Raw genomic sequence first — 105,447 nt, forward strand, 5'->3', positions numbered from 1 at the left:
GCGCGTCGGTGGCAATATCGATGTCCGAGACCGGGGCGCCCAAAAGGGCGTTGCGCACACAGCCCCCCACAAAAAGTGCCTGAGCGCCGGATGAGGTCAAGGCCGCGCATACCTGTTGGGTCGCTGGCTCACTGACCCAATGCTCGTTAATCTGCATCATTCATTCACCCGTGCTGCAAGCCCGCGCAATATGCGGGCCGTCGCGCCCCAGATGTAATAGGGGCCGTACGGAACTGCGTAGTATCTGCGTTTCTGACCGCGCCAGCGGCGCGACTCAATCAGATAATTCTCGGGATCAAGAAGATGGGCAAGAGGGGTCGAGAAAACCTCATCTACCTCGCCGGGCTCGGGCACAGGTTCGAAGGTGTCACGTACGACTGCGACCACGGGTGTAACGTTGAAAGAGGTGACCGTTTCATGCATGGGCAGAAACCCCAAAACCTCGGGCTGGTCAACGGGCAGCCCAATCTCTTCATGCGCCTCGCGCAGGGCTGCCGCAGTCACGTCGGCGTCACTTTCATCCTGTTTACCGCCCGGAAATGCGATCTGACCGGGGTGATGCTTCAGGGCCGAGGACCGTTTGGTCAAAAGCACCCGAGGCGTTTCATAAGCCAGAGAGATAGCCACCAGAACACCGGCAGGGCGCAGACGCCGCCCGGGTGGCAGAACGGTGTCGGGGTTCAGGTCAAAGTCGCTGGACCCGTGACCGGGGCGGCGCAAGGCCGCCCGGATCTGTTCAACCGGATCATGCACCTTCGCTGTCTTCGGCTTCAAAGCCCACGGTTGTCGGGTCCAGCATGTAATGCGCACCACAGAACTGACAATCAGCCGTAACCAGACCCTCTGGCGTAGTCATCTTTTCGATGTCCTTTGCCGAATAGATTGACAGGCTTTGCCGCACCCGGTCCTCGGAACAGGTGCACCCAAACTGGACCGATTGCGCGTCGTAGACACGCGGCTGTTCCTCGTGGAACAGGCGCACCAAAAGGTCGGTCGGCGCAACCGAAGGGCCGATCATTTCCAGATCCTCGACGGTATCCAGCAGGATATTGACGCGGCCCCAGTTCTCTCCCTCTTCGCCGTCTACCAGATCGCTTGCGGTCAGAATCTCGCCCGTACCTTCACCCGATGCTGCAAAGGGCGACGCTTTGGGCATGTGCTGCAACATGATCCCGCCGGCGCGCCAATGCTCGCCCACGCCGGGCTCGGTCGATTTGCCAAAGCTCAGCGAGAACCGCGTCGGCAACTGTTCGGACTGAGCGAAATACGCCTCGGCACATGCGCTCAGCGATCCGCCCGCCAGGGGCGTGATGCCCTGATACGGCTGCGTGCCTTCGCCCTGGTCGATCATGATGGCGAAATACCCCTCGCCCACCTGATCAAAAGGTGCGGCGTCAGTCAGCCGGTCGCGGTCAAAGCTGGCATAGGCACGGATTTGGGCGGCTTGGCCCTCTTCCTGCGGCGCGTAATAGTCGGTTGCGATCATGCGCACCGCCCCTTTGGACTGCACCTGCAACGACAGCTTCCAGCGCAACGCAACGGTCTGGCCGATCAATGCGGTCAGCAAGGCCATTTCAGCCACCAGCGCTTCGACTTGCGGCGGATAATCGTGCTGCTTCAGGATGCCATCCAGCACGCCATCCAAACGGGCCACGCGGCCGCGCATGTCGGATGCATCAAGTTGAAAGGGCAGGACGGTATCGTCCCACGCGATTTTTGTTCCAAGAGACATGGGGTTTCCTTACACGCCACAGGTTGGCATACCGGCACCATATAGGTCGTACAGATTGGGTTTTAAGGGGCCATACATGATCAGACGGTTTGGCGAAACCCCTCAGGCAGGGCAGAAATACACGCAACGACCAGGCGTGTACGTGCTTTTGCCTCGTGGACGATCATTGCTGGTGACATGGTATGACGACGGCCTCAACCCAGAGCTGCAACTGCCGGGCGGAGGCATTGATCCGGGCGAATCGCCGATCACGGCCCTGCATCGCGAGGTATACGAAGAAACGGGCTGGCTGATCGCAACCCCGCGCCGTGTCGGTACCTTTCGCCGCTTTACCTATATGCCTGAATACGATCTGTGGGCGGAAAAGGTCTGCATGATCTATCGCGCGCGTCCTGTCCGCCGCATGGGCCCACCAGCCGAGGCGTTTCATGAGGCGCGATGGATAGATGCGTCAGATGCGGTGGAAAAGCTTGGCAATGACGGTGACCGACATTTTGCCAGAATGCATCTTTGGTCGCTTTAAGGACCGTTATATTCAAAGAACACAGCCGAGACGTCATCGCCGATTCCTTCTCTGGGCGACATGACCTGAGTCAGTCGCCAGAACATGTCATCCAGAAACTCGGACCCGCCATTCTCTGAAACAGAGTTTTGCGCCATTTCTTGCAAACCGCCTTCATCCAACAGGCCGCCATCTGCCAGAGGGCATTCGGTAAATCCGTCAGAATACAACAACAGCTTGTCCCCGGGTTGCAGTTTCGTCTCGATCTGATGGAAGCCTGCATCCTCGATCAAGCCTATAGGCAAACCACCATCGCCCAGAAACTCACTGCTGCCATCTTTGCGTAACAAAAGGGGGTGCGGATGCCCGGCCTGCACCATCTTCATAAGCCCGTTGCGCAGGTCAACAATGGCGTAGACCATCGTGAAGTATTCCTCGATCCCCGTATCTGCCATCAGGCGCGAGTTGAGCGTTTTGGCGACATCCTCGGGCGGCAAGAGCGCGTAGAACTTGTTGAACCGCTGTTCCATCGCAACGTTCTGGTCAAAGTGCTTGCTGGACAGATAGCCACCCAATCGGGCCGTCATCATGGCCGAGGTGATGCCGTGGCCGGACACATCAATGCTGTAGAACCCCAACCGATTCACGCCGGGCGAGAACATGCCAACAAGATCGCCGCCAATATGGCCGCATGGCTTTAGCAAAAGGCTGACGCGCGAGTTGCCAAAATCCCGCGATAGCTCGGGCACCAGGGATTCCTGAATCTTACGCGCCTGCATCAGATCTTTGTCGATCGCGTCATGCGCCAGTTTCAGCTCTTCCAACGCGGATTCGATCAGGCGGTTTTTCTGCGAAAGCTCGCGCTGCATGTCCAGAATACGCGCCCCGGCGGAAATGCGCGCCCGCAGCTCGTCGGCTTCCAGAGGTTTGATCAGAAAGTCATCCGCCCCAGCATCCAGACCGCGCGCAACCTCCTGCTTTTCGCTTTTGGACGTCAGCAAGATGAAATAGCTGTATTGATCCGTTTCCAGCGCGCGAAAGGCGCAGCAGAACTCCAGCCCGCTCATCCCCGGCATAACCCAGTCGCTGAGCACAAGGTCGGGCGGGTCTGTCCGACACAGCTCCAACGCGGCCTCGCCGGTATCAGCCTCGATTACGTCAAAGCCCCATTTCCTGAGCGAAGCCACCAGAATGCGCCGCTGCAAACGGCTGTCATCCACAATCAGCACCCTGCGGATCGCGCCGAAGTCCAGATCTGATCTGGTGTCCTCAAGACTCGCCCCTGGTACCATTTACCCTCTGCTATCAAGAAATGACCGGTTAGGGCGACCCTAGTCTTCGCGGGTTTAACATCCGGTGAAGACCCGCAGAACCTTCAAGCGCTGATCTTAACCGGGTTTTTACCTGCCGCGGGGTATCCAGAACCTTAAAGCTTTAAGGGCAGGTATTTCATCATGATCCACTGGGACAGAGTCAGGCAATTGCGGGACGAAGTTGGCCCGGATGAATTTGACGAGGTGGTCGAAATTTTTTTGGAAGAGGTGCAAGAGGTCATTGCGCGCCTGCATCACGACACCAACCGGATCGAATTGGAACAAAACCTGCATTTCCTGAAGGGAAGCGCGCTAAGCTTGGGCTTCGATCAGTTCTCGAAACTCTGTCAGGATGGTGAAAGGCGGGCCGCAACAGGTCAGGGGGCGGAGGTTGATCTGCCAACCTTACTGGCCGTTTTTGACAGCTCGAAGCTCAAATTCGTTTCAGAACTGCACGAAAACCTGGGTTAGATTACAAACTGCGCCAGTGTCTCGTCTTCGGTGATGTCGGTATAGGTGAACCCGGCCTCATCCAGATGCGCAAACAGGCGCATGAAGTTTTCAGGCTTACGGGTTTCAATCCCGATCAGGACCGAGCCGAAATTGCGCGCTGATTTTTTCATATACTCAAAGCGGGCGATGTCATCTTCGGGGCCAAGTATGCCAAGGAATTCCTTCAAGGCACCTGGGCGCTGCGGCAGGCGCAGGATGAAGTACTTTTTCACCCCGGAATAGCGCTGCGCGCGTTCTTTGACCTCGGGCAAACGTTCAAAATCGAAATTCCCGCCGGACGTCACACAGACTACCGTCTTGCCGCGCACAAAGCTTTGAACATCGCCCACTGCTTCAATCGCCAAAGCCCCAGCCGGTTCAAGCACAATGCCTTCGACGTTCAGCATCTCTATCATCGTGGCGCAGATACGGTCTTCGGACAGGACCAGCACATCCGACAGATGCCGTGACTTGAGAAGTTCGAACGGCTTCTCACCAATTCGCCCGACCGCCGCGCCATCGACGAAGGTATCCACATGATCCAGCGCAACGGGATGCCCTGCCGCCAATGCAGCACGCAGACATGCGCCCCCAGCGGGCTCGACAAACAAGCAATGGCTGCGATCCCCGAACCACGTCGCCACGCCCGAGGACATGCCGCCGCCCCCAACCGGCAAAACGACATGATCCGGTGCACCACCCAGTTGCTCTTCGATCTCAACCGCCAATGAGGCCTGACCTTCGATTACATCCACGTCGTCAAAAGGTGACAGGAAATGCCCGCCCTGCTGTGTGCACCAGGCTTGGGCAGCGGCCAGTGTGTCATCGAAATAGTCGCCGGTCAGGTGAATCTCGATATTGTCGCCACCGAAGATTCGGGTCTTTTGGATTTTCTGCTGTGGCGTCGTGACCGGCATGAAGATCACGCCTTTGACCCCCAGATGCTTGCACATGAAGGCCACGCCCTGCGCGTGATTGCCCGCGCTGGCGCATACGAACAGGGCCTGACCCTGCTGCTTGCGCATCGCATTGAACGCGCCCCGGATCTTGTACGACCGCACCGGGCTGAGGTCTTCGCGTTTGAGCCAGATGTCCGCGCCATAACGGTCGGACAAATGAGCGTTCCGCTGCAACGGAGTTGCCGGAAACACAGAGCGCATCGCCTGTTCGGCAGCACGGGCGCGGGTCATGAAATCAGTCATGACCGTTTCACTGCCGCATCACCGCGATAAGGGCAAGGAATACATATGTGTACGCGGGTCAGGAGAGTTCGCGTTTTTCGACACAAATTCCATACAACGTTGTCAGAATACTCAGTCCAACCATCGCAATCATCCAGTTTACTACGGCCTGCAAAATAAAACCTATAAACCCCGAAAATGCACCCGCGAAGCCTGCCAAGAAGCCCAGAAAAAAGCTAAATGCAAAGAAAAACAAAAGAACCATAAGAATTGCCGTCGCGATCGATTGGGTCGCGCGCCATGAATCAGAGATCGAAATCGTGTTACCAACTGCACTTGCAGGGAGTATCAGGCTCAAACGTTGCATGACCCAGAAAACGAAGATGAGACCAACGGTAAAGATCGCGCCTCCAAGCAGTGAAAAGGAACCTGTTCCAAGCCCTCCAACCATGTAAACGACGACGCCCAAAACAATTGCCATTCCGAAAAGAATCAAACCTAGCAGCAGCCCCCAACCGAAATAAGCCAAAATGCGTGATCCATTAAACGCTGGAAAAGCTCTATCAGGGTATTCTGACATCAAACAATATCGATGCCATCCAACTGCAACCCAAAGTGCAGCAACGTAGCTCATAACCGCGAGCGGAATAACCCCACCGACAACTCCCTGCTCTCCAGTTACAAATGCTGGTCCTTTTAGGACGAACAGAACCACGCCCAGTAAGGAAACCGCAATTATTGGGGATGAAACGCGCAACGCTGTGCCGAAATCATTGAAAATCATTCCAAGTGCATGTTTAAAAATCTGCCATCCCAACATCCGAATACTGCCCCTTCAACCAAACATTGTTTAAATTGCGTATGTTTCACCTCAATTCCCGCCTCAGGTCAATCCACACAGCTTGCCCCCGCGTTCAAAACCCGCTAGGGGCCAATCGTTCTACGCATAAAGGGAAGTCAGATGTCCGCGCCCAAGAAAGTTGTTCTGGCCTATTCCGGTGGCCTTGATACCTCGATCATTCTGAAATGGCTGCAGACCGAGTATGGTTGTGAAGTTGTGACCTTCACCGCCGACCTTGGTCAGGGCGAGGAGCTGGAGCCCGCGCGCCAGAAGGCCGAGCTGCTGGGGATCAAGCCCGAGAACATCTATATCGAGGACATCCGCGAAGAATTTGTACGCGACTTCGTGTTCCCAATGTTCCGCGCCAATGCGCAGTATGAAGGGCTGTACCTGCTGGGCACGTCCATCGCGCGCCCGCTGATCTCGAAACGTCTGGTTGAGATTGCCGAAGCCACCGGTGCCGACGCCGTGGCCCATGGTGCGACAGGCAAGGGCAACGACCAGGTGCGTTTCGAACTGGCGGCTTATGCTCTGAACCCCGAAATCAAGGTGATCGCGCCCTGGCGTGAATGGGATCTGACCAGCCGCACCAAGCTGCTGGAGTTCGCCGAACAGAACCAGATCCCGATTGCCAAGGACAAGCGCGGCGAGGCTCCGTTTTCGGTCGATGCCAACCTGCTGCACACCTCGTCCGAGGGTAAGGTTCTGGAAGACCCTGCCGATATGGCGCCCGACTATGTCTATCAGCGCACCGTCCACCCCGAGGATGCGCCGAACGAGCCCGAGTTCATCGAGATCGGCTTTGAAAAAGGCGACGCGGTCAGCATCAATGGCGAGGCGATGAGCCCGGCCACCATCCTGACCAAGCTGAACGAATATGGCGGCAAGCACGGCATTGGCCGTCTGGATCTGGTCGAAGGCCGTTTCGTGGGCATGAAGTCGCGCGGCATCTATGAAACTCCCGGCGGCACCATCCTGCTGGAAGCACATCGCGGGATCGAATCCATCACCATGGACCGCGGCGCGATGCACCTGAAAGACCAGCTGATGCCGCAATATGCCGAGCTGATCTATAACGGCTTCTGGTACTCGCCCGAGCGTGAAATGCTGCAAGCCGCCATCGACAAATCGCAAGAGCACGTCACCGGCACCGTGCGTGTGAAGCTGTACAAGGGTCTGGCCTCGACCGTGGGCCGCTGGTCGGATCACTCGCTTTATTCCGAGGCGCACGTGACCTTCGAGGAAGACGCTGGCGCATACGATCAGACAGACGCAGCCGGTTTCATCCAGCTGAATGCCCTGCGCCTGAAACTGCTGGCCGCACGCGACAAGCGTTTGTCCAAGTGATCGACGAGGACGATACCGACGACGAACTCGATATGTTCATCGAGGCGCAGGACACGGTTTGGGCCGATGTCCTGCGTGAATTGGAACAGGGGCAGAAATCCAGCCACTGGATGTGGTTTGTGTTTCCGCAACTGGCCGAGCTGGGCCAATCCCATATGGCGCAGCTTTACGGCATCGAAGATCTGGACGAGGCAACGAGCTATCTGGCCCACCCGGAACTGCGCCGTCGGCTGACGGAAGCAGCGTCGCTGATGCTGTTGCACAAAGGACGAGATGCGGCTGACATTCTGGGCGGAGTTGACGCGAAGAAGCTGCGGTCTTCTATGACGCTGTTTTCTTCTGTCGCGGATGCTCCGGCTGAGTTTCAGGCCGTTCTCGACGCCTTTTACGGTGGTCAGGCCTGCGATCGGACAACCCAGATACTCGACGCGTCATAAAGCCAAGCTCCCGTTGGGTCAGCCTTGCCTGCGCGCGGTCTGACCCTTTACGCATTCGGAAACTGCGAAAGGAACCCGGATGCTGCAAGACATCGCTGATGGAATTCAAAAGGGCCTGAACGGCAAAACCTTTGATGGCTCGTTGAAATTCGACTGTGGCGAGGACGGGGTAATTGTTCTGGCCGACAATCAGGCCACGACGCAGGATCAGGACACGGATTGCACCATCCGTATCTCACAAGACAACCTGACCAAGCTACTGACCGGGAAACTGAACCCGATGACGGGTGTCGCCATGGGCAAGCTCAAGATCTCGGGCAATATGGGCGTTGCGATGAAGCTGGGGCAGTTGTTGGGCTGAGTTCAGCGCAAATCTGCGATGGATTTCTGCATCGCCAGAATCAACGCGTCCCGCTGCCCGGACAACTCGGCTGGAGTTTTCCCAGCGGCCTCATCTTTCACACCATCAGCAAGCTGCTGAGCGACCTCATCGGTTAAGTAAACCTGACCCAGATCGTCCCACCATCCGTTGAACGTATCGGTGAAGTGGTCGCAGAACGCCTTCAGCCCACCTTCCCCTGCGCCGAGGTTGAACAACATGGTCGGCCCCATCGCCGCCCACCTGACACCCGGTCCGGCCCAAACGGCTTTGTCCACATCTTCGACCGAGGCAACGCCCGATACCACAAGATGAATGGCTTCGCGCCACAACGCAGCTTGCAATCGGTTTGCAACATGGCCGGGGACCTCTTTGTTGACCCGGATCGTGGTCTTGCCCACGCTTTCATAAAACGCCTGCGCCGCATCAACGACGCCATCGGCGGTTTTCTCATTTCCCATCACCTCAACCAGCGGGATCAGGTGCGGTGGGTTGAAGGGATGCCCTAACACAAAATGTGACGGATTAGACCAGCCCGGTTGCATTTGTCCCAGTGTTAGACCCGATGCAGAGCTGGCGACGATCGCGCCCTTAGACAAAGCAGGCTCAATCTCGGCAAAGGTTGCATGTTTGATCTGCAAACGCTCAGGCACGTTTTCCTGAACAAATCCCGCATCAGCCACTGCGGCAGCAGCGCTGGAATGAAACGTGATGGCGTCCGGGTTTCCGTTGCCCGTCAGACCCAGTGCATCCAGCGTCGGCCATGCATTTTCTACATACTGGCGTACTTTCTTTTCGACGTTCGGGTCCGGATCAAAAAGGGCAACAGAACGTCCGGATGCCAGAAAAAGCGCTGCCCAACTGGCCCCGATGACGCCCCCGCCCAAGCAGGCCGTGTGTTGTATTTCCATCAGAACAATCCCGGGTTCAAAGGTGAAGCTGCCGTCATTCCGCCATCCACGGTGAAAAGTTGGCCTGTCGCAAAACTTGCCTCATCCGAAGCCAGCCAGACCGCCATGCTCGCGATATCCTTGGGCTTGCCAAAACGACGCGCGGCATGGCGAGCGATTGCGTCCCTTCGCGCGGCGTCGGGGTCATTGGCCAGCTCGAACCCGGCGTCCAGCATTCCCGTTTCGATCCATCCGGGGCAAATCGCGTTGCAGCGGATCTTTGGCCCGTGATCGACCGCAATGGAACGGGTCAAGCCATGCACAAACGCCTTGGACGCGTTGTAAAGCGCCATGGATGGATCGGCGATATTCCCTGAAATAGAGCCTATATTGATGATCGCAGCGCCCTCATCCATCCGGGGTATGAAAGCCCGGCACATATTGAAGACGCCCTTGCAATTGGTGCCAATCACAGCATCCCAATCTGCGTCCGAGCTGTCTGGAACCGTCTTTTCAACCTGCACACCAGCATTATTCACGAGAATATCGGTGCCATCTGTGGCCTCGGCCATCGCTTCGACCGCAACCACATCCGTAACATCCAGCGGATGCCAGATGATGTCGTCAGCCAGCCCATCGGGCCGTGCCCCGCGTCCACATGTCGTCACTGTCGCGCCTTCACGGCGAAAGGCCTCGACTATTCCGCGACCAATGCCTTGTCGACCACCAGTGACCAGCGCTCTTTTCCCAGTCAACCGCATCAGTGTGCCACCATCACGTGGCGCACGGACGTGTAAGCATCCAGCGCATAAACCGACATGTCACAACCCGTGCCAGACCCTTTCATCGCAGCCCAGGGCATTTCCGCCGCCGGCATTCCGTGCGTATTCACCCAGGTCATGCCGTACCGCAGCTGCGCCGTCATTTTCATTGCGGTCGAGACATCCTTGGTCCAGACAGACGACGCCAACCCGTACCGTCCGGCGTTGGCAACCCGCAGGGCTTCGCCCGCCTCGGTAAACCGCGACAGAGTCACGACCGGGCCGAACACCTCGCTGCACGCGATTTCAGCGTTATTATCCACATTTGCGACGACTGTTGGCTGATAGAAGAACCCTTCCCCTTCACCAACCTTGCCGCCTACGGCGATTTCAGCGCTGCTGCGGGCGCGATCGACAAATCCCGCAACCCGGTCGCGTTGGGCCGCTGATACGATGGGCCCCATTTCTGTGCCTTCGGCCTTGGGCGCACCGATCCTGATCTGACCAACCTGGTCGGCGACTGCAGCAAGGACCTTGTCGTACACAGCATCCTGCACCATCACCCGACAGGGCTGAGCACAATCCTGACCTGCGTTGAAGAACGAACCGTATCGGATTGTTTCGGCCACGGCGTCGATATCGGCGTCATTGAACACGATGACAGGTGCCTTGCCCCCCAGTTCCAGATGCACATGACGGATCTGGTTGGATGCCGCCCGCATCGCGGCCATTCCGGTCGCAGGTGAGCCGGTGATGGAAATCCCTTCAATCCGAGGGTCATTGATGAGGCTGTCACCAACCGACATGCCCCGACCATGGACCACGTTCAACACACCTTTGGGCAATACATCTGCCAGCAACTCTGCCAACCGCAGCGTGGCCAGCGGTGTGATTTCGGACGGTTTCATAACAATGGTGCACCCTGCCGCCAGGGGCGCAGCGATCTTCCATGCCGCCATCATAAGTGGATAGTTCCACGGTGCGATGGACGCCACGGGGCCAATCGGATCTTTGCGGATCATCGACGTGTGGCCAGCCGCGTATTCGCCCGTCACCGACCCGCTCATGGTGCGCGAGGCCCCCGCCATGAAACGGAAAGTGTCGATGGTCAGAGGCATCTCTTCATCGCGGGCCATCGGCCATGGCTTGCCAACATCAAGGGTCTCTAACTCGGACAATTCGTCGATATTGGCCTCAATCACGTCGGCAATTGCGTGCAGGTATCCGGCGCGTTCGACGGGGGGTGCCAACCGGTAGGTCTCAAACGCCCCATGAGCCGCCTGTGTTGCGGCCTCGATCTGTTCGGGCGTGGCTTCGGGCACCTGTGCGACGGTTGCCCCGGTCGACGGGTCCAGAACCGGCAGCGCATCGCCACCGCCCACAACCATCTCCCCATTAATCAGCATCTTTGTCTGCATGTCGTTTCCCATCAGAATGCGGTCTGGTCATTGCCCTTCAGGCCCAAGCGTTGACGAGCCTCGTCCGGTGTAGCGACCGTCAGGCCAAGATTTTCGATGATTGAGCGAATCTTGCGGACCTGATCGGCGTTAGACTTCGCCTTTTCACCGGGCCCGATGTAAAGGCTGTCTTCCAACCCAACCCGCACGTTGCCACCAAGGATCGCTGCTTGTGTCGTAAAGGCCATCTGGTGGCGACCTGCGGCCAGCACCGACCATTCATAGCTGCCGCCAAACAGCTTTTCGGCAATTGTGTGCATGTGCATCAGGTTGTCGGGGTCGGCCCCCACGCCACCCAGAATACCAAACACCATCTGGATAAAAAACGGTGGTTTCACCCAGCCCTGATCGACCACCCAAGCCAGGTTGTAGAGATGTCCCAGATCATAGCATTCAAACTCGAACTTCGTGCCGTGACCTTCACCCAATTCCTTCATCGCATATTCGATATCTGCAAACGTGTTGCGGAAAATGAAGTCGCGGGTCATGTCCAGAAACTCGGGTTCCCAGTCATGTTTCCAGCCCGAGTATTTCTGCATCATGGGAAAGATGCCGAAGTTCATCGACCCCATATTCATGCTGGCCATTTCGGGGCTGGCCCGCAACGCGGCGCGCAGGCGTTCTTCGCGGGTCATGCCCAACCCGCCACCGGTTGAGACATTCATCACAGCACCGGTTGCTTGCTTGATGCGGGGCAGGAACTGCATGAAAAGGTCAGGATCCGGATCTGGTCGACCGTTTTCCGGATTGCGGGCATGAAGATGGATGATCGAAGCCCCGGCCTCGACGGCACTGATGCTGGCCTCGGTGATTTCGTTGGGAGTGATAGGCAGGTGTTCTGACATGGTCGGCGTATGAATCCCGCCAGTCGGAGCACATGTAATGATAACCGGCTTGCTCATAGCTTCATCTGCTGGACTTGTGCGCTCAGCCCCCCGTCCAGAACCCAAAGTTGACCGCTGGCATAGCGCGCCTCGTCCGAGGCCAGCCAGTTCACCAGATTGGCGATGTCGTCGGGCGTGCCATATGTGCGCATCGGGTGCACATCGCGCACGGCCTGCTGCAACTGGTCGATGGTCTTGCCGCCGCCGCCCGAGCCATCGCCGGTAAAGAAGCTTTGCAACATGGGAGTGTCGATGTAGCCGGGGCATATGGCATTCACGCGAATACCCTCCGGTCCGTGATCACACGCCATCGCACGCGTCAGTGCATGAACCGCACCTTTGGTCGCGCAATAGGCGGCAAGGCCGGGGTCCGCAATGAACCCATCATAACTCCCGAAATTGATGATCGAGGCCGAGGCTCCCGACGCGGCCCCTATGCGCAGCAGAGGCAGCGCATGTTTTGAGGTCAGGAACGTACCAGTGACGTTCACAGCAAAGGACAGGTTCCATTCCTCAAGCGTGGTCTGTTCAATGGTCTTTTCGATCTCGATACCAGCGGCGTTGACCAGAATGTCCAATTGGCCAGCTTCGGCCTTAACCTGATCCATCGCGGCAATTGCATCAGCTTCTTGCGTGACGTCCAGCTTCACAAAGATGCTGCCATCGTCATCATGAGCCGCCAGGGACCCTTCTGGCGTCAGATCAGCCGCATAGACCCGCGCACCTTCCAGCAGAAAACGTGCCACGATCGCGCGCCCGATCCCGCCACGCCCACCTGTCACCAGGGCCGTTTTGCCGTCCAGCATCATTCTTTGGTCTCCTTCAATGGCGGATAGCGATAGCGAGTCGCTGCAACCGTCCAGTCCATGTGATTGCGGACATATTCCTGCGTGGCATCGCGTGGCGGGGTGTAATCCCAGGCCTCTCCGGCACCCGCCTCCATCGCGGCGTGCAAGGCGCGCCGAGACTTTTGCGTTGCAATGACATCCGCACGTAGGCTTTCGCTGTTCCAACGTCGCGCTACTTCTTCAGCAAACTGCGCGGACTGCTCAGAGTAAGCCGGGTCATGGGCCACATTCACCTTTTCCAACGGATCCCTAGATAGGTCATAAAGCTGAGGTGGGTCCGGGTCGCAGTGAATATACTTCAACGGCCCGCGCCGGATCATGAACACCGGATAGGGCGTCATCTCGGCGCAATACTCGCCGACGGCTTCATCCACAGGGTCAGATTCTCCGCGCGCAAGAGGCATCAAGGACCGGCCATCAATCGGCTCCCCGAAGATCGCATCAGAACCGCCAGCGATGTCCACAAAGGTCGGGAGCAGATCGAGCAGCGAGCAAGCGTTGTCGGCATACCCTTTGGCAACACCGGGGCCAGCCATGATCAAAGGCACTCGGGCAGAGTGTTCAAAGAAATTCATCTTGTACCAAAGCCCCCGCTCACCCAGCATATCGCCGTGGTCTGCGGTGATGATGACGATGGTATTGTCTAACACACTGATGTCTTCCAAAGCTTTGACCATCGAGCCGACCTTGCTGTCGAAGTAACTGACATTAGCCAGATAAGCGCGGCGCGCACGGCGGATTTCTTCCTCGGTCAGAGGGACATAGCTTGCCTCAATCCCATCCATGACGCGACGTGAGAACGGGTCTTGTTCCTCAGGCGTCAGTGTAAATTCCGGCATCGGGACGTCTGCGTCGGAATACAGGTTCCACCACTCGGGCTTGGCCACATAGGGGTCATGGGGATGAATGAAGCTGGCCACCAGGCAGAACGGAGCATTATCCCCAGCCGCCCGATCGCGGCCCCTGTCGATCAGCCAGCGGCGCGCGGCAAATTCGACCTCATCGTCATAATCCGTCTGGAAAGTGGCGACCGCCTCGCCACTTTCCTTGACCGTTTGCATGTTGTGATACCACTTGTCGATCCGTTCATCCGGGGCTTCCCAGTCCGGGGTCCAGGCAAAGTCGGCGGGGTAGATGTCGGTGGTCACACGGTCCTGAAACCCGTGTTTCTGGTCCGGCCCGACAAAATGCATCTTGCCCGACAGGCAGGTCCGGTAGCCCAGCGCCTTGAGGTAATGCGCAAAGGTCGGGACCGAGGCGCGAAACTCGCTGGCGTTGTCATAAGCAGCGATCCGGCTGATCAACTGCCCGGACATGAACGCAAATCGTGACGGTGCGCAGAGAGGTGAGTTGCAATAAGCCGCGTCAAATCGCATCCCGCGCGCGGCAAGCGCGTCGATGTTTGGGGTCTTGACCGTGGGATGGCCGTACGCGCCGCAAAAATGCGGCGCCAGTTGATCGGCCATGATCACAACGATGTTGGGCCGTTTCACGGTGCAGCCTTTGCATAGGCGTCCAGTACAAGCCCGTGGAAATGATGCACCGCATGTTCTGATTTGCCCGAACCATTGGGATCATGCACGATCCGACCTTGCGTAAAGGCCGGGGTGCTCATCCCGCGCTGAACGCTTTCGACAATGTCGATGTCTTCGCGTTGCAGAACCTCATCGAGATAGCGGATGGCTTCCAGCTCGGCCTCATCAGGTTCCGGGGTTTCAAGGAAGAAATCATAGGTTTCGAGCGTCCGGTCAGGACCTATCGGGATGATATTCAGCACGATCATCGAAGACCGCCCCGGATAGCGCATCAGACATGTTGTGGGCCACAACCACCAAACTGCATGGGTGCGCACAGTTGCATTGGACACGTCATAAGCCGTGTTGGCACCCTTACCCGCCTCGGCCATGTGGCTGGAGTAGATGCCGTATGTGGTCACCTTGTAGGTGTCCATATCGACCAGATCACAGAAATCCTTGTGCGCGGTCGGGCAGTGGTAGCATTCAAGGAAGTTGTCGACGACGTTCTTCCAGTTTGACTTGATGTCATAGGTCAGGCGATGACCAAATGTCAGCTGCTCGATATCCGGTGCCCAATGACGGATTTCGGTTTCCAGATTTCCGGAAACTTCGCGCAAAGGCTCAGCATTAGGGTCTAAATTGACGTAAATGAACCCGGCAAACTCTTCGACCTGTACTTGGTCCAGACAGATATCCGAAGTTTTGAAATTGGCGAGACTCTCAGTCTCGGGCGCGCGCACCAATTGGCCGTCCAGCTTATAGACCCAGGCGTGATATGGGCACATGATGCGCGTGGTTTCGCCTTCGCCCGACAGCAGATGATGGGCGCGGTGTTTGCAAACATTATAAAACGCACGCAGTGTTCCCTCGCGGTCGCGCACAACGGCAATGGGACGTCCGGCGATTTCGACGGTTGTGTATGACCCCGGAGCGCGCAGCTTTTCAACATGGCACACCCATTGCCAGGTCTTGGCCAGCACTTCGTTTTGATCGACCTGATACCAGGACGGATCAACATAGGCTTCGGCCTTCAGGGAACTGGTATTGAAGGGATCGGTGCTAAAACCATCGGAAATCCGCTCGAACTGGGTTTTGGACGGCAGCTGGCTCATGGGTGGCTCCACAGCTCAGGGGCAGGTTTTGCCCCGGTGATTGACGTGTGGCGGGTATGATCTTCTGAGTCTTTGTCGGCTACTTAACTTTTTCCGCCTGATTATTTTCTATTTTAGCCAAATTGATGATCGTGATGCCGCTAGTCTTTAGGTTTGCGATGCATCGGCCAGGCGCGGAATTCGAATGGAACCCTGCCCTCGACCCGGTCGCGCGTCGGGGGCAGGCCAAATCTCTCTTTATAGGCCCGACTGAAATGCACGGGGCTGGAAAAACCTGACGCCAGGGCGACCTCTGCAATGGGAAGCTCGGTCTGCGTGACCAGGCCACGCGCCCGATCCAGCCGAATATCACGGTAATAAAGCACGGGCGTTTTCTTGATGTAAGTCGCGAACAGCCGATCCAGTTGGCGATGGGAGATTCCCGCGCGCTTGCAAATCTGGGGAACGGGAATGGGCTCCTCAAGATTGGCCTCCATCACCTGAATCGCCGTTTTAAGCTTGGAGGGCACTGTCGTTCCCAAAGGCTCGGTTCGTTGGGGTTGTTGTTGTTCCGCAGGGCCGCGCAAACGGTCGTGAAACACGTACCTGGCCGCTGCATTGGCAAGAGCGCTGCCATGTATCCCCTGAAGGATTTGCAGGCCAAAATCAGTTGCTGCAGACCCACCGCAACAGGTAAGCCGGTTGCCGTCCATAACATACAGATTCTCCACAACCTCAATTTCTGGATAAAGCTCCTGCAAGGCATCGATATGCTCATAATGAACGGTGGCGCGCCGCCCGTTCAACAACCCGGCCTGCGCCAGTATGAAGGCACCCGTATCCAGGGCACCCAAAGTCGCGCCGCTGCGCGCAAGTTGGCGCAAGGCTGTTCCCAATTTGGATGTCAGGTGCCGTTCCGGTGTCCAGCTGGACGAGACAATGACAATATCAGCCTCGGTGAACGAAAGCGCGTCCAGCGGTTGAGTTTCAATGCCGGCGCCGTTGCTGGACACACAGAAACCACCTGCTTCTGACAGGAAGTCCCATTTGAAATAGGGCTTTCCGTCCAAGTAGTTGGCCGCGCGAAACGGGTCGATGAACGCCATGGTCGCCGCCATATTGAAGCTGGGCGCAACTATGACCAGCACGCGCGTCGAAACCTGCATATCCTGTGTCATCGATCCTGAATCCAACCTTGCATCACCACATCCCAGAAAAGGTCTTTTGATTGCGAGACACAAGGTTTCTTCGGACGTGGCTGAAGCTGATAAACTCGTCTCACCAGCGCGTGACATGGGATGTCAGGCAATTGCATGTTGGTTCAAGTCGGGTCACCTTGGATCTGAAAGGAGACCTGACATGACACGGACTGCTTATCTCGACACGCTTAAACCAGCCCTTCTGTTCACGCTGATCGCCTTGGCGGCAATGCTGCGCGCTTTGCCTGCGCCGGCGGCGGGAACAGAAACACTGACAGTAGCCGGAGGATGTTTCTGGTGCGTTGAATCTGATTTTGAGTCGGTCCCCGGGGTCATCGAGGCCGTTTCAGGCTATACTGGCGGCAAATCAGCAAATCCCACTTATGATCAGGTCACAAAAGGGGGAACCGGCCACTATGAGGCGGTGCAGATCACGTTCAATCCGGCCCAGGTCTCGCGTGAAACACTTTTGAACATGTTCTTCCGCTCAGTCGACCCCACAGATGCCGGGGGGCAATTCTGCGATCGCGGCGACAGTTACCGCACGGCAATTTTCGTCTCTAACACAGGGGAAAAGGCTTTGGCCGAGAAGGCAAAAGCAGATGCGCAGCGGGCTTTGGGCCAGACAGTTGTAACGCCCATCCTGAACGAAGGCACTTTTTACCCAGCCGAGGCGTATCATCAGGATTACTACAAGGGGAACAAACTGATCTTCACCCGCTTTGGACCCAAGCGACAGCACAGCGCGTACAAAGCTTACCGCAAAGCCTGCGGCCGTGACGCGCGCGTCAAACAGCTTTGGGGTTCTGACGCGCCGTTTGTCGGATCTTAATCGAAAGACGCGTCGCGCACCTCTTTCAGGTCAGGAATAACATCAGCCGTCCCGTGCCGCGTAACCATCAGGGCCGCGGCGCGATTTGCTTGCAGAATAGCCTGTTCCATCGGCATCCCGCGATCCATGCCTGCCAGTACATAGCCGGTGAAGGTATCGCCTGCCCCCGTGGTGTCGACGGCCTGCACCTTGTGCGCTTCAAACTCGACCGGATCACTGCCATTCTGCAAATACCGCGCGCCTTTTGAACCCAGCGTGACAATCACGTGCCGCACCGGCAGATCAGCGGCGTTTAAGCCGGTTTCCTGACGCAGCTGTTCAGCCTCGACCTCGTTGAGGATCAGAAAATCCAGATAAGGCAGAACCGCCTTTACCGCCTGGGCCTGAAACGGTGCAGCGGCATAGCACACGGTTAATCCCATCCGGTGCCCCAACTGCGCGGCTTCAACCTGTGCGTTGGTTTCATTCTGCAGGATCAGCAGGTCACCCGTGCTTGCCGATGACAGCGCTTGTCCCAGATCGCTGACCTCTAACGCATGATTGGCACCGGGATACAGGATGATCAGGTTTTCGCCCTCAGCATCCACGGCAATAATTGCGTGCCCGGTCGGTACATCTGCCTCTGAAATGTAACGCGTATCCACGCCATATTCCGTCAATCGGTCTTTCGCCCAGCGCCCATCATGGCCGACAGCGCCGATATGGCTGACACGCGCCCCGGCCCGAGCCGCTGCCACCGACATATTGGCCCCCTTGCCACCCAGAAACCGGTCCAACCCAAGGGCGGCCAGAGTTTCCCCCGGCGCAGGCAAATGCGGCAGGTCATAAACCATATCCGCGTTGATCGAGCCGAGGTTCCAGATCGTCATGACTTATCCAATATCGCATGAGGCCAGAATGGCCATGTTGAGAATGTCGTTCGCGGTCGAGACGGTGGAACAAATCTGAATCGGCTTATCCACGCCCGACAGGATCGGGCCAATTACGGTCGCGCCGCCCATCTCCTGCATCAGCTTGGTCGAGATCGAGGCAGAGTGCCGCGCCGGAACGATCAAGATGTTCGCCGGACCTGTCAGACGCTGGAAAGGATAAGTGGCCTGCTGATCCACGTTCAGGGCCACATCAACCGTCATTTCGCCTTCATACTCGAAATCAACGCCGCGCTGGTCCAGAACTGCGGGCGCGCGGTGCATCTTCTCGGCGCGTTCCGAGACCGGATAGCCAAATGTCGAGAAACTTACAAACGCAACGCGTGGCTCCAGACCCATGTGTCGGGCGACGGCTGCAGAGCGCTCGGCGATATTGGCCAGATCGTTTTCGTCCGGCCATTCATGCACCAGAGTGTCCCCAATCAGGACAATCCGACCTTTGTGCAAAAGGGCCGTCACACCAGCAGCCCCGTGCGCAGCATCGGCGTCAAAGACGTGATTGATCCGATCCAAAACATGGGCCGACTTACGCGTCGCGCCCGTGACCAGCCCATCCCCATGGCCATGGGCCAGCATCAATGACGAGAACACGTGCCGATCCCGCGCGGCAAGGCGGTGAATGTCCTTGCGGTCAAAACCCTTACGTTGCAGGCGCTCATAAAGGAAGTTCGAATAAGTCTCGAGATGGGTGGTATTGGCGGCGTTCACAACTTCGATTTCTCGTACCGCATCCCCAAGACCCGTGGCTTCCAGCTTTTCTTTGACATCATCCGCGCGTCCGACCACAAGCGCTTTACCAAAGCCTGAACGCTGATACATGACCGCAGCGCGCAGCACCCGTGGATCATCGCCCTCGGCAAAGATCATCCGGCTTTGGGCTTGACGCGCACGGGCGTTTAAACCGCGCAGGATGCTTGCGGTCGGATCCATGCGGGATTTCAGGCTTAGTTCATACGCGTCCATATCAATGATCGGACGCCGCGCTGCACCAGTATCCATTCCGGCCTTGGCAACGGCTGGTGGAATACGGTGGATCAGCCGCGGGTCAAACGGTGTCGGGATGATATAATCGCGCCCGAAGGTCAGCGATTTGCCATAGGCCATGGCGACCTCATCCGGTACATCCTCGCGCGCCAGATTGGCGAGCGCGTGGGCGCAGGCAATCTTCATCTCGTCATTGATGGCGCGGGCATGGATGTCCAAAGCGCCCCGGAACAGGTAGGGGAAGCCAAGCACGTTGTTGACCTGATTGGGATAATCGCTGCGCCCGGTGGCAACGATGGCATCCACGCGAACCTCGTGTGCTTCTTCCGGTGTGATCTCGGGGTCCGGGTTCGCCATCGCGAAAATCACCGGGTTGTCAGCCATGCTGGCGACCATTTCTTGTGTGACCGCACCCTTGACCGAAACGCCCAAGAACACATCCGCGTCCTTCATCGCATCTTCCAGCGTACGCAAATCCGTGGTGATGGCGTGGGCGGACTTCCACTGGTTCATACCTTCGGTCCGGCCCTGATAAATCACACCTTTAGTGTCACAGACGATGCAATTCTCGTGCCGTGCGCCCATCGCTTTCAGTAATTCGATACAAGCGATCCCTGCCGCGCCCGCACCGTTCAAAACAATCTTTACATCCTCGATCTTCTTGCCCGAAATATGTAGCGCGTTCAGCAATCCTGCGGCACAGATAACCGCCGTGCCATGCTGGTCATCATGGAAGACAGGAATATCCATCTCTTCCTTCAGGCGCTGTTCGATGATGAAACACTCGGGCGCTTTGATGTCTTCCAAATTGATGCCACCAAAAGTCGGCCCCATCAGACGCACCGCACGGCAGAATTCATCCGGGTCTTCGGTGTCCAGCTCGATGTCGATCGAGTTCACATCGGCGAACCGCTTGAACAGAACGGATTTCCCTTCCATCACCGGCTTCGAGCCCAGCGCGCCAAGGTTTCCCAGACCAAGTACCGCCGTTCCATTCGAGATCACGGCCACCAGATTGCCCTTGTTGGTGTAGTCATAGGCAGTCTCGGGCGCTTCGGCGATGGCTTCACAGGGAACAGCCACACCGGGGCTGTAAGCCAGTGACAGGTCACGCTGCGTGGTCATGGGAACAGTGGCTTGCACTTCCCATTTGCCGGGGGTGGGGTCCAGGTGAAAGGCCAGCGCCTCTTCTTTGGTGATCTTCGCTTTGGGCATCGGAAATGTCGTTTCTTTGCATCTGTTGGGCTGTTGCCTCATAGCGCAGGCAAAGGCGCGCCTCAACGACAATACGTTTTCGCCTTTCGTCGCAGGGGCCGGGTTTGTAAGGTCACGCCCGGAAACGCCAAAAGGGGGCCGCCTTTGTCCACAGTCACGCCGATGATGGCGCAATACCTCGAAATCAAAGAGGCCCACGCCGATGCATTGCTGTTCTATCGCATGGGCGATTTCTACGAAATGTTCTTCCAAGATGCCGTCAATGCCGCCGAAGCGCTGGACATCGCACTGACCAAGCGCGGCAAACACAATGGCAACGATATTCCCATGTGCGGTGTGCCTGTGCATTCAGCCGAAGGGTATTTGCTGACCCTGATCCGCAAAGGCTTTCGCGTTGCTGTCTGCGAACAAATGGAAAGCCCTGCCGAAGCGAAGAAAAGAGGCTCTAAATCAGTCGTAAAGCGGGGTGTTGTGCGACTGGTGACGCCCGGCACACTGACGGAAGACGCCCTGCTGGAGGCCCGCCGCCACAACTTTCTGGCCGCCTATGCCGAAGTCCGGGACGAGGCCGCTCTGGCCTGGGCCGACATCTCGACCGGTGCGTTTCACGTGATGCCTTTGACCGGCGCACGCCTCAGCCCGGAACTGGCCCGGCTGGCCCCGTCCGAATTGATCGTGGCAGACGGGGCGCAAGACAAATTGCAAGAACCCGTTCGCGATCTTGGGATTTCTCTGACACCTGTGGGACGTGCCAGTTTTGACAGCACAGCGGCGGAAAAACGCATATGCGGTTTGTTTCACGTCGGTGCTTTGGATGCATTCGGGAACTTCGGTCGCGCCGAAGTCTCAGCGATGGGCGCGCTAATCGACTATCTTGAGATTACGCAAAAAGGCAAATTGCCCCTGCTGCAAACCCCCCTCAAGGAATCGGAAGACCGCGTTGTCCAAATTGATGCTGCAACACGCCGCAATCTAGAACTGACGCGGTCGCTCTCAGGCGGTCGCACCGGATCGTTGTTGTCCGTGGTCGACCGTACCGTCACACCCGGTGGCGCACGGTTGCTGGAACAGCGCCTGTCCAGCCCATCGCGCAATCTGGACGTGATCCATGCGCGCCTGGATGCGGTAAGCTTCGCAGTTGAGGACAGCCTGATTGCGTCAGACCTGCGTGAAGCACTGCGCAAAACACCGGATCTGGACCGCGCCTTGTCGCGGTTGTCGTTGGACCGAGGCGGTCCGCGCGATTTGGCCGCCATTCGCAACGGGTTGGCGCAAGCGGCTAAAATTGCGGAATTGTGCGAAACCCAAGATTTGCCAGTACTGTTATCGACCGCCGTCCAAAACCTGACCGGGTTTGACGACCTTCTCGGACTGCTCGACGAGGCACTTGTCGCCGAGCCGCCCCTGCTGGCGCGTGACGGCGGGTTTATCGCTCCAGGCTTTGATGCCGAATTGGATGAGGCCCGCACCCTACGCGATGAAGGCCGCTCGGTTATAGCTGGTTTTCAGCAAAAATACGCGGAGCACACAGGCATCAGCTCATTGAAGATCAAGCACAACAATGTGCTGGGGTATTTCATAGAAACGACCGCGACCCACGCCGAGAAAATGCTGAATCCACCCTTCAGCGAGACCTATATTCACCGTCAGACCACTGCCAATCAGGTGCGATTCACCACCGTCGAACTCTCGGAAATCGAAACTCGCATCCTTAACGCTGGAAATCTGGCGCTTGAGATCGAAAAGCGGCTCTATCAAAGACTTTCTGACGAAATTTTAGCCCTTGCCACCCGACTCAACCAAGCCGCCCGAGGGCTGGCTGAACTGGATTTAACAACGGCATTGGCCGATCTGGCGCGTGGTGAAAACTGGTGTCGGCCACAGGTCGACAGCACTCGCACCTTCGACATTCAAGGCGGCCGCCACCCGGTTGTAGAACACGCCCTCCGCCAGCAAAGCGGCGATGCCTTTGTCGCCAATGATTGCACCCTCAGCGCTGATCAGGGTGCGGCCATCTGGTTGCTGACCGGGCCCAACATGGCCGGTAAATCGACGTTCCTGCGCCAGAACGCCCTGATCGCTCTGCTGGCCCAGATGGGCAGCTACGTGCCTGCCGAACGGGCCCATATCGGCGTCGTCAGCCAACTCTTCAGTCGGGTCGGCGCGTCGGACGATCTGGCCCGCGGTCGATCAACCTTTATGGTTGAAATGGTCGAAACTGCTGCGATCCTGAACCAGGCCGACGACCGTGCGCTGGTTATTCTGGACGAAATCGGACGTGGCACTGCCACCTATGACGGCCTCTCAATCGCGTGGGCCACACTGGAACATCTGCACGCCTCCAACAAATGCCGCGCTCTGTTTGCAACTCACTATCATGAGCTCACAGCTCTGGCTGGCAAACTGGAAGGTGTCGACAACGCAACCGTTGCGGTCAAAGAATGGGAAGGCGAGGTGATCTTCCTGCATGAGGTCCACAAGGGTGCCGCCGACCGATCCTATGGTGTGCAAGTCGCCCAACTTGCCGGCCTGCCAGCATCGGTTGTCGAACGCGCCCGTGTCGTTCTGGATCAATTGGAGAAAACCGAACGCGAAGGTGGAAAACAAAAAGCTCTGATCGACGATCTGCCACTGTTTTCAGCCGCGCCACCGCCTCCGCCACCTGCCCCACAGGCCTCGCCTGTCACGGATATGTTGGATGATGTCTTGCCGGACGAGCTCACCCCTCGTGAAGCGCTCGACCTGATCTACAAACTGAAAGAGGCGGCCAGAACCTGACCGCCCCTTCATCTTTTCAAAAATACTCTCGCCGAAGGCTTGGCTTTGAAAAAGCCAATCAGCTTGCCGGCGTCGAAGACACGCCAACCTGCGCCGGACGCAGCAAACGGTCGTGCAGCATGAACCCTTCGGCAGACACCTGAATGATGTCCCCTGCCCTGGTGCCCGGCACCGGGGCTTCGAACATCGCCTCATGCACGTTTGGATCGAACCGGTCGCCGACCTCAGGTGTGATCACTTCAATCCCGTGCTTCTGGAACACATCCTTCAGCGCACGCATGGTCAGCTCAACACCTTCCAACAGGCCAGCAGCAACTTCTTTCTGCTCATCCGTTGCGGCCTCAAGCGCGCGTTTCAAGTTGTCGTAAACCGGCAGCATGTCACGGGCCAGCTTCGACCCGCCATACTGTTCCGCATCCCGACGCGCCTTGTCGCCGCGCTTGCGCGCGTTCTCAGCGTCCGCCAGTGCGCGCATAAACTTGTCTTTATAGTCATCCCGCTCGGCGCGCAGCTCATCGAGCTCCAGCGCTTCATCGCTGATCTCTGCAAACTCTTCGGCCAGCTCTTCCGCTTCCGCAGCCATGATGTCGTCCAGAAAATCTTCGTTCTTGGGCTCTGCCATCTCTTACCCTCTAGCTCCGGTCGGATATCAACTTACCGACCAGTTGCGCCGTATAATCCACGATCGGCACGATCCGTCCATAATTCAGACGCGTGGGCCCGATGACCCCGACTGCACCGATTATCTTACGATCAGCGTTCATATATGGAGACACCACCAAAGAGGAACCCGAAAGTGAGAAAAGTTTGTTCTCAGACCCAATAAAAATGCGCACACCTTCGCCATCTTCGGTCAATTCAAGGAATTCCGCGATGTCACGTTTGCGTTCCAGATCGTCAAACAGGGTTCGAATCCGGTCAAGCTCCTCGGCCTGACCCGGTTCATTCAACAGATTCGCCCGCCCACGCACGATCAAACGGGCCGAGTCGCCGCCATCTCCGTCCCAGGCGGCCATTCCGCTTTCCACCATCTCACGCGCCAGAATGTCTATTTCCTGCTTGCGCGCGTCGATCTGCGTTTGCATCTGTCGACGCACTTCGCTCAGCGTCCGCCCCTCGATAAGCGCATTGAGGAAATTCGCAGCCTCGCGCATTGAACTGGGGGTTTGCCCCGGCGGCGGGGTAAACAGACGGTTTTCCACATGACCATCCGAGAAAACCAGAACCACCAATGCCCGGTCATGACCCAGAGAAACAAACTCAATATGTTTGATTTCTGATTCATGCTTGGGTGTCAAAACCAGCGAGGCGCCTTGTGTCACGTGTGACAAAGCAGACCCCACACGGTCCAGCATTCCGCCAACATCGCCCGTGTTAGAGCCTAATGTCTGTTCCAGTTTCTGCCGATCATCGGCACCCAGATCGCCGACCTCAAGCAGCCCGTCCACAAACATCCGCAGACCTTGCTGCGTAGGAATTCGACCTGCACTGACATGGGGGCTGTCCAGAAGGCCCAGAAATTCCAAATCCTGCATCACATTGCGAACGGTCGCGGCGCTCACTTTTTCGGACAGGGTGCGCGTCAAGGTGCGACTGCCAACCGGCTCACCGCTTTCCAGATAGCTCTCGACAATCAACCGAAACACTTCGCGTGACCGGTCGTTCATCTCATCCAGAATTTTGCTTGCTTCGCTCATGCGTCTTCCCCTGCTCGTTCGTCATTAAATAGCAGGCAAATGAAAGGTCAATCGGGGTTGCATCGTAACGCTGCGGGGCGTTATCCCCAACCCAGCAAACAAAGGAATTCCGATGCGACCCTCTGGAAGAGATTTAAGCGAAATGCGCGCCGTTTCAATCGAAACGGGGTTTACCAAACATGCCGAAGGTTCCTGCCTGATCAAAATGGGCGACACGCACGTTTTGTGCACTGCAACGATCGAAGATCGCGTGCCGCCCTTTATCAAAGGCTCGGGCCTGGGCTGGGTCACAGCAGAATACGGTATGCTGCCCCGCGCCACCAACACCCGGATGCGGCGTGAAGCTGCCAGCGGCAAGCAAGGCGGTCGCACGGTGGAAATCCAACGCCTGATCGGCCGCGCCCTGCGCGCTGGTGTGGATCGGGTCGCGCTGGGTGAGCGTCAGATCACTGTAGACTGCGACGTGATCCAAGCCGATGGCGGCACCCGATGCGCGTCGATCACCGGCGGCTGGGTGGCCCTGCGTCTGGCCGTGAACAAGCTGATGAAAGCGGGCGACGTCATCTCGGACCCCTTGGTGGATCCAGTTGCGGCTGTGTCCTGCGGTATTTATGCCGGTCAACCGGTTCTGGATCTGGATTACCCGGAAGACAGCGAAGCGGGTGTTGATGGCAACTTCATCATGACCGGATCCGGCAAACTGATCGAAGTGCAGATGAGCGCCGAAGGCTCGGTCTTTAGCCGCGCGCAGATGGATCAGCTTATGGATCTGGCCGAAAAAGGCGTCGGCGAATTGGCTGCCGCGCAAAAGGCCGCAACCGCATGACCCGCAAGTTCGATGGGGACAGGCTGCTGGTTGCCACCCACAACAAAGGCAAGCTTGAGGAGATGACGCATCTCCTCGAACCTTTTGGTGTCACTGTCGTCGGCGCGGGCGAGATGAACCTTCCCGAGCCGGAAGAGACCGAAGACACATTTGTCGGCAACGCGCGGATCAAAGCCCACGCTGCCGCCAAAGCCACCGGCCTGCCTGCCCTGTCGGACGATTCCGGGATCACCATCGACGCGCTGGACGGCGCGCCGGGGGTTTACACTGCTGACTGGGCGGAAACGGCAAATGGTCGTGATTTCCTAATGGCCATGACCCGCGCACATAATGAGCTGGAGGCTAAAAACGCCCCTCACCCACGCACTGCGCAATTCCGTTGTACATTGGTTCTGGCCTGGCCCGACGGACATGATGAAGTATTCGAAGGCATCGCCCCGGGCCACCTGGTCTGGCCGATCCGCGGCAAGGATGGATTCGGCTATGACCCGATGTTTGTTCCGGACGGGCACGACATTACCTTTGCCGAAATGGATCGCTGGGAAAAGAACAAGATCAGCCACCGCGGCCGCGCGGTTGAGAAGTTCGTGAAAGGCTGCTTTGGCGGATGATTGGCGCAACGGGGGCTTTGGCCTTTATATCCATTGGCCTTTTTGCGAGGCCAAATGCCCCTATTGTGACTTCAACAGCCATGTTTCAAAGAAAATAAACCAGAAACAATGGCTTACTGCTTATCTGAGCGAGCTGCGCCGCGCTGCCTCTGAAACGCCGGGTCGGGTACTGAACACGATTTTCTTTGGGGGTGGCACCCCGTCTCTGATGGACCCGGAAACCGTTTCTGACGTGATTGATGAGGCGCGCGCGCTCTGGCACCCGTCCAATGACATGGAAATCACGCTTGAGGCCAACCCCGGATCGGTCGAGGCAGGTCGGTTCGCGGCTTATCGAGATGCAGGCGTAAATCGAATCTCGATGGGCGTTCAGGCCTTAAATGACGAAGATTTGCGTCGGCTGGGCCGGATTCACACAGTCGCCGAGGCCCGCGCCGCCTTTGACATTGCACGTGCCTGCTTTGATCGTGTGAGTTTTGACCTGATCTATGCCAGACAGCACCAAACACCCGAAGCCTGGCGCGCGGAACTGAACGAAGCCCTGTCAATGGCCGTGGATCACCTGTCGCTGTACCAATTGACGATCGAGGACGGAACTGCCTTTGGCGACCGCTATGCCGTTGGAAAACTGCGTGGCTTGCCCGAAGATGACAGCGCCGCCGACATGTATTTGATCACGCAAGAGATTTGCGAAGCGCACGGTTTGCCCGCTTATGAAGTGTCCAACCATGCTCGCGCAGGTGCGGAGTCCCAGCACAACCTGATCTATTGGCGTTACGGAGATTATGTCGGCATCGGCCCCGGTGCTCATGGACGGGTCACCCTGGACGCCGAAAAATACGCAACCGAGACATACCTGAATCCGCAACGCTGGCTTGACGCAGCCGAGCGCGGCAGCGGGGAAAAAGACAGAACCTTGCTAACTTACGAAGATCAGGCAAACGAGTACCTTATGATGGGTATGAGGATTTCAGAGGGGCTAGATATAGACAGATGGGAAACCCTATCCGGTCGAAAACTTCCAAAGAACACTATTGATCATCTCTCTGAAATAAAAATGATTGAACATAGTAACGACAGGATTCGGGCGACTGCGGACGGCCGGGCCGTTCTGAATGCCGTCATCCGGGAACTATTAAGCTAGCCATGCACTACCTGTGGGCAGGACTGGGATTATTTTGTGTTGCTCTGGCGATGGTTGGGGTTGTTCTTCCCCTTCTGCCAACCGTGCCATTCCTGCTATTGGCGGCGTTTTTCTTTGCCAGATCATCGTCACGCCTTCACACGTGGCTGCTGACTCATCAACTGTTCGGACCGTTGATACAAGATTGGCAAAGCTCTGGTGCTATACGGCCTGCGGCAAAAAAGGCGGCAACTGTTTCCGTCGCCGCCGTTTTTGGTCTCTCAATTTGGATGTCCGCCCCGGTTTTCGTTTTGGCCATTCAAGCCATTGTCCTGGGCGGTGTATTGGTCTTTATCTGGACGCGGCCTAACGGCTGAGCTTGGCGCACAAATCGTCAAGCTGGTCCAGGTTCTCATACGTCAGAACAACCTGACCCGTTTCTGTTCCAGCCTTGTGATTGATCGAAACTTTCATCGCCAGAATTGCAGACAGGTCTTTTTCCAACGCCCGCGTATCGGCATCCTTACCCGCATCCAGGTTTCTGGACCGAGGCGCAGGGCGTTCTGCGTCACCTTGTTGCTGCTTTTTGACCAAAGCTTCGGTTGCGCGGACCGACAAACCTTCTTTGACGATCTGCTTCGCCAACTCCGAAGGGTTTTCGGCCGTAATCAGAGCCCGAGCATGTCCAGCGGAAATTTTTCCTTCAATAACAAATGCTTGGACATCCATTGGCAAGGACAAAAGACGCAGAAGATTTGCAATATGGCTACGGCTCTTACCCAAAGCTTCGGCCAGCTTTTCCTGCGTGTGGCCAAAACGATCCATCAGCTGCTTGTAGCCAGCGGCCTCTTCCACCGCGTTCAGGTCCGCGCGCTGAATGTTCTCAATGATCGCAACTTCCAGAACTTCGGTGTCGTCAAAATCGCGCACAATGACCGGAATATCATGCAGCTGCGCCATTTGCGCCGCCCGCCAACGACGCTCCCCTGCAACGATTTCGAATTCATCAGCTCCGGTCGAACGGACAATCAAAGGCTGGATAATACCCTTTTCCTTGACCGAGGCAGCCAATTCGTCCAGCTGCTCGTGCAGGAACGTGCGGCGCGGCTGATTAGGGTTCGCTTTCAGCTTTTCGATTGGAACTTTCAGATCAGGCCGACGCGCTTCGGTTGGCGCCCGCCCTTCTGCTTCGGGGTTCACATCCGCCATAAGGGCCGAAAGGCCGCGCCCCAAACCCCGGGATTTTGCTTTCTTGGCGCTCATGTCGCCCTCCTCACTTCCGCCTAAGCAGCGGTTTTATTGTTCTTGTGCATGATCTCGCGGGCCAGATGCCGATAGGCCATCGCACCAAGCGAACCCGAGTCATATTGCAAGACCGGCAGCGCATATGACGGAGCCTCACTGACCCGCACATTTCTGGGTATCTTTGTCTTAAAGACCATCTCACCCAGATTGTCACGCGCATCCTTCTCAACCTGACGAGACAAGTTGTTGCGGTTGTCATACATGGTCAACACAACACCTTCGATTCTCAGGTCAGGATTTGCGGTTTGTCGAACTTCTCTGATCGTCAACATTAATTGCGACAAACCTTCCAGAGCAAAGAACTCACTTTGCAACGGTACAAGGACGGAATGTGCCGCAACCATGGCGTTGACGGTCAGCAGATTCAAAGAAGGCGGACAATCGATAAGGATGAAATCCAGGTTAAAGACATCGACCGAAGTCTGCCGCAACGCATCATGCAACAAATAGCTTCGCTTCTCATTGGATATCAATTCAATGTCAGCAGAACTCAGATCAACGGTTGCCGGAACAACCAGAAGGTTTTCGATCTCGGTCTCTTGAACAACAGCCTCCAACGGCGCGTCGTCCAAGATCAGATCATAGGTTGTCCAATCCCGATCCTCTACACCCAATCCGGTGGACGCATTCCCTTGAGGGTCAAGATCAACCACCAAAACCCTGCAACCGGATTCCGCCAGCCCTGCTGCCAGATTGATTGCCGTCGTTGTCTTCCCTACTCCGCCCTTCTGATTGGCGACCGCAATAATCCGAGGTCCTGAAGGTCGGGACAGATCAACCACGTGATACTCCTTTAATTTTAAGGATAACGGCCTGAGGTTCAGTTAAACTTGTAATCGGCTCGACGTCGAAATTCCATTCCTCTTGCGCATCTGACAGTTCTTTTTTCCAGTTTGCGCCTTTGGGCAACAAGGCCGTACCATTTTTACTTAAATGCCTGTCACAGAACGATAATAACACCCGCAACTCTGCCAATGCGCGCGCTGAAAGGATATCGGCGCCCAAATGATCCACGCTTTCGATTCGCTTAGAAACCACTAGGCACTGTACTCCACACTCCCGAGCAACACTGCGTAAGAAGGCAGATTTCCGTTGATCGCTTTCAACAAAGGTAAATTGCGACTTCGGTGATTGATCGGCTGCAATCAAGGCGCACACCATACCCGGAAACCCGCCCCCGCTTCCTAAATCTACCCAGTTCTCGAACTTTTCCGCGCAGCCGAAAACTTGCACAGAGTCAAGGATGTGACGGTCCCAAATGTGTTCAAGACTATTGCGGGACACAAGATTAATCTTGGGATTCCAGCGCCTCACCAATTCAACGTAAGCCTCCAAGCGCTCGAATGTTTCACGTGAAACATTCAACCGTTCAAATGCAGAATAGTCGGGTGTCATGCCTGTCGAACCCTTTGGTCCCGACGGAGTTTTGCAAGAACAAGAGTAAGTGCGGCAGGAGTAACCCCTTCTACGCGGCTCGCCTGTGCAATGTTTTCAGGTTTAGCTTGTGAGAGCTTTTGTTTCATCTCTGACGATAGACCATCCAACGCGAAATAGTCGAAATTCCGGGGAATTACGTAGGATTCATCCCGCTTCATTGCTTCCACATCACGTTTCTGACGCTCTATATAGTTTGCGTAAAGCGCGTCGCGCTCAATCTGCAGTCTGATTTCTTGGTCTACGCCCTGTAGGTCCGGAATCAAAGGCAAGAGATTATCGAAAGATACGTCCGGAAAAGCCAAGATCGCCATTCCATCCCTACGATTGCCGTCTTGGTTGACGTTTATCCCAGCGGACAACACTTCTTTTGGTGTATAGGTGCGTTCTGCCAATCTAGTTTTTACTGCATCAAGCTGAGCCATCTTGTCTTCGAAATGCAGCCGTCGGTTGGCTCCGACACATCCAAGATCAATACCAATCGGCGTCAAACGTTGATCTGCGTTATCTGCGCGCAGGGAAAGCCGGAATTCAGCTCGTGACGTAAACATACGATAGGGCTCAGCCACGCCGCGCGTGGTCAAATCATCTATCATCACACCGATGTAGCTGTCAGATCTGGTGAAATGCACAGGATCACGACCTTGCACCTCTAACGCGGCGTTGAGGCCAGCGACCATCCCCTGCGCGGCCGCTTCCTCATAACCCGTAGTACCATTGATCTGGCCTGCCAAGTACAACCCAGGAACATCGGGCAGCGACAGGGTTGCGGTCAAGACACGAGGGTCGACGTAGTCGTACTCAATAGCATATCCGGGCTGCAGGATCTCCGCATTTTCAAGACCTTTAATGGATCGAACATACTGCAACTGCACATCTTGTGGCAATGATGTCGAGATACCATTGGGGTAGATCGTATGATCGTTGACGCCTTCAGGCTCCAGGAAAATCTGATGCGATTCCTTGTCAGCAAACCGCACAATTTTGTCCTCAATAGAGGGGCAATACCGAGGACCTATGCCATCAATATGACCGCCATACATGGCGGACTTCGAAAGATTGGCCTCAATAATCTCGTGCGTTTTCGCGTTGGTATGTGTGATTCCACACGAAATCTGAGGGGCAACCACGTCGTTCGACAAAAACGAGAACAACGTTGGGTCCTCATCTCCGTCTTGACGTTCAAGATCAGACCAATCGATTGTCCGTCCATCCAAACGTGGTGGCGTGCCCGTTTTCAACCGTCCCAGCGGCAGATCATAACTGTCCAGACGTTCCGCGAGCTTTACTGATGGGCGATCCCCCATGCGGCCACCCGGGCGAGAAACATCTCCGATATGGATGACGCCCCGCAAAAACGTGCCAGAGGTCAGAATGACAGCGCGCCCAGAAATCTCTGAGCCATCTGCCAGCGCAACTCCGGAAACACGCGGGCCGTCCATGATAAAATCAACGACCTCACCGACAATAACAGACAGGTTGGGCTGAACCTGTGTTTCTTTCTGCATTGCTGCCCGGTAAAGGGCACGGTCCGCTTGTGTCCTAGGACCTTGTACTGCAGGGCCCTTTCGGCGATTCAGCAAACGGAACTGAATACCAGCTTGGTCTGCAACACGTCCCATAACGCCATCCAAGGCGTCAATCTCGCGTACCAGATGGCCTTTCCCTAAACCACCAATCGCTGGATTGCAGGACATAACTCCGATATCTGATGCAGACAGCGTTACCAGCGCGGTACTTGCCCCCATCCTGGCAGATGCGTGCGCAGCCTCGGTACCGGCGTGCCCAGCTCCAATAACGATCACATCAAACTTCGAATGTTTCACGTGAAACACTCCTTACTTTCCCAAACAGAAGCTAGAGAAGATTTCATCCAGCAGTGTTTCGACATCTATTCTACCAACCAGAGATTCAAGAGCTCGAATGGCAGTTCTAAGCTCTTCTGCGGCGATATCATACAGGTCCGGACCTGATTCCAGAACCGCGATTGCAGACTGAAGCGAATCCAATGCCCGGTTAATTGCAATGCGATGGCGTTCCCGCGTGGCAATACCATGGGTAGTTGTTCGTTCACTTAATACACACGAAATCTGGTTTACGAGCGCATCAATTCCCTGCCCTGTCTTCCCGGATACACCCAGACCTTCAGCACCTCGAAGATCGGCTTTTGGCAGAACGTGAATGTCACCATCTTGCATCCCAACGCCCAGTTCATCCGGCTTTTCCGATAGAAAAACACGAAGATCGGCCGCCTCTGCTCTGCCGCGTGCCAGCTCGATGCCCAGGTTTTCGATATGATCTTCGGTTTCACGTAACCCCGCCGTGTCCAACAAGGTGACTGGCAATCCAGCCAGATCCATTCGCACTTCAATCACGTCCCGCGTGGTTCCCGCGTATTCCGAGGTAATGGCCGCCTTCCGACCGGCCAGCGCATTTAGAAGAGTGGACTTGCCTGCATTCGGAAGACCAACAATTGCGACTTCAAACCCTGTCCGGATACGCTCAGCGATTTTCACACCGTCGGCCTCACGTTTGAGGTCTGACATCACACCATGGATCAGTTCTCGTACCTCAGGGGTCACATCAGTTGGCACCTCTTCATCGGCAAAGTCGATGACAGCTTCCAACAAGGACGCAGCCCGTATCAAGTCACGGCGCCACCGTTCTGCCAGTGTACCCAGCTCGCCAGCCAGAATGGTTTGGGCCTGCTTACGTTGAGCTTCGGTTTCCGCGTCTATCAGGTCAGCCAGACCTTCGACTTGGGTCAGGTCCATCTTACCGTTTTCAAGAGCCCGACGCGTGAACTCTCCCGGTTCGGCAATGCGTAAACCATCCATATCCGATAAACACCGCAACACGGCGTTGACGGATGCAGTGCTGCCATGGATCTGCAGCTCCGCCACATCCTCTCCGGTGAAACTGGCCGGGGCTTGGAATGTCAGAACCAACCCGTCATCCAGACGCGCACCACTCTCGTCCCGCAAAGTGCGCAGGACAATGCCACGTTTGGGAAGCGCATTTCCTGTAAGGTGTGCAGCTGCGAAATGAGAGTCAGGACCAGAGAGGCGGATCACCGCCACTCCAGCTTTACCTTGCGCGCTGGCCAAGGCGAATATCGTATCCATTCGAAGGCCTCGCTTGGTTCTAAGACCTGTGTCAGGTGTTCATCGAATCGAAGAACTCGCCGTTTGTCTTCGTCTGTTTCAACTTCGACAGCAGGAACTCGATTGCGTCGGTGGTACCCATCGGATTGAGGATACGGCGCAGAACGAAGGTCTTGGCCAAATCGCCCTTGTCGACCAGCAGGTCCTCTTTCCGGGTACCGGACTTGAGGATGTCGATGGCCGGGAACACGCGCTTGTCGGCGATCTTGCGATCCAGAACAATTTCCGAGTTACCGGTGCCTTTGAATTCTTCAAAGATCACCTCGTCCATCCGGCTGCCGGTATCGATCAGCGCGGTGGCGATGATGGTCAGCGAACCACCCTCTTCAATGTTCCGTGCCGCACCAAAGAACCGCTTTGGGCGTTGCAGAGCATTCGCATCCACACCACCGGTCAAAACTTTGCCCGAGGATGGCACCACGGTGTTAAACGCCCTACCAAGTCTTGTGATCGAGTCGAGAAGAATAACAACATCTCGTTTATGTTCGACCAAACGCTTGGCTTTTTCGATCACCATTTCCGACACAGCAACGTGACGCGTTGCTGGTTCATCGAAGGTCGAGGATACAACCTCACCCTTCACAGAACGTTGCATGTCGGTCACCTCTTCGGGGCGTTCGTCGATCAGAAGGACGATCAGGTAACACTCCGGATGGTTCTGTTCGATCGAGTGCGCAATGTTCTGAAGGATCACCGTTTTACCGGTCCGCGGCGGGGCCACGATCAGCGACCGCTGGCCTTTACCGATCGGCGACACAAGGTCGATCACACGCGCCGACTTGTCTTTGATGGTCGGATCCTCGATCTCCATCTTCAGACGCTCATCCGGGTACAGCGGCGTCAGGTTGTCGAACAGGATCTTGTGCTTGGCCTTTTCCGGATCTTCGAAGTTAATCTTGGTGACCTTGGTCAGCGCAAAGTAACGCTCGTTATCGTCGGGGGCTTTAATCTCACCTTCGACCGTGTCACCGGTCCGCAGCGAGTGCTGGCGGATCATGTCGGGTGAAACGTAGATGTCATCTGGACCCGGCAGATAGTTCGCTTCGGGTGAGCGCAGAAAGCCGAAGCCATCTTGCAGGACTTCCAGCACGCCGTCACCGCCAACGGTCCAGCCCTCATCCGCGCGTTCGCGTAGAATCTGGAACATCATCTCGCCTTTCCGCATGGTCGAGGCGTTTTCGATCTCCAGCTCTTCGGCCATCGCCAGAAGGTCTTTGGGGCTTTTGGCTTTTAGGTCGGCCAGATTCAGGGCATCAGTTGTCATGATATATACCTTCACCGCGATCAGCGCGGCACGAAGTGGAATTTCAGTACGGAAGATACGCCGCCCGGACGGGCGTGTTGACCCTTACATATGCGCGACTGCTTTCGGAGTCAAACGGGCCTTCAGAACTTCAGAATGACCGCCAGAACGATGATAACCATCAAAACGGTCGGAACCTCGTTCATCATGCGATACTGCCGCCCAGTGAGCTTATTTCGCCCTTCCAGGAAATCCTTGCGCCGGGCCATCAGCCAATGATGGAACCAGGTCATGCCGATCACGGCCGCACCTTTGACCCAAGGCCAAGACCAATCCCATCCAACAATGCCTGGTGTAAACACCATGATCAGGCCGCACACCCACGCCACGATCATCGCTGGGCGCATAATCACACGCAGCAGCTTTTCTTCCATTTCAAAGAAAATTTCTTGTGCCCCGTCGACAGCTTGAGCTTTCTCAACGTGATAGACGAACAAGCGTGGTAGATAGAACAGACCCGCCATCCACGAGATCACAGCCATGATATGGAGAGACTTCACCCACGGGTACAGCGTGAAAAGAAGATCAGTCATTTTGGCTCCGAGCGTTGTTCGGAACTCTCCCTAATAAAAAAATAAGAAAAGAAAAAGGAAGATGGTTTTGTAGGGCGTTCAAAAACCGTGGATTACTGTTTTACCCATGTGTTTTCCCCAAGGTGGATAGAACAATCTCACTTTCCGATGATTCTGTTGAAGTAATTTTTTTGGATTTAAAAACAATGTACTAGCATAAAACAACAGGCGGATGATCTGGGGATAAGTCTTTGGTTATCGCGGGACAGCTCAGTTATCCCTGTGATCAGACTTATCCTTGTCCCGGTTGGATGGGATTTGAGCGACTCGGGGATCTTTGACACGATTTTCCCGGGGTTGCGTGTCAACCGTAAAACCATACAAAGCACCCCAGAACTCTCATTGACTTGCACACGGGGTTTTCCACATGTCTGTCCCCATTCTTCTGGCATCGGGATCTACGATACGGGCGCAGCTGCTTGAGAACGCAGGTGTCCCTTTTTCGGTTCAAACCGCGCGCGTGGATGAAGACACAGCCAAGCGCGCCTTGCTGGCTGAAAACGCGTCACCACGGGATATTGCCGACACGCTTGCTGAAATGAAAGCCCGCAAGGTCAGTGATAAGAACCCTGGCGCTATGGTGCTGGGGTGTGATCAGGTTCTGGATTTTGACGGTCAGTTGCTGTCAAAACCTGAAACCCCGGAACAGACACTGGCTCAGCTAAAAGCGATGCGAGGCAAACGGCACATGCTTTTGTCTGCGGCAGTGATTTATCAGGACGGTGAGCCGATTTGGCGGCACGTCGGACAGGTACGTCTGCGGATGCGGGCCAGTTCTGATGCTTATCTGAGGGACTATGTTTCACGGAACTGGGACAGTATCCGCCACGCCGTCGGAGCATATAAGCTGGAAGAAGAAGGTGTCCGCCTGTTCGCCACCATTGACGGCGACTATTTTAACGTTTTGGGTATGCCCCTGTTGGAGCTTCTCAACTTTTTGGCTGTCAAAGGGGTGATCGATCAATGACGGACTACCGGGTTCCTCTGGCCGGGGTGATCGGACATCCCATTGGGCATTCGCGTTCACCAAAACTGCATGGTCATTGGCTAAAGACGTATGATCTTGCCGGGCATTACATCCCAATGGATGTTGCCCCTGCCGATCTGGGAACCGTGCTACGTGCGCTGCCTAAAGCCGGTTTTGTCGGGGCCAATGTGACTGTTCCACACAAGGAAGCAGCGTTGAAGATCGCGGATCACGTATCCGACCGCGCAACGGTGATTGGCGCTGCGAATACTTTGGTGTTCCGCGAAGATGGCTCGATCCACGCGGACAATACCGATGGGTACGGATTCATGGAAAACTTGCGCAGCGGTGCCCCAGACTGGAATGCCAAAGACGGCCCGGCCGTAGTGTTCGGAGCTGGCGGTGCGGCCCGTGCGGTTCTGCAAGCCTTGTCTGATGCGGGCGTACCCGAAATCCTGTTGACCAATCGAACGCGCGCCCGTGCGGATCATCTGAAAGAAGAATTTGGTCAGCGTATTCGTGTTGTCGATTGGGTTCAGGCCGGAAATGTCATCGAAAACGCAGAACTGGTGGTCAACACGACCTCATTGGGGATGCAGGGCCAGCCGGAATTGCGGGTTCCGCTGGACGGGTTGCAACCCGGTGCGGTGGTAACCGATCTGGTCTATGCCCCGTTAAAAACAAACCTTCTCAAAACAGCAGAAGAGGCTGGCTGCACCACGGTTGATGGTTTGGGCATGCTATTGCACCAGGCGGTTCCGGGTTTTGAGCGGTGGTTCGGTGTGCGCCCCGAAGTGGATGCAGAGACGCGCGCGGCGGCTTTGGCATGAGTTTTGCCCTTGGCCTGACAGGTTCCATCGGCATGGGGAAAAGCACCACGGCACAGATGTTTGTCGAAGAAGGCTGCGCCCTGTGGGATGCGGACGCGGCAGTGCATCGGTTGTACGCGCCCGGAGGTGCTGCAATTGAACCGATGCGAGTAGCCTTCCCTGGTGCGATTGTTGACGAAGCCGTAAGCCGGGACGCGTTAAAGCAGATCATTGCGGCCGATCCCGAAGCGTTGAAAGCAATCGAAGCGATTGTGCATCCCCTGGTCGCGAAAGACCGCGCAGTGTTTCGCGAAAACACAACAAGCGACATTCTGGTGTTCGACATTCCACTTCTTTTTGAAACAGGTGGAGACGCAGCCATGGACGCCGTCGCTTGCGTTTCGATTCCGGCGGATGAACAAAAGCGCCGAGTAATGGAACGGGGAACAATGTCCGAGGCGCAGTTCGAACAGATCCGCGCCAAGCAGATGCCGAATGATGAGAAATGTGCGCGGTCGGATTTTGTAATCGTAACAGACACGCTGGACCATGCCCGCGAGCAGGTGCAGGATGTGGTCAGGCAGATACGGGCGGGGATGAAAGATGCGTGAGATCGTACTCGATACCGAAACCACCGGGTTCGATCCCGAAAGCGGAGACCGGATTGTTGAAATCGGAGCCGTTGAGCTGTGGAATCATGTCGCGACGGGTGAAACGTATCACGTCTATATCAACCCAGAACGCGGCATGCCGGATGAGGCGTTTGGCGTGCATGGCATCGGCCCGGATCTATTGGATAATCCGCGCCCGCCGGAAAAGGGTGAAGTGACGCTGAAAGACAAACCGGTGTTTGCAAAGGTGGGTCACGGGTTTCGTGAATTTGTTGGGGATGCGCGGTTGGTGATCCACAACGCATCGTTCGACATGAAGTTCCTGAACGCTGAACTGAAATGGATGGGCGCGCCGTTGATCCCGATGGAACAAGCGCTGGATACGCTGGCAATCGCCCGAAAACGGTTTCCCGGTTCTCCAGCGTCGCTGGATGCGCTTTGCCGTCGTTTCAATATCGACAATTCAAACCGTGTTCTGCACGGCGCTTTGCTCGATTCTGAAATTCTGGCCGAGGTTTATCTTGAGCTGATCGGTGGGCGGCAGCCTGATTTTGGCCTGTCAACGTCCGCATCATCTGCATCCGGTGGCGGCGATGACTGGCGACCGACACCGCGCAGCACACCGTTGCCATCCCGGATTACCGAAGATGAGCGCGCAGCACATGAAGAATTTGTGGGGAAGCTGGGCGAAAGCGCCCTGTGGACCCGCGCCTGATCCGATCAGGCACGGGTCGAAGCCTTAAGCGTCGGTCTTTTGGGCCTGTTCGGCTTGACGACGCATCAATTCGTTGCGATACAGCGCCACGAAATCGATATTGTCCAGATTCACCGGCGGGAAGCCACCATCACGGGTGATGTCGCTGACAATGCGGCGCAGGAACGGGAACAGCATCCGCGGGCATTCGATCATCAGGAACGGGTGCATCTGATCTTCTGGCACGCCTTCCACGTGGAACAGCCCGCAATAGTCCAGTTCGCACAGGAACAACACATCATCCATGCCTTTGGCTTTGGATGTCAGGTTCAGTTTGATGGACACTTCGAACTGATGTTCAGCGCTGCGCTTTTTCGCGTCCAGGTTCACCTGAACAGCGATTTCCGGCTGCACGTCGCCTGACACACCCTTTTGCGCCATCACGTTTTCAAAAGACATGTCACGGATGAACTGCCCCAGAACCCGCATTTGAACCTGCGGGGCGGCTTGGGCCGCAGTGTTTTCTGCAGCGTTTTCTTCGGCCATGGATCTACTCCAAAATTAAATTTCGCCACTGCTTAGCAAGTTGGGCGCGGCACCTCAATGCTGGTGGGGGCCTTCCACCCATTTCGACGGCTTTGAAGGGTCTTTTTTCGGGCGAACTTCGCTGAATTCGCCGTCAATGATGTCCCCCTGCTCGAAAGGGTTTTGTCGCGATTGAAATCCTGTGCCCGGTCCCATCTGAAACTGTGCCACGGTGACTTTCGATTTCAGATAGCGGAACACAGCGACACGAACGCCCGGTACCAGCAAGGCAAATCCTATGGCATCGGTGAAAAAACCCGGTGTCAGCAGCAATGCGCCGGACAAAAGGATCATAGCACCGTGGGCCAAAGGCTCGGTCGGGTCGTCCAATTCAGCGAACGAGCGCTGCAAACTTATCAACGCCATGCGACCTTGTGTCCGCACCAGCACCGTGCCTAGAACGGCGGTCAGCACAACGATGGCAAGAGTTGGCCAAAGCCCAATCAGACCACCTACCTGAATAAACAGAGCGATCTCGATGATAGGCACCAATAAAAATGCCAAGAACAGATACATTTGCGTTATCCTTTCCCTTAGGCCGGGCTGTGGACTTGCCACCCACGCTCACCTACATAGTGGCATGAGGCCGCGTATACAAAGTCGCGGTTCTGAAAAGAGGATGAAATGAACGAACCCATGATCCAGCTACTGGTCCTGGCCGGAATTGCCGTTTTCCTGATCCTGCGCCTCAAAAGCGTATTGGGTACGCGTGAAGGTTTTGAAAAACCACCTTTGCAGCAACAGCCTGAAGCGCATAAATCGCGTCGCGATTTCGAGGTGATCGAAGGCGGCCCGGATCATGACATCACCGACCATGTCGCCGAAGACAGCGAACAGGCGCAAACCCTGGCGGCGATGAAACGGGTTGAGCCCGCTTTTTCCGTCAATGAATTTGTTCAGGGCGCACGCGGTGCCTATGAAATGATTGTGATGGGGTTCGAAAAAGGCAATCTGGACGAAATCCAGCCGTTCCTGTCGGAAGAGGTGTTTGAAACATTCGTCTCGGTCGTCGCTGCCCGCGAAGATCAGGGCCTGACGATCGAGGCCGAGTTTATCGGCGTGCGGGAAACCACCCTGTCGGATGTCAAGTTCGACAAAGACACCAACGAGGCCGAGATTACCATGAAATTTGTGGGTGAACTGACCTCGGTCGTGCGGGATCGCGGCGGTGATATTGTCGAAGGCAACCCCAACACCGTGAAACGCCAAAAGGACAGCTGGACCTTTGCCCGTGTGATGGGCAAGGACGATCCGAACTGGCTGCTTGTTGCCACGGACGCATGATTGCTAAACTCCGGTCGCTTTTTCTGGTGGGTGCAATGACCGCCGCCAGCGCTGCCGGAGCCGAGGCAACGCGATCCATTCTGTCGTTTGACGATCTGCAGGGCTGGGCCGATGATGACCACGGCGCGGCCCTTTCCGTTTTTCTGAACACTTGCGGCGATCTGAAGGACCCGGACTGGCGTGCGTTGTGCGGAGTTGCCGGGACATATGAAGCGGATGCGGCACGGGCGTTTTTTGAGCTCTTTTTCCGCCCCGTCTTGGTCGAAGATGGCAAGGACGCCCTGTTCACGGGGTATTTTGAACCTGAACTTGATGGTGCGCGTAGCCGGACTGATCGTTTCAAGTACCCCATCTACAAAATGCCGCCTGAAGCGCGGGATGGGCCATGGCTTAGCCGTCGCGAAATCCTGACTGGTGATGTGATGCAGGGTCGCGGGCTTGAGATTGCCTGGGTTGACGACCCGGTCGAGCTGTTTTTCCTGCAAATTCAGGGTTCGGGACGTGTGCGGCTGCCCGATGGTGGTGCCTTGCGTGTGGGATACGGGGGCGCAAACGGTCATCCGTACAGATCCATCGGTGTCGAACTGGTTCGGCGCGGGATTCTAGGCGCGCATGAGGTCAGTGCTCAGATGATCCGAGCCTGGGTGCGCAAGAACCCTGAGGCTGGTGCCGAGCTGTTGTTCCACAATCCTTCCTATGTGTTCTTTCGTGAAGTCTCGCGCGTTGCGCCCGAACTTGGGCCATTGGGAGCCATGAACCGATCCATCACAACGATGCGCAGCATTGCGGCGGATCCGGCTTATACGCCATTGGGGGCGCCGGTCTGGGTTGAGAAAGACGGTAAAAACCCGCTGCGTCGCCTGATGATCGCGCAGGACACAGGCGCCGCCATCAAGGGTGCCCAGCGGGCAGACATTTTTTTTGGAACGGGTGACGAGGCCGGGCAAGCCGCAGGCAGGTTGAAAGATCCGGGTCGGATGATCGTTTTGCTGCCGATACAGCGGGCCTATGCCCTGCTGCCGGATGAGTTCTGATGACCCGACGCAAACTGACGACAGAAGAGATCGAGCTGTGGCGCAAAGTCGCCAAGCAAGCCGAACGGATGCATCCGGAAATTCCACAGACGGTGCATCCGACCTCATTGCCGAAACCCAAGCCGAAGAAAACACCGAAACCCCGGTTCGAAGCGTTTGAAATTGGTGAGACCCATCAGACAAAACCAAAGCCAAATGATTTGAAGCCATCTGTCACGGATGCGCTGCGCAGAACGCCGGTTCAGATGGACAACAAAGCCTTTGGCCGAATGAAGCGCGGTAAGCTCAAACCGGAAAGCAAGCTGGACTTGCACGGTATGCGGGTCGACACAGCACATCCCGCGCTGATCCGTTTTGTCCTGACAGCGCAAGCCCAAGGCAAACGCTTGGTTTTGGTTGTGACCGGCAAGGGTAAAGATCGGGACGAACCGGGCCCGATTCCGACCCCACGCGGAGTTCTTCGCAATCAGGTGCCGCATTGGCTGACCATACCGCCACTGGCGCAAGCGGTGATGCAGGTTACGCCTGCCCATATAAGCCATGGTGGCGACGGAGCTTATTACGTGTACTTGCGGCGTCTTCGCTAAAGGGATCGTGCCGCTTGGGTGACGCCAACACGAACCAGCGTGCAGACCAGAACAAAAAATCCTCCGGTCCACAGGAACTGTGTATCCAACGAAACGCCCCAATCGATCAGCACTCCGGTCAGGCCCGGCCCGATCGCCGAGCCCAGAACCATGACTGCTGTTGCCATCGCTTTGATCGCACCGATGTGTCGGGTGCCGTAGAACTCGGCCCAGAAGGCACTGGGCAACGTGCTGTTTGCCCCGGCGGTGAGCGCCAGAAGAGCCAGCCCAAGCGTCGCCCCTGCAATCGAAGTCGTCAGGGCCAGAGTCACAAAACCCAACGCAATCGGCAGTTGGTAATAGGGCATCATCCGTGCTGTGCCCCATTTGTCCAACGCCCAACCGGCTGCAAACATCGAAAGCAGCGATACCCCGGTATAAACAGGAAACAATGCGACCAACTGGATATGAGCCCATCCTTTCACTTCGGCCAAATGGACCTGATGAAAAAAGAAGGCCGTGACAAAAGCCGAAGGCCCAAGGACAGCGGGTGCCATAAACCAAAACAACGGGTGTTCCAGCGCGTCACGTCGTGTCCAGTGACGGCCTTGCATACCGGTGGCTGAATACTCGCTGGCAAGGCTTTGCGGTGTGCGTTCTTCCCTAAGAAGGCGCATCAGAATTGGAATACCCAGCAAAACGATAATGGCTGCAAGCCCCCACAGCCACCGCCAGTCCAGAAACACCATGGCGGTGACAAATGCCAGCGGCAGCAGCGCCTCTCCGATTGCGTACCCGACCGAGGCAATGGACAAGGCCTTGCCTCGAGTTGCAGTGAACCAACGGGCCATTGCGACCATCGCAAGATGGGTGCTCATACCTTGCCCAAACAGGCGCAAAAGGAAGATCACCGCCGGCAGCAGCAATACCCAGCTGTTCAGCGACATGGCCAATGCCGCCAACGCCAACCCGGCCAGAACCACAGGTCCCAACATTCGGACGCGGAAAATATCTGTCAGCCCGCCCGCCCAGATCATCACCAGTGCCGCGACTAGCGTGCCCAGAGAATACAGCCCACCCCAGGACCCGTGGCTGAGGCCGTAAGCAGCGCGGATTTCACCAGCAAAGACCGAGATAAAGAAGGTCTGCCCAAAGCTGGACAGGAAGGTCAACAGAACTCCGGCTCCCAACCACGCCGCATTGTCGGTAAGAAACCGACGCAGATTAAACTGCGTCACGGCGTGGTCACCTCGGCCTGTCCGGTTTCGGTCAATACAATTTCAGTGGCACCATCGGGATTGCGTTCGCTGGGCGGCACAAGAATATCAATGGCCTGCCGATCTTCGCGCCCGAACGTGCTGTTGATACGACGCAATGAGCTGAGGATCGATAGCAGTGCCGGAGAGGTCGCGGCGACGAAATGCGAGGACGCTGCATCGCTGTTGAATGCAGTGGTATCAATCACGCTAATCGGAAACTCCTCAAGCGAGTCGATCGAGCTGATGTTGCCCAACCTCTCACCTTCATTCGTACCACGCAGACGAGCCGAGATATTCAGGATTTTGTCCTTTTGGGATACCATAACAAGAAACGGGTCGGGTGGATTGTCGATGCGTTTCATTTGCGAGCGAAACAGATCCAGATCCAGATCCGGTGAGATCAGCACGACACCTTCGAGGTTTCTTTTCGCCCACCCGGGTTCCTGCAGCTCAGCTTGTCGCATCATTTCCATCGACAAGGCGCCGCCCATGGAATGTGCAACTAGAATAACGCGTTTAACGCCCATGGCCTTGAGTTCACGGATGGTCTGCTCCAGCCCGTCGCGGGCGAACAGCATGCTGTCCAAGTCGTAGGCATACCCATAGCCGGTTGCTCGGCTTGGCCATGAATACACCAGCGTAGATCCCGGAAGACCGATGTCATGGGTCAGTTGAGCGGCGCGGAAGATCGTTTCGGTCTGGGTCGAGTTATAACCGTGTACAAAAATCGTAACGTCGTCCTGACCGCGCAGGTGTTCGCGCAGACCTTGCGGGCCGTCCAACTCTGTCACGCCTGTCAGAACAAATTCTTTCTGCGGGTTGGGGTTTGCATACGAGAATTTGAGCGTACCCGGCGTATGTGTCGGCGGAATGGAAACGGTCGTTTCCAGAAACTGGAGCGACTCGCCACGCCGGAATCCATAAGATCCGTCGACTTCGCGCGCTCGGGTCGTACTGGCAAAAATCGTTTCAGGTGTACCAACATTTACGGCCGATGGAACAATTTCGGACACCGTCCGGTCGACACAGGCGCTCAGCGAAAGGGATAGGAGTAAAACAATGAAATAGCGCAGCACGTGCCAGCCCTCAGGATGAATCGTGCTTACGCTATCTTATTCTCGCTCAGCGTCCAGCGTCGAACGTCTGAAAGAGCGGCAAAAAACGGCTGGCCCTGTTACAAAACGTAACGGCTCAGGTCTGTGGACTTGGTCAATTCACCAAGATTGTCGCTGACGAATTGCGCATCGACTGTGATTTCAGTTCCGGCCTTGTCCGGTGCAGCAAATGAGAGGTCCTCGAAGACCCGCTCCATCACCGTGTAAAGCCGCCGCGCGCCGATATTTTCAACGCTCTGGTTTACGTTTGCTGCAATCCTTGCAAGTGCGGCAATGCCGTCTTCGGTAAAGCTGACCGTGACCTCTTCGGTCCCCATCAGGGCGGTGTATTGCCGGGTAAGCGCGTTGTCTGTTTCGGTCAGAATGCGCACGAAATCTTCTTCGGTGAGCGCACGCAGTTCAACGCGGATCGGCAGACGGCCCTGCAGTTCGGGCAGCAGGTCCGAAGGTTTGGCGATGTGGAACGCGCCTGAGGCGATGAACAGGATATGGTCGGTTTTTACTGGGCCGTGTTTGGTGCTGACGGTGGTGCCTTCGATCAGAGGTAGCAGGTCGCGCTGCACCCCTTCGCGGCTGACATCGCCACCGCGCGCGTCCGAACGGGCGCAGACCTTGTCGATCTCATCCAGGAACACGATCCCGTTTTGCTCGACCGCCTCGAGGGCAACCCGATTGACGGTTTCGTCATCCAGCAGCTTGTCGGCCTCTTCTCCGATCAGCGCGTCATAGCTTTCAGCGACCGTCATGCGTTTCTTAACGGTTCGTCCGCCAAACGCTTTACCGAAAATGTCACCCAGATTCATCATGCCCATCTGACTGCCCGGCTGCCCCGGAATGTCGAACATCGGCATTGGGTTGGAAGTGTCGGAGAGTTCAAGTTCGATCACCGTGTCGTCCAGTTCCCCGGCTTTCAGTTTTTTACGGAACATCTCGCGGGTGCCTTCGCGGGCGTCTTCGCCTGCGATTGCGGCAATCACGCGATCTTCGGCGGCCTGATGGGCACGCGCCTTAACATCCTCTCGCATGTATTCGCGGGTCTGAACAATGGCTGCGTCAGCCAGATCACGAACGATCTGTTCAACATCTCGACCGACATATCCAACCTCGGTGAACTTGGTGGCCTCGACCTTGATAAAGGGCGCACGGGCCAGTTTGGCCAGTCGGCGGCTGATTTCGGTCTTGCCGACACCGGTGGGTCCGATCATCAGAATGTTTTTGGGGTAGACTTCGTCCCGAATGTCATCGGCCAGCTGTTTGCGCCGCCAACGATTGCGCAAGGCAACGGCCACCGCTCGTTTGGCATCCTTCTGGCCAATAATGAAGCGGTCCAGTTCCGAGACAATCTCGCGCGGGGTCAGGTCGGTCATGTGTATTCAATCCGGTTGTTTCGAAACGGAACCTAATCATAAGACGGGAAAACACAAGCTGATCACGGAAAACTCACGCCAACTCACGGGGTGCACACGGAAATTCGTGCCGATGTGAATCGCCATGGGTGCAGCACGTACGGCATAGTTTTTGCGACGGGCAAACCTGCCTGCATCTATCAATGGAGATATCAAATCATGATGACTCGTCGTTCGCTTTTTGTGAAAGCTGCTGCCACGGGCGCAGCGCTGACCCTGGCTGGCACCACCACTGCCTTGGCCGGCGGCGCCAAAAAGAAAGGCTCGTTCGAGGGCCGCTCGAACCACATCACCACCGGTTCGGTGAAACTGGTCAAGGATGGCGACCGTTACATCGTTGAACTGGGCGAAGACTTCTCGCTGGATAACGGCCCCGACCCCCGTGTCGCATTTGGTAAGGATGGCAAATATGCCCCCGACAGCAAACTGGGCGCGCTGCTGCACCTGACAGGCAAGCAATCCTATGCCGTGCCACCGACGATGGATGTGTCGGGTTACAACGAAGTGTACATCTGGTGCGAAGTCGCCGGTGTGCCGCTGGGCGTTGCATCGCTGAAGTAACCACTCAGGTCAGAGGCCGACCCCCCCCCGGCCTCTGACACGCCTCAACAGCGTTTCGGCTTTAACTTGCGACGTGAATACCCTGCCACGCCTCAAGCGTTCTCGGGACTTTCGTGTCGCAGTTTGACTAATATAAAACCCGAAACGCTTTGGGTAACACAGCAACTGTCTGTTACACTCGCGCCAAGGTATTGGAACCGGGGGCGTTTTTATGACCAAGATTGCCAAGATCACCTTGTTGTTCGTGGTTTTTGTCGACCTGATCGGGCAAGGTCTGGTCTTTCCGATCATCAATTCGCTCATCATGGAGACCAAGTCCGGGTTCCTGCCAGACAGCACACCAGTGGGGCGACGCCACTTTTATTATGGCCTCGTGATTGGCTGTTTCTTCCTGTCCTGGTTTCTTGGGGTTGTTTACGTCTCGAAGGTCTCGGATTCCATCGGGCGCAAGAACGCGCTGCTGGTCTGTCTGGGTGGAGCACTGGTCGGTTATGCGCTGACCATCGCGGCGCTTTATATGAACAGCCTGCTGTTGTTGATTGTCGGACGCTCGATCACCGGGTTCACGGCTGGTAATCAGCCCATCGCGCAAGCGGCGATGATTGACGGCAGCACCGATGCCGCCGACCGCGACCGCAACATGGGCTATATCGTGACCGGCGTCAGCTTTGGTCTGGTGGGCGGCCCCATTATCGGAGCGGTCCTGTCCGACGCCGCCTTGTTGGGCGGTTACGCAACCCTCAAAACGCCGTTCTATGGCGCTTTTGTTCTGGTTCTGATTGCCATCTTCCTGGTCATGACCTTTTTCAAGGACACCCGGACCGAGCGTGAACCCTTTGTTTTCCGTCCACGCGACATTACCGACAGTCTGATCGCCGTGCGTGGGCATCCGATGGTTCTGAAAATCCTGCCGGTCTATGCATTCTTCATGATCGCCAACGTGACCTTCTACGTTTTCGTCGACAACTTCCTGACAAGCGCCTTTGGGTACGGTGTGATTGGCGGCAGCATGGCCATGGTGGTGATCGGCTTCGCGCTGGCGTTTTCGAGCACGTTCCTCGTCAAGCCGGCACAAGAACGATTTAGCAAACACCAGATCATCTATACGTCTCTCATCGTGATGGTGATCTGCGGCCTGGCCTTTGCCTTCAGCCCCAGCGGTGTGCTCAGCTATGTGCCGGTCTTCTTCTTCTACTTCCTGTTCGGCGTCGCATATCCAACCATGCTGGGCCTGTTCTCATCCAGCGTTAGTGAAACGGACCAAGGCTGGGTCATGGGCGTGACCACGGCGGTCTTCTGTCTGGCCGGAGGCATCATGTCTCTGATCGGCGGCGGGTTGATGAGTATCGACATCCGCGTGCCCTACTACATCGTGGTCATCGCCGCGATCTTCGGCCTGATCGGAATGCACCGTCGCTGGAAAGGGAAAGAGATCAAGGCGCTGTTAGCCTGAAATGGTTTCAACTGTCAGATTGCCGTTTGTATAGACGCAAATATCGGCGGCAATCGCCATGGCTTCGCGCGCGACCTGCTCGGCTTCTTTGTCGCTGTCCATCATCGCGCGGGCCGCGGCCAGTGCAAAGTTTCCGCCCGATCCGATGGCCGCCACGTTGTGCTCAGGCTCCAGCACATCCCCTGCCCCGGTGATGACCAGCAAATCCTTGCCATCAGTGACAATCAGCATCGCCTCAAGCTTTTGCAGGTATTTGTCGGTGCGCCAGTCCTTGGCCAGTTCGACCGAAGCGCGAGCCAGTTGGCCGGGTGTGGCCTCAAGCTTGGCTTCCAAACGTTCCAGCAGTGTGAAAGCATCTGCGGTCGATCCGGCAAAACCTGCCACAACCTCGAACCCGCCGGGCGACAATCGGCGCACTTTGCGGGCCGTTCCCTTGATCACGGTCTGACCAAGGCTGACCTGACCATCACCGGCTATGACAACCTGACCGTTCTTTTTGACGCCAATGATCGTCGTGCCGTGCCAACCGGGAAAGTCGTTATCTGCCATGATCGTCTCCGTTTTCGCTGGCGGTATATATGGGCCGGGTAAGGTGTTGGCGCAACCCGTTCTTAAAGTGCCCAAAAGATATGCAGAAAATGCAATCCGGGGTTACCAGACCAGCAATTGTGAGTCCAAGCGCGCGGGACTAAATGAGGCTTACAACCGACAACGGGTCGGCTGTTTCACATCTAAGGACTGCGCACATGGCAACCACAGCTAACATTCATGCGCCGCTCGGAGCAGCTACCATCCTGCACGTGGCGGACGCGTTCTCAAACGTCGTCAAATCTGTTGCGAAATGGAACGACGCACGTAAAACACGGAACCTTCTGTCGGAGCTCAGCGACGCACAGCTGGAAGACATCGGTCTGACCCGCGAAAGCATCGCAAATATCTGATCCTTCGTCTGGATTACCGAATTGGAACAGCCGCCCGGAACCCCGAGCGGCTTTTTCTTTGTCAGCTTTTTACGTATTTCCCTGCAAGGTCGGGCAGGAATGCTTCGACCGCTGCGGTTGCAACCACGTGTTTAGTGCCGGCCTCTTTATCCATCACGTCCAACCCGCCTTTGACCGCGCGCACTTCGGCACGGCCCCGCGGCAGATCAGCAGCAACCAGATCACAATCCACCTGATCAGGGTTTTGGACACCGATGGTCACGCTGACCCGCATCTGGGAATGATCAATGCCCAGTTTAGAAAACAGTGTGATTGATGAATGATGCAACGCGTCCTGCACCGCACGGCGCGCCGCTTTGGTATAGTCCTGACCATACAGGTCGTTGCCCGTTCCCATCTCCAGAATGATACGTTTTTCACTCATTGCGCGGGCTCCATGTCAAAGGAAACGATCAGGGCGGCGTTTGCGATAACCGTGTGCCCGTCACCATGTGGTTTCTTGATATCCAGTCCACCTGTGGTGACGGTGATGTTCGGCTGTCCATAAGGGAAGATTGCCTTCAGCGCGTCGGTATCTACCTGATCCGGCTGCTGCACGCCGATTTCGGCATCGATGATCATCGCCTCTTTTGGGAACCCAAACAGTTCAGCCATGTTGACGGAGTTATGCCACAGTGCATCCTTAATCGCCCGTAATGATGCCTCGGTATAATCCATCCGCCGCAGGGATGTACCCATGCCGAATTCTACAAGAACACGCGTTTTTGCCATTGGTTTCTCCGACATATACAACAAAAAAGGCGCCCCGATCTGAGGCGCCTTTGAAACGTTCTGCTAGGACCAGATCAGATGGATTCGTCGATCCAGCTTTGCAGCGCGGCCTTGGGTGCTGCACCTGCGCGGTTGGAAACAACCTGACCGTCCTTGAAGATGAACAGCGCAGGGATACCACGTACGCCCATTGCAGCGGCGGCATTCGGGTTGCTGTCAACATCGACCTTGGCGATCTTTACCTTGTCGCCATACTCAGCGGCCAGTTCTTCCAGCGCCGGGCCAATTTGCTTACAGGGACCGCACCATTCGGCCCAGAAGTCCACGACCACGGGAACGGTCGAGTTTTTGACTTCGGCGTCAAAGGTGTCGTCAGTAACGGCTACGGTCGACATATTCTGTCTCCTGAATGGGGTAAACTCGGAAACAGAACGTAGGTGCCACATCGGGTAAGGTCAAGATATCCGAGCGCGGGTCAGGGCATCCGTCACAAGATCGTGTGGCAACCACATGAGGTTCGCGGTTCGGGTCCACAGAATGGCGGTTCGGATGCTGCGGTCAGGATAGATCTGAGAAAGCGCCTGCGCATAAGCCCCCATTTGGCGTAACAGGCCCTCAGGGCAGTCTTCAACACGATTTGGAACAGTCGCATTTGTTTTGAAATCAATGACTTGCACGTCTGTGTCCGAAACGATCAGCCGGTCGATGACCCCATGCATGCGCTGCCCATTCAAATCTGCGGTTACTGGAACCTCGGCCAGAGTTTCAGGTACAAAAATATTCCTAAGTGGTTCTGCCGTCAGAACTTGTGTGACTTCGGTCAAAAGCTCTTTCCGGTCTATGTCTTGCATATCCGGTAGCAGTCGGGCGCAAAGCTCTGGCCACATATCCGGTTCAGCTATCGGCAAGTGCTCCAACAGCAGATGCAGACGTGTTCCGCGCAGTTTTGCAGCGTCTTCATCCAAACCGGCGTCACCGGGTAACGCCTTGGCACCGCCCAGATCCGAGGGGCTGAGCGTGCTTGCGGATTCAATGGGGTCAGGTGCCGGATGTAGAAATATGTCTGGTAACGCGAACCGTTCAGTCGCCAATTGTGGTTGTTCGACTAAAGGCAGCGCATCCCAATCCCCGTGAGACAAGCGGCGGATATTGGAACCCGGCAGTGGCGCGGCCCCGGCCCTCTCCATCGCCGCCTCGACCATTTGGTACCAGCTATTGCCATCTTTCCCCAATTCGCCGGCCGCGGCCACGACTAACCACTTTTCCGCCCGTGTTAGAGCCACATATAGCAGCCGGAGCCGTTCATTTTCCTCACGCGTACGCGCTTCTTCCCGCGCCTGTGCGATTAGATTGGGCGAGACATCTGCCGAGACTTTCCACAGCGGAATGCCTTTGGTCACCATGATCTCGGCATCGCGCGGTGCCTGGCGTTTGCCGGTATCCGGGAGGATCACGATCGGAGCCTCAAGACCCTTTGAGCCATGCACGGTCATCACGCGGATCATGTTGCCCACACCGCTCATCTGCCGTTTGATTTCCAGATCGTCGGTCTGCATCCAGACCAAAAAACCAGTCAAGCTGGGGATATCGGTGCGCTCATAGGCCAGCGCCTGAGACAGCAACGCGTTGATGCCGTCTTCCGCTTCGGCCCCCAGGCGGCCCAGCAGTTTGCGCCGCCCGTCATGGCGGGTCAGAATGCGCTCGATCAGGTCATAGGGGCGCAAAAAATCGATCTGACTGCGTAGATCGTTCAAAATGGCAAGCGTTTCGGGAAACTCTTCAGCACGGTTGCGCAGCGCGGCCCAGAGGAATTGCTCCTGCCGCCGGTGCGCCAGATCGAAAAGCTGCTGTTCGGACCATCCGAACAAGGGGGATTTCAGAACCGTTGCCAGCGACAGGCTGTCTTCGGGCGTGGCCAGAAAGCTCAGCAGCGCGGCCAGGTCTTTTACTGCCAGTTCAGCGCCCACCTTAAGCCGGTCGGCCCCGGCGATCGGCAGACCGGCAGATTTGCAGGCGCGGATGATTTCGGCAAAAAGATCCGAGCGCCGCTGCACGAGGATCAGGAAATCCCCCGGCTTCACCTTTCGTTTTACAAACGTGCCGTTTTTGCCATCCTCAGGGATCGTCTCACCCCGTTCGATCATGGCCTTGATCGACTGTGCAACCTGCTCGGCCAGAATGACGGTATGGTGTCGCGCACCAGGGCGATCCACCGGATCGGTCCAGTCACCTTCCTCGGCCTCTTCGACCTTTTCCACGATGGGCCAAAGATCAACCCGGCCCGGTAGGTCAGCTTTGAAAGCGCGGTGCAGGCTGTCCTTGTGAAACCCAGCTTCGATTCGGTTTTCAAACAGAATATCGACCAAAGACAGGATCGCGCTGGAGGATCGGAACGAGTATTCCAAGGTCATATCCCACAGTTTAGAGTCTGATTCAGCCAGTTTCCGGCCAAACTCTTCCTGCATTCTGTCAAACGCCTGCGGGTCCGCGCCCTGAAAGGAATAGATCGACTGTTTCTTGTCGCCAACCACAAAAATAGTGCGTTCAACCCCGGATCGGGCCCCTTCCCCGCTGGTGAATTCCTGCGCCAGTTTCTCGACCACGTCCCATTGGTCCGGACTGGTGTCCTGTGCTTCGTCCACCAGAATATGGTCGATGCCACCGTCCAAGCGATACAGAACCCATTCGGCCACCGCCGGGTCATTCAGCACCTGCCGCGCGCGCAAGATGAGGTCATCGAAATCCAGCCACCCGCGCAATTGTTTGCGTCGCTCGTACTCTGGCAGAAACGCGGCAGCAAATCGGTGCAGTACGGCGGTTTTCTGCGCCGCGACCAAGGCTAGGCGCTGTTCACGCGCGGCCTCGACCCGCAGCATGAAGGATTCCAATTGTGGCAGCCGATCGGCCAGTTCTCCCTCACGCAGGGGTTTGGTTGGAAAACCATTGATCTTGGCGGTGAAAGGCTCTTTTGCGCCTTTTCCGGTCAGCAACACGCCTTCCAGCATAGGCAGATATGCCAATCGGGCCTCAGTGAACCCGGCCAGCTTCGCCGCCGCCTTGGCATTGTTGCCGCCGCTTTCAGTCAAAGCTGGCAGCATGGACTGGATCAGTTCGACCTCTCCACCCAGAAACACCCGCCCGGCCAGGGCCGTTTCGTCAAAGCCTTCCGGAAGATCGAACCGATTCAACAACTCAGACCAGCCCAATGGCTTTGCAAACAGGTTGCGCCTGTGCGTGATCGCGGCGGTCAATTTGTCAAAGCCCGCATCGGTCACGAACCGCGCCACATCTTCAATCAACCCGGCCTGCGCGCCTTCGGCGAAATCCTCGACGATTTCTTCCTGCAAAAGCGCCGCTGCACGGTCTTCCATCTCAGAGAACTGTGGGCTGACGCCAGCCTCCAGCGGGAACCGCCGAAGCAATGAGGCGCAGAACGAGTGAATGGTCTGGATTTTTAGACCACCCGGCGTTTCGATGGCGCGGGCAAACAATGTGCGTGCTTGCGCCAGCCTGCCTGAGTTGATGTCGCCAGGCACGCCCAGATCGGTCAATTGCTCTAACAGAGAAACATCATCCAGCATTGCCCACTCACCAAGCCGATCGAACAATCTGTTCTGCATCTCACTTGCGGCCGCCTTTGTGTAGGTCAGGCACAGAATGTGCTGCGGTTGAACCCCGCCCAGTAGCAGACGCGCCACGCGGTCGGTCAGAACCCGCGTTTTACCGGACCCCGCATTGGCCGCCAGCCAGGTAGAAGCATCCGGGCGCGCGGCCTGTACCTGCCTTTCGGTTGCGTCGTTTCGCAGGCTCATTTCAGGTCCTCAGGGCAAGTTTCAGCGGTTCGGTCCCATTCGCCGAACCGTGCCAGATGATCATAGTCACCGACATCCGTATCCTTGTGCAGCATCCGACGAGATGAGAACCCCTGATTAGGCTCTAAATATGCCGAAATCAGCTCTTTCAACTCAGCCAGAACTTTGTCGGTGGGTTCTTTACTCAAGGGTGCGGCGACTTCTTTGTAACTGCCGCCCATGCCGATGAAGATGGCTTCGGCCACGTCTATGGGGTCAATGCCTTCGATACCGCCCTGCTCGGCCATTGCGGCTTCGATCAGTAGCTGTTTGTCGAATTTGGATTGCTGACTTTCCGTGGGCGGCGCGCCGGTTTTGTAATCGATGATCCGCAGCGCGCCCCGGCTGTTGCGATCAATCCGGTCCGCACGTCCGACGATGGTGAAATCCAGAGGGTTCAGCACCAGTTTCATTGCTGCTTCAAACGCCACCGGCCCGCCATCACCCCGCCGCGAGAGTTCGGCGCTTAGGAAGTCATCCGCGATCCGCTCCAACCGAGCCAGCCAGAGTTTACGGGCGGTGGGCCAGGCGACATGCTGTTCCAGAAGGCTGTGCGCCCGTTTCAAGAAATTCTCACGTGTCAGCAAAGCGCTGTCGAGAACGCTGTCTTTAACGAAATGCTCAAGGATTTCATGAATCACGATGCCCCGCAGCAAGGCATCGGGGGCCTGCACCAATGGGTCAAGCGGCTTCAAGCGCAGCACATGTTTGGCATAGACAGCATAAGGGTCGCGGATCAGCCGTTTGATTTCGGTCACCGACAAGCGACGTGGGCGTGCAGCGACCGGAGGGCGAGGCGACGGGCGATGCGCGGGTTCAATGCGCGGCGCTTCTTCCAAAGCTTCTGACCAGTCCAGCCAGCGCTGACCACGCGCACGCATCCCATCCAGAGCCTTGCGACCACCCTGCCCCGGCAACCCTTGCAACAGGTTTGTCAGCCGGTTGAGCCAGCGCGATGGCACCGTTTCCGCGTCATCCGACCGGGTAGCACGCGTCAGCCAGACCTCGGGCGCGCCGATGGCTTGCTGGAAATCATGTGCCGACAGGCCGATCCGGCGTTCGGGCAGCAGCAACCCGGCTTTATCGCGCATCTGACGGTTCAGCCAAGGATCGGGTGCCGGGGCCTCGGGCCAGCTTCCTTCGTTCAGCCCGCCAAGGATCAGCAGGTCGGCGCCTTGTACTCGTGCCTCAAGCGTACCCCATATCATGATGTGCGGGTGCGGGGCGTCCCTGTCGCGTACCTCTTCACCGGCAAGCAAGGCGCCCAGCAGGTCGGCAAAATCATGGGCCGTCATCGGGCCACCATGCTGCGCTTCATCTCTGAGAGAGTTCACGACTGCCTGCGCCTTTTGACCTGCGTTTTTGTCCCATAGTGTGCCGGTTTCACCTGTACTGCCAGCCGAGATCGCTTCGGCCAGTGTAGTCAGCCGGTCTACCCAGTCGGACAGGTGCAGCTCGCCGCTGATTTGCTGGTCGCAAAAGTGATGTACGACCCATTTGACCCAGCTTTCAGGTGCTTCTTTGCGGATCGCAAATGCCGTCAGGCTGATACTGTCGGGGAATGGCGGGCCATGGCGGCGAAGGTCCAGTTCCAGATCACGCGTATGCAACAGATGAGTGCCACGCTCACTCCCGTCATGGCACAGCGGGTGTTTCAGCAGCGTCAGCAACGCCTCGCCTTCAAGGCGGCGCGTGAACAGGTTGGCCACATGGCGCAGAAAACGACCGGGCGGCGAGAGTTGCAGAGGCAAGCCCGCACTGTCATCCGGAAGGATATTCCAGCGATCCAGTGCCGCGCTGACCTGACGGGTCAACATGCGATCCGGTGTGATCAAGGCAGCGGTTTGACCGTCTTCAGCGGCTTGTCGCAGGCGCAAGGCGATGGCCAAAGCTTCGGCGCGGGGCGATTGCGCCTCGACCAGGGTCAGGTCTTTGGTTGCACCCTCCAGGTCGGTCAGTTCAGGCCCTTCGGTCATCCAGGCGTCAGTTACGGGTGCCGGGCGTAAAGCAAGTGAAACCAAACGGTTGCGTGCGGGTGAGGGCGAGGACAAGTCAGTCCATGCAGCAACCTGATCAGGCGCAAGTTCCAGCGTGCGCATCAGTTTGCGGAACCGGTATTGTGGGTGGTCTTCCGATGTCAGTGCATCGTCCAACCCCTGCCAAACGTGAACGGGCTGGTCGAAATCATAACCCGGCAGGACCAAGGCCCCTTGAGGCAAACGCGCGATGGCCTCCATCAACATAAGCGTTGTTCCGCGCGACCCGGTAGAGCCTGCCAGAATGACCGGGTGCTGCGGAGGATTCTCCTGCCAGCGCGCAATCAGGTTTTCGACAACGTGGCGTTGGCGGGCTTGCGCATCCATCGCCTGCGCGCCGGTGTCGATGAAATGATCGGCAATGCCGATGAAAGCCTGCGCCCGCGCCCAATGCCCGGACATGTCGCTGACATCCAACTGCCGGATGGCCTCGGGCGACACACCTTCACCCTGCATCTCATCAATGAGGGCCGCCAAACTGTCCGAGAGGTCGAAGACCGAAGAGCGCGCCGCCAGATCCGGTTGCTGTTCCAGCAGTTTGGCCACCAGCTGCGTGAGTTCCAGACGTCGCCGCAGGGGTGGAATGGCTGGAGGAACCTGCGCTAAATCAACGCTTTCCCCCAAATCCGTGACCAAAGAAAGACGTGGCAGCAGACAGGGCGACCCTTGATTGAACAACGCGCGGACCCGCCGTTCCATGCGCCGTGTGTTCAGCACCAATTCCACCCGCGCCAAGGCTTCCGGCGGGCCGGAGCAGTGCTGCCACAGGCCATCCACCAATGCTTTCGGGAAATCTGTGCCAGGCGGCACAGCAAAGACGCGGGGCAGGGTGCTGGGTTCAAACATCAGCCAGCAGACCTTCGGCCAGGGCGATCCCTTCGGGGCGACCAACGTCACACCATCGCCCCGGATACTCAATGGCAAACAGGCGGTTTTGATCGTGCATCTTGTTCCAAAGCAAGTTTAGCGAGAACGCGGATTGCGGGAACGCGTGCAGTCCATCCGTTTTGAGAATCTGAGCACCCCCATAGACCAAACCCGGCCCGCGCGTGATACGCCCGTCCGCGTCGGCCGAGAAATCTCCGTCCCCCGTGTGACCAATGGTTTGGGCTATTGGGACACACATCAAAAGCGCATCCATACGAGTCGGATCCCACGCTTTTTGCAACATAGTCAGAGGGTTAGGACCAGACCAGATGGCGTCGGTGTTCAGCGTGAAAACGGGGTCGGTGCCCAACAAGGGCAGGGCGGCCCGTAATCCGCCGCCGGTTTCCAGTATCTCTGGCTCTTCGTGTGAGAGTATCACCCCTTTGGGGTTTAGATGCGCATGCAGCTGATCGGCATGGTAATGCACGTTCGCCACGATGCGCACAGGGTCAAGTTCGTAAACAAGATCCAGCGCGTGATCGATCAGGGGGCGCCCGCACACATCGATCAACGGCTTGGGACGGTCTTTGGTCAAAGCGCCCATGCGCGTGCCAAACCCTGCTGCAAACAGCATCACTGCAAAGGGCGAACCGGTCATCGTGCCCTCAGCTTGTTCAGGTTTTCAGGGGTTGGGCTGGGCAAAGCCTCGTGCAGCAACGGTGCGATCGACACCAAGGCCGGATGATCTAGGTCGCGCATCAGATGGTCCCAGACCGCTGGTATCATGTCCGCGTAGTGCGGTTTGCCAAAGTCCGTGGCAAGGCGTGCGAACACACCTAAAATGCGCAGGTTCCGTTGTGCGCCCAGCACGCTGTAAGCGGTGCGAAAATCGTGATCGTCCATGCCAGAGGCCGCAATATACCGATTGATCATCTGCATCTCGACCCCGGGAGAGACCTTGCGGCGAATGTCCTGCAGCAAGGAAACCAGATCATAGGCGGGATGCGCCAGAACGGCTGATTGGAAGTCCAGAAGGCCAACACGCTTCAGCCCGTCGCGTTCCGGCAACCAAATCAGGTTTTCCGCGTGATAGTCCCTGAGCGCGACCACTTTCGCACCTGATGTTTCACGGTGCAGGACATCCGCGAAACGGTGCTCAAACCGGCTTAGCGCACGAGTGTCGAAATCCCCCAAAACTCCGGCCGCGTAACTTGTAAAGGCCAGCGTGCACAGTTCGGTCATCAGCGGCGGATCAAAGGATGTCAAAGACAAAGAAGGTCCTTGATGCAGGTGCAGCAAAACGTCTGTTGCCGCTTCATACAAAACACGCTCCTTCGAAGGATCCTTTGCCAGCACTCGGCTGAAAAGATCGTCACCCAGATCTTCCAGCAACAGAAAGCCGTATTGTGCATCTTCTGCGTAGATCTCGGGCGCGCTCAGACCAACCGAACGCAGGTAATTACCGACGCGCACAAAGTCCTCGACGTCCTCGCATTTTTCAGGTGGCGCATCCATCAAAACAGCCGTTTGTCCGCTGGCCTCGTCGGTCAGCCGTTCGTAGCGGCGGTCCGAAGCGTCGCCCGCCAGCGGTGCACGGGTGGCGTCGGCCCATTGGGTTTGAGCAATCAGGGCTTCGGCAAGGACCGTCCTGTTTGTCATCCGAAGCTCTCCAGTTTCTTTGTCCATTTCGGATCAAGCCATGACAGGGTCATATGGCGCAAATCTTCAGTGTTAGGGTCAGTTTCAAAGGTCAGTTTCAAAGCTGTATCTGGGGTAAGTGTCCCAAGTTTGTCAGGCCACTCGACAAGGCAGATAGCGGTTTCGAAAGCGTCAATCAGGCCCAGTTCCTCAACCTCGTCTACCGCACTCAAACGATAGAGATCGCTGTGCCAGATTTCACCAATCGGTGTATCGTAGACCTGAACCAAGGTAAACGTGGGTGAGGGGACATCTTCGGGCTCGGACATGAGCGACTGAATAAGCGCGCGCGCAAAATGCGTCTTACCGCTGCCGATCTCACCTTCCAACAACACAACATCGCCCGATTGCAGGTTTGCACCAAAGCGCATGGCGAAATTGGCGGTTTCTTCGGGGGATTGAAACGTAAAGGATCGCGGCTGTGTCGTCATGGCGCCACAATGGCCTTGCGTCTGACGGGCTGCAACCCGGTTCAGGCGCTGATCTGTTCTATCTGCCGGATTTGCGACGTGGCTTCAGAAAAAGAAAAGCGAACTATGGTTGCACCGTTATGGAGCGGAGTGACCGTGCATTGAACAGGGGTACCGGATCTGAGATGTATTTCAGCAGTCCATTCCGCCCGATCATCATGCATTTCCAAGAAGTCCCTGATCTCACCCAGGATCGGGGTCGCAAGGCAGAGATCCTGCCAGCGTCGTGTAACATCTGTGGCGGTATCAGTCTGAAAACCCGCGTCTTCCGTGTCACCCCAAAGTCTTTGATACGCGTAGTTGGTCAATGCCAGGGTGCCGTCATCTGCAAACACGGCAATTCCGTCTGCAAGCTTGTCCAATATGGACTGCATAAGGTCCATTTCGGACCGAAAGCGGCGCGTCAGGGTGATCTCGGCTGTGATGTCCTCAAATAAAAACGCCACGGCCCCGTCGGGATGTGGTCGACCACTGACCGAATAGACCGAACCGGATGGGAGCGACCATGTCTCGTGATAGTTTCCGTCTTCTGCTGCTTCGAGAAGGTCATTCATCTGGCGCCGCCAACTGCGATAATTCTTGGGCTCGGGCATCATGTGCTGATCCCGCAGGCGGTCGAAAAAGCTGCTCAGACTCGGACGACAGCTTAGAAAATCTGGTGGCAGGGTGGTCAGGTCGATCAACGCCGGATTGAACAGGGCAAGCTGCCGGTTGCGATCAAAAATGGCCAAGCCGATTGAAAGCTGCGCAAAGGTCTTGGTCATCGTCTGGACAAACTTGCGCTGGGCGGTTTCTGCTTGGACGATGGCGTTGATGTCGACGGCATAACACAGGTGGCCGGACGCGTGCTCTACCTGAGTCAGATCGAACCAAAGCTTGTTACTGCTGCCTGAAACTTCGACAGATACTCTGGTTTTTCCAACGGATCGTTCTTCGGGCGTTGAGGGGAATAAGGGGTCGGTCAGGTCGGCGTCCTGATCGCGTGCTTTGCGGACGAGTGTGACATAGGCGGCGTTGCACCATTGGACCCGGTTGTTCTGACCCAGCAGCCAAACTGGGTATGGGGCCTGATCCATGGCCAGCCGGGTTGGATCGTTCTGCGCTTCTGACCCCGCGGGCTTGGCCTTGGCAGCTTCACGCAGGCGGACACGGACAATTCCGTCAATCCACTCGCAAAGAACATCGCGCTCGACAGTACAGTCGATAGGAGACACCACAACATATCCCTTATCGCGTACAGCACCCGGAGATTCCGGAAAGGTCGGGAAATCCCTTTGTAGCAATCGGCGCAAGTCGGTCCAGTTTCTCACATGTTCGAAACCTGCCAGGGCGATGTCGGAATGGCTGATCAGCCGTTCTTCGTCGAACAGAAATACCGCGTCAAACAATGAGGTGTTTGAAAACAGCCCAAATGCATGATCCCTTTGCGCACGTCGCGGTAAGAGCCACTGAACGGCAAAACAGCCCGAGACAATGCTGATCGCGGCCAAAATGATCCAATCAGCCATTGTGTTCCCCAAAGCAGACCCCAACCCGCTTGGACTATGAGCAGGATTGGTTAACGGTCTCTTAACTCACACCTGAATGCGTTCGTTCAGACCCGATGGGACAGGCGTATCGCCTTTTTGTGCGTCAATCAGCTTGCGTGGCCAGGACACTTTGACAATGGCACCTTTGCGGGCGGGGTCGTCAGTCAGGCGTTGATAGGGATCAGCGCCATTGGCGAACTCCAATTCGGCACCGCTGCGTTCCAGCAAGGTCTTGGCGATGAACAGGCCAAGGCCCATGCCCTCATATTCCGGACGGGCCTTCTGGTCCGTTTCAGCCCGCCTGCGCCGCATAAATGGATCACCGATGCGACCAATCATATGAGACGGATATCCGCGTCCGTCGTCCATAATGCTGACGGTGATAAGGTTGTCGGTCCATTCAGCCTCGACCCAGACATTGTACCGTGCAAAATCCACTGCATTCTGAATCAGGTTTCGCAATCCGTGGATGATTTCGGGCTTTCGCAGGATCGAGGGCTGTTGCAAATCCCCGTCCTGCGCCGGCCCTTCGTAAAAGTGGACCTCTTTGCCGCGGCCGACATGTGGTTCTGCGGCTTCGTTCACCACGGTCGAAAGCGGGGCCTGTCGCAAATGAAGATCGTCCTTACCAGCCCGGCCCATGTCCCTCAAGATGTCCCGGCACCGGTCGGCCTGTTCGCGGATCAAAGCGGCGTCTTCCTTGAGATCTGGGTGGTCATCCAGTTCCTCGATCAGTTCTGCACTGGTCAGTTTGATTGTTGCCAGCGGCGTGCCCAACTCGTGCGCAGCGGCGGCAACAACGCCCCCGAGGTCAGTCAGCTTTTGTTCACGCGCCAATGCCATATGCGTCGCAGCCAATGCTTCGGACATGGATTGAACTTCCGAGCTGACGCGGTGGGAGTAGGCTCCGATAAAGACGATAGCGATGACAATCGCGGCCCAATTGCCGAACAGCAGGATATCCGGAATATCCAAAACAAGCCCCAGGCTGGTGCGCAGCGGCAGATGGAACTCGGCCAGCAGGGTTGTCAGCACAATCGCCACTGCGCCAACGATCAGGGTCGAACGCGTGCTCATGACATTTGCGGAAATCGTGACTGGTCCCAGCAGTAAAAGTGCAAACGGATTGTTCAGCCCACCGGTTAGGTACAGCAAAATGGACAGCTGCAAGAGGTCAAACAGAACCATCAAAAAGTTCTCAAACTCGGTCAGGCGCTTGTTCTGTGGGAACAACAGGATGGCTGTCAGATTGCCCATAACCGAAATACCGATGGCCAGATAGCACAAGCCCAGTTGCAACTGCACATCGTAATATTGCTGGGCAACGGTAATGGCTGTGAATTGGCCAATGATGGCCACCCACCGCAACAGGATCAGAGTGCGCAGGCGAATCCAGCTGCTCCGTTCCTGGCCGCGCCAAAAAGTCTGGTTGGATTCTGCCATCGGTTCCTTATGTCCTGTTGCAAAGGCTGATCATCTTGATAGGTGTCCCGGCCGAAACGATCAACAACGCCCTTGTGACCGGAACGCTGAAATGACCCGTCTATACGCAATTCTCGCAACTGTTGTATTGGCAATTGGCCTTGGGGCCATGTGGCTTCTGACGCGCGGCAGCGGTTCTGAAGACCAGTTTGCGCAATGCCGGTCCAGCCAGATCGCAGGGGGATCGGCCACTATCGGCGGGCCGTTTGAGCTGGTCAATGGCAAGGGCGAAACGGTGACTGACGCAGATGTGATCACCGAGCCGACGTTGGTTTATTTCGGCTACACGTTCTGCCCGGATGTCTGTCCTTTTGACATGTCGCGCAATGCCGACGCCGTGGATATTCTGGCCGAGCGTGGATATTCCACGACGCCGCTGTTCATTTCAATCGACCCCGAACGTGACACGCCAGAGGTGGTGGCTGACTATGCCTTCAACCTAGGCGGCAAGACCATCGCGCTGACCGGTTCGCCCGAGCAAGTGAAGGCGGCAAGCAAGGCTTACAAGACCTATTACAAGGCGCATGACAAAAGCGACGAGTATTATTTGGTCGATCACTCCACCTTCACATATCTGGTCACGCCCGAGCATGGTTTTCTTGAATTTTTCAAGCGCGATGACACGGCCGAGCAAATGGCGGACAAGGTCGGATGCTTTTTGGATCAGTCCGCTTCGTAACAAGGTTGTTTGACCTTTGTTCCCGCGCTGCTATTACTCATGTTCAAGCCAACGGCATGAAATAGCAGAAAGACCTAAGTATGGCAGACAGTTCTCAGCTTGATATTGGCCCTGATAAATCACTGCTTCTGGTGGATGATGACGAGCCGTTTCTGAGACGTTTGGCCAAGGCCATGGAAAAGCGTGGGTTCGAAGTTGAAACCGCCGGATCCGTCGCAGCAGGCCGCGCTATTTCCACTGCACGCCCACCGGCTTATGCCGTGGTTGATCTGCGGCTTGAGGATGGTAACGGCCTGGACGTGGTTGAAGTGCTGCGTGAAAAACGCCCGGACAGCCGGGTTGTGGTTTTGACCGGATACGGCGCAATCGCAACTGCCGTGGCCGCCGTGAAGATCGGCGCGACGGACTATCTGTCCAAACCCGCCGATGCCACTGATATTACCAATGCTCTGCTAGCTAAGGGCGATGAGCTTCCCCCGCCACCTGAAAACCCCATGAGCGCGGACCGCGTGCGCTGGGAACACATTCAGCGGGTTTACGAGCTGTGTGATCGGAACGTCTCAGAGACGGCGCGACGGTTAAACATGCACCGCAGGACGTTGCAGCGGATTTTGGCAAAGCGCAGTCCCAGATAGAGAAAATCCTTTGGGTTCGATCCGATCAGGGTCCTCTTTGGAGGATCCCAATTAGGGCTGACCGTCGGGATTCGGATAAATGAACCCGTTCACCGGGTACAAGCTGCCATACTGACCCGGAAGGCTTTCGACACGAACCAGTGTCCAGTCATTGTTTTTGGACACGTCTCTGACGCCCATCTTCAATGACACTTTGTTGCGGTGCCAATTGGCGTGGTTCACGATGACTTCCCGCTCGGTGACAACATCGGATACGACAGCCACATGGCCGAGTGGCATCCCGCGTGTTGCCCGAAACGACATGACTGAACCAACAACCGGTTCGCTGCCCCGATCAAACGCACTGCGCGCCTTGCCCCACCAATCCTTGGCGTTTCCACGAATTTCGATACCGCTGAGGTTGCGCGCATAGGGTACGCACCACACTCTTTGCCCGCGGGACTGCTTTTGCGAGACCTCGCGTAGCGCCATTAACTGACGATCCGGGTCGAGCTGCGCATCGGTTGGGCCATCGGCGCACGCAGAGATCAGGCTAAAGAACCCCACCGCAATCGCGGCTCGGGTTGTGCCGGACATGCGCGGCCAAGTCGTGTGTGTTTTGCGTATGCCTGTGTTCAAGAATCTTCACTGCCCATTCGAAGACATGTGAGTTTTAGGGGTAACGTACGGGCTGTGAAAAGAGGTCTGTAAATACGCGGCAAGATTTCGCCGGTTCTCTGTTGCATCGTTCAGACAATAGCGGGTCCCGAAGACGACTAAAAAACCAAAGTGGTTAATACTGAGCTTGGGCAGTTTGTCCGAGACGACACGATGTCTGAACATGCATCGCCGGACGTTGCAGTGGATTTTGGCAAAGCGCAGCCCGCGTAAAGGGCGTCTTTGTCTTAGTACAAAGATCAAAGCGCCTACTGATCTTGGTCACGGTTGATTTGATTGGCACGGAACGTGATTACAAAGCTGTCTGGTGAGATGCGCGTACCCGAGTGCATTGGGATGCAAACCGTCTGATGTCCAGTCGCTGATGTTTTCACCATATTCAAGCGGCGGTGCGAGAAAAGTGCAGTTCTTCATTTTTGAACATGCTTGTTGTGCAGCTGCGTTGAAAGCGGATCGGAATGCCTCGTTCTCGGGCGTCCAGGGTGCGCCTTTAACGGGCAGAACAGCGCGCCAGATCAACGTGTTTGCGGGTGCAAAACTGTCCGCAAGCTGCGCGACATAGACTGGCACCTCTTCTATGGGCGTGTTGGTCATTGCATCATTGACACCGATCCCCAGATACCAGACCGGAATATGTGCAATGAGTTCCGGGTTAACCCTTGCAATCAGACCCGGCGTAGTGTCACGGCTGATCCCCAGATTCAGAGAGTTTTTGACCACGTTACTGGTCAGCCACCCTTCAATGATGGAATCGCCGATAAAAGCGATTTGAATATCGGGTGAAGCCAATGCCTGAGAAATTGGCCGTTCGTGCAACCAAACCATGCGCTTGTAGTGATCGGTTTCAGTTACGGGAACGGATGCCCCGCTGAATTTGCGGACCGTTTTTGAAAGGTACCCGGTTTTGATCAAAACGGCAGCAAGAGCCAGAAACAGAACCAGATTGGCAAGCAGTAGAAGCCGGTTTCCAGTCTGTTTCTTCATCTCTTTATCACCATCTTTTTTGTCGCTCGCACCGCCTGCTACAGATGTGACAGCAGGTCTTCATGCCGCGCGGTAAAGGCTTGCCGCACCTCGATTGGCGGGCGCAAGGTAATCGTCAATCCTTCCATCACCGATTTGTCGGGACGACCAAAAAACTTGGTGGCCTCGGCCTCTGAAAACCCGGCAATCTGCGTTGCTTCCATCCAAGCGCTTATCTTGTCGGCCTTCTTAATCTGTCGTTTCACCGTCTTCGGTACCTCAGCTGGCAACCCGAAACGTATATGGATTGCTGCTGCCAAGCGGTCATCCAGCGCGCCATAATCCGGTCCGACGGCGGATTTGACGGGTGAAATCATATCTCCGATCACATATTCCGGCGCATCGTGTAACAGGGCCGCCAATCGCCATTTGATGGGGGCTTTGGGCGCAATTCGACCGAAAATCTCTTCGACCAGCAGGGAATGTTCGGCCACTGAATAGGCAAAATCACCATTTGTTTGCCCGTTCCAGCGCGCAACAAAGGCCAATCCGTGCGCGATATCTTCGATCTCGATATCCACTGGGGTCGGGTCCAGCAGGTCAAGCCTGCGGCCTGACAGCATGCGCTGCCATGCTCGGGGTCGTGTTGCCATTTTGCCATGCCTTGTGAAGTCGGACACATAAAAATCGTATTTTTCTGCTATGATGTACCTGTCAGGATCACTTGCTGCCAACGTTTTCTTGAGCGTTCGTGCTTTGAAACATCACCACTCGATCCCGACATTAAAACCGAGGGGGGCACACGCTTCTCCCGGTGTGCTCCTCTCACAAGCGAAACGCGAAATGAAAGGAGTTTGCCATGTTCAAGCGTTTGTTCGCCATAGCATTGACTTTTGGTATGGCTGCCACAGCCCCGCCCGCTTTTGCCCAAAACTGCGCAGAGCGCGAAGCGATCATCACAAAGTTGCAGGATAGCTACGCCGAGGAATTGGCCTTTGGCGGTCTGCAAAAGACGCGCGGTGCGCAATCGGTGATGGAGGTTTGGACCTCAAAGGAAACCGGTAGTTATACCGTTCTGGTCACCAATGCGAATGGCATCAGCTGTATTGTTGCTGTTGGTACGGATTTTTTTGAAGCAATACCCAAGATTAAAATTGATGGTACCCCAAGCTGACACAGGCCCATACCCTTCGGTTTTAACTCATCGACATTGCCACCTGCCCCAATGAATGTTAGGGGCAGCCGGGACTGAGTAAAACCGGAAAAAATGGAGCGCCTGATGGCCGGGGACTATATCGTTAAGGACATTTCACTGGCCGGATTCGGCCGCAAGGAATTGGACATTGCTGAAACCGAAATGCCGGGGCTGATGTCCCTGCGTGCGGAATACGGCGAAAGCAAGCCACTGAAAGGTGCGCGCATCGTTGGATCGCTGCACATGACCATCCAGACAGCAGTTCTGATCGAAACTCTGGTTGCGCTGGGCGCGGATGTGCGCTGGGCCTCGTGCAACATCTTCTCGACCCAGGACCACGCGGCAGCGGCAATTGCCGAGGCCGGTATTCCGGTCTTTGCGATCAAGGGCCAGACGCTGGAAGAGCATTGGGATTACTTGGACAAGTCTTTCTTGTTCGACGAAGGCCCGAACATGATCCTGGACGATGGCGGCGACGCAACACTGTACATCCTGCTGGGTGCTCGTGCTGAGGCGGGTGAGGACATTATCCCTGTTCCGGGTTCGGAAGAGGAAGAGGTGATCAAGAAACAGATCGCCAAGCGTATGGCAGCAAGCCCCGGCTGGTTCACCAAGATGCGCGACCAGATTCAGGGTGTGTCTGAGGAAACCACCACCGGTGTGAACCGCCTGTATCAGCTGGTAAAAGATGGCCACCTGCCGTTCCCTGCGATCAACGTGAACGACTCGGTCACCAAGTCGAAGTTTGATAACAAATACGGCTGTAAGGAATCTCTGGTTGACGGCATCCGTCGCGCCACCGACACCATGATGGCCGGTAAGGTTGCTGTTGTGTGCGGTTACGGAGACGTGGGCAAAGGCTCGGCAGCATCGCTGCGCGGTGCCGGTGCCCGTGTGAAAGTCACCGAAGTTGATCCGATCTGCGCGCTTCAAGCGGCGATGGATGGGTTTGAAGTGACCCTGCTGGAAGATGAAATCGCCAACGCGGACATCTTCATCACCACCACCGGCAACAAGGACGTGATCCGCATCGAGCATATGCGCGCGATGAAGGATATGGCGATCGTCGGCAACATCGGTCACTTCGACAACGAAATTCAGGTCGCCAGCCTGAAGAACCACAAATGGACCAACATCAAAGAACAGGTAGACATGATCGAGATGCCCTCGGGCAATCGCATCATCCTGTTGTCCGAGGGCCGTCTGCTGAACCTTGGCAACGCCACCGGCCACCCTTCGTTCGTGATGTCGGCATCCTTCACCAACCAGGTTCTGGCACAGATCGAACTGTTCACCAAGGGCGACCAGTACGAAAACAAGGTCTACATCCTGCCCAAGCATCTGGACGAGAAAGTGGCGCGTCTGCACCTGGATCGCATCGGCGTGAAGTTGACCCAGATGGACGCAGATCAGGCCGCGTATATCGGTGTGAAACCGGAAGGCCCCTACAAGCCGGAACACTACCGCTACTAATCGCTGTCTGACGATGACGCAGACTTCTGGACGCCGCCGGTTTTTGTACTCGGCGGCGTCTTTCATTTTCAGGCTGGCGGTCGTGGTGATCCTGCTGGGCGGAGGGGGATGGTGGCTGTTGGCGCATCCTGAAACACCTGTGCCATCACATTGGAATCCATTGCGTGATCTGAAAATCAGCGCGCCGGTGACGCCGGTAACAAAATGGCATTTGAACCGCGCACTGACGCATGAGGCGCAATGCCGTGCTGCTTTGTCCGAGGCGGGTGTGCAATTTCACGCGATGGAGGATCTGGTCGTCGATCAGAATTGCGGCATCAGCGGTCGGGGTTTGCTGTCGCAACTGGTAACGGCGCGGATGGAGCCTGTGGAAACCAGCTGTGCCACCACCTTGCGTCTGGCCATGTGGGAACACCACGTCGTGCAACCCGCGGCGCGCGACCTGTTGGGAACCGACATAACCCGACTGCGCCATATCGGCAGCTATAACTGTCGCCGTATGCGCACAGCGCAGGGTGAAAACAGCGGGTGGAGCAGTCACGCGCGCGCAGACTCCATCGACATTATTGGAATGGATACTGCGGATGGCCGGGTGCTGAACTTGCTGTCTGACTGGCAAGGTACAGAACCAGAATCCGTTTTTCTGCGCGAGATATGGCGCGGGGCTTGCGGGTGGTTTCGCGTCGTTCTTGGCCCTGATTTCAATCGTTTGCACGCAGACCATTTCCACCTGCAAGGTCCCGGTTGGGGATACTGCCGTTAGACCCTTCGGCGACTAGTGTTCCACCTCTGATTTTTGGGGGGAGAAATCGCAGGTTTTTTTCCTTTTGGAATATCCGTGGACGCGGCTACTCTTCCGGCCATCGGTGATGATTGCCGGATTTATGGATTAAGGAGACTGGGACATGGGCAAGCGCGACGAGCTGATCGCCAAGTACGCTGAAGATTTGAAAAGCAAATGTGGGATGGACCCCGATATGGATCTGTTGACCAAGGTCACCATCGGTTGCGGTCCGGCGATCTATGACGCAGATGCGGCAACAGTTGCAGCAAGCCAGGACTCCGAACTGGAAACAGTAAAGAACAACTTTCTGATCAAGAAGCTGGGTTTGTCCGACGGGCCCGAGTTGATGGAAGGTATCAACAAAGCCATGGAAACCTATGGCATGTCCGAGCGCAACAAATACCGCGCGGTGGTCTATTACATGCTGACCAAGCATTTTGGCAAAGAAGCCGTTTACGGCTGATTATTCGTAAAATTCATGCAACGCCCGTCTTTTTCGGCGGGCGTTTCGTATTTGATTTGTAGTTTAAATATTTGGTGTTTGAACCACAGCCAGCGGTTGGGCTAGGTTCAAACTGTGACCAGGACGGTCAGAACCAGACATTTCTATACGCGTGTGGTGAGTAGGGAGCACGCGGGGGTAGGGAAGGTTCTGCATCGTCGGAACCTTCCCTCATTTATTGTCTTAACTCATTGAGAATGCGGTCTATAAAGGTGTCGAAGCTTGTCGGCTGCCTGGCGGAATTGCGGTTTGCGCCTCCACCTGCGCCAGCTAGGTAAACCTCAATGCGTCCAGGGCGCGTTTTACTGCCCGAACCTGTGAAGTCCCGCGCGATACCGCCCAGAGCCTTGGCAGCGAGATTGGCGTTTTCGGCGTCAGCGGGGTGATAATACCGCACCTGTGTTTCTCTGATCCGATACCCGACGCGCGCCGTTGCAACTACATTCGCCTGGCTTTCGTTCAAAAGCTCGAATGCCCGGTCGCTGGTGTCTTGCGAGACCCTTGCCGGAACGAACAAAGACACTTCAAGGTTGATCGGAGCTTTAGAGGATTGAAGTGGTTTTACTTCCGCGTAGCTCGGCGTCGCTGACAGCGTGATCTCTTTGGGCAGCGGGTCGAAGACGGCTTGTGTCGGTTGTAAAGAACTGCGCTTTCTTAGCGGGCTGGATTCGGGGTTTTGCGGTGCAACAGGGACCGAAAATGATACCTGCGTCGCAAGTTCCGCAGTATTTTCCGAAACAGGCTCAAGAGAAGCGGGAAGAAACACAGTTGGCGGAGCGAATGACGCCTCTAGTTCTTGCGCTGATGTTTCATCTGTATCTCTGCCAGGGGAAGCTGGCTTTTTCTCAAGAATCGGAGCCTGGATTGCTTCCTCAAGCGCGGGCGCAACCGGCTCCTCAGGAAATTGCTCGGCCGGTGCAGGTGCAGGTGAGAGTGTTTGATCCAGTGCAGGTTCGTCTAGGGGATCATTTGATTGCGCAACAGCGTTTTCGGTTGTGGATTGCCGGGTCTCGATCACCTTTGCGCCGGCCCAGTGCAACAAAGCCCCACAAAACACAGCGGCCACAATGATAGGGACCCGGCTTTTCGAAGGCGGTTTTCTGACTGGTTCATCCAAATGGAGAGAGCGCACCCGCTCGGACACGATCTCATCGATCTCTGCATCATCTGCGGGCGGTAGAAGGTCTGTTTCAGCTGGTTTCAAACGTGGTGGTTCACGCGCTTCGACCTTTCCGTCAGCCAGCACATCTGCACGCTTCTTGCGCGCCTCTTCTAGGCGCGCTTCCCAGGTTTTTGTGTTCTTCGCAGCAACGGCGTCTTCGAGAATCCCACTGCCGCCTTTAACGTCAGACATGGGGTCATACTTTCAAGAAAGACCGAATTTCATTCGAACACCACCAAGCGTCTGCGATTGAAAAAAAACCGCAGATGGCAAGCCCCCACCCGGCGAAGCCCAGAGAAACATAGCATTTTGTCGAGCGCTTGAGAAGTTTTGCGCCAGACACAAGGTTTGCACGTCAATCAGGCTGCGTGTCACCCAGTGCGCAAATCACCTTCCATTCGTCCTCAGTCACCGGCTGCACCGACAAGCGCGAGTTCTTGACCAGCACCATTTCAGCCAGACGTTCGTCCGCCTTGATCTGGTCCAGCGTCACCGGTTTGGCAAAGGGCCGAACTGCCTTGATGTCCACGCATTCCCATCGATCATCATCGGTAGTGCTATCCGGATGAGCTTCGGCGCAGACCTCGACGATGCCCACCACCGATTTGTCTTTTTGCGAGTGGTAAAAGAACCCGCGATCCCCAACGGCCATCTGACGCATGAAATTACGCGCCTGATAGTTTCGCACGCCATCCCATTCCTCGCCGCTTTCCCCCTTGGCGGTTTGCTGGTCCCAACTCCAGGTTGAAGGTTCGGACTTGAACAGCCAATACGCCATCAACCGATCACCTTTTTCCATGGAATCAGCTCAACCGACTGAAACAATCCCGCTTTGGCGTAAGGGTCATTGTCAGCCCAAACCTGCGCGGCGGCCGTGTCGGCGACGTCCAAAACGATCAGCGACCCGATCATAGCATCACCGTCCAGCAATGGGCCCGCCTGAGACACCACGCCCGTCTCTTCGATATACGCCAGATGGGCTGCGCGGTTGTCCAGCCTGGTTTGCAGCGCGTCGGGTTTGTCTTTGGCGATGAGAGCGATCAGCATTTATTCCTCCTTGAGGGGTCGATTGAGCAAGGTTTGAATGGCCTCAGACACACTGTATGCACCATGGCTCAGATCCGCCACCGTTGTGCTGATAGGCATGTCCAGCCCTTCTTTTGCGGCGATGTCCGACATGGCGCGCGCTGTGGCGACACCTTCGACTGTAGTTTGGCTGTCAAAGCTTTGGTTTAGACCCAAACTCAGGCCAAAACGGTAATTTCGGGACAAGTCAGACGAACATGTCAGAACGAGGTCGCCCAGTCCCGACAAGCCCATCAGAGTGTCCGGGTGCGCGCCTCGGGCCGTGGCGAATCGCTGCATTTCGACGAAGCCGCGGGTCAGCAACGCCGCGCGCGCACTGTCGCCCAATCCGGCCCCCATTGTCGCGCCGCATGCGATGGCCATAACGTTTTTGAGCGCACCGCCCAGCTCGGCCCCAACCGTGTCGGTCGTGCGATAAAGGCGCAGATTTGCAGTGGTCAATTCGGCTTGTAACGATTTGCCCAATTGGGCATCCATACATGCCAGTGTCAGCGCTGTTGGCAGGCCGCGTGCGATGTCGTCAGCAAAGCTGGGTCCAGTCAGCAGCGCGATGTCGGCAGTTGGTACAACGCTTTCAATCACGGCTATCGGCCCGAGGCCCGAGGACAGTTCAATCCCTTTGCAGCAAGCGACCAGCGTTTTGCCCTGCAACAGGGGTGCATGAGATATCAGAGCCTGACGCAGTTTCTGCATGGGAACAGCCAGCAAAAGCGTATCTGCTTCGCGTGCTATTTCGATATCTGCCGTTGCGGTGATGTTTGACGGCAATGCAACACCGGGCAGGCGTGCCTCGTTCTTTCGCGTCGTCTGAATTTGCTGAGCCTGATCCGCATCCCGCGCCCACAGCGTCACGGATCCATTGCTCGCCAATGAAATCGCCAGTGCGGTTCCAAATGCGCCAGAGCCCAGGACAGAAATGCTCATGCCTTGGCCCCTTTTTTGCCACTGCCAAGCATCGCCGGGCTGCGCTGATCCAATGGCCAACGGGGACGTGCGGTCAGGTCCAGACCATCACGCGCGCCGGTGCGAAAACGCTCCAGCCCGGCATAGGCGATCATGGCGGCATTGTCCGTGCACAAGGGCAGCGGCGGGGCCGTGAATCGCGTACCTTTTTCGGCACAAACAGTCTCTAACGCTGCGCGAATAGCCGAATTTGCTGCGACGCCTCCGGCTACAGCAATCACAGGTTCAGATGGGTTGAGGTCCAGATACTGGTCCATCGCGCGTCGGGTTTTCTCGGCCAATGTGTCCACAATCGACTGTTGAAACCCGGCACACAGATCGGCGCGGTCCTGACGGGTCAGCCCGCCCTTTTCCGCGACGATCTGGTCGCGCATCCGCATCAAAGCCGTTTTCAACCCCGAGAAGGACAGATCGCAACCGGGCCGGTCCCGCAGCGGCCGGGGAAAGCGAAAGCGCTTGGGATCCCCAGCGCGGGCCTCAGCTTCAACAGACGGACCACCGGGTTGTGGCAGGCCCAAAAGGCGCGCGGTTTTGTCGAAGGCTTCTCCGGGCGCGTCATCAATTGTGCCGCCAAGGCGCGTGAAATGCTCGGGTCCGTGAGCGATCAGGTATTGGCAATGGCCGCCGGAGACCAGAAGCATCAAATAGGGAAAGCTGATCCCGTCTGTAAGGCGCGGTGTCAGCGCGTGCCCGGCGAGGTGGTTAACGCCGATCAGGGGCAGGCCGGTCGCGGCACTCAACCCTTTGGCACACATGACGCCGGACATCACTCCGCCGATCAGACCCGGGCCGGCGGTCACGGCAATGGCGTCCATATCGCGCAGATTCAGGCCGGCGGACTCCAGCGCTTGTTTTACGCAGACGTCCAGCTTTTCCGCATGCGCGCGCGCTGCGATTTCGGGCACAACACCGCCATAGGCGCTGTGCAGATCGGTTTGACCATGTACGACCGACGACAGGATTTCAGCATCCGCACCTTCGGTTTGGCGCACAACGGCGGCAGCCGTGTCGTCACAGCTACTTTCCAAACCCAGCACGGTAAGTGTTTGCACCATCACCCTGATCCGTTGCATCATGTTAACAACGGCGGGGTATCACCCTGCGCGGATGCAAACAATCCTCAAGGGCCAAGGCGCCATACGTTGTATTTGTTGATGACCCGCCCGCGCGCAGCCTCGAAACGGTTTGTCGCGCAACTGCCAACCCGCGTCAGATCCCGGGTTCAGGTCATCTATTCCCCAATTCTCGAGATTCGGCCCTTGAGTGTCGCGGTTGAAACAGAGGGGGTTAAGGGTCTGATTTTCACCTCGGCCAACGCGGTGAATGCGGCGGCTTCCAAAGGTGTTGATCGCACGTTGCCTGCTTATTGCGTCGGTCCGTCGACGACCGGGACTGCCAAAGGTTACGGCTGGCAGGCTGAGATGGTTGGGGCCACAGCCGAAGAGCTTGTAGGTTACTTGCTGAAGAATCGGCCCGACAGCCCTTTGTTGCATTTGCGGGGTGAGCACACGCGCGGCAATATCGCTGCTCGGCTGACCGAATCTGGACTGACCGCGCGCGAACAGCCGGTTTATCAGCAGCTTCTGTTGCCGCTAACACCAGAGGCGGCCTACGCCGCAGACCGAAATTTGCCTGTCATCGCCCCATTATTTTCACCGCGCACGGCGCGACATTTTGCCGATATTTGGTCTGGCTCAGCGCCGCTTTGGCTGGCTGCAATCAGTCAAGCAACGGCTTATCCCCTTTATTCCATGGACTATGCGCATCTAAAGATCGCCAAAGCACCGACACCCAAGAAAATGCGTAAGGCAGTTAAAAAGCTTGTAAAACATGTGTTGCGGGTTGAGGGAGGCGAGGTCCCCGATTAACTTAACTTGGGCTGTTATTCATCTGAATTTGGATTCGATAAGGGGAATATTGCGGTGGCTGGTAAGAAGAAATCCGACGAAAAGCCGGTGGAAGACCCCAAGGCAGACGATGTCGTTGAATCCGAGCTGCAACAGGAAGATACGCCTGTTGACCCCGATGAACCTGTAGCAGAAGACCTTTCCGAAGCCGAAGCCGAAGCCGAAGCCGAAGCCGAAGCCGAAGCCGAAGCCGAAGCCGAAGCCGAAGCCGAAGCCGAAGCCGAAGCCGAAGCCGAAGCGCCACCGGAAGAGACCGCTCCGGTCGAAGAAAAAACTGTCGAGCGTGTGGTGGAAAAGCGCGGTGGATTTGTGCCCGCTTTGTTGGGCGGGGCTGTCGCCGCTGTAGTCGGATTTGCGCTGGGCAATGGTGGGCTGTTACCGGGTGGAACCGACAACTCGGACGCTCTGGCGGCACTGGAATCGAAACTGGCGGATCAATCGGATCAGATTGCGAAGCTGTCTCAGACGCTGGCAAACACTCCAGATGTTTCTGGTCTGACCGATCAGGTCAAAGCCCTGTCTGACAAGCTGGCACCGGTCGAAGGTGACCTGAACGCGGTCAAATCATCAGTTGATGCGCTGTCCGGTCAGGTCACGCCTTTATCGGAACGGATCGCAACGCTTGAGAAAGCCCCAATCGAAGCCAACGCATCACCCGAGGCCACTGCCGCATTCGAGGCTGAGCTGAAAAAGCTTCAGGATTCGCTGGCAGCGCAACGGGCTGAGGTCGAAAAGATGGTTTCAGACGCGCAAGCGCTCGAGGCAAAGGCATCTGCCGAAGCGCAGGCCGCAACAAATGCCGCTGTTCTGTCTCGTTTGCATGGGCAGTTGGATGCGGGCCAACCCTATTCCGAACTGGTTGCGGAATTGAAGGCGGGTGGTGTCGATGTGCCTGACGCATTGAGCGCGCCGGCTGACAAAGGTGTGGAAACCTTGTCGTCACTTCGGGCTTCTTTTGAGCCAGCAGCCCGAAATGCTTTGGCAAACGCGCGTGATGCGGACAAGGGCACCGGCCTGATTGCCTTTTTGCAACGGCAAACGGGTGCGCGTTCGGTCACGCCACAAGAAGGGGATGGGCCGGACGCCGTTCTGTCGCGCGCTCAGGCTGCGCTGGCGGACGGAGACCTGTCCAAAGCGTTGAGCGAGCTGAAATCGCTTCCCGAAGCGGCGCAGGCCGCGATGGCCGATTGGGAGCAGGCGGCTCAGACACGGGTCGCTGCCGTCGATGCGGCGAATACTTTGGCTTCTGGCCTGAACTCGAACTGAAGGACCTGCCATGCTGTGGTCACTGTTTAAGATCCTCGTTTTTGTTGCGATTATTGGCCTGCTGGCGCTGGGCGGTCAGTTCCTGATGCAAACCAGCGGTGGGGTGCAGATCACCGTCGCTGGCACGGAATTCACGCTTGGGCCATTGCAGTCCGTGATTGCGCTGGGCGTGCTGGTATTTGCGGTTTGGCTGTTCTTCAAACTGCTCAGCCTTTTGGTTGCCACGCTTAAGTTCCTCAACGGCGATGAAACGGCCCTGTCGCGGTACTTCGACCGCAGTCGCGAACAGCGCGGGTATCAGGCGCTGTCGGATGGTCTGATGGCACTGGCTTCGGGTGAGGGGCGTGCAGCAATGACCAAAGCCAACAAGGCCGAGAAGCTGCTGAACAAGCCGGAACTGACAAATCTGTTGGTGGCGCAGGCGGCCGAGATGACGGGCGACACCAAAAAAGCGGCTGAAACCTACAAGAAACTTGTCACCAACAACGCGACCCGTTTTGTCGGCGTGCGCGGGATCATGAAGCAGAAGCTGGCTGAAGGTGATGACGAAACGGCCCGCAAGTTGGCCGAAAAGGCTTTGGCAATCAAACCGCGCCATGAAGAAACGCAAGACGTTTTGCTGAACCTGCAAACCAAGGCCCAGGACTGGGCCGGGGCGCGTTCGACCCTGTCTTCCAAATTGAAAGCGGGCTATCTGCCGCGTGACGTGTTCAAGCGCCGCGACGCGGTTCTGGCTTTGTCCGAGGCGAAGGATATTCTGAACGAAGATGCGAGCGTCGAACAACAGGAACACGCGATCGAGGCCAATCGACTGTCACCTGATCTGGTTCCTGCCGCGGCCATGGCCGCCCGCGCGTACATTGCAAAAGGCAAACCCCGCCCCGCGACCAAGATTCTGAAAAAGGCCTGGGAGGCGCAACCTCATCCCGATTTGGCCCATGCCTTTGCTGAGATTGCGCCGAATGAAACGCCTGCGGAAAGGCTCAAGCGTTTTACCGCGCTGACCCGCATCCACCCCGAGAATATGGAAACCCGTTTGATTCTTGCCGAGTTGAACATCGTGGCCGAAGATTTCCCGGAAGCCCGCCGTGCGCTGGGGGATGTGGTGGAAAAACAAGGGGATGCGCGTGCTTTCACGTTGATGGCGGCCATTGAGCGGGGCGAAGGTGCTGCGGATGCTGTTGTGCAAGGCTGGCTGGCAAAGGCGCTCAACGCACCGCGTGGTCCGCAGTGGGTGTGTGACAATTGTCATGACATCCAACCCGAATGGGCCCCGGTTTGCCAGAATTGCGGCAGCTTCGATACGCTCAGCTGGCAAACACCCCAGACGCCCGAGATCGCAAGCGCGACCGGCGTTCACATGTTGCCACTTATCGTAGGCGCGCTTGAGGATCAGTCAAACGAACCTGAAGAGGCGGAGCCGTTGGACGAGACCGAAACGGTTGAAGCAACGGCAGAGCCCGTCGAAGTCGCAGAAGAGGCCGAAGTTCAGAAACAGGCCTGAACCCGACACAGGCCAATTTGGTCGTTACACGTGAATTCAGTGTGCTTTTGCGCCTCCGGTCGCTGATCGGAGGCCTTTTTCTGCGTCGGTAGCCATGGCGCAGCCTGAACTACCGAATTGCCAACACTTTGATCCGTTTCATTTGCAGACTTATTGCGATGTGCTTCCGGGCAAGAAGTGTCGTTTTGCTTTGTAACCAGCGCTGGCATCTGAACAGAACGCATAACGCTCACCGAGCTTAGCTCTAACAAGCACGCTCTACCGCAACCACGTTTATTTTCAGTATGATAGGAAGAAATTTGGTGCCCAGGAGAGGACTCGAACCTCCACGTCCATACGGACACTAGCACCTGAAGCTAGCGCGTCTACCAATTCCGCCACCTGGGCAGGTGTCGTGAGGGGGCGTTTAAGCCCAGCGGCGGAGGGCGTCAACCAGATTCGCAGAGATTTTTGAAAGTTTTTTGAATTTGCTTCTAGGCCGCTGAATTGCCTCGGCGCATTTCACTGCTCACGCGGCGAATTAGCGCCTTGTTAGGAAGGCTTGCGGGCGTTAGGTCTAGGGCGCAATTTCTCAGCAGGAGCCCTCTCATGTCGAAACTGGTGACGATTTATGGCGGATCGGGATTTGTCGGTCGCTACATCGCGCGGCGCATGGCGAGTGAGGGGTGGCGAGTACGGGTAGCAGTGCGCCGTCCGAACGAGGCGATGTTCGTGAAACCCTATGGCGTCGTCGGCCAGGTCGAGCCGGTGTTGTGCAACATCCGCGATGACGCGTCCGTTGCGCTGGCCATGCACAGTGCGGATGCTGTGGTCAATTGCGTCGGTGTTCTGAACGAACTGGGCAAAAACGATTTTGGTGCTGTGCAAGCAGAAGGTGCTGAGCGTATTGCGCGATTGGCGGCCGAACAAGGGATTGAACGGATGGTTCATATCTCGGCCATTGGCGCGGATGCCAACGCCGCCAGCGAATATTCTCAGACCAAGGCGCAGGGTGAAGCGGGCGTGTTGAAGCATATGCCAAACGCGGTGATCCTGCGGCCGTCCGTGATCTTTGGCACAGAAGATCAATTCTTCAACCGCTTTGCTGGAATGACGCGCATGGGGCCGTTTCTGCCGTTGGTTGGGGCCGAAACCAAATTCCAACCGGTCTATGTGGATGATGTGGCCAAGGCTGCGGTCAAAGGTGTTCTGGGACAGGCCGAACCTGGCGTGTACGAGCTGGGTGGCCCCGAGGTTAAAACCTTCCGCGCTTTGATGCAGCAGATGCTGGAAGTGATCCATCGTCGTCGCGTTATCATCGGAATGCCGTTCTTTGCCGCGCGGATCATGGCCGGTGTTCTGGATATCGTGAAGTTTGTCAGTTTCCAGTTGTTTCCGAACAACATTCTGACCCGCGACCAGCTCAAGAACCTGCGGAACGACAACGTGGTGGCTGACAGTGCCCGGTCCTTTGCCGATCTTGGAATCACGCCGACCACGTTGGAATCCGTGCTGCCGGAATACCTGTGGAAGTTCCGCCCCTCGGGTCAGTATGACGAGATTCAGAATTCGGCGAAAAACCTGCGTACTGATCAGCTGTAGGCCATAAACAGCAGGATCGCACCAAGAATGACGCGGTAGATGACGTAGGGTGTGAAGCTGACGCTGCGCAGCAGCCGCATCATCAGGCTAAGCGCCAAAAGAGCTGAGATAAACGCAAACACCGCGGCAATGGCGCCGTCGCGTGCCAGCTGTGCGTCGGCGTCTCCTATCACATCCAAGGTCAGCAAGGTGCCTGAGGCAAGGATCGTAGGGATCGACATCAACATGGCAATTCGCGCGCCATCCTCTCGGGTATAGCCTAACTGGCGCGCGCCAGTGATGGTGATTCCAGACCGTGACGTGCCGGGAATCAGGGCAAGAACCTGCCACATCCCCATTTTGAACGCGTCTCGTACGCCCCAATCAGCGGCTTCTTTGGTTTGTGGGGCTTTCTGGTCCATCCAATACAATAACAGACCGAAACCCAACATAGTCCAACCAATTACAGTGATTGAGCGCATAGCGTCACTCAACCCCGTCAAATGCAGGATAAAGCCTGCAATCACCGTTGGGATTGTCGCGATGATCAGGCCCAGGGCCAAGCGCGCTTGCTCTGTGTCTGTGCGGCCAATCAAGGCATGCGGCAGGCCGGAAATAGCGCGTTTAACGTCCGGCCAGAAATACAAAACGACCGCGCCGAGGGTTCCCACATGCACCGCTACGTCTATGGTTTGACCCTGATCCTGCAGACCCGTCAGGTTTGGCAGAAGGATCAGGTGACCCGATGAAGATATGGGCAAAAACTCAGTGATTCCCTGAATAATTGCTACGAGAATCAGGTGGAAAAGACTCATCTGCCCTGCCGAGTTACGGTCACGTATTGCTTTCCTTTTATGGGTATAAGGGTGGTGCAAGAAAAGAAAGTACACAAATAGGTCCGTATCGGAACTAAAATTGGGATGATTTATCTAGATTCAGCTTCCAGACAACCACTTTTCCCAATTTAGGTCAGTGGAATTGACTTTTAATCCGCAAATCTATCTCGTAAAGAAACCGGACCAAGCCAATTCATGGAGTCTGACCCGTGGCCAAGCAACCGATGCTGAAATTTGTGCAGATCGACCGGGACATGCCGGAAAAACGCGCCGCTGATGTGCGCAAGGAAGACTTCGACGAGATCTATGCAGAATATGCCGCTGCCAAAGCGGAAGAACAAGCCAGCCGGTGCAGCCAATGTGGTGTGCCCTATTGCCAGTCGCATTGCCCGCTGCACAACAACATTCCCGATTGGCTGCACCTGACCGCCACAGGTCGTCTGGAAGAAGCTTATGAGACTAGCCAGGCGACCAATACCTTCCCTGAAATCTGCGGACGCATTTGCCCGCAAGACCGGCTGTGCGAAGGCAATTGCGTAATCGAACAATCGGGTCACGGCACAGTCACCATTGGCACGATCGAGAAATACATCACCGACACCGCTTGGGACAAAGGCTGGGTGAAGCCTGTTGCGCCATCCGCAGAGCGCAGCGAAAGCGTGGGTATCATCGGTGGTGGCCCCGGTGGGCTGGCTGCTGCGGACATGCTGCGCCGCGCCGGAATTCAGGTCACTGTCTACGACCGCTATGATCGTGCGGGTGGTCTGTTGATGTATGGTATCCCGGGCTTCAAACTTGAAAAGGACGTCGTGCAACGGCGCAACGAACTGCTGGCTGAAGGCGGTGTGATATTTGAATTGAACTGTGACGTCGACGCCGAAAAATTTGCAGAGATCCAAGCCAAGCATGACGCGGTAATCATTGCAACGGGCGTTTATAAATCACGCGACCTGTCCATGCCAGGAAGCGGTGTGGCCGGAATTGAGAAAGCCATCGATTTCCTGACCGCCTCGAACCGCAAAAGCTTTGGCGATGCTGTTGAAGATTTCGACAATGGTCGCTTGAATGCTGAAGGCAAGAAAGTGGTTGTGATCGGTGGCGGCGACACGGCAATGGACTGTGTGCGTACCTCGATCCGTCAGGGCGCGACCTCGGTCAAATGTCTGTACCGACGCGACCGTGCCAATATGCCGGGCTCGCAACGTGAAACACAAAATGCCGAGGAAGAAGGTGTTGTCTTTGAATGGCTCAGCGCGCCCAAAGGGTTCACCGGCGACGACAAGGTAACCGGCGTAATGGTGCAGAAGATGCGTCTGGGGCAACCCGATGCTTCAGGCCGCCAGGCCCCGGAAGTCATCGAAGGCGCGGATTATGTGGAAGAGGCCGATCTGGTCATCAAGGCGCTGGGTTTTGAACCCGAGGACCTGCCCACTCTGTTCGGTCAGCCGGACTTGCCCGTAACACGCTGGGGCACCGTTAAAGCCGCATTCCAGACAGGTGAGACCGAAATGGATGGTGTCTATGCCATTGGTGACATCGTGCGCGGTGCATCGTTGGTCGTCTGGGCGATCCGTGACGGTCGAGACTGTGCCGACGCGATCATCGACCGTTTCAACGCCAAAGCGGCCATCGCAGCCGAATAAGCTCAAGGATTATCAGGGTTCGACGCCACGACGTCCCCTTGAAAGAAGGAAACAGCCAATGACCAAATATGATGCCGATTGGGTCCGAGCCGAGGAAGCCAAGCGTGAATGGATGGCGGAAAACGGTCTCTATTCCGAGGAAGAAGAGCATTCATCGTGCGGTGTGGGCCTAGTTGTATCTGTAGATGGTAAGCCGTCACGCAAGGTGGTGGACGCGGGGATCGATGCACTAAAGGCAATCTGGCACCGTGGTGCTGTGGACGCTGACGGTAAAACCGGCGACGGCGCGGGTATTCACGTTCAGATTCCGGTTCCCTTCTTCTATGACCAAATTCGCCGCACCGGGCATGAACCCAAGCTGGACGAGCTCATCGCAGTAGGTCAGGTTTTCCTACCGCGAACAGATTTTGGTGCACAGGAAAGCTGCCGGACCATCGTGGAAACCGAAGTTCTGCGCATGGGCTACTACATCTATGGCTGGCGTCACGTTCCGGTAGACGTGACCTGCCTGGGTGAAAAAGCCAATGCGACCCGCCCCGAGATTGAACAGATTCTGATCTCGAACTCCAAAGGTGTGGACGAAGAGACATTTGAGCGTGAGCTTTACGTGATCCGCCGTCGCATTGAAAAGGCCGCAGCAGCTGCGGGTATTTCGGGGCTTTATCTGGCGTCACTGTCCTGCCGTTCGATCATCTACAAGGGCATGATGCTGGCCGAACAGGTCGCTGTTTTCTATCCCGACCTGATGGACGAGCGCTTTGAGTCTGCTTTCGCGATCTACCACCAGCGTTATTCCACCAACACTTTCCCGCAATGGTGGCTGGCCCAGCCTTTCCGGATGTTGGCCCATAACGGCGAGATCAACACGCTGAAGGGCAACATCAACTGGATGAAGAGCCATGAGATTCGCATGGCCAGTGGTACTTTTGGTGACTACGCCGAAGACATCAAGCCGATCATCGCTGGCGGATCGTCGGATTCGGCCGCATTAGACTCGGTTTTCGAAGTTTTGGTGCGCGCGGGCCGGTCCGCGCCCATGGCGAAAACCATGCTGGTCCCGGAAAGCTGGTCCAAACAGGCGGTAGAGCTGCCTCAGTCGTGGCGCGACATGTATTCCTACTGCAACTCGGTGATGGAGCCGTGGGATGGACCTGCCGCCCTGGCGATGACCGATGGTCGTTGGGTCTGTGCAGGTCTGGATCGGAACGGTCTGCGGCCGATGCGCTACGTGGTCACTGGTGACGGGCTTGTCATTGCAGGATCCGAGGCGGGCATGGTTCCGATCGATGAGGCAAGCGTCACCGAAAAAGGCGCGCTTGGTCCTGGTCAGATGCTGGCCGTGGACATGAAAAAAGGCAAATTGTACCGCGACACACAGATCAAGAACAAACTGGCGCGTGCATTGCCATTTGGTGAGTGGGTTGGCAAGATCAACGATCTAGACGACACGCTGGCCGGTGTCAGCGAAGCCCCGATTTTTTCTGGCGAAGAGCTGCGTAAACGTCAGATCGCTGCGGGGTATTCGGTCGAAGAGCTGGAACAGATCCTTGCCCCTATGGCTGAGGATGGCAAAGAAGCACTTGCTTCGATGGGGGACGACACGCCCTCGGCTGTTTTGTCGAAACAGTACCGCCCACTTAGCCATTTCTTCCGCCAAAATTTCAGCCAGGTGACCAACCCGCCAATCGACAGTTTGCGCGAATACCGGGTGATGTCTCTGAAAACGCGCTTTGCCAACCTCAAGAACGTGTTGGATGAGGACAGCAGCCAGACCGAGATCATCGTTCTGGAAAGCCCCTTTGTCGGAAACGCGCAGTGGGACAAGTTGGTCGAGAATTTTGACGCGCCTTTGGTTGAAATCGACTGTAGCTTTGAACCTGGCCGTGGTGCGCTGAGCGCCGCTTTGGCCCGTGTTAGAGCCGAATCAGAAGAAGCCGTGCGGTCGGGTGCAGGACACATTGTGTTGTCTGACATGAACACGGGCGAAGGCCGGATTGCGATGCCAATGATCTTGGCAACCAGTGCAATTCACTCACACCTGACCCGGCAAGGGCTGCGGACGTTCTGCTCTTTGAATGTGCGTTCCGCTGAATGTATCGACCCGCATTATTTCGCTGTTCTAATCGGGTGCGGTGCGACCGTAGTGAATGCTTATCTGGCCGAAGACTCTCTGGCCGATCGCATTGATCGTGGTCTGCTGGACGGAACCCTGACCGAAAATGTCGCTCGTTATCGCGAAGCCATCGATCAGGGCCTGCTGAAGATTATGGCCAAGATGGGCATTTCGGTGATCTCGTCCTATCGCGGCGGGCTGAACTTTGAAGCCGTGGGCCTCAGCCGCGCCATGGTGGCCGAGTATTTCCCGGGCATGACCAGCCGGATTTCAGGTATCGGTGTAACGGGTATTCAAGCCAAGCTTGAAGACATCCACGCCAAGGCTTGGGACAGTGGTCTGGACGTTCTGCCTATTGGTGGTTTCTACAAAGCGCGGAAATCGGGTGAGACCCACGCGTGGGAAGCGACCTCGATGCACATGATGCAAATGGCCTGTAACCGCGCCTCATACGAGTTGTGGAAGCAGTATTCGGCCAAGATGCAATCGAACCCGCCGATCCACCTGCGTGACCTCATGGACTTCAAGCCCATGAGCAAACCAATCCCGATTGAAGAGGTTGAGTCGATCACATCGATTCGTAAGCGGTTCGTCACACCGGGCATGTCGCTGGGCGCGCTCAGCCCCGAGGCGCATAAGACGCTGAACGTGGCGATGAACCGGATTGGCGCGAAATCTGATTCTGGCGAAGGTGGCGAAGATCCGGCGCATTTTGTGCCCGAGCCCAATGGCGACAACCCATCAGCCAAGATCAAACAGGTGGCTTCAGGTCGGTTTGGCGTAACCGCCGAATACCTGAACCAGTGTGAAGAGCTGGAAATCAAGGTCGCCCAGGGCGCGAAACCCGGTGAGGGCGGCCAGCTTCCGGGCATGAAGGTCACCGACCTGATCGCGCGTCTGCGTCATTCGACCAAGGGCGTGACGCTGATCTCACCGCCGCCGCACCACGACATCTACTCGATCGAGGATCTGGCGCAGCTGATCTATGACCTCAAGCAGATCAACCCGCGCTGCAAAGTGACAGTCAAGCTGGTGGCGTCTTCGGGCGTTGGCACGATTGCCGCCGGCGTAGCCAAGGCAAAAGCCGATATTATCCTTATTTCGGGTCACAATGGCGGCACTGGTGCGTCGCCAGCGACCTCAATCAAATACGCGGGCCTTCCGTGGGAGATGGGCCTGACCGAAGCGCATCAGGTGCTGGCGATGAACAACCTGCGTGATCGTGTGACATTGCGCACCGATGGTGGTCTGCGGACCGGACGTGACGTTGTCATGGCTGCTATGATGGGGGCGGAAGAATACGGGATCGGCACTGCTGCGCTGATTGCGATGGGCTGCATCATGGTGCGTCAGTGCCAATCGAACACCTGTCCGGTTGGTGTGTGTACGCAAGACGAAAGCCTGCGCGCCAAGTTCACCGGAAACGCAGACAAGGTGGTGAACCTGATCACCTTCTACGCGCAAGAAGTGCGCGAACTTCTTGCCAGCCTTGGTGCCCGTTCTTTGGATGAGATCATTGGCCGTGCCGACCTGCTGGCTCAGGTCAGCCGTGGTTCGGCGCATTTGGATGATCTGGACCTGAACCCGTTGCTGATCACTGTCGATGGTGCACACAACATCGTTTACAACCGCGACAAGGATCGGAATGCGGTACCCGATACTCTGGACGCCGAAATCGTGCGCGACGCGGCGCGGTTCCTGAAGGACGGTGAAAAAATGCAACTGTCTTACGCGATCCAGAACACGCATCGGACGGTGGGTACCCGTGTCTCCAGCCATATCGTTCAGAATTTTGGTATGCGGAACACGTTCCAGGACGACCATCTGCACGTGAAACTGCAAGGATCTGCTGGTCAGTCATTGGGTGCATTTGCCGCGCCGGGCCTGAAGCTGGAAGTCTCGGGCGATGCCAACGACTATGTCGGCAAGGGTCTTTCGGGTGGCATGATAGTCGTACGCCCACCGCAGGTCAGCCCGCTGAAAGCAGACGAGAATACCATCATTGGCAACACCGTTTTGTACGGCGCAACCGATGGCCACCTGTTTGCAGCCGGTCGCGCGGGCGAGCGGTTCGCCGTGCGCAACTCGGGCGCCAAGGTGGTGATCGAGGGCTGTGGCTCGAATGGCTGTGAATACATGACAGGTGGGGTTGCGGTGATCCTCGGCGAAATCGGTGCCAACTTTGGTGCCGGCATGACAGGCGGCATGGCCTATCTGTATGATCCCGAAGGCAAAGCCCAAGCGCTGATGAACATGGAAACCCTTGTAAGCTGTCCGGTTTCTGTCGCGCATTGGGAAGAACAGCTGAAGTCGCTGATCACGCGCCACGCAGAAGAGACCTACAGCCGGAAAGCCGCAGACATTTTGCAACACTGGGATGTTGAAAAAGGCAACTTCCTTCAAGTGTGCCCCAAAGAGATGCTGAACAAACTGAGCCATCCGTTGAGCATCGAAGCCACCGCAGTTCCGGCAGAATAAAGCCTGCTGCAAAGCTTTAGCGGCTGAAAAGCACAACAAAACTGGCCTCGCGTGTCATTTGCACCACGCGGGGCTTGGTTTGTTTACACTGTTTTTTCGGGATTCTTGCCTGCGCACGGGAATTTCGCCAAGCTTCCTCGGAATTCGAGCGAAAACCACGGGCTGCTTCAGATGTCCCGTGGCATAAACCGGGGGCAGCAGAATGCCAACAAATTATCGCGACCAATTTTATACCTTTGATCCGGCGAATCCTCCGCCTGTGGGAACTGCAATTGCAGTTGCCAGTATCGATTTCACGGATGTTAATGATGACAACGAAATCGATGCGCCCAGTGGTGATACCGTCAATGGGCAGGACGTCACTTCGTCATGGCCGGGGGATACGGTCACCATTAATGTGACAGGAGGTGGCAACGTCACCTATGTCGGAACCACGTTCTATCTGGCCGATGGGTCTCGGGTTTTCACCCCGACTGACGGTCAGGTGTTACAGCCAGGGACGTTGGTTTCGACAAGTTTCGTCAACACACAGGGACCACTGGATGTTGGTACTCTGGGTCCGCCCTGTTTCACGCCGGGTACTTTGATTGCAACCCCTGACGGGGAACGCGCAGTGGAAGACCTGAAAGCAGGTGATCTAGTCACGACACTGGATCATGGCCCTCAGCCCTTGATCTGGGTTGGGCGCACAAAGGTCGAGGCCAAAGGGAAACTGGCTCCAATCCGTTTCGAGGCAGGCGTTTTCGATCTGGACTGTCCGCTTCTTGTCTCGCCGCAACATAGAATGCTGATTGAGGACTGGCGCGCATCCTACTTGTTTGGACATGCCGAGGCGCTGATCGCAGCCCATGTACTTGTCAACGGCGATACAGTGACCCGCGTTGAAGGCGGAGAGGTGGAATATGTCCACCTGCTGTTCAAAAAGCATGAAATCATCATCGCCAACGGGGCAAAAAGTGAAAGCTATTATCCGGGTCATGCTTTGACGGCCTCGGACCGAGAGACCCAAAGCGAAGTGTTGCATCTGTTTCCTGAACTGGCTGGGGCGGACCCGATGTCGCTGGAAACGGCGCGCCCGGTGGTCCACCCACGAGAGGCGCGCGCCTTGGGGATTTAGGCCGTTTCAAACCCCGGCGACGCGTCGTATAGCTGAGACATGGCGAAGAAAGCAGCCCGCAAATCAGGCGGAAAAAAAAGTAAGGTGACCAAACGGAAATCAACAGCGGCTCAAACGGTCCGCCGTTGGGCGACACGTGCCGCTTTGACCGTTGTCGGCCTCGTGGTCGTCTTGGTCTTGTTCTATTCGGTTGTAAACCCGCCGGTGACCCACACCATATGGTCCGAGTGGCGGCGGTTGGGCAAAGTCGAGCGCGAGTGGGTTCCGATTGAAGAGATTTCACCAATCATGGCCCGATCAGTCGTTGCGGCGGAAGATGCGAATTTCTGCCAGCACTGGGGATTCGATGTTGAAGCCATACGCGACGCATTGGAAGGCGGCGGCAATCGCGGCGCTTCGACCATCACGCAGCAGGTGGTGAAGAACGTGTTTCTCTGGCAAGGACGCAGTTGGGTGAGGAAGGCGATGGAAACCTCAATCACCCCGGTGGTTGAGATCTTCTGGAGCAAGCAGCGTATTCTCGAGGTCTATCTGAACGTTGCAGAAACCGGGAACGGTGTATTTGGCGTCGAAGCTGCGGCACAGCGCTATTTCAACAGAAGTGCTGCGCAATTGACTTCTGTTCAGGCAGCCCGAATTGCTGCCATTCTGCCATCACCGCGCAATCGTTCGGTCACAGACCCAAGTGTGCGCACGCGTCGACGCGCGGCTTCGATTTTGGATGGGGCGGCCACCATCCGCGCAGATGGTCGCGCAGATTGTTTCGAGGATTGAAACCGGCTGCCCTCAAGGGCTAAATCAGTCGGGTATTCACTGGTTCGATTGGAAGCCCATGGCGCGTCTGTTTCACGTTCCCCTCTCTCCGTATTGCCGCAAGGTCCGATTGTCTTTGGCCGAGAAGAAGATCGAGGTTGAATTGGTCGAGGAGCGATACTGGGAACAGGATCCGGATTTTCTGCGCCGGAATCCGGCGGGAAAAGTGCCGGTGCTGCGTCTGGATGGGCAAATCATGTCGGAAAGCGCGGCGATCTGCGAATATATCGAAGAAACCCGCCCCGAACCGCCCTTGATGCCGAAAAAACCCGAAGCCCGGTTCGAAGTCCGGCGCCTTGTGGGCTGGTTCGACGACAAATTCCACCATGAAGTGACATCGAAGCTGCTTTATGAGCGGGTGAACAAGAAGGTGACCGGTCAGGGGTACCCAGACAGCAAGAATGTCAAACAGGGTGCCAAGGCGATCAAGTATCATCTGGATTACATGGCCTGGCTGCTGGATCACCGCCGGTGGTTGGCCGGTGATCAGATGACTTTGGCTGATTTCGCGGCGGCGGCACATTTGTCGGCGCTGGATTATATCTCGGACGTGGACTGGAACCGCAGCCAGGTGGTTAAGGACTGGTACGCGAAGATCAAGTCGCGCCCGGCGTTTCGATCCATTCTGGCGGACCAGGTGCCAGGATTTCGGCCACCGCCTCATTACGCCGATCTGGATTTCTGATAGGGTTCAGCAGGGGGCTGTCTGCCCCCATCGCGCCGGGCGCGCGATTCCCCCGAAGGTATTTTTGGCCAGATGAAGAGCGGATCGGACCTGAAGAAAAAGCTGGTGCAACAGGCCCTGGCAGAGGGGTTTGTGGCGTGTCGGGTGTGCCGTCCATGGGATGTTCCGCAGGTGCCTGAGCGCCTTGGGGCGTTTTTGGAGGCCGGGTATCATGGCCAGATGGGCTGGATGGCCGAGCGGGTGCATTGGCGCGGCGATCCTGCCGCTCTGTGGCCTGAGGCGCGGTCTGTGATCATGTTGGCTGAAAGCTACACGCCAGAGCATGACCCGACAGAGGTTCTGAGCCATCCGGATCGCGGCGCTATTTCCGTTTATGCTCAGAACAAAGACTATCACGATCTGGTCAAGAAACGCCTCAAGCGACTGGCGCGATGGTTGATTGCTGAAGCAGGGGGCGAGGTGAAGGTTTTTGTCGACACTGCTCCGGTTCCGGAAAAGGCCTTGGGGCATGCCGCCGGTCTTGGGTGGCAGGGTAAGCATACCAACCTTGTTAGTCGTGAATGGGGGAATTGGGCTTTCATAGGCTCTGTTTTTGCAACAGTTGAGTTACCTTCGGACGCGCCGGAGGTAGATCACTGTGGTTCGTGTCGCGCCTGTCTGGACAGCTGTCCGACCGATGCGTTTCCGGCCCCGTATCAATTGGATGCAAGGCGATGTATATCGTACCTGACCATTGAACATAAAGGTCTCGTAGAGCCCGAGTTGCGCAGTAAGATGGGCAATCGGATCTATGGTTGCGATGATTGCTTGGCGGCCTGTCCCTGGAACAAGTTTGCAGTCGCCGCGAGCGATATACGCTATGCCGCCCGGGCTGATCTGAAGGCACCGTCGCTGGCAGAGCTAGCGGCGCTGGATGATGCGGCCTTTCGTGCGAAATTCTCTGGTTCGCCCATCAAGCGCATCGGGCGGGACCGGTTCGTCCGGAATGTGCTTTACGCCATTGGAAACTCGGGGCGATCAAACTTGAGGCCAGTTGCACAGGTGTTGACAAGCGACCCGGATGAAGCCGTGGCTGATGCGGCGCGCTGGGCGGTGGAACAGCTGTCATAAATGCCGCAAACAGGCTGGACGCGTCGCGCATAACCGCTACACCCATTCGCAGCGAACAGTAAGGAGGACCCGATGACTCTGTCTTTGGGGGTGGATACGGGCGGAACCTATACCGATGCGGTGTTGATCCGGGATGAGAAAGAGGTGATCGCCTCGGCCAAGTCTTTGACCACGCGTGCGGATTTGGCCATCGGTGTGGGCAAGGCGATTTCTGCCGTGCTGGAAGAGGCGCAGGTTACGCCGGATCAGATTGCGATGGCGTCCTTGTCTACAACACTGGCCACAAATGCTCTGGTTGAGGGGCAAGGTGGGCGCGTGGCATTGATCTATATCGGGTTCAAGACGAGTGATCTTGTAAAGCATGGCTTGAAGGACGCGCTGAAAGATGACCCCGCCCTTGTGATTGCGGGGGGTCATACACATTCAGGCGGCGAGGCTGCACCACTGGATACTGCCGCTTTGGAGCAGTTTTTAGACACTCACAAAGGCATTTCTGGCTTTGCGATTGCCGCTCAGTTTGCAACCCGTAACCCAGCGCATGAGCTGGAGGCGGCGCGGATCGTATCTGAAAAAACCGGTGCACCGGTCACATGTTCGCATCATTTGTCGGCCAAGTTGAACGGGCCGAAACGTGCTGTGACGGCGGTGCTGAATGCGCGTTTGATCGGAATGATTGATCGTCTGATCGGACGCGCGCAAGATCAATTGCGCGTTCTGGGAATCTCGGCCCCGATGATGGTTGTGCGTGGCGATGGAGCTTTGATGAGCGCCGAACAGGCGCGGGAGCGCCCGATTGAGACGATACTGAGTGGTCCGGCGGCTTCGATTGTCGGGGCGCGCTGGCTGACCGGGGCTGACAACGCGCTGGTGTCGGATATTGGTGGGACCACAACTGATGTTGCGCTGATCCGGGATGGCAAGCCTGCTATTGATCCAGGCGGCGCGCAGGTTGGTGGGTTTCGAACCATGGTCGAGGCTGTGGCGATGCGCACACATGGTTTGGGTGGGGACAGCCAGGTTCATGTTGTGACCGAAGGATTGCAGGGTGGCGTGTTTCTGGGCCCCCGGCGTGTTCTGCCTGTGTCATTGATCGCAGCGGAAGCGCCCGAGGTTGTGCACGCCATTCTGGACGAACAATTGCGGGCGACCACGGTGGGCGAGCACGACACCCGGTTTGTGCGACGCGTGCCGGGTGTGCATGCGGATGGTGTCGGCGCTCGGGAAGAGATGTTGTTGGAACGTCTGGGCGATCAGGTTCTTCCGCTTGGCGCACTGTTGCGGTCGCGGATGGAGAATGGCGCACTGAATCGCTTGGTCGACCGCGGGATCGTCCAGGTCTCGGGCGTGACGCCGTCGGACGCGAGTCATGTATTGGGCCGCGTCGATGCTTGGGATTCTGAAGCTGCACGCAAGGCCTTGGAGCTGGTGGCCCGGAAACGGGTCGGATCCGGGGACATGCTGGCAAACTCGCCAGAGGCATTGGCGCAGATGATCGTGGATCAATTGACGGAACAGACCAGTTTGACTTTGTTAGAGGCTGCTTTTGACGAAGAGCAGGATGATTTCGGATTGTCACCTCAGGAATTGGCGCGGCATGTGTTGACTCAGCGTGGGTTGGCGCAACATCGTGGGTTGTTGTCGTTAAATGCCGCGTTGAACGTGGATGTGGTGGGCCTTGGAGCGTCAGCCCCTAGCTATTACCCCGCAGTGGGCGAGCGGTTGCATTGTCGCATGATCCTGCCCGAGCACGCTGGCGTAGCGAATGCGATCGGCGCGGTCGTTGGACGGCTGACATTGCGGCGGTCTGGTACGGTCACGTCACCGACCGAAGGGCGGTATCGTGTGCATCTTGAGGACGGGCCTCAGGATTTTTCTGCATCGGATGAAGCGCTGGCGTTGTTGGAACGGGTTTTGAAATTCGAAGCCGAGAGTGCAGTCAGAGAAGCTGGCGCGGAAGATATTCGGGTGATCGTGGATCGCGATATCAAAACGGCGCGGGTCGAGGCCAAGGATGTTTTTGTCGAAGCCATGATTACGGTCGAGGCAAGCGGGCGACCAAGGGTGGCGACAGGCTAGCCCCCCTGAAAGGTTCAGAGGGGCCGGGCAGGTGGTGCTTTATTCTGCTGCGCTGGCGCGTTTGGGCAAGACCCAATCCGGGCGCGGGAAGTGGCAGGTATAGCCGTTCGGGATACGTTCCAGATAATCCTGATGTTCTGGCTCAGCTTCCCAGAAATCTCCGACAGGTTCGACTTCGGTCACGACCTTGCCGGGCCACAAGCCGCTGGCGTTCACGTCGGCGATAGTATCGACAGCGACCTGTTTCTGAGCCTCATCCACATAGTAGATCGCCGAGCGATAGCTCATGCCACGGTCATTGCCCTGGCGGTTAATCGTGGTTGGGTCGTGGATCTGGAAAAAGAACTCCAGCAGGTCGCGATAGCTGATCTGCGACGGATCGAACCAGATCTCGATCCCTTCGGCGTGGGTGCCGTGGTTGCGATAGGTCGCGTTGGGCACATCGCCGCCGGTGTAACCGACGCGGGTGCGTGAAACGCCCGGCATTTTGCGGATCAGGTCCTGCATGCCCCAAAAGCAGCCTCCGGCCAGTACAGCGCGTTGTTCGGTCATCAGATGTCCTCCACATGAATCAGATATTCGCCATAGCCTTCGGCCTCCATCTCATCGCGATGGACGAACCGAAGAGAGGCGGAATTGATGCAATAGCGTAGCCCGCCGTGTTCGCGCGGACCATCGGGGAAGACATGCCCCAGATGGCTGTCGCCGTGTTTCGAGCGGACCTCGGTCCGGATCATACCATGTGTTGTATCGCGAAACTCTTCCACATGTTCATGGATGATCGGCTTGGTAAAACTGGGCCAGCCGCACCCGGATTCGTATTTGTGGGTCGAGGCGAATAGCGGCTCACCTGATACGATGTCCACATAGATCCCCGGTTCTTTGTTGTTCAGGTATTTTCCAGTGCCTGGACGCTCGGTCCCACTGCGTTGAGTGACGTGAAACTCTTCAGGCGAAAGCGCAGCGATGGCCGTGGGGTCTTTGGTATAGCGGGTCATGGATCCTCCGGCTGGTGTAGTGTTGTGCCATAATTTGGGGACTGCAGGGGGGAAAGCAAAGCGATATTTCAACCGGCTCTCGCAGTCGTGCAAGTGATCTGATGGGTGCTGAACCGCGTATCAGGTCTATAGGGAGGACAAGACATGTTCAGATTGCTGCTTTTGACTGCCCTGATCTTACTGGGTCGCGCCGTTCAGGCCGCGCCGGTGACCGGTGAGTTCGCCTCGATCGACGGGGGCACTTTGGCCATTGAAGATTGGCGTGGCCAACCTGTACTGGTGGTCAATACCGCGTCACACTGTGGGTTCACCGGGCAATATGAGGCTCTACAAAAGGTACATGAGGCGTATTCCGACAAAGGGTTGGTCGTTCTCGCGGTCCCCTCAGATTCGTTCAACCAGGAACTTGGGTCCGCGGAAGAGGTAAAGCAGTTCTGCGAGATGAACTATGGGCTGACGTTGCCGATGACGGATATCACACCGGTCAAGGGAGCAGACGCTCATCCATTTTACAAAGCCGTCGCCGCCCAGACTGGGTTCACGCCCAAATGGAACTTTAACAAGATCCTGATTGACCCAGCAGGTGAAGTGGTTGCGACCTATGGGTCAAATGTCAAACCCGACTCACGCAAATTGTTGAATCAGGTGGAAGCTTTGCTGCCCTGAGCGGGCTGACGCGAGAGTTGGACGGCAAGAATGCCAAGGGTTGTGACGCCAACGCCAACGGCATCCATGGCTCCTAATTTCTCGCCCAGCAGGATCGCCGCGATTGTGACCCCGAATACAGGGTTCAGGAAATGAAATGTTGCCGCCCTGACGGCACCGATGCGGTCCAATAGCAGGAACCAAATCAACGTAGCAAGCAGCCCTGGGAACAGGGTGGTATAGGTAAAAGCCAGCGCCAGTGGCAGCGTCGGGTTGACATAAATGGTTTCAAAGACAGGTGCAGCGACAAACAGAGCCGCTGAGCCAACCAACATTTGAAGTCCCACCACCATCATAAAGTTCCCACCGGAGGTCGCGCCGCGAACCGCGAGCGTGGCAAATGTCAACGCAAGGGCCCCGATTCCACAAAGCGCGACCCCGAACATATCGACGCCCGCGCTGACCCGACTGCTCATGATCAGTGCAACACCTGCGAAACCTGCGAACAAACCAAGTATGCCAAGCGGGCGTAGCTTTTCCTTGAAAATCAACCACCCAGCCAGTGCCACCAATAAGGGCATAGTAGATGCGATAATGGCGGCGACCGAGGCTTCAACTGTCTGCATCGCATAGAAATTTAGACCCAAATAAAGGGCATTTTGGCAAATTCCGAACAGGATCGTTGCTCGCCACTGGTTTCGGGTCAGGTGCCAGCTTTGGCCCATTGCCCGTGCAATCATCACGCCCAGAACCCCAGAGATCAGAAACCGCAACGCCAGCGAAAACAAAGGCGAGGCATCTGCAACGATAATCCGCGCCGAGGTAAAGGCAGACGACCAGATAAGGGCAAATGTAAGCCCCATGGCTATGGCGCGCAGATCCATGGAGACCCCCTGTCATGTTGGGCGGACTGTTCCCGATTTTCCAATTCGCTGCAAGTTGCCTGCGCCAAAAAAGACACGCAGGTAGCAAGTGGCGTGATTTATGCATGTTTTTATTGATTGATCAGCCAATAAACTATAACGGCGTGGCGATCTGACCAAACAAGGGAGGTTTGTCAGTGCTTCTGGAGTACATTCTATCTTTTGGCGTCCTGCTGGCATTGGGCCTGGTCGCTTTCTTCGTCGTGAAATGGTGGAACCTGCGCTGCGTTGGCGTAACGCCAGTTCATCTGTTCACGTTCATCGCGATCCTGTTCACATCCGGTCTGGATGTCGGCCTGATCATGTTCCCGCTGACCGAATTCGGCGGCTATGCCGAAGACCCTGCTTATGCCTTTGCCAACCCGCTGGCGATCGAGTTTGGGTTTTGGGGTTTTCTGATCTGGGCGTTCTACTTCCTGACAGCTTTCTACTTCTGCGTCATCGAACCGCGCGTGAAGTTTTTTGAGATTCCGCTGGTCAAGTTGATCAACAACGTGGTCATCATTGGCACCTGTGCCTTCACCGCCAGCCTGTTCCTGATCTATCTGCCCGGCTATCTGCCCGAGGTTGGAGACGGCGAGTCCGTCGTAACCACGTTCTACATCATTGTATTTGTGGTTATCCTGGCGGCGGCCTATTCCTCGACCGATCTGAAATACGTACGCATCCTGTCGGTGGGTTCGACCTTCCTGTTCCTGGCGCTGATCATCGGCATGTGGGCCGCGGCAGGCATGGGCGTAACCGGATTTGTGGAAACCGGCAGCAATATTGGGGCCTATTTTGCCAACCTGCACAAGTTTGTCCTGCCGTTGACCGACTATCACGCCTTCTACCTGTTCTGGTGGTTTGCATGGTCGATCATGATCGGTCAGTTCACCTCGCGCTTTGTGGGTGGTCTGACGACGTGGCAATTGCTTGCCGCACTGTTGATCTTTCCGTCCATCCCGCTGGGGATTTGGTTCACGGTTCTGTACTATTTTCACCTCAACGGCATCAGCACCGCTGGCATCACCAACATCGCGATGGTGATCGTTGGCGTGACCTTTGTGATCAACTCGCTCGACTCGCTGATCCGTCTCTACACCGACAACCTGAACATGACGGTCGAACGGTTCGGCAAGGCCCCTTATGTGGCGGGCAACGTTGTGCTGTTGTTTGTGTTGACCCTTTTGTTCCAGAGCCAATGGCTGCAAATCCAGTGGATCGGAGCTGTGGTTGTTGGTCTGTATCTGGCCTGCGTCGTCTATATCCTGATCGCCAAGCGCAAAGAGGTGTTGAGCATCGATGCGATGCCCGAAGACCGTGATCTGGATTTCCACAAGGTTGAGACGGTTCACTAATCGTCGATCACATCACTGATACGAGGGGCACCAAAAACGGTGCCCCTTTTTCGTCGCATCTTGGCGACCATCGGGTTTGCCCTATGTTTCACCGGGAAAGACGAAAGGTTCGCAGAGTGCTGGAAGAAAAACGAAAAGATCTGGATTCGGAGAAGCAGAAGAAAATTCTGATGCGTCTTGTGGATGCGCTCAGCCAACTTGATCCGGACCTGTATTACAGACCGACCAGTGACATTGCCTTGCATCTGGAAAAGTACATTCGCGGTGACGCGAAGCTTACGTCGGACGAACGGTCGCTGATGGAGCGACTGAGCCGGCGCGATCTGGAGGTTTTGCTCAGTCTGCACTGAGGTCAAAGAAAAAGGGCCCCCAAATGGCGGCCCTTGATCATGTCGAAAAGACGGAACTTAGCCGTTCACACTGTCCTTCAGCGCTTTTGCGATGGTCATTTTCACAACCTTGTCGGCTTCTTTGGTGAAGGTCTCACCAGTGGCCGGGTTGCGGACCTGACGCTCGGGGCGCTCGCGGCAGTAGATTTTGCCGACGCCGGGCAGCGTCACTGCGCCACCGGCAGAAACTTCGCGGGTGATCAGGCCGGTGATGGCCTCCAGCGCCGCATTCGCGGATTTCTTGTCGGTTCCCATTTCCTCAGCGAGAGCAGCAACCAGCTGAGTCTTAGTCATAGGCTTTGCCATTTCTTGGTCTCCTTAACGTGCCCGATCTATAGGGCCTCACCGCGTAACTGTAACGGGATATTGTGGCTGAACACAACGAATAGTAGCGCTGAAACCCCTAAAAATATGAGGAAAACGTTGCTTTTTTGCGTCAGAGGAAGGCAGTTTCGTCAAACGAACGCAATTTCCGGCTGTGTAACCGCTCCAGCGGCATGCCGCGCAAGTGTTCCATTGCCTTGATACCGATGGCCAGGTGACGGCTGACCTGCGTGGTATAAAAGGACGATGCCATACCGGGCAGTTTCAATTCACCGTGCAACGGCTTGTCCGAAACGCACAGCAAAGTGCCGTAGGGTACGCGGAAGCGATAGCCGTTTGCAGCAATGGTCGCGCTTTCCATATCCAGCGCAATTGCACGCGATTGACTGAGGCGTTGGACCGGACCGGTTTGATCGCGCAATTCCCAGTTGCGATTATCAACCGAGGCCACGGTTCCTGTCCGCATGATCCGTTTCAGTTCATACCCTTCCAACTCGGTCACTTCAGCCACGGCGCGTTCCAGCGCCACCTGAACCTCGGCAAGCGGAGGAATCGGCACCCAGACCGGTAAATCGTCATCCAGAACCTTGTCATCACGCAGATAGGCATGGGCCAGTACAAAGTCGCCTAAGGCTTGCGTGTTACGCAACCCGGCGCAATGGCCAACCATCAACCAGGCATGAGGGCGCAGAACGGCGATATGGTCTGTTGCGGTTTTTGCGTTGGACGGGCCAACGCCGATATTCACCAGAGTGATCCCCAAACCGTCTTCCCGCTTGAGATGATAGGTCGGCATCTGCGGAAGTTTCAGCGGTTGTTCAATGGCCGCTTCGGGATCCGTAATCTCGGCATTTCCGGTTGAGACAAAGCTGGTATAGCCGCTGGCGGGGTCTGCCAATTGCTCGCGGGCGTAGTTTTCGAACTCTGAGACATAGAACTGATAGTTCGTGAACAGCACATGGTTCTGGAAGTGGCTTGCATCGGTCGCCGTGTAATGCGCCAGACGGGCCAGCGAATAATCCACGCGCTGGGCGGTAAACAGCGACAGGGGCCCAACGACATCCTCGTGATCATGCACACCGTTGACGATATCGTCGTTGGTTGTGCTCAGATCCGGTACGTCAAACACATCGCGCAGGGTAAACGCGGCCGCACCCTGATGTGGCACAACCAGATCAGAATTGTTTGCCACTGCGAAATGCACCGGGATGGGCGTGTCCGAGGCCGCAATCGTGACCGGCTGGCCGTGATTCCTGATCAGCAAAGCAATCTGTTGGGTCAGGTAAGACCGGAACAGATCGGGCCGTGTCACGGTGGTGGCATGCACGCCGGGCTCAGAGACATGCCCAAAGCTCAGGCGGCTGTCGACCTGCGCATAGGTGGATGTTCGGATGCGAATTTCGGGGTAATAGGCTCTGTACCGCGCGGATGGTGCCCCTTCTTGCATCGCCTTGGAAAAGCTGTCGCACAGGAACTCGGTGGCTTGTGTGTACAGCTCTTCCAGACGGGCAACAGCGGCTGCCGGATCGGTGAATTGCTCTGGCGCTTGTGATTCAGGGGTCAAAAGTGTTGTCATGCCAAAGGTTCCAAAAGGTCGATTTTTTCAAAGGTACGCACGTCCACCAGCCCCAGGTCCGATATTCTGAGTTCGGGGATCACGACCAGCGCCAGTAGTGAGTGCTGCATATACGCGTTGTTCAGTTGACAGCCGCAGTCCTGCATGGCTTGCACCATCCTATCGGCTTTGGCTGCGACCTCGGCGGCGGGGCTGTCGGACATCAGGCCAGCGATGGGCAATTCCACCAAAGCCAGTTCCTGCCCGTCTCGGAACAGGGTGATGCCACCGCCCACTTCGGCCAGACGGTTGGCGGCCAAAGCCATCTGTTCCCGGTCCGTGCCAACAACGATCATGTGGTGACTGTCGTGCGCCACGGTCGAGGCCATCGCCATCTTGCCCTGATATCCAAAGCCCGAGACGAAAGCATTGGTCACACCACCCGTAGCCCGATGCCGCTCGACCAAAGCGATCTGACAGACGTCGCCTTCGCTTTCAACCAGCCCGCCAATGATCGGCAGTTCAGCTTTCAACGCTTTGGTCGGGGCCTGGTTTTCCACCACACCGATGACATTGGCCCGCACCCGGTTCGCGCCGTCCGGTGCCTTGATTTCAAAATCGGCCGAGCTCAGATCGTGCCCTAAATGAACGGTGTTGCGTGCCTTTTCGGGCCAGTCCAAATGCGGGCAATCCACTGCAATCTTACCGTTTTCAGCGACCACTTTCCCACGGGCGATCACTGTCTCGATCGGCAGGCTCGTCAGGTCCGAGCTGAGAAGGATGTCTGCCCTGCGCCCCGGTGTCACGGACCCGATATCGCGTTCCAGCCCAAAATGCGACGCTGTATTGATCGTTGCCATTTGCAAGGCGATCAGAGGGTCACATCCACAGGCAATGGCGTGGCGTACGACACGGTTCATATGCCCGTCATTGACCAATGTGCCCGAGTGGCAATCGTCGGTGCACAGAATGAAGTTACGCGGATCCAGCCCTTTTTCGGTCACGGCGGTGATCTGGCTTTGGACATCGTACCAGGCCGAGCCCAAGCGCATCATCGACCGCATTCCCTGCCGGACCCTTGCGATTGCGTCGGCTTCGCAGGTGCCTTCGTGATCATCCGCTGGTCCACCGGCCACATAGGCTGCAAAATCAGACCCTAAATCAGGCGAAGCGTAATGTCCGCCCACGGTTTTACCTGCCCGTTGCGTGGCTGCAATCTCGGCCAGCATCTTGGGGTCGCCATGGATCACGCCGGGAAAATTCATCATTTCACCCAGCCCGATGATACCGGGCCAGTTCATGGCTTCCGTCACATCTTCGGGCGTGATTTCATAACCGGTCGTTTCCAGCCCCGGCGCAGATGGCGCGCAGGACGGCATCTGGGTGAAGATATTGACCGGCTGCATCATGGCTTCGTCATGCATCATGCGCACACCGTCCAGACCAAGCACGTTAGCGATCTCATGCGGATCGGTGAACATGCTGGTCGTACCGTGCGGGATGACCGCGCGTGCGAATTCGGCAGGGGTGAGCATACCAGATTCGATGTGCATATGCGCGTCGCACAGACCGGGCAGAATATAACGACCACGCGCTTCGATGATCTGTGTTTCCGGGCCAATGCAATGCGAGGCGTCAGACCCGACAAAAGCAATCCGCCCGGCTGCAATCGCAACCGAATGATCCGGCAACAGTTCGCGTGTATGTACGTTTACCCAGATTCCGCCCTGAATTACGGTGTCGGCGGCGTCGCGTCCGGCGGCAACTGCGATCAATTTGGGGGCGACGTCGGGCCAGCTGGGGAAGGGTGTGTATTCCATGGCTCAACTTTCACGAATGCGCCAGCGTGTGCAACCCCGGTTCTGCGCTGTCACAAACAGATCATAAATTCCTGTTTGGCCTGCATCCACTTGCAGCGCGCCCATGCCGCCCGGCCATTGGACAGGTGCGCACTGGCCTTGGACAAAGGCGAAAGCTTGCCGGTTTACGTGGCTGACCCAATCTCGCGCCGAATCCAATTCGCAAAGGCCACAGCTCCGGGCGTGTCCTCGGCCTGCGGGGACAACAGCAGATAATATGCCTCGGGCATCGGCGCGCGATGTTCAAACGGCGCGACAAGCTGCCTGCGTTCGATCAGGTGGTGTGCAATGGCGTCATGGGCCAGGCACAGGCCCCCACCTGCCATAGCTGCAGAAAGGCAAACCAGATAGGTTGTTGCATAGGTAATCGACGGGTTTCCCCATGTTAGACCCTGTTCTTCTGCCCAGCTTGACCAATTGGACAGCAGATTGGAGCAATCGAACAATGGCTTTTCCTGAAGATCGTCCAGACTCACCTGATATCCTGGGGCACAGACCGGATAATAGTGTTCTGTGCGCAGCATCTCGGTCCGGGTGGTGTCCGATGGCCGCAACGAGAAACGAATCTCAACCGCTGCGCCTTCGGCCATCTCTCGTGGTTCCCAGAGTTCAGTGAAGATATTTAACTGTACATCAGGATGCTCGGCCTGAAACATCGGCAGGCGTGGGGCCAGCCAATTGACGGCAAAGCTGATGTTGCATTGCACTTGAATCGCGTTTGGCTGCGCACCGGTGACAGCCTGTGTGCCGCGCATAAGCGTCCGAAACGCTTCTCGGACCACTGGCAAATAGGTGATTCCGGCTTCGGTCAGTTCTAACGCCTTGGGGCGGCGCAAGAATAAGGGCTGCCCCAGATGACCTTCCAGCGATTTGATCTGCTGACTGACGGCACTTTGCGTCATGTTCAGATCCCGTGCTGCGCCGGTGAAAGACAGATGCCGTGCTGCGGCCTCAAACGTGCGCAGCCAGCCCAGCGGAGGCAGTTTGTTCTGCATCGACATAACCTCGGCATAAGTTCAACTAATGGGATAGCTTTGTTTTTTTCGTTGGTCAAACGCGCAAGTCAAATGCAGGCTTTATCCAAGGTCAGCCGCAACAGGAGCCGCCGCATGAGTGTTACCAACCTTCGCCCCAATATCGATCACTGGTCCGAGCGTGTGGATATGGCTGCCGCGTTCCGCTGGACCGCGCGGCTGAATATGCACGAGGCTGTCGCCAATCATTTCAGCCTTGCAGTGAACGAGGACGGCACGCAATTCCTTATGAACCCCAATCAGGCGCATTTCTCGCGCATCCGCGCGTCAGACTTGCTGCTGCTGGATGCCAACGATCCTGATGTGATGTCCCAACCCGGTGCACCGGATCCCACCGCATGGGGATTGCATGGATCAATCCATCGCCACTGTCCGCACGCGCGTTGTGTCATGCATGTGCATTCGATCTTTGCGACTGTTCTGGCCTCGTTGGCCGACAGCACCTTGCCACCGATCGATCAGAACACGGCAACTTTTTACAATCGCTACGTGATTGACCAAGAGTTCGGCGGGCTGGCTTTTGAAAGCGAAGGCGAACGTTGTGCCGGGATGCTGACCGACCCGAAGAAAAAGGTCATGATCATGGGCAATCACGGCGTTCTGATCATCGGCAGCGATCCTGCGGATACGTTCAACAGGCTGTATTACTTCGAGCGTGCGGCCGAGACGTATATCCGCGCGTTGCAAACGGGCCTGCCTTTGCGCGTGTTGTCGGATGAGATTGCCGAGAAAACCGCACAAGAGCTGGACGACTACCCCGACCAAGCCGAAGCCCACCTGCGTGAGATCAAGGCGATTCTCGATGTAGAGGAATCGGACTACGCAACCTGACTGCACATTCCAGAGAGAGCATCATGACGGATATCGCCCCGGATCCCGAAACCGCCCGCTGGCACTATCACCCCGAAGGTCCCGTAGGCCTGAACCCGCTGTTCAGCTGGCCACCGCGTCCCGCAGCCGTGTTGAAATGGTACAGCGGCGCTTGGTTGCAGATCACGTCCCTGACCTTGTGCATGGTTCTGGCAATAATTGCCTATGCCTTCTTTTTCCCTGGATTAGAGACGATGCAGAGCTTTGCGCCCGGTTGGATGTTCCGGATCTGGCTGTTGAACATGGTGCCGCAAATCGTGGTGGCCGGGGGGCTGCATTGGTGGCTTTACATGCGCAAAGGGCAGGGCATGTATAAGAAGTTCGACCGGCGGGATCTGACGAGGAACAACGGAACGTTTACCTTCCGCAATCAGGTTTGGGATAATATCTGGTGGACGCTGGGCAGCGCCATGACGGTTGCCACCGTTTACCAGTGGATCATCTACTGGGCGATGGCCAATGGCTGGGCGCCGACGATCACGTGGGCTGAAGCTCCGGTTTGGTTTGTTGTGTGGATGATGTTCATTCCGATGTGGTCCGGTTTGCACTTCTACTGGGTGCACCGGCTTGAGCATCACCCAAAGCTCTACAAACACGTCCACGCCGTGCATCACCGCAATGTCAATATCGGACCATGGTCTGGGATTTCGAACCACTGGTATGAAAACCTGCTGTATTTCACCACCTACTTCATCCACCTGATTGTGCCGTCTCATCCGCTGCATCTGTTGTTTCACAGCTCGTTTCAGCAGATCAGCCCGGTTCTGTCCCATTCAGGGTTCGAGAAACTGAAAGCTGGCGAGACCGAAGCCGCACGGGCCGGTGATTTCTTCCACCAGCTTCATCACAGGTATTTCGAGTGCAACTACGGCACGTCCGAAATCCCGTTCGACAAATGGTTCGGCACCTATCACGACGGCTCGGCCGAGGCGACGACACGCACGCGCGCGTACAAAAAGCAGATGTATACCTGATGATTTCGGCCTAATTTCCTTGGTTTAAACCCGTTCAAACAAAGCAATGAACGCCGTGTCGTCTTTGTTGGGGCCAGCAGCAAGATCGCCATAGATACGAACTTCGGGCAGGGTCAGATTTCGAATCTGACCCTGTTCCAATTGGCCTAATTTTTCTGCGAAACCCAATTTTTCGAAATGACGGGCATTGATCGAAAGGGCGAACTGCGCGCCGGGCCGTGCGACACGCAACAGCGCGGGAAAGACCTCGGGGCCAAGATGGCCATGGGTAAAAGTCCCGGATGAGACGATGCCGGAATAGCTTTCACGCGGTACCGGAATGCCTTGGGTCAGGTCTGCTTCGATCGCGTCGCGGTAGATATCCTTGCGCATGGCCTGATCCAGCATTTCCGCGCTGATATCGGTCGCATCAATTGGCCCGACGCCCAGCCCGGACAACACTGCGCCGCACAGACCTGTGCCTGCGCCAACATCCAGAACCGGGCCCTGACCGCCCGCACTCACAAATGCCCGCGCTGTATGGGTGTGAAGCTGGTAATCTTCGCGCGCGGCGAAACCGTCATCATAATCCCCGGCCCACTCCGCATAGAGGCGTTTGTGTTCATTGGGAGAGTTCAGCGCATAGGCCGAATGCAAATCGGGTTTCTTGTCGCTCATACCCAACAGAAAGCCGCATCCAAAGATTCGATTCAAGTGCGTCCATGCAGCGCTTGCATCCCGATGCACTGAGGCCCATCAAAGGGGCATGACACAGACGCTTTTCTCATTTGGCCATGGTTATTCCGCACAGGCCCTGTCTCGACATATTGCTCCGGAAGGCTGGCGCATTCTTGGCACCACACGTGACAGCGAAGGCATGGAAGCTATCCGCGACTCGGGTGCGGAGCCGTTGGTTTGGCCTGGGCAGGAACCGAACCTTGATGGGGTGACGCATCTGTTGATTTCGACCGCCCCGAATGCAGAAGGCGATCCGGTTTTGGCGGCGCTGGGTGAGGAAATCGCGCGCCGCGCGGCTCAATTCACGTGGGTTGGGTACTTGTCGACAACTGCCGTTTATGGCGATCATCAGGGCGGGTGGGTTGATGAAGACACGCCTCCGGCTCCAACCGCCAAACGCGGTAAATGGCGCATGTTGGCCGAGCAGCAATGGTCATCTATTCCTGGCCTGCCGGTGCACATCTTCCGGTTGGCTGGCATCTATGGCCCCGGCCGAGGTCCCTTTTCCAAGCTGAAACGCGGTGGGTTGCGGCGTATCATAAAACCAGGGCAGGTGTTTTCGCGCATTCACGTGGATGACATCGCGCAAATCCTTGAAGCCTCGATGACCAAGCCCAACCCGGGTCGCGTCTATAATGTGTGTGACGATGAACCCGTCCCACCACAGGACGTCATTGGTTACGCTGCTGAGTTGCAAGGTCTTCCCCTTCCGCCGGCGGTCTCCTTTGAAGAGGCCGACCTGACGCCAATGGCGCGCAGCTTCTATAATGAAAACAAGCGTGTGCGGAACAACCGGATCAAGGACGAGCTGGGCGTGACTTTGATCTATCCTAATTACAGGGTCGGGTTAGACGCTTTGATGAAAGGCCAGTAGCACCTCAACCCGCTGCTGCCTTGATCATGTCCGCCGCTTTTTCCGCAATCATAATGGTTGGCGCGTTTGTATTGCCAGACACTAGTGTTGGCATGACCGACGCGTCGACAACACGCAGCCCTTCGATTCCATGTACCCGTAGTTCGGGATCCACCACAGCCATCGGGTCGCGCCCCATTTTGCAGGTGCCGACAGGGTGATAAATTGTATCGGCGCGGGCGCGGATGTGCTTTTCCCAATCCGCGTCGGTTTGGGCGCTATCTGTTCCGAACATCTCTTTGTGTCGGTATTTCGCCAAAGCGGGCGCTTCGAGGATGTCCCGTGTCATACGCGCGCCTTTGATCATAGTCTCAATATCTCTGTCGTCCGAAAGAAAGGCCGGGTCGATGTTGGGTGTGTCCATCGGGTCAGCACTGCGCAGCCCGACTGTTCCGCGGCTGTCCGGGCGCAACTTGCAGATATGGCAACCATATCCGTATCCGTAGTGCAGTTTGCGAGCGTGATCATCAACCATTGCGATTGTGAAATGCAGCTGAATATCCGGGCGCTCCAGATCCGGACTGGTTTTCAGAAAAGCCGCGCCTTCGGCAAACGGGGTGGCAGCCATGGATACACCTGTCTTGCACCACCTGCGAATATGCCCAAGCAGTCGGGCGGCCCCAACAGGACCTATGCCGAATGTGTTTGTGTCTTTGCTGCGGTATGTGAGAATGAAGTCCAGATGGTCTTGCAGGTTTTGCCCTACGCCCGGCAACTCATGACGTATGGCGATTCCGTGCGGTTTCAGATCAGCTATCGCACCTATGCCGGATAGCTGTAACAGTTGCGGCGACTTCAACGCACCCGCGCACAGCAAGACTTCGCGCGTGGCGGTCACTGTGAAATCTGCGCCTTTGCCTTTTTTCTGATAGGTCACTCCGCTGGCACGTCTTCCTTCGAACGTCAGCTCTTTGACATGGGCATGAGTGATGACGGTCAGGTTGGGGCGGTTCAGTGCAGGAAACAGATACGCCGCCGCTGCAGAGCATCGCTCGCCATTCTTTGCCGGATCGTGGAACTGCGTGACCTGATATAGTCCAACGCCTTCATTATCACCGCGATTGAAGTCGTCTGTGCTGCGGTGTTGCAATTGCTCAGCGGCTTCAACAAAGGCGCGGGTTACAGGGCGCGGTTCTTTTTGGTGCGAGACATGCAGAGGCCCGCTATCGCCATGCATGTCATCTGCGCCTTGCTCGTTACTCTCAGCGCGTTTGAAATAGGGCAGTACGCTGGTCCAATCCCACCCTTCGCACCCAAGGTCCGCCCATCCATCATAGTCTTGTCGTTGACCCCGGATATAAAGCATCGCATTGATCGCGCTTGAACCGCCCAGGGCCTTACCACGTGGTTGATAACCCTTGCGTCCATTCAAACCGGGCTGCGGAACGGTCTCGAAGGCCCAGTTGTTAATTCGAGGCCGCCCCGGCAAAGCTGCAACAACAGCGGACGGTACCCTGACAACCATGCCATCGCCGCGACCTCCAGCCTCAAGCACACACACCCGTATGCTGGGATCTTCGCTGAGGCGATGTGCCAGTACAGATCCCGCGGAACCTCCGCCAACGATGACATAGTCGAACTGCAATTCTGTGCTCCCAGCTTCTTTCAGCGGTAACCGCTGGGTCTTTGTCGCCCTGATCTAGCGGTTTTGGGAACACTGCGGGATTTTAGTAAAAAAACAATTATAACCCCAAGTCAGTTACCAAGGTCTTTAAGTTGTTATTCCAATATTCGACCGATGCAGACCAGGGCTCGCAATGGCTTTTGGGGTTCCGATGATCCTCTGCGCACCGAGATTCCGCCTCTGAGGTTCGTTTCGCCTGGTTTCTCAGGTTTCCTGAGCGCTCAAAGTACATCTGCGAGATTGATTTATTAACGTAATATGTTGATTTAATTAATGAACTGAAGAAAACGATGGGAAATGTGAAGTTTTTTCAAAATGGGGGTTGCAGGTCCCAGACCTAATCCGTAAATACCCCTTCACCGGCGCTGCTGAGGCGGTTGTTGGGACGCTGCGGCAGCGGCGGAGACACATCGGAGAGACGGTGGGCATCTTGGGAATGAGT

103 protein-coding genes, 1 tRNA gene and 1 pseudogene (1 of these 105 running past the window's edge) are annotated in these 105,447 nt (G+C 56.5%); 45 read left to right on the top strand and 60 right to left on the bottom strand.

All coding sequences use genetic code 11. From position 1 onward, the window contains the following. The 3 genes in view from ACR0EV_RS13815 to hslO are tightly spaced (each overlapping or abutting the next) and all read right to left on the bottom strand, a layout consistent with a single transcriptional unit that may run on beyond the window. Positions 1–160: the beginning of a CCA tRNA nucleotidyltransferase gene (locus tag ACR0EV_RS13815; protein ID WP_480800619.1), read on the bottom strand. The gene continues 995 nt to the left of window position 1, outside the view; the window shows 160 of its 1,155 coding nt (coding positions 1–160); its start codon is at positions 158–160; its stop codon lies beyond the left edge, outside the window. Then, a complete protein-coding gene (locus tag ACR0EV_RS13820; RefSeq protein WP_480800620.1) occupies positions 157–753 on the bottom strand; it encodes a CoA pyrophosphatase in 597 nt (198 codons plus the stop codon). The genes ACR0EV_RS13815 and ACR0EV_RS13820 overlap by 4 nt, the downstream gene beginning before the upstream one ends. Then, complete coding sequence (gene hslO / locus ACR0EV_RS13825; RefSeq protein WP_480800621.1) at positions 746–1,732, bottom strand: Hsp33 family molecular chaperone HslO; 987 nt, start codon at positions 1,730–1,732, stop codon at positions 746–748. The genes ACR0EV_RS13820 and hslO overlap by 8 nt, the downstream gene beginning before the upstream one ends. A 76-nt stretch (positions 1,733–1,808) precedes the next feature. Here hslO and ACR0EV_RS13830 point away from each other — a divergent pair, with 76 nt between their 5' ends. Continuing rightward, positions 1,809–2,255: an NUDIX hydrolase gene (locus ACR0EV_RS13830; RefSeq protein ID WP_480800622.1), complete on the top strand. Its 447-nt coding sequence runs from the start codon at positions 1,809–1,811 to the stop codon at positions 2,253–2,255. Here the strand turns inward: ACR0EV_RS13830 and ACR0EV_RS13835 are convergent. Continuing rightward, positions 2,252–3,526 (bottom strand): PP2C family protein-serine/threonine phosphatase, encoded by a 1,275-nt coding sequence (locus ACR0EV_RS13835; protein ID WP_480800623.1) that lies wholly within the window; start codon positions 3,524–3,526, stop codon positions 2,252–2,254. The genes ACR0EV_RS13830 and ACR0EV_RS13835 overlap by 4 nt on opposite strands. 162 nt (positions 3,527–3,688) lie before the next feature. Here ACR0EV_RS13835 and ACR0EV_RS13840 point away from each other — a divergent pair, with 162 nt between their 5' ends. Beyond that, a complete protein-coding gene (locus tag ACR0EV_RS13840) occupies positions 3,689–4,018 on the top strand; it encodes an Hpt domain-containing protein (protein WP_480800624.1) in 330 nt (109 codons plus the stop codon). Here the strand turns inward: ACR0EV_RS13840 and ilvA are convergent. Then, positions 4,015–5,241 (bottom strand): threonine ammonia-lyase IlvA, encoded by a 1,227-nt coding sequence (ilvA, locus tag ACR0EV_RS13845; RefSeq protein ID WP_480800625.1) that lies wholly within the window; start codon positions 5,239–5,241, stop codon positions 4,015–4,017. The two genes, ACR0EV_RS13840 and ilvA, sit on opposite strands and share 4 nt — an antisense overlap. A gap of 58 nt (positions 5,242–5,299) precedes the next feature. Next, positions 5,300–6,040, bottom strand: a complete 741-nt coding sequence (locus tag ACR0EV_RS13850) for a hypothetical protein (protein ID WP_480800626.1) — start codon at positions 6,038–6,040, stop codon at positions 5,300–5,302. A gap of 141 nt (positions 6,041–6,181) precedes the next feature. Between ACR0EV_RS13850 and ACR0EV_RS13855 the strand changes: the two genes are divergently transcribed. From ACR0EV_RS13855 to ACR0EV_RS13865, 3 genes are all read left to right on the top strand, one after another. After that, on the top strand, positions 6,182–7,408 hold the full coding sequence (locus ACR0EV_RS13855; protein WP_171092834.1) for an argininosuccinate synthase: 1,227 nt from the start codon (positions 6,182–6,184) through the stop codon (positions 7,406–7,408). 32 nt (positions 7,409–7,440) lie between these two features. After that, positions 7,441–7,845 (top strand): DUF1810 domain-containing protein, encoded by a 405-nt coding sequence (locus ACR0EV_RS13860; protein WP_480800713.1) that lies wholly within the window; start codon positions 7,441–7,443, stop codon positions 7,843–7,845. 79 nt (positions 7,846–7,924) lie between these two features. Next, positions 7,925–8,206, top strand: coding sequence for an SCP2 sterol-binding domain-containing protein (locus tag ACR0EV_RS13865; protein WP_480800627.1), 282 nt, complete (start codon positions 7,925–7,927; stop codon positions 8,204–8,206). A gap of 2 nt (positions 8,207–8,208) precedes the next feature. On the opposite strand, the gene ACR0EV_RS13870 is transcribed toward ACR0EV_RS13865, so the two are convergent. From ACR0EV_RS13870 to ACR0EV_RS13905, 8 genes are all read right to left on the bottom strand, one after another. Next, a complete protein-coding gene (locus ACR0EV_RS13870; protein WP_480800628.1) occupies positions 8,209–9,135 on the bottom strand; it encodes a 3-hydroxyacyl-CoA dehydrogenase NAD-binding domain-containing protein in 927 nt (308 codons plus the stop codon). Further along, positions 9,135–9,875: an SDR family NAD(P)-dependent oxidoreductase gene (locus ACR0EV_RS13875; RefSeq protein ID WP_480800629.1), complete on the bottom strand. Its 741-nt coding sequence runs from the start codon at positions 9,873–9,875 to the stop codon at positions 9,135–9,137. Before ACR0EV_RS13875 ends, ACR0EV_RS13870 begins: the two co-directional genes overlap by 1 nt. Next, a complete protein-coding gene (locus tag ACR0EV_RS13880; RefSeq protein WP_480800630.1) occupies positions 9,875–11,293 on the bottom strand; it encodes a gamma-aminobutyraldehyde dehydrogenase in 1,419 nt (472 codons plus the stop codon). Before ACR0EV_RS13880 ends, ACR0EV_RS13875 begins: the two co-directional genes overlap by 1 nt. An 11-nt stretch (positions 11,294–11,304) precedes the next feature. Then, on the bottom strand, positions 11,305–12,234 hold the full coding sequence (gene kce / locus ACR0EV_RS13885) for a 3,5-dioxohexanoate:acetyl-CoA acetone transferase (protein ID WP_480800631.1): 930 nt from the start codon (positions 12,232–12,234) through the stop codon (positions 11,305–11,307). After that, a complete protein-coding gene (locus ACR0EV_RS13890; protein ID WP_480800632.1) occupies positions 12,231–13,025 on the bottom strand; it encodes an SDR family NAD(P)-dependent oxidoreductase in 795 nt (264 codons plus the stop codon). Before ACR0EV_RS13890 ends, kce begins: the two co-directional genes overlap by 4 nt. Continuing rightward, positions 13,022–14,557, bottom strand: a complete 1,536-nt coding sequence (gene betC, locus ACR0EV_RS13895) for a choline-sulfatase (protein ID WP_480800633.1) — start codon at positions 14,555–14,557, stop codon at positions 13,022–13,024. Before betC ends, ACR0EV_RS13890 begins: the two co-directional genes overlap by 4 nt. Then, positions 14,554–15,693, bottom strand: coding sequence for an aromatic ring-hydroxylating oxygenase subunit alpha (locus tag ACR0EV_RS13900; protein WP_480800634.1), 1,140 nt, complete (start codon positions 15,691–15,693; stop codon positions 14,554–14,556). The genes betC and ACR0EV_RS13900 overlap by 4 nt, the downstream gene beginning before the upstream one ends. A gap of 140 nt (positions 15,694–15,833) precedes the next feature. Then, a complete protein-coding gene (locus tag ACR0EV_RS13905; RefSeq protein WP_480800635.1) occupies positions 15,834–16,850 on the bottom strand; it encodes a GlxA family transcriptional regulator in 1,017 nt (338 codons plus the stop codon). Positions 16,851–17,031: 181 nt separating this feature from the next. Here ACR0EV_RS13905 and msrA (ACR0EV_RS13910) point away from each other — a divergent pair, with 181 nt between their 5' ends. Then, a complete protein-coding gene (gene msrA, locus ACR0EV_RS13910) occupies positions 17,032–17,703 on the top strand; it encodes a peptide-methionine (S)-S-oxide reductase MsrA (RefSeq protein ID WP_480800636.1) in 672 nt (223 codons plus the stop codon). On the opposite strand, the gene ACR0EV_RS13915 is transcribed toward msrA (ACR0EV_RS13910), so the two are convergent. Both ACR0EV_RS13915 and ACR0EV_RS13920 read right to left on the bottom strand, forming a co-directional pair. After that, a complete protein-coding gene (locus ACR0EV_RS13915; RefSeq protein ID WP_480800637.1) occupies positions 17,700–18,572 on the bottom strand; it encodes a ribokinase in 873 nt (290 codons plus the stop codon). The two genes, msrA (ACR0EV_RS13910) and ACR0EV_RS13915, sit on opposite strands and share 4 nt — an antisense overlap. Before the next feature lie 3 nt (positions 18,573–18,575). Beyond that, a complete protein-coding gene (locus tag ACR0EV_RS13920; protein WP_480800638.1) occupies positions 18,576–20,831 on the bottom strand; it encodes an NADP-dependent malic enzyme in 2,256 nt (751 codons plus the stop codon). A 162-nt stretch (positions 20,832–20,993) separates the two neighbouring features. Here ACR0EV_RS13920 and mutS point away from each other — a divergent pair, with 162 nt between their 5' ends. Next, on the top strand, positions 20,994–23,609 hold the full coding sequence (mutS, locus tag ACR0EV_RS13925) for a DNA mismatch repair protein MutS (protein WP_480800714.1): 2,616 nt from the start codon (positions 20,994–20,996) through the stop codon (positions 23,607–23,609). Between the two features lie 58 nt (positions 23,610–23,667). On the opposite strand, the gene ACR0EV_RS13930 is transcribed toward mutS, so the two are convergent. Next, a complete protein-coding gene (locus tag ACR0EV_RS13930; RefSeq protein ID WP_480800639.1) occupies positions 23,668–24,231 on the bottom strand; it encodes a nucleotide exchange factor GrpE in 564 nt (187 codons plus the stop codon). A 10-nt stretch (positions 24,232–24,241) separates the two neighbouring features. After that, complete coding sequence (gene hrcA / locus ACR0EV_RS13935; protein WP_480800640.1) at positions 24,242–25,306, bottom strand: heat-inducible transcriptional repressor HrcA; 1,065 nt, start codon at positions 25,304–25,306, stop codon at positions 24,242–24,244. Positions 25,307–25,418: 112 nt separating this feature from the next. Between hrcA and rph the strand changes: the two genes are divergently transcribed. The 4 genes from rph to ACR0EV_RS13955 are packed head-to-tail and all read left to right on the top strand — an operon-like array spanning position 25,419 to position 28,243. Then, positions 25,419–26,132: a ribonuclease PH gene (rph, locus tag ACR0EV_RS13940; RefSeq protein WP_170655392.1), complete on the top strand. Its 714-nt coding sequence runs from the start codon at positions 25,419–25,421 to the stop codon at positions 26,130–26,132. Continuing rightward, positions 26,129–26,743 (top strand): RdgB/HAM1 family non-canonical purine NTP pyrophosphatase, encoded by a 615-nt coding sequence (rdgB, locus tag ACR0EV_RS13945; RefSeq protein ID WP_480800641.1) that lies wholly within the window; start codon positions 26,129–26,131, stop codon positions 26,741–26,743. Before rph ends, rdgB begins: the two co-directional genes overlap by 4 nt. Then, positions 26,733–27,887 carry a radical SAM family heme chaperone HemW gene (hemW, locus tag ACR0EV_RS13950; protein WP_480800642.1) on the top strand — a complete coding sequence of 385 codons (1,155 nt, stop codon included), beginning with the start codon at positions 26,733–26,735 and terminating at the stop codon, positions 27,885–27,887. Before rdgB ends, hemW begins: the two co-directional genes overlap by 11 nt. A 2-nt stretch (positions 27,888–27,889) precedes the next feature. Continuing rightward, positions 27,890–28,243 (top strand): YbaN family protein, encoded by a 354-nt coding sequence (locus ACR0EV_RS13955; RefSeq protein ID WP_480800643.1) that lies wholly within the window; start codon positions 27,890–27,892, stop codon positions 28,241–28,243. On the opposite strand, the gene ACR0EV_RS13960 is transcribed toward ACR0EV_RS13955, so the two are convergent. The 7 genes from ACR0EV_RS13960 to ACR0EV_RS13990 all read right to left on the bottom strand — a co-directional run bounded on the left by ACR0EV_RS13960 (position 28,233) and on the right by ACR0EV_RS13990 (position 35,605). Next, positions 28,233–29,129, bottom strand: a complete 897-nt coding sequence (locus ACR0EV_RS13960; RefSeq protein ID WP_480800644.1) for a ParB/RepB/Spo0J family partition protein — start codon at positions 29,127–29,129, stop codon at positions 28,233–28,235. The two genes, ACR0EV_RS13955 and ACR0EV_RS13960, sit on opposite strands and share 11 nt — an antisense overlap. A 20-nt stretch (positions 29,130–29,149) precedes the next feature. After that, complete coding sequence (locus tag ACR0EV_RS13965) at positions 29,150–29,953, bottom strand: ParA family protein (protein WP_480800645.1); 804 nt, start codon at positions 29,951–29,953, stop codon at positions 29,150–29,152. Further along, positions 29,946–30,566, bottom strand: a complete 621-nt coding sequence (gene rsmG, locus ACR0EV_RS13970) for a 16S rRNA (guanine(527)-N(7))-methyltransferase RsmG (protein ID WP_480800646.1) — start codon at positions 30,564–30,566, stop codon at positions 29,946–29,948. Before rsmG ends, ACR0EV_RS13965 begins: the two co-directional genes overlap by 8 nt. Continuing rightward, entirely contained in the window at positions 30,563–32,431 is a 1,869-nt protein-coding gene (gene mnmG, locus ACR0EV_RS13975) for a tRNA uridine-5-carboxymethylaminomethyl(34) synthesis enzyme MnmG (RefSeq protein WP_480800647.1), read from the bottom strand. The genes rsmG and mnmG overlap by 4 nt, the downstream gene beginning before the upstream one ends. A 12-nt stretch (positions 32,432–32,443) precedes the next feature. Further along, on the bottom strand, positions 32,444–33,730 hold the full coding sequence (gene mnmE, locus ACR0EV_RS13980) for a tRNA uridine-5-carboxymethylaminomethyl(34) synthesis GTPase MnmE (RefSeq protein ID WP_480800648.1): 1,287 nt from the start codon (positions 33,728–33,730) through the stop codon (positions 32,444–32,446). Between the two features lie 31 nt (positions 33,731–33,761). Continuing rightward, positions 33,762–35,033, bottom strand: a complete 1,272-nt coding sequence (rho, locus tag ACR0EV_RS13985) for a transcription termination factor Rho (protein ID WP_171092791.1) — start codon at positions 35,031–35,033, stop codon at positions 33,762–33,764. Positions 35,034–35,155: 122 nt separating this feature from the next. Further along, positions 35,156–35,605, bottom strand: coding sequence for a CopD family protein (locus tag ACR0EV_RS13990; RefSeq protein WP_171670039.1), 450 nt, complete (start codon positions 35,603–35,605; stop codon positions 35,156–35,158). Between the two features lie 406 nt (positions 35,606–36,011). Between ACR0EV_RS13990 and ACR0EV_RS13995 the strand changes: the two genes are divergently transcribed. The 4 genes from ACR0EV_RS13995 to dnaQ are packed head-to-tail and all read left to right on the top strand — an operon-like array spanning position 36,012 to position 38,746. Further along, on the top strand, positions 36,012–36,611 hold the full coding sequence (locus tag ACR0EV_RS13995; protein ID WP_480800649.1) for a Maf family protein: 600 nt from the start codon (positions 36,012–36,014) through the stop codon (positions 36,609–36,611). Beyond that, the gene (locus ACR0EV_RS14000) at positions 36,608–37,441 is read left to right on the top strand and encodes a shikimate dehydrogenase (protein WP_480800650.1); all 834 of its coding nucleotides are present in this window, start codon (positions 36,608–36,610) and stop codon (positions 37,439–37,441) included. Before ACR0EV_RS13995 ends, ACR0EV_RS14000 begins: the two co-directional genes overlap by 4 nt. Next, positions 37,438–38,031: a dephospho-CoA kinase gene (gene coaE, locus ACR0EV_RS14005; RefSeq protein WP_480800651.1), complete on the top strand. Its 594-nt coding sequence runs from the start codon at positions 37,438–37,440 to the stop codon at positions 38,029–38,031. Before ACR0EV_RS14000 ends, coaE begins: the two co-directional genes overlap by 4 nt. Continuing rightward, positions 38,024–38,746 carry a DNA polymerase III subunit epsilon gene (gene dnaQ / locus ACR0EV_RS14010; protein WP_480800652.1) on the top strand — a complete coding sequence of 241 codons (723 nt, stop codon included), beginning with the start codon at positions 38,024–38,026 and terminating at the stop codon, positions 38,744–38,746. The genes coaE and dnaQ overlap by 8 nt, the downstream gene beginning before the upstream one ends. Before the next feature lie 24 nt (positions 38,747–38,770). Here dnaQ and secB read toward each other — a convergent pair whose 3' ends face one another. Both secB and ACR0EV_RS14020 read right to left on the bottom strand, forming a co-directional pair. Continuing rightward, a complete protein-coding gene (gene secB / locus ACR0EV_RS14015; RefSeq protein WP_480800653.1) occupies positions 38,771–39,271 on the bottom strand; it encodes a protein-export chaperone SecB in 501 nt (166 codons plus the stop codon). A gap of 54 nt (positions 39,272–39,325) precedes the next feature. Beyond that, positions 39,326–39,826, bottom strand: a complete 501-nt coding sequence (locus ACR0EV_RS14020; protein ID WP_480800654.1) for an FxsA family protein — start codon at positions 39,824–39,826, stop codon at positions 39,326–39,328. A 108-nt stretch (positions 39,827–39,934) separates the two neighbouring features. On the opposite strand from ACR0EV_RS14020, the gene ACR0EV_RS14025 reads away from it, so the two are divergent. The 3 genes from ACR0EV_RS14025 to ACR0EV_RS14035 are packed head-to-tail and all read left to right on the top strand — an operon-like array spanning position 39,935 to position 42,215. Then, positions 39,935–40,594 (top strand): Tim44/TimA family putative adaptor protein, encoded by a 660-nt coding sequence (locus tag ACR0EV_RS14025; RefSeq protein WP_171092775.1) that lies wholly within the window; start codon positions 39,935–39,937, stop codon positions 40,592–40,594. Beyond that, the gene (mltA, locus tag ACR0EV_RS14030) at positions 40,591–41,628 is read left to right on the top strand and encodes a murein transglycosylase A (protein ID WP_480800655.1); all 1,038 of its coding nucleotides are present in this window, start codon (positions 40,591–40,593) and stop codon (positions 41,626–41,628) included. Before ACR0EV_RS14025 ends, mltA begins: the two co-directional genes overlap by 4 nt. Continuing rightward, the gene (locus ACR0EV_RS14035) at positions 41,628–42,215 is read left to right on the top strand and encodes a Smr/MutS family protein (RefSeq protein ID WP_480800656.1); all 588 of its coding nucleotides are present in this window, start codon (positions 41,628–41,630) and stop codon (positions 42,213–42,215) included. Before mltA ends, ACR0EV_RS14035 begins: the two co-directional genes overlap by 1 nt. Here ACR0EV_RS14035 and ACR0EV_RS14040 read toward each other — a convergent pair. The 3 genes from ACR0EV_RS14040 to hslU form a co-directional block, all read right to left on the bottom strand. Further along, positions 42,212–43,432: an MFS transporter gene (locus tag ACR0EV_RS14040; RefSeq protein ID WP_480800657.1), complete on the bottom strand. Its 1,221-nt coding sequence runs from the start codon at positions 43,430–43,432 to the stop codon at positions 42,212–42,214. The genes ACR0EV_RS14035 and ACR0EV_RS14040 overlap by 4 nt on opposite strands. Continuing rightward, positions 43,429–44,529, bottom strand: coding sequence for an alpha/beta hydrolase (locus ACR0EV_RS14045; RefSeq protein ID WP_480800658.1), 1,101 nt, complete (start codon positions 44,527–44,529; stop codon positions 43,429–43,431). The genes ACR0EV_RS14040 and ACR0EV_RS14045 overlap by 4 nt, the downstream gene beginning before the upstream one ends. A gap of 98 nt (positions 44,530–44,627) precedes the next feature. Beyond that, complete coding sequence (hslU, locus tag ACR0EV_RS14050; protein ID WP_480800659.1) at positions 44,628–45,935, bottom strand: ATP-dependent protease ATPase subunit HslU; 1,308 nt, start codon at positions 45,933–45,935, stop codon at positions 44,628–44,630. Positions 45,936–46,133: 198 nt separating this feature from the next. Between hslU and ACR0EV_RS14055 the strand changes: the two genes are divergently transcribed. Next, complete coding sequence (locus ACR0EV_RS14055; protein ID WP_171092762.1) at positions 46,134–46,535, top strand: DM13 domain-containing protein; 402 nt, start codon at positions 46,134–46,136, stop codon at positions 46,533–46,535. Positions 46,536–46,746: 211 nt separating this feature from the next. Beyond that, positions 46,747–47,988: an MFS transporter gene (locus ACR0EV_RS14060; RefSeq protein ID WP_480800660.1), complete on the top strand. Its 1,242-nt coding sequence runs from the start codon at positions 46,747–46,749 to the stop codon at positions 47,986–47,988. Here the strand turns inward: ACR0EV_RS14060 and hslV are convergent. After that, positions 47,980–48,537 carry an ATP-dependent protease subunit HslV gene (hslV, locus tag ACR0EV_RS14065; RefSeq protein ID WP_171670014.1) on the bottom strand — a complete coding sequence of 186 codons (558 nt, stop codon included), beginning with the start codon at positions 48,535–48,537 and terminating at the stop codon, positions 47,980–47,982. The genes ACR0EV_RS14060 and hslV overlap by 9 nt on opposite strands. A gap of 197 nt (positions 48,538–48,734) precedes the next feature. Between hslV and ACR0EV_RS14070 the strand changes: the two genes are divergently transcribed. Further along, positions 48,735–48,929: a DUF1127 domain-containing protein gene (locus tag ACR0EV_RS14070; protein WP_171092756.1), complete on the top strand. Its 195-nt coding sequence runs from the start codon at positions 48,735–48,737 to the stop codon at positions 48,927–48,929. Positions 48,930–48,990: 61 nt separating this feature from the next. Here the strand turns inward: ACR0EV_RS14070 and ACR0EV_RS14075 are convergent, their stop codons facing one another. The 10 genes from ACR0EV_RS14075 to regB all read right to left on the bottom strand — a co-directional run bounded on the left by ACR0EV_RS14075 (position 48,991) and on the right by regB (position 61,594). Continuing rightward, positions 48,991–49,353 carry a Lin0512 family protein gene (locus tag ACR0EV_RS14075; RefSeq protein WP_480800661.1) on the bottom strand — a complete coding sequence of 121 codons (363 nt, stop codon included), beginning with the start codon at positions 49,351–49,353 and terminating at the stop codon, positions 48,991–48,993. Beyond that, positions 49,350–49,700: a Lin0512 family protein gene (locus ACR0EV_RS14080; protein WP_480800662.1), complete on the bottom strand. Its 351-nt coding sequence runs from the start codon at positions 49,698–49,700 to the stop codon at positions 49,350–49,352. Before ACR0EV_RS14080 ends, ACR0EV_RS14075 begins: the two co-directional genes overlap by 4 nt. 74 nt (positions 49,701–49,774) lie before the next feature. Beyond that, a complete protein-coding gene (gene trxA / locus ACR0EV_RS14085; RefSeq protein WP_050604667.1) occupies positions 49,775–50,095 on the bottom strand; it encodes a thioredoxin in 321 nt (106 codons plus the stop codon). A gap of 60 nt (positions 50,096–50,155) precedes the next feature. Then, entirely contained in the window at positions 50,156–53,512 is a 3,357-nt protein-coding gene (gene addA / locus ACR0EV_RS14090; protein ID WP_480800663.1) for a double-strand break repair helicase AddA, read from the bottom strand. Beyond that, positions 53,509–56,433, bottom strand: a complete 2,925-nt coding sequence (gene addB, locus ACR0EV_RS14095; RefSeq protein WP_480800664.1) for a double-strand break repair protein AddB — start codon at positions 56,431–56,433, stop codon at positions 53,509–53,511. Before addB ends, addA begins: the two co-directional genes overlap by 4 nt. Further along, on the bottom strand, positions 56,426–57,112 hold the full coding sequence (locus ACR0EV_RS14100) for a nucleotidyltransferase family protein (RefSeq protein ID WP_480800665.1): 687 nt from the start codon (positions 57,110–57,112) through the stop codon (positions 56,426–56,428). Before ACR0EV_RS14100 ends, addB begins: the two co-directional genes overlap by 8 nt. Further along, entirely contained in the window at positions 57,109–58,113 is a 1,005-nt protein-coding gene (locus tag ACR0EV_RS14105) for an aminoglycoside phosphotransferase family protein (protein WP_480800666.1), read from the bottom strand. The genes ACR0EV_RS14100 and ACR0EV_RS14105 overlap by 4 nt, the downstream gene beginning before the upstream one ends. Beyond that, complete coding sequence (gene tsaE, locus ACR0EV_RS14110) at positions 58,110–58,583, bottom strand: tRNA (adenosine(37)-N6)-threonylcarbamoyltransferase complex ATPase subunit type 1 TsaE (protein WP_480800667.1); 474 nt, start codon at positions 58,581–58,583, stop codon at positions 58,110–58,112. Before tsaE ends, ACR0EV_RS14105 begins: the two co-directional genes overlap by 4 nt. Positions 58,584–58,624: 41 nt before the next feature. Then, entirely contained in the window at positions 58,625–60,130 is a 1,506-nt protein-coding gene (locus tag ACR0EV_RS14115; RefSeq protein WP_480800668.1) for a PAS-domain containing protein, read from the bottom strand. A gap of 66 nt (positions 60,131–60,196) precedes the next feature. Then, the gene (gene regB, locus ACR0EV_RS14120; RefSeq protein ID WP_480800669.1) at positions 60,197–61,594 is read right to left on the bottom strand and encodes a sensor histidine kinase RegB; all 1,398 of its coding nucleotides are present in this window, start codon (positions 61,592–61,594) and stop codon (positions 60,197–60,199) included. Positions 61,595–61,685: 91 nt separating this feature from the next. Between regB and ACR0EV_RS14125 the strand changes: the two genes are divergently transcribed. Further along, positions 61,686–62,312 carry an SCO family protein gene (locus tag ACR0EV_RS14125; RefSeq protein ID WP_480800670.1) on the top strand — a complete coding sequence of 209 codons (627 nt, stop codon included), beginning with the start codon at positions 61,686–61,688 and terminating at the stop codon, positions 62,310–62,312. Between the two features lie 80 nt (positions 62,313–62,392). Further along, positions 62,393–62,947 carry an ActR/PrrA/RegA family redox response regulator transcription factor gene (locus ACR0EV_RS14130; protein WP_050604676.1) on the top strand — a complete coding sequence of 185 codons (555 nt, stop codon included), beginning with the start codon at positions 62,393–62,395 and terminating at the stop codon, positions 62,945–62,947. A gap of 51 nt (positions 62,948–62,998) precedes the next feature. Here ACR0EV_RS14130 and ACR0EV_RS14135 read toward each other — a convergent pair whose 3' ends face one another. After that, positions 62,999–63,523, bottom strand: coding sequence for a CHAP domain-containing protein (locus ACR0EV_RS14135; RefSeq protein WP_480800671.1), 525 nt, complete (start codon positions 63,521–63,523; stop codon positions 62,999–63,001). A 214-nt stretch (positions 63,524–63,737) separates the two neighbouring features. Between ACR0EV_RS14135 and ACR0EV_RS14140 the strand changes: the two are divergent. Continuing rightward, positions 63,738–63,815, top strand: a pseudogene (locus ACR0EV_RS14140) (two-component system response regulator); the annotation flags it as partial. A gap of 50 nt (positions 63,816–63,865) precedes the next feature. On the opposite strand, the gene ACR0EV_RS14145 reads toward ACR0EV_RS14140, so the two are convergent. Next, the gene (locus tag ACR0EV_RS14145) at positions 63,866–64,588 is read right to left on the bottom strand and encodes an SGNH/GDSL hydrolase family protein (RefSeq protein WP_480800672.1); all 723 of its coding nucleotides are present in this window, start codon (positions 64,586–64,588) and stop codon (positions 63,866–63,868) included. A 38-nt stretch (positions 64,589–64,626) separates the two neighbouring features. Then, the gene (locus ACR0EV_RS14150) at positions 64,627–65,220 is read right to left on the bottom strand and encodes an HD domain-containing protein (RefSeq protein WP_480800673.1); all 594 of its coding nucleotides are present in this window, start codon (positions 65,218–65,220) and stop codon (positions 64,627–64,629) included. A 206-nt stretch (positions 65,221–65,426) separates the two neighbouring features. Here ACR0EV_RS14150 and ACR0EV_RS14155 point away from each other — a divergent pair, with 206 nt between their 5' ends. The 4 genes from ACR0EV_RS14155 to ACR0EV_RS14170 all read left to right on the top strand — a co-directional run bounded on the left by ACR0EV_RS14155 (position 65,427) and on the right by ACR0EV_RS14170 (position 68,482). Then, the gene (locus ACR0EV_RS14155) at positions 65,427–65,741 is read left to right on the top strand and encodes a hypothetical protein (RefSeq protein ID WP_480800674.1); all 315 of its coding nucleotides are present in this window, start codon (positions 65,427–65,429) and stop codon (positions 65,739–65,741) included. A 105-nt stretch (positions 65,742–65,846) separates the two neighbouring features. After that, on the top strand, positions 65,847–67,235 hold the full coding sequence (gene ahcY / locus ACR0EV_RS14160; RefSeq protein ID WP_480800675.1) for an adenosylhomocysteinase: 1,389 nt from the start codon (positions 65,847–65,849) through the stop codon (positions 67,233–67,235). Positions 67,236–67,248: 13 nt separating this feature from the next. Next, the gene (locus ACR0EV_RS14165) at positions 67,249–67,998 is read left to right on the top strand and encodes an extensin-like domain-containing protein (protein ID WP_480800676.1); all 750 of its coding nucleotides are present in this window, start codon (positions 67,249–67,251) and stop codon (positions 67,996–67,998) included. Positions 67,999–68,140: 142 nt separating this feature from the next. Beyond that, entirely contained in the window at positions 68,141–68,482 is a 342-nt protein-coding gene (locus tag ACR0EV_RS14170) for a DUF2853 family protein (protein WP_480800677.1), read from the top strand. Positions 68,483–68,696: 214 nt separating this feature from the next. Here ACR0EV_RS14170 and ACR0EV_RS14175 read toward each other — a convergent pair whose 3' ends face one another. The 5 genes from ACR0EV_RS14175 to tsaD all read right to left on the bottom strand — a co-directional run bounded on the left by ACR0EV_RS14175 (position 68,697) and on the right by tsaD (position 72,787). Continuing rightward, positions 68,697–69,875, bottom strand: a complete 1,179-nt coding sequence (locus ACR0EV_RS14175) for a hypothetical protein (RefSeq protein ID WP_480800678.1) — start codon at positions 69,873–69,875, stop codon at positions 68,697–68,699. A 163-nt stretch (positions 69,876–70,038) separates the two neighbouring features. Then, the gene (locus ACR0EV_RS14180; RefSeq protein WP_480800715.1) at positions 70,039–70,461 is read right to left on the bottom strand and encodes an EVE domain-containing protein; all 423 of its coding nucleotides are present in this window, start codon (positions 70,459–70,461) and stop codon (positions 70,039–70,041) included. After that, positions 70,461–70,730: a YciI family protein gene (locus ACR0EV_RS14185; protein WP_480800679.1), complete on the bottom strand. Its 270-nt coding sequence runs from the start codon at positions 70,728–70,730 to the stop codon at positions 70,461–70,463. Before ACR0EV_RS14185 ends, ACR0EV_RS14180 begins: the two co-directional genes overlap by 1 nt. Next, positions 70,731–71,693, bottom strand: a complete 963-nt coding sequence (locus tag ACR0EV_RS14190; RefSeq protein ID WP_480800680.1) for an NAD(P)H-dependent glycerol-3-phosphate dehydrogenase — start codon at positions 71,691–71,693, stop codon at positions 70,731–70,733. Beyond that, the gene (gene tsaD / locus ACR0EV_RS14195; RefSeq protein ID WP_480800681.1) at positions 71,690–72,787 is read right to left on the bottom strand and encodes a tRNA (adenosine(37)-N6)-threonylcarbamoyltransferase complex transferase subunit TsaD; all 1,098 of its coding nucleotides are present in this window, start codon (positions 72,785–72,787) and stop codon (positions 71,690–71,692) included. Before tsaD ends, ACR0EV_RS14190 begins: the two co-directional genes overlap by 4 nt. 99 nt (positions 72,788–72,886) lie before the next feature. Between tsaD and ACR0EV_RS14200 the strand changes: the two genes are divergently transcribed. Genes ACR0EV_RS14200 through ACR0EV_RS14210 form a run of 3 tightly spaced genes read left to right on the top strand, consistent with a single transcriptional unit; the run spans position 72,887 to position 76,409 of the window. Beyond that, complete coding sequence (locus ACR0EV_RS14200; RefSeq protein WP_480800682.1) at positions 72,887–73,600, top strand: uroporphyrinogen-III synthase; 714 nt, start codon at positions 72,887–72,889, stop codon at positions 73,598–73,600. A 54-nt stretch (positions 73,601–73,654) separates the two neighbouring features. Further along, on the top strand, positions 73,655–74,905 hold the full coding sequence (locus ACR0EV_RS14205) for a COG4223 family protein (protein ID WP_480800683.1): 1,251 nt from the start codon (positions 73,655–73,657) through the stop codon (positions 74,903–74,905). A gap of 10 nt (positions 74,906–74,915) precedes the next feature. Further along, positions 74,916–76,409 (top strand): heme biosynthesis HemY N-terminal domain-containing protein, encoded by a 1,494-nt coding sequence (locus ACR0EV_RS14210; protein ID WP_480800684.1) that lies wholly within the window; start codon positions 74,916–74,918, stop codon positions 76,407–76,409. 300 nt (positions 76,410–76,709) lie between these two features. On the opposite strand, the gene ACR0EV_RS14215 is transcribed toward ACR0EV_RS14210, so the two are convergent. Then, positions 76,710–76,796, bottom strand: a tRNA-Leu gene (locus tag ACR0EV_RS14215). Positions 76,797–76,997: 201 nt separating this feature from the next. On the opposite strand from ACR0EV_RS14215, the gene ACR0EV_RS14220 reads away from it, so the two are divergent. Continuing rightward, positions 76,998–77,990: a complex I NDUFA9 subunit family protein gene (locus ACR0EV_RS14220; RefSeq protein ID WP_480800685.1), complete on the top strand. Its 993-nt coding sequence runs from the start codon at positions 76,998–77,000 to the stop codon at positions 77,988–77,990. Here ACR0EV_RS14220 and ACR0EV_RS14225 read toward each other — a convergent pair. Further along, positions 77,981–78,784 (bottom strand): undecaprenyl-diphosphate phosphatase, encoded by an 804-nt coding sequence (locus ACR0EV_RS14225; RefSeq protein WP_480800686.1) that lies wholly within the window; start codon positions 78,782–78,784, stop codon positions 77,981–77,983. The two genes, ACR0EV_RS14220 and ACR0EV_RS14225, sit on opposite strands and share 10 nt — an antisense overlap. Before the next feature lie 230 nt (positions 78,785–79,014). On the opposite strand from ACR0EV_RS14225, the gene ACR0EV_RS14230 reads away from it, so the two are divergent. The 7 genes from ACR0EV_RS14230 (at position 79,015) to ACR0EV_RS14260 (ending at position 90,840) form a co-directional block, all read left to right on the top strand. Beyond that, positions 79,015–80,448, top strand: a complete 1,434-nt coding sequence (locus tag ACR0EV_RS14230; protein WP_480800687.1) for an NAD(P)-dependent oxidoreductase — start codon at positions 79,015–79,017, stop codon at positions 80,446–80,448. A 58-nt stretch (positions 80,449–80,506) separates the two neighbouring features. After that, positions 80,507–85,039, top strand: a complete 4,533-nt coding sequence (gene gltB, locus ACR0EV_RS14235) for a glutamate synthase large subunit (protein ID WP_480800688.1) — start codon at positions 80,507–80,509, stop codon at positions 85,037–85,039. Between the two features lie 202 nt (positions 85,040–85,241). Next, the gene (locus ACR0EV_RS14240; protein ID WP_480800689.1) at positions 85,242–86,156 is read left to right on the top strand and encodes a Hint domain-containing protein; all 915 of its coding nucleotides are present in this window, start codon (positions 85,242–85,244) and stop codon (positions 86,154–86,156) included. 39 nt (positions 86,157–86,195) lie between these two features. Continuing rightward, the gene (mtgA, locus tag ACR0EV_RS14245) at positions 86,196–86,930 is read left to right on the top strand and encodes a monofunctional biosynthetic peptidoglycan transglycosylase (RefSeq protein WP_480800690.1); all 735 of its coding nucleotides are present in this window, start codon (positions 86,196–86,198) and stop codon (positions 86,928–86,930) included. A 58-nt stretch (positions 86,931–86,988) separates the two neighbouring features. Then, positions 86,989–87,654, top strand: a complete 666-nt coding sequence (gene fzlA, locus ACR0EV_RS14250) for an FtsZ-binding protein FzlA (protein WP_480800691.1) — start codon at positions 86,989–86,991, stop codon at positions 87,652–87,654. 72 nt (positions 87,655–87,726) lie between these two features. After that, positions 87,727–88,764, top strand: coding sequence for a tRNA epoxyqueuosine(34) reductase QueG (gene queG / locus ACR0EV_RS14255; protein ID WP_480800692.1), 1,038 nt, complete (start codon positions 87,727–87,729; stop codon positions 88,762–88,764). Between the two features lie 72 nt (positions 88,765–88,836). After that, positions 88,837–90,840 (top strand): hydantoinase/oxoprolinase family protein, encoded by a 2,004-nt coding sequence (locus tag ACR0EV_RS14260; protein WP_480800693.1) that lies wholly within the window; start codon positions 88,837–88,839, stop codon positions 90,838–90,840. Between the two features lie 39 nt (positions 90,841–90,879). Here the strand turns inward: ACR0EV_RS14260 and msrA (ACR0EV_RS14265) are convergent, their stop codons facing one another. Beyond that, a complete protein-coding gene (gene msrA / locus ACR0EV_RS14265; RefSeq protein WP_480800694.1) occupies positions 90,880–91,392 on the bottom strand; it encodes a peptide-methionine (S)-S-oxide reductase MsrA in 513 nt (170 codons plus the stop codon). Next, positions 91,392–91,838 carry a peptide-methionine (R)-S-oxide reductase MsrB gene (gene msrB / locus ACR0EV_RS14270; protein WP_171184768.1) on the bottom strand — a complete coding sequence of 149 codons (447 nt, stop codon included), beginning with the start codon at positions 91,836–91,838 and terminating at the stop codon, positions 91,392–91,394. The genes msrA (ACR0EV_RS14265) and msrB overlap by 1 nt, the downstream gene beginning before the upstream one ends. Positions 91,839–91,982: 144 nt before the next feature. Between msrB and ACR0EV_RS14275 the strand changes: the two genes are divergently transcribed. Next, positions 91,983–92,504: a glutathione peroxidase gene (locus tag ACR0EV_RS14275; protein WP_480800695.1), complete on the top strand. Its 522-nt coding sequence runs from the start codon at positions 91,983–91,985 to the stop codon at positions 92,502–92,504. On the opposite strand, the gene ACR0EV_RS14280 is transcribed toward ACR0EV_RS14275, so the two are convergent. Continuing rightward, positions 92,480–93,367, bottom strand: coding sequence for a DMT family transporter (locus tag ACR0EV_RS14280; RefSeq protein WP_480800696.1), 888 nt, complete (start codon positions 93,365–93,367; stop codon positions 92,480–92,482). The two genes, ACR0EV_RS14275 and ACR0EV_RS14280, sit on opposite strands and share 25 nt — an antisense overlap. Before the next feature lie 182 nt (positions 93,368–93,549). On the opposite strand from ACR0EV_RS14280, the gene ACR0EV_RS14285 reads away from it, so the two are divergent. After that, a complete protein-coding gene (locus tag ACR0EV_RS14285; RefSeq protein ID WP_480800716.1) occupies positions 93,550–94,746 on the top strand; it encodes a BCCT family transporter in 1,197 nt (398 codons plus the stop codon). Positions 94,747–94,916: 170 nt separating this feature from the next. Further along, a complete protein-coding gene (locus tag ACR0EV_RS14290) occupies positions 94,917–95,096 on the top strand; it encodes a hypothetical protein (protein WP_480800697.1) in 180 nt (59 codons plus the stop codon). Between the two features lie 57 nt (positions 95,097–95,153). Here ACR0EV_RS14290 and ACR0EV_RS14295 read toward each other — a convergent pair whose 3' ends face one another. The 4 genes from ACR0EV_RS14295 to ACR0EV_RS14310 form a co-directional block, all read right to left on the bottom strand. After that, on the bottom strand, positions 95,154–95,441 hold the full coding sequence (locus ACR0EV_RS14295; RefSeq protein WP_068347305.1) for an HU family DNA-binding protein: 288 nt from the start codon (positions 95,439–95,441) through the stop codon (positions 95,154–95,156). A 130-nt stretch (positions 95,442–95,571) separates the two neighbouring features. Next, entirely contained in the window at positions 95,572–97,035 is a 1,464-nt protein-coding gene (locus ACR0EV_RS14300; RefSeq protein ID WP_480800698.1) for an AMP nucleosidase, read from the bottom strand. Continuing rightward, entirely contained in the window at positions 97,032–98,834 is a 1,803-nt protein-coding gene (ade, locus tag ACR0EV_RS14305; RefSeq protein ID WP_480800699.1) for an adenine deaminase, read from the bottom strand. Before ade ends, ACR0EV_RS14300 begins: the two co-directional genes overlap by 4 nt. 164 nt (positions 98,835–98,998) lie before the next feature. Continuing rightward, entirely contained in the window at positions 98,999–99,868 is an 870-nt protein-coding gene (locus tag ACR0EV_RS14310) for a LysR family transcriptional regulator (protein WP_480800700.1), read from the bottom strand. A gap of 114 nt (positions 99,869–99,982) precedes the next feature. Here ACR0EV_RS14310 and ACR0EV_RS14315 point away from each other — a divergent pair, with 114 nt between their 5' ends. Further along, complete coding sequence (locus ACR0EV_RS14315) at positions 99,983–100,738, top strand: class II aldolase and adducin N-terminal domain-containing protein (protein WP_480800701.1); 756 nt, start codon at positions 99,983–99,985, stop codon at positions 100,736–100,738. 23 nt (positions 100,739–100,761) lie between these two features. Then, positions 100,762–101,751 carry a sterol desaturase family protein gene (locus tag ACR0EV_RS14320; RefSeq protein ID WP_480800702.1) on the top strand — a complete coding sequence of 330 codons (990 nt, stop codon included), beginning with the start codon at positions 100,762–100,764 and terminating at the stop codon, positions 101,749–101,751. A gap of 24 nt (positions 101,752–101,775) precedes the next feature. Here ACR0EV_RS14320 and ACR0EV_RS14325 read toward each other — a convergent pair whose 3' ends face one another. After that, positions 101,776–102,408 carry a class I SAM-dependent DNA methyltransferase gene (locus ACR0EV_RS14325; protein ID WP_480800703.1) on the bottom strand — a complete coding sequence of 211 codons (633 nt, stop codon included), beginning with the start codon at positions 102,406–102,408 and terminating at the stop codon, positions 101,776–101,778. 88 nt (positions 102,409–102,496) lie between these two features. Here ACR0EV_RS14325 and ACR0EV_RS14330 point away from each other — a divergent pair, with 88 nt between their 5' ends. Continuing rightward, positions 102,497–103,342, top strand: coding sequence for an SDR family oxidoreductase (locus tag ACR0EV_RS14330; protein ID WP_480800704.1), 846 nt, complete (start codon positions 102,497–102,499; stop codon positions 103,340–103,342). Between the two features lie 4 nt (positions 103,343–103,346). Here ACR0EV_RS14330 and ACR0EV_RS14335 read toward each other — a convergent pair whose 3' ends face one another. After that, on the bottom strand, positions 103,347–104,966 hold the full coding sequence (locus ACR0EV_RS14335; protein WP_480800705.1) for a GMC family oxidoreductase: 1,620 nt from the start codon (positions 104,964–104,966) through the stop codon (positions 103,347–103,349). Positions 104,967–105,447: the final 481 nt, after the last annotated feature.

Source organism: Ruegeria sp. CF8 (assembly GCF_056537285.1).

What these genes read in the sequence shown, in the direction of transcription:
- hslO (WP_480800621.1), bottom strand. Translation starts at nt 1,732, where the DNA reads ATGTCTCTTGGAACAAAAATCGCGTGGGACGATACCGTCCTGCCCTTT.
- ACR0EV_RS13830 (WP_480800622.1), top strand. Translation starts at nt 1,809, where the DNA reads ATGATCAGACGGTTTGGCGAAACCCCTCAGGCAGGGCAGAAATACACG.
- ACR0EV_RS13835 (WP_480800623.1), bottom strand. Translation starts at nt 3,526, where the DNA reads ATGGTACCAGGGGCGAGTCTTGAGGACACCAGATCAGATCTGGACTTC.
- ACR0EV_RS13840 (WP_480800624.1), top strand. Translation starts at nt 3,689, where the DNA reads ATGATCCACTGGGACAGAGTCAGGCAATTGCGGGACGAAGTTGGCCCG.
- ilvA (WP_480800625.1), bottom strand. Translation starts at nt 5,241, where the DNA reads ATGACTGATTTCATGACCCGCGCCCGTGCTGCCGAACAGGCGATGCGC.
- ACR0EV_RS13850 (WP_480800626.1), bottom strand. Translation starts at nt 6,040, where the DNA reads ATGTTGGGATGGCAGATTTTTAAACATGCACTTGGAATGATTTTCAAT.
- ACR0EV_RS13855 (WP_171092834.1), top strand. Translation starts at nt 6,182, where the DNA reads ATGTCCGCGCCCAAGAAAGTTGTTCTGGCCTATTCCGGTGGCCTTGAT.
- ACR0EV_RS13860 (WP_480800713.1), top strand. Translation starts at nt 7,441, where the DNA reads ATGTTCATCGAGGCGCAGGACACGGTTTGGGCCGATGTCCTGCGTGAA.
- ACR0EV_RS13865 (WP_480800627.1), top strand. Translation starts at nt 7,925, where the DNA reads ATGCTGCAAGACATCGCTGATGGAATTCAAAAGGGCCTGAACGGCAAA.
- ACR0EV_RS13870 (WP_480800628.1), bottom strand. Translation starts at nt 9,135, where the DNA reads ATGGAAATACAACACACGGCCTGCTTGGGCGGGGGCGTCATCGGGGCC.
- ACR0EV_RS13875 (WP_480800629.1), bottom strand. Translation starts at nt 9,875, where the DNA reads ATGCGGTTGACTGGGAAAAGAGCGCTGGTCACTGGTGGTCGACAAGGC.
- ACR0EV_RS13880 (WP_480800630.1), bottom strand. Translation starts at nt 11,293, where the DNA reads ATGCAGACAAAGATGCTGATTAATGGGGAGATGGTTGTGGGCGGTGGC.
- kce (WP_480800631.1), bottom strand. Translation starts at nt 12,234, where the DNA reads ATGAGCAAGCCGGTTATCATTACATGTGCTCCGACTGGCGGGATTCAT.
- ACR0EV_RS13890 (WP_480800632.1), bottom strand. Translation starts at nt 13,025, where the DNA reads ATGATGCTGGACGGCAAAACGGCCCTGGTGACAGGTGGGCGTGGCGGG.
- ACR0EV_RS13900 (WP_480800634.1), bottom strand. Translation starts at nt 15,693, where the DNA reads ATGAGCCAGCTGCCGTCCAAAACCCAGTTCGAGCGGATTTCCGATGGT.
- ACR0EV_RS13905 (WP_480800635.1), bottom strand. Translation starts at nt 16,850, where the DNA reads ATGACACAGGATATGCAGGTTTCGACGCGCGTGCTGGTCATAGTTGCG.
- msrA (WP_480800636.1), top strand. Translation starts at nt 17,032, where the DNA reads ATGACACGGACTGCTTATCTCGACACGCTTAAACCAGCCCTTCTGTTC.
- ACR0EV_RS13915 (WP_480800637.1), bottom strand. Translation starts at nt 18,572, where the DNA reads ATGACGATCTGGAACCTCGGCTCGATCAACGCGGATATGGTTTATGAC.
- ACR0EV_RS13920 (WP_480800638.1), bottom strand. Translation starts at nt 20,831, where the DNA reads ATGCCCAAAGCGAAGATCACCAAAGAAGAGGCGCTGGCCTTTCACCTG.
- mutS (WP_480800714.1), top strand. Translation starts at nt 20,994, where the DNA reads ATGATGGCGCAATACCTCGAAATCAAAGAGGCCCACGCCGATGCATTG.
- ACR0EV_RS13930 (WP_480800639.1), bottom strand. Translation starts at nt 24,231, where the DNA reads ATGGCAGAGCCCAAGAACGAAGATTTTCTGGACGACATCATGGCTGCG.
- hrcA (WP_480800640.1), bottom strand. Translation starts at nt 25,306, where the DNA reads ATGAGCGAAGCAAGCAAAATTCTGGATGAGATGAACGACCGGTCACGC.
- rph (WP_170655392.1), top strand. Translation starts at nt 25,419, where the DNA reads ATGCGACCCTCTGGAAGAGATTTAAGCGAAATGCGCGCCGTTTCAATC.
- rdgB (WP_480800641.1), top strand. Translation starts at nt 26,129, where the DNA reads ATGACCCGCAAGTTCGATGGGGACAGGCTGCTGGTTGCCACCCACAAC.
- ACR0EV_RS13955 (WP_480800643.1), top strand. Translation starts at nt 27,890, where the DNA reads ATGCACTACCTGTGGGCAGGACTGGGATTATTTTGTGTTGCTCTGGCG.
- ACR0EV_RS13960 (WP_480800644.1), bottom strand. Translation starts at nt 29,129, where the DNA reads ATGAGCGCCAAGAAAGCAAAATCCCGGGGTTTGGGGCGCGGCCTTTCG.
- rsmG (WP_480800646.1), bottom strand. Translation starts at nt 30,566, where the DNA reads ATGACACCCGACTATTCTGCATTTGAACGGTTGAATGTTTCACGTGAA.
- mnmE (WP_480800648.1), bottom strand. Translation starts at nt 33,730, where the DNA reads ATGGATACGATATTCGCCTTGGCCAGCGCGCAAGGTAAAGCTGGAGTG.
- rho (WP_171092791.1), bottom strand. Translation starts at nt 35,033, where the DNA reads ATGACAACTGATGCCCTGAATCTGGCCGACCTAAAAGCCAAAAGCCCC.
- ACR0EV_RS13990 (WP_171670039.1), bottom strand. Translation starts at nt 35,605, where the DNA reads ATGACTGATCTTCTTTTCACGCTGTACCCGTGGGTGAAGTCTCTCCAT.
- ACR0EV_RS13995 (WP_480800649.1), top strand. Translation starts at nt 36,012, where the DNA reads ATGTCTGTCCCCATTCTTCTGGCATCGGGATCTACGATACGGGCGCAG.
- ACR0EV_RS14000 (WP_480800650.1), top strand. Translation starts at nt 36,608, where the DNA reads ATGACGGACTACCGGGTTCCTCTGGCCGGGGTGATCGGACATCCCATT.
- coaE (WP_480800651.1), top strand. Translation starts at nt 37,438, where the DNA reads ATGAGTTTTGCCCTTGGCCTGACAGGTTCCATCGGCATGGGGAAAAGC.
- dnaQ (WP_480800652.1), top strand. Translation starts at nt 38,024, where the DNA reads ATGCGTGAGATCGTACTCGATACCGAAACCACCGGGTTCGATCCCGAA.
- secB (WP_480800653.1), bottom strand. Translation starts at nt 39,271, where the DNA reads ATGGCCGAAGAAAACGCTGCAGAAAACACTGCGGCCCAAGCCGCCCCG.
- ACR0EV_RS14020 (WP_480800654.1), bottom strand. Translation starts at nt 39,826, where the DNA reads ATGTATCTGTTCTTGGCATTTTTATTGGTGCCTATCATCGAGATCGCT.
- ACR0EV_RS14025 (WP_171092775.1), top strand. Translation starts at nt 39,935, where the DNA reads ATGAACGAACCCATGATCCAGCTACTGGTCCTGGCCGGAATTGCCGTT.
- mltA (WP_480800655.1), top strand. Translation starts at nt 40,591, where the DNA reads ATGATTGCTAAACTCCGGTCGCTTTTTCTGGTGGGTGCAATGACCGCC.
- ACR0EV_RS14035 (WP_480800656.1), top strand. Translation starts at nt 41,628, where the DNA reads ATGACCCGACGCAAACTGACGACAGAAGAGATCGAGCTGTGGCGCAAA.
- hslU (WP_480800659.1), bottom strand. Translation starts at nt 45,935, where the DNA reads ATGACCGACCTGACCCCGCGCGAGATTGTCTCGGAACTGGACCGCTTC.
- ACR0EV_RS14055 (WP_171092762.1), top strand. Translation starts at nt 46,134, where the DNA reads ATGATGACTCGTCGTTCGCTTTTTGTGAAAGCTGCTGCCACGGGCGCA.
- ACR0EV_RS14060 (WP_480800660.1), top strand. Translation starts at nt 46,747, where the DNA reads ATGACCAAGATTGCCAAGATCACCTTGTTGTTCGTGGTTTTTGTCGAC.
- hslV (WP_171670014.1), bottom strand. Translation starts at nt 48,537, where the DNA reads ATGGCAGATAACGACTTTCCCGGTTGGCACGGCACGACGATCATTGGC.
- ACR0EV_RS14070 (WP_171092756.1), top strand. Translation starts at nt 48,735, where the DNA reads ATGGCAACCACAGCTAACATTCATGCGCCGCTCGGAGCAGCTACCATC.
- ACR0EV_RS14075 (WP_480800661.1), bottom strand. Translation starts at nt 49,353, where the DNA reads ATGAGTGAAAAACGTATCATTCTGGAGATGGGAACGGGCAACGACCTG.
- ACR0EV_RS14080 (WP_480800662.1), bottom strand. Translation starts at nt 49,700, where the DNA reads ATGGCAAAAACGCGTGTTCTTGTAGAATTCGGCATGGGTACATCCCTG.
- trxA (WP_050604667.1), bottom strand. Translation starts at nt 50,095, where the DNA reads ATGTCGACCGTAGCCGTTACTGACGACACCTTTGACGCCGAAGTCAAA.
- addA (WP_480800663.1), bottom strand. Translation starts at nt 53,512, where the DNA reads ATGAGCCTGCGAAACGACGCAACCGAAAGGCAGGTACAGGCCGCGCGC.
- addB (WP_480800664.1), bottom strand. Translation starts at nt 56,433, where the DNA reads ATGTTTGAACCCAGCACCCTGCCCCGCGTCTTTGCTGTGCCGCCTGGC.
- ACR0EV_RS14100 (WP_480800665.1), bottom strand. Translation starts at nt 57,112, where the DNA reads ATGACCGGTTCGCCCTTTGCAGTGATGCTGTTTGCAGCAGGGTTTGGC.
- ACR0EV_RS14105 (WP_480800666.1), bottom strand. Translation starts at nt 58,113, where the DNA reads ATGACAAACAGGACGGTCCTTGCCGAAGCCCTGATTGCTCAAACCCAA.
- tsaE (WP_480800667.1), bottom strand. Translation starts at nt 58,583, where the DNA reads ATGACGACACAGCCGCGATCCTTTACGTTTCAATCCCCCGAAGAAACC.
- ACR0EV_RS14115 (WP_480800668.1), bottom strand. Translation starts at nt 60,130, where the DNA reads ATGGCTGATTGGATCATTTTGGCCGCGATCAGCATTGTCTCGGGCTGT.
- regB (WP_480800669.1), bottom strand. Translation starts at nt 61,594, where the DNA reads ATGGCAGAATCCAACCAGACTTTTTGGCGCGGCCAGGAACGGAGCAGC.
- ACR0EV_RS14125 (WP_480800670.1), top strand. Translation starts at nt 61,686, where the DNA reads ATGACCCGTCTATACGCAATTCTCGCAACTGTTGTATTGGCAATTGGC.
- ACR0EV_RS14130 (WP_050604676.1), top strand. Translation starts at nt 62,393, where the DNA reads ATGGCAGACAGTTCTCAGCTTGATATTGGCCCTGATAAATCACTGCTT.
- ACR0EV_RS14135 (WP_480800671.1), bottom strand. Translation starts at nt 63,523, where the DNA reads ATGTCCGGCACAACCCGAGCCGCGATTGCGGTGGGGTTCTTTAGCCTG.
- ACR0EV_RS14145 (WP_480800672.1), bottom strand. Translation starts at nt 64,588, where the DNA reads ATGAAGAAACAGACTGGAAACCGGCTTCTACTGCTTGCCAATCTGGTT.
- ACR0EV_RS14150 (WP_480800673.1), bottom strand. Translation starts at nt 65,220, where the DNA reads ATGGCAACACGACCCCGAGCATGGCAGCGCATGCTGTCAGGCCGCAGG.
- ACR0EV_RS14155 (WP_480800674.1), top strand. Translation starts at nt 65,427, where the DNA reads ATGTTCAAGCGTTTGTTCGCCATAGCATTGACTTTTGGTATGGCTGCC.
- ahcY (WP_480800675.1), top strand. Translation starts at nt 65,847, where the DNA reads ATGGCCGGGGACTATATCGTTAAGGACATTTCACTGGCCGGATTCGGC.
- ACR0EV_RS14165 (WP_480800676.1), top strand. Translation starts at nt 67,249, where the DNA reads ATGACGCAGACTTCTGGACGCCGCCGGTTTTTGTACTCGGCGGCGTCT.
- ACR0EV_RS14170 (WP_480800677.1), top strand. Translation starts at nt 68,141, where the DNA reads ATGGGCAAGCGCGACGAGCTGATCGCCAAGTACGCTGAAGATTTGAAA.
- ACR0EV_RS14175 (WP_480800678.1), bottom strand. Translation starts at nt 69,875, where the DNA reads ATGTCTGACGTTAAAGGCGGCAGTGGGATTCTCGAAGACGCCGTTGCT.
- ACR0EV_RS14180 (WP_480800715.1), bottom strand. Translation starts at nt 70,461, where the DNA reads ATGGCGTATTGGCTGTTCAAGTCCGAACCTTCAACCTGGAGTTGGGAC.
- ACR0EV_RS14185 (WP_480800679.1), bottom strand. Translation starts at nt 70,730, where the DNA reads ATGCTGATCGCTCTCATCGCCAAAGACAAACCCGACGCGCTGCAAACC.
- ACR0EV_RS14190 (WP_480800680.1), bottom strand. Translation starts at nt 71,693, where the DNA reads ATGAGCATTTCTGTCCTGGGCTCTGGCGCATTTGGAACCGCACTGGCG.
- tsaD (WP_480800681.1), bottom strand. Translation starts at nt 72,787, where the DNA reads ATGGTGCAAACACTTACCGTGCTGGGTTTGGAAAGTAGCTGTGACGAC.
- ACR0EV_RS14200 (WP_480800682.1), top strand. Translation starts at nt 72,887, where the DNA reads ATGACCCGCCCGCGCGCAGCCTCGAAACGGTTTGTCGCGCAACTGCCA.
- ACR0EV_RS14210 (WP_480800684.1), top strand. Translation starts at nt 74,916, where the DNA reads ATGCTGTGGTCACTGTTTAAGATCCTCGTTTTTGTTGCGATTATTGGC.
- ACR0EV_RS14220 (WP_480800685.1), top strand. Translation starts at nt 76,998, where the DNA reads ATGTCGAAACTGGTGACGATTTATGGCGGATCGGGATTTGTCGGTCGC.
- ACR0EV_RS14225 (WP_480800686.1), bottom strand. Translation starts at nt 78,784, where the DNA reads ATGAGTCTTTTCCACCTGATTCTCGTAGCAATTATTCAGGGAATCACT.
- gltB (WP_480800688.1), top strand. Translation starts at nt 80,507, where the DNA reads ATGACCAAATATGATGCCGATTGGGTCCGAGCCGAGGAAGCCAAGCGT.
- ACR0EV_RS14240 (WP_480800689.1), top strand. Translation starts at nt 85,242, where the DNA reads ATGCCAACAAATTATCGCGACCAATTTTATACCTTTGATCCGGCGAAT.
- mtgA (WP_480800690.1), top strand. Translation starts at nt 86,196, where the DNA reads ATGGCGAAGAAAGCAGCCCGCAAATCAGGCGGAAAAAAAAGTAAGGTG.
- fzlA (WP_480800691.1), top strand. Translation starts at nt 86,989, where the DNA reads ATGGCGCGTCTGTTTCACGTTCCCCTCTCTCCGTATTGCCGCAAGGTC.
- queG (WP_480800692.1), top strand. Translation starts at nt 87,727, where the DNA reads ATGAAGAGCGGATCGGACCTGAAGAAAAAGCTGGTGCAACAGGCCCTG.
- ACR0EV_RS14260 (WP_480800693.1), top strand. Translation starts at nt 88,837, where the DNA reads ATGACTCTGTCTTTGGGGGTGGATACGGGCGGAACCTATACCGATGCG.
- msrA (WP_480800694.1), bottom strand. Translation starts at nt 91,392, where the DNA reads ATGACCGAACAACGCGCTGTACTGGCCGGAGGCTGCTTTTGGGGCATG.
- msrB (WP_171184768.1), bottom strand. Translation starts at nt 91,838, where the DNA reads ATGACCCGCTATACCAAAGACCCCACGGCCATCGCTGCGCTTTCGCCT.
- ACR0EV_RS14275 (WP_480800695.1), top strand. Translation starts at nt 91,983, where the DNA reads ATGTTCAGATTGCTGCTTTTGACTGCCCTGATCTTACTGGGTCGCGCC.
- ACR0EV_RS14280 (WP_480800696.1), bottom strand. Translation starts at nt 93,367, where the DNA reads ATGGATCTGCGCGCCATAGCCATGGGGCTTACATTTGCCCTTATCTGG.
- ACR0EV_RS14290 (WP_480800697.1), top strand. Translation starts at nt 94,917, where the DNA reads ATGCGTCTTGTGGATGCGCTCAGCCAACTTGATCCGGACCTGTATTAC.
- ACR0EV_RS14295 (WP_068347305.1), bottom strand. Translation starts at nt 95,441, where the DNA reads ATGGCAAAGCCTATGACTAAGACTCAGCTGGTTGCTGCTCTCGCTGAG.
- ACR0EV_RS14300 (WP_480800698.1), bottom strand. Translation starts at nt 97,035, where the DNA reads ATGACAACACTTTTGACCCCTGAATCACAAGCGCCAGAGCAATTCACC.
- ade (WP_480800699.1), bottom strand. Translation starts at nt 98,834, where the DNA reads ATGGAATACACACCCTTCCCCAGCTGGCCCGACGTCGCCCCCAAATTG.
- ACR0EV_RS14310 (WP_480800700.1), bottom strand. Translation starts at nt 99,868, where the DNA reads ATGCAGAACAAACTGCCTCCGCTGGGCTGGCTGCGCACGTTTGAGGCC.
- ACR0EV_RS14315 (WP_480800701.1), top strand. Translation starts at nt 99,983, where the DNA reads ATGAGTGTTACCAACCTTCGCCCCAATATCGATCACTGGTCCGAGCGT.
- ACR0EV_RS14320 (WP_480800702.1), top strand. Translation starts at nt 100,762, where the DNA reads ATGACGGATATCGCCCCGGATCCCGAAACCGCCCGCTGGCACTATCAC.
- ACR0EV_RS14325 (WP_480800703.1), bottom strand. Translation starts at nt 102,408, where the DNA reads ATGAGCGACAAGAAACCCGATTTGCATTCGGCCTATGCGCTGAACTCT.
- ACR0EV_RS14330 (WP_480800704.1), top strand. Translation starts at nt 102,497, where the DNA reads ATGACACAGACGCTTTTCTCATTTGGCCATGGTTATTCCGCACAGGCC.